The organism is Ectothiorhodospira marina (assembly GCF_900109495.1).
In the GTDB taxonomy this organism is placed as follows: Bacteria; Pseudomonadota; Gammaproteobacteria; order Ectothiorhodospirales; family Ectothiorhodospiraceae; genus Ectothiorhodospira; species Ectothiorhodospira marina.
Genome location: NZ_FOAA01000012.1, coordinates 1 through 115,343, shown reverse-complemented (window position 1 = coordinate 115,343; position 115,343 = coordinate 1). Strand labels below are relative to the sequence as shown.

At 63.5% G+C, this 115,343-nt stretch carries 104 protein-coding genes and 2 tRNA genes (1 of these 106 running past the window's edge); 47 read left to right on the top strand and 59 right to left on the bottom strand.

All coding sequences use genetic code 11. The annotated features are described in order from the left end of the window. Both BMY52_RS11055 and argC read right to left on the bottom strand, forming a co-directional pair. Positions 1–519 carry the 5' portion of a DUF6776 family protein gene (locus BMY52_RS11055; RefSeq protein WP_143050470.1) on the bottom strand. 189 nt of this gene lie to the left of the window's left edge, so the window shows 519 of its 708 coding nt (coding positions 1–519); it begins with the start codon at positions 517–519; its stop codon lies beyond the left edge, outside the window. A 51-nt stretch (positions 520–570) separates the two neighbouring features. After that, positions 571–1,602, bottom strand: a complete 1,032-nt coding sequence (gene argC, locus BMY52_RS11050) for an N-acetyl-gamma-glutamyl-phosphate reductase (protein WP_090254391.1) — start codon at positions 1,600–1,602, stop codon at positions 571–573. A 184-nt stretch (positions 1,603–1,786) separates the two neighbouring features. On the opposite strand from argC, the gene BMY52_RS11045 reads away from it, so the two are divergent. Beyond that, entirely contained in the window at positions 1,787–2,296 is a 510-nt protein-coding gene (locus BMY52_RS11045) for a peroxiredoxin family protein (protein WP_090254358.1), read from the top strand. A 21-nt stretch (positions 2,297–2,317) separates the two neighbouring features. On the opposite strand, the gene ptsP is transcribed toward BMY52_RS11045, so the two are convergent. Together ptsP and BMY52_RS11035 are read right to left on the bottom strand one after the other, a co-directional pair. Beyond that, positions 2,318–4,591, bottom strand: a complete 2,274-nt coding sequence (ptsP, locus tag BMY52_RS11040; RefSeq protein ID WP_090254356.1) for a phosphoenolpyruvate--protein phosphotransferase — start codon at positions 4,589–4,591, stop codon at positions 2,318–2,320. A gap of 42 nt (positions 4,592–4,633) precedes the next feature. Next, positions 4,634–5,158 carry an RNA pyrophosphohydrolase gene (locus BMY52_RS11035; RefSeq protein WP_090254354.1) on the bottom strand — a complete coding sequence of 175 codons (525 nt, stop codon included), beginning with the start codon at positions 5,156–5,158 and terminating at the stop codon, positions 4,634–4,636. Positions 5,159–5,323: 165 nt separating this feature from the next. Here BMY52_RS11035 and BMY52_RS11030 point away from each other — a divergent pair, with 165 nt between their 5' ends. Beyond that, complete coding sequence (locus BMY52_RS11030) at positions 5,324–5,989, top strand: histidinol-phosphatase (protein WP_090254351.1); 666 nt, start codon at positions 5,324–5,326, stop codon at positions 5,987–5,989. Between the two features lie 121 nt (positions 5,990–6,110). Here the strand turns inward: BMY52_RS11030 and rd are convergent, their stop codons facing one another. Beyond that, entirely contained in the window at positions 6,111–6,275 is a 165-nt protein-coding gene (gene rd / locus BMY52_RS11025) for a rubredoxin (protein ID WP_090254348.1), read from the bottom strand. Between the two features lie 89 nt (positions 6,276–6,364). Between rd and thiD the strand changes: the two genes are divergently transcribed. The 4 genes from thiD to BMY52_RS11005 all read left to right on the top strand — a co-directional run bounded on the left by thiD (position 6,365) and on the right by BMY52_RS11005 (position 10,398). Continuing rightward, positions 6,365–7,201 carry a bifunctional hydroxymethylpyrimidine kinase/phosphomethylpyrimidine kinase gene (gene thiD, locus BMY52_RS11020; protein ID WP_090254346.1) on the top strand — a complete coding sequence of 279 codons (837 nt, stop codon included), beginning with the start codon at positions 6,365–6,367 and terminating at the stop codon, positions 7,199–7,201. Continuing rightward, entirely contained in the window at positions 7,191–7,844 is a 654-nt protein-coding gene (thiE, locus tag BMY52_RS11015; protein WP_245740802.1) for a thiamine phosphate synthase, read from the top strand. Before thiD ends, thiE begins: the two co-directional genes overlap by 11 nt. 136 nt (positions 7,845–7,980) lie before the next feature. Beyond that, positions 7,981–9,261, top strand: coding sequence for a glutamate-1-semialdehyde 2,1-aminomutase (gene hemL, locus BMY52_RS11010; RefSeq protein ID WP_090254342.1), 1,281 nt, complete (start codon positions 7,981–7,983; stop codon positions 9,259–9,261). Positions 9,262–9,603: 342 nt separating this feature from the next. Next, on the top strand, positions 9,604–10,398 hold the full coding sequence (locus tag BMY52_RS11005; protein ID WP_090254341.1) for a sulfite exporter TauE/SafE family protein: 795 nt from the start codon (positions 9,604–9,606) through the stop codon (positions 10,396–10,398). Here BMY52_RS11005 and BMY52_RS11000 read toward each other — a convergent pair whose 3' ends face one another. The 5 genes from BMY52_RS11000 to BMY52_RS10980 all read right to left on the bottom strand — a co-directional run bounded on the left by BMY52_RS11000 (position 10,399) and on the right by BMY52_RS10980 (position 16,917). Then, positions 10,399–10,779 (bottom strand): thioredoxin family protein, encoded by a 381-nt coding sequence (locus BMY52_RS11000; RefSeq protein WP_090254339.1) that lies wholly within the window; start codon positions 10,777–10,779, stop codon positions 10,399–10,401. Positions 10,780–10,867: 88 nt separating this feature from the next. Further along, complete coding sequence (locus tag BMY52_RS10995; RefSeq protein WP_255705794.1) at positions 10,868–11,449, bottom strand: LON peptidase substrate-binding domain-containing protein; 582 nt, start codon at positions 11,447–11,449, stop codon at positions 10,868–10,870. Then, the gene (locus BMY52_RS10990; RefSeq protein WP_090254335.1) at positions 11,449–12,102 is read right to left on the bottom strand and encodes a flavin prenyltransferase UbiX; all 654 of its coding nucleotides are present in this window, start codon (positions 12,100–12,102) and stop codon (positions 11,449–11,451) included. Before BMY52_RS10990 ends, BMY52_RS10995 begins: the two co-directional genes overlap by 1 nt. 77 nt (positions 12,103–12,179) lie before the next feature. Next, complete coding sequence (locus BMY52_RS10985) at positions 12,180–14,543, bottom strand: putative bifunctional diguanylate cyclase/phosphodiesterase (protein ID WP_177169934.1); 2,364 nt, start codon at positions 14,541–14,543, stop codon at positions 12,180–12,182. Next, complete coding sequence (locus BMY52_RS10980; protein ID WP_177169933.1) at positions 14,536–16,917, bottom strand: putative bifunctional diguanylate cyclase/phosphodiesterase; 2,382 nt, start codon at positions 16,915–16,917, stop codon at positions 14,536–14,538. The genes BMY52_RS10985 and BMY52_RS10980 overlap by 8 nt, the downstream gene beginning before the upstream one ends. Positions 16,918–17,249: 332 nt before the next feature. On the opposite strand from BMY52_RS10980, the gene pufA reads away from it, so the two are divergent. From pufA to BMY52_RS10960, 4 genes are all read left to right on the top strand, one after another. Continuing rightward, on the top strand, positions 17,250–17,453 hold the full coding sequence (pufA, locus tag BMY52_RS10975) for a light-harvesting antenna LH1, alpha subunit (protein WP_090254328.1): 204 nt from the start codon (positions 17,250–17,252) through the stop codon (positions 17,451–17,453). Between the two features lie 18 nt (positions 17,454–17,471). Next, positions 17,472–17,612, top strand: coding sequence for a light-harvesting antenna LH1, beta subunit (gene pufB / locus BMY52_RS10970; protein WP_063464715.1), 141 nt, complete (start codon positions 17,472–17,474; stop codon positions 17,610–17,612). Between the two features lie 325 nt (positions 17,613–17,937). Further along, entirely contained in the window at positions 17,938–18,795 is an 858-nt protein-coding gene (gene hslO / locus BMY52_RS10965) for an Hsp33 family molecular chaperone HslO (protein ID WP_090254326.1), read from the top strand. Positions 18,796–18,851: 56 nt separating this feature from the next. After that, entirely contained in the window at positions 18,852–19,346 is a 495-nt protein-coding gene (locus BMY52_RS10960) for a DUF192 domain-containing protein (protein WP_090254324.1), read from the top strand. On the opposite strand, the gene BMY52_RS10955 is transcribed toward BMY52_RS10960, so the two are convergent. The 4 genes from BMY52_RS10955 to BMY52_RS10940 form a co-directional block, all read right to left on the bottom strand. Next, on the bottom strand, positions 19,343–27,904 hold the full coding sequence (locus BMY52_RS10955; protein WP_090254322.1) for a GH36-type glycosyl hydrolase domain-containing protein: 8,562 nt from the start codon (positions 27,902–27,904) through the stop codon (positions 19,343–19,345). The genes BMY52_RS10960 and BMY52_RS10955 overlap by 4 nt on opposite strands. A 59-nt stretch (positions 27,905–27,963) precedes the next feature. Next, positions 27,964–28,278, bottom strand: coding sequence for a BON domain-containing protein (locus BMY52_RS10950; protein ID WP_090254320.1), 315 nt, complete (start codon positions 28,276–28,278; stop codon positions 27,964–27,966). 114 nt (positions 28,279–28,392) lie between these two features. Continuing rightward, entirely contained in the window at positions 28,393–28,572 is a 180-nt protein-coding gene (locus tag BMY52_RS10945; RefSeq protein ID WP_090254389.1) for a CsbD family protein, read from the bottom strand. A 61-nt stretch (positions 28,573–28,633) separates the two neighbouring features. Next, a complete protein-coding gene (locus BMY52_RS10940; RefSeq protein ID WP_090254318.1) occupies positions 28,634–28,825 on the bottom strand; it encodes a hypothetical protein in 192 nt (63 codons plus the stop codon). A 143-nt stretch (positions 28,826–28,968) separates the two neighbouring features. On the opposite strand from BMY52_RS10940, the gene BMY52_RS10935 reads away from it, so the two are divergent. After that, the gene (locus tag BMY52_RS10935; protein WP_090254387.1) at positions 28,969–29,130 is read left to right on the top strand and encodes a hypothetical protein; all 162 of its coding nucleotides are present in this window, start codon (positions 28,969–28,971) and stop codon (positions 29,128–29,130) included. A gap of 36 nt (positions 29,131–29,166) precedes the next feature. On the opposite strand, the gene BMY52_RS10930 is transcribed toward BMY52_RS10935, so the two are convergent. The 3 genes from BMY52_RS10930 to BMY52_RS10920 form a co-directional block, all read right to left on the bottom strand. Continuing rightward, entirely contained in the window at positions 29,167–29,457 is a 291-nt protein-coding gene (locus tag BMY52_RS10930) for a DUF2254 family protein (RefSeq protein ID WP_090254316.1), read from the bottom strand. Positions 29,458–29,541: 84 nt separating this feature from the next. After that, a complete protein-coding gene (locus BMY52_RS10925; protein WP_090254314.1) occupies positions 29,542–29,973 on the bottom strand; it encodes a DUF1523 family protein in 432 nt (143 codons plus the stop codon). Between the two features lie 379 nt (positions 29,974–30,352). Beyond that, a complete protein-coding gene (locus BMY52_RS10920; protein WP_090254312.1) occupies positions 30,353–31,390 on the bottom strand; it encodes a fatty acid desaturase in 1,038 nt (345 codons plus the stop codon). A gap of 259 nt (positions 31,391–31,649) precedes the next feature. Here BMY52_RS10920 and BMY52_RS10915 point away from each other — a divergent pair, with 259 nt between their 5' ends. Next, positions 31,650–32,399: a Crp/Fnr family transcriptional regulator gene (locus BMY52_RS10915; protein ID WP_090254310.1), complete on the top strand. Its 750-nt coding sequence runs from the start codon at positions 31,650–31,652 to the stop codon at positions 32,397–32,399. Positions 32,400–32,480: 81 nt separating this feature from the next. Here the strand turns inward: BMY52_RS10915 and BMY52_RS10910 are convergent, their stop codons facing one another. From BMY52_RS10910 to BMY52_RS10855, 12 genes are all read right to left on the bottom strand, one after another. After that, a complete protein-coding gene (locus BMY52_RS10910; protein WP_090254308.1) occupies positions 32,481–34,697 on the bottom strand; it encodes a putative bifunctional diguanylate cyclase/phosphodiesterase in 2,217 nt (738 codons plus the stop codon). Next, positions 34,687–37,335 carry a chemotaxis protein CheB gene (locus tag BMY52_RS10905; protein ID WP_245740799.1) on the bottom strand — a complete coding sequence of 883 codons (2,649 nt, stop codon included), beginning with the start codon at positions 37,333–37,335 and terminating at the stop codon, positions 34,687–34,689. The genes BMY52_RS10910 and BMY52_RS10905 overlap by 11 nt, the downstream gene beginning before the upstream one ends. Before the next feature lie 119 nt (positions 37,336–37,454). Next, a complete protein-coding gene (locus BMY52_RS10900) occupies positions 37,455–38,087 on the bottom strand; it encodes a LysE family translocator (protein ID WP_245740798.1) in 633 nt (210 codons plus the stop codon). Positions 38,088–38,162: 75 nt separating this feature from the next. Beyond that, positions 38,163–38,239: transfer RNA gene (locus BMY52_RS10895), tRNA-Met, on the bottom strand. A 46-nt stretch (positions 38,240–38,285) separates the two neighbouring features. Next, complete coding sequence (gene ychF / locus BMY52_RS10890) at positions 38,286–39,377, bottom strand: redox-regulated ATPase YchF (RefSeq protein WP_090254306.1); 1,092 nt, start codon at positions 39,375–39,377, stop codon at positions 38,286–38,288. 43 nt (positions 39,378–39,420) lie between these two features. Beyond that, positions 39,421–40,005, bottom strand: coding sequence for an aminoacyl-tRNA hydrolase (gene pth / locus BMY52_RS10885; protein WP_090254304.1), 585 nt, complete (start codon positions 40,003–40,005; stop codon positions 39,421–39,423). A 49-nt stretch (positions 40,006–40,054) separates the two neighbouring features. Further along, a complete protein-coding gene (locus BMY52_RS10880) occupies positions 40,055–40,693 on the bottom strand; it encodes a 50S ribosomal protein L25/general stress protein Ctc (protein WP_090254302.1) in 639 nt (212 codons plus the stop codon). A 96-nt stretch (positions 40,694–40,789) separates the two neighbouring features. Further along, a complete protein-coding gene (locus tag BMY52_RS10875) occupies positions 40,790–41,728 on the bottom strand; it encodes a ribose-phosphate diphosphokinase (protein WP_177169932.1) in 939 nt (312 codons plus the stop codon). Between the two features lie 103 nt (positions 41,729–41,831). Next, positions 41,832–41,906, bottom strand: a tRNA-Gln gene (locus BMY52_RS10870). A gap of 26 nt (positions 41,907–41,932) precedes the next feature. Then, positions 41,933–42,787, bottom strand: coding sequence for a 4-(cytidine 5'-diphospho)-2-C-methyl-D-erythritol kinase (gene ispE, locus BMY52_RS10865; protein WP_090254299.1), 855 nt, complete (start codon positions 42,785–42,787; stop codon positions 41,933–41,935). Next, entirely contained in the window at positions 42,784–43,383 is a 600-nt protein-coding gene (lolB, locus tag BMY52_RS10860) for a lipoprotein insertase outer membrane protein LolB (protein ID WP_090254297.1), read from the bottom strand. Before lolB ends, ispE begins: the two co-directional genes overlap by 4 nt. Beyond that, entirely contained in the window at positions 43,380–45,146 is a 1,767-nt protein-coding gene (locus BMY52_RS10855) for a tetratricopeptide repeat protein (RefSeq protein WP_090254296.1), read from the bottom strand. The genes lolB and BMY52_RS10855 overlap by 4 nt, the downstream gene beginning before the upstream one ends. Positions 45,147–45,499: 353 nt before the next feature. Here BMY52_RS10855 and hemA point away from each other — a divergent pair, with 353 nt between their 5' ends. From hemA to BMY52_RS10835, 4 genes are all read left to right on the top strand, one after another. Further along, positions 45,500–46,783 carry a glutamyl-tRNA reductase gene (hemA, locus tag BMY52_RS10850; RefSeq protein WP_090254381.1) on the top strand — a complete coding sequence of 428 codons (1,284 nt, stop codon included), beginning with the start codon at positions 45,500–45,502 and terminating at the stop codon, positions 46,781–46,783. After that, positions 46,780–47,862 (top strand): peptide chain release factor 1, encoded by a 1,083-nt coding sequence (gene prfA, locus BMY52_RS10845; protein ID WP_090254294.1) that lies wholly within the window; start codon positions 46,780–46,782, stop codon positions 47,860–47,862. Before hemA ends, prfA begins: the two co-directional genes overlap by 4 nt. A gap of 72 nt (positions 47,863–47,934) precedes the next feature. Beyond that, positions 47,935–48,771, top strand: a complete 837-nt coding sequence (prmC, locus tag BMY52_RS10840; RefSeq protein ID WP_090254292.1) for a peptide chain release factor N(5)-glutamine methyltransferase — start codon at positions 47,935–47,937, stop codon at positions 48,769–48,771. Between the two features lie 66 nt (positions 48,772–48,837). Then, the gene (locus tag BMY52_RS10835) at positions 48,838–49,257 is read left to right on the top strand and encodes a hypothetical protein (protein WP_090254291.1); all 420 of its coding nucleotides are present in this window, start codon (positions 48,838–48,840) and stop codon (positions 49,255–49,257) included. A 427-nt stretch (positions 49,258–49,684) separates the two neighbouring features. On the opposite strand, the gene lipB is transcribed toward BMY52_RS10835, so the two are convergent. The 9 genes from lipB to ppa all read right to left on the bottom strand — a co-directional run bounded on the left by lipB (position 49,685) and on the right by ppa (position 58,406). Continuing rightward, positions 49,685–50,374, bottom strand: a complete 690-nt coding sequence (gene lipB / locus BMY52_RS10825) for a lipoyl(octanoyl) transferase LipB (RefSeq protein ID WP_090254289.1) — start codon at positions 50,372–50,374, stop codon at positions 49,685–49,687. Next, on the bottom strand, positions 50,371–50,649 hold the full coding sequence (locus BMY52_RS10820; RefSeq protein WP_090254287.1) for a YbeD family protein: 279 nt from the start codon (positions 50,647–50,649) through the stop codon (positions 50,371–50,373). Before BMY52_RS10820 ends, lipB begins: the two co-directional genes overlap by 4 nt. Continuing rightward, positions 50,646–51,515: a D-amino acid aminotransferase gene (locus BMY52_RS10815; RefSeq protein ID WP_090254286.1), complete on the bottom strand. Its 870-nt coding sequence runs from the start codon at positions 51,513–51,515 to the stop codon at positions 50,646–50,648. Before BMY52_RS10815 ends, BMY52_RS10820 begins: the two co-directional genes overlap by 4 nt. A 21-nt stretch (positions 51,516–51,536) precedes the next feature. After that, positions 51,537–52,709 (bottom strand): D-alanyl-D-alanine carboxypeptidase family protein, encoded by a 1,173-nt coding sequence (locus BMY52_RS10810; protein WP_090254283.1) that lies wholly within the window; start codon positions 52,707–52,709, stop codon positions 51,537–51,539. A gap of 124 nt (positions 52,710–52,833) precedes the next feature. Continuing rightward, positions 52,834–53,718, bottom strand: coding sequence for a septal ring lytic transglycosylase RlpA family protein (locus BMY52_RS10805; RefSeq protein ID WP_245740797.1), 885 nt, complete (start codon positions 53,716–53,718; stop codon positions 52,834–52,836). Then, positions 53,715–54,806, bottom strand: coding sequence for a lytic murein transglycosylase B (gene mltB / locus BMY52_RS10800; protein WP_090254281.1), 1,092 nt, complete (start codon positions 54,804–54,806; stop codon positions 53,715–53,717). Before mltB ends, BMY52_RS10805 begins: the two co-directional genes overlap by 4 nt. Beyond that, positions 54,803–55,921 (bottom strand): rod shape-determining protein RodA, encoded by a 1,119-nt coding sequence (gene rodA, locus BMY52_RS10795; RefSeq protein ID WP_090254280.1) that lies wholly within the window; start codon positions 55,919–55,921, stop codon positions 54,803–54,805. The genes mltB and rodA overlap by 4 nt, the downstream gene beginning before the upstream one ends. After that, positions 55,921–57,768: a penicillin-binding protein 2 gene (mrdA, locus tag BMY52_RS10790; RefSeq protein WP_090254278.1), complete on the bottom strand. Its 1,848-nt coding sequence runs from the start codon at positions 57,766–57,768 to the stop codon at positions 55,921–55,923. Before mrdA ends, rodA begins: the two co-directional genes overlap by 1 nt. 104 nt (positions 57,769–57,872) lie before the next feature. Then, positions 57,873–58,406, bottom strand: coding sequence for an inorganic diphosphatase (ppa, locus tag BMY52_RS10785; protein ID WP_090254276.1), 534 nt, complete (start codon positions 58,404–58,406; stop codon positions 57,873–57,875). A gap of 178 nt (positions 58,407–58,584) precedes the next feature. Between ppa and BMY52_RS10780 the strand changes: the two genes are divergently transcribed. The 8 genes from BMY52_RS10780 to glk all read left to right on the top strand — a co-directional run bounded on the left by BMY52_RS10780 (position 58,585) and on the right by glk (position 67,401). Further along, positions 58,585–59,247 (top strand): adenylate kinase, encoded by a 663-nt coding sequence (locus BMY52_RS10780; protein ID WP_090254274.1) that lies wholly within the window; start codon positions 58,585–58,587, stop codon positions 59,245–59,247. A 55-nt stretch (positions 59,248–59,302) separates the two neighbouring features. Continuing rightward, positions 59,303–61,501: an LPS-assembly protein LptD gene (locus BMY52_RS10775; RefSeq protein ID WP_245740796.1), complete on the top strand. Its 2,199-nt coding sequence runs from the start codon at positions 59,303–59,305 to the stop codon at positions 61,499–61,501. Next, a complete protein-coding gene (locus BMY52_RS10770) occupies positions 61,485–62,852 on the top strand; it encodes a peptidylprolyl isomerase (RefSeq protein WP_090254271.1) in 1,368 nt (455 codons plus the stop codon). The genes BMY52_RS10775 and BMY52_RS10770 overlap by 17 nt, the downstream gene beginning before the upstream one ends. Before the next feature lie 2 nt (positions 62,853–62,854). Then, entirely contained in the window at positions 62,855–63,868 is a 1,014-nt protein-coding gene (gene pdxA, locus BMY52_RS10765; RefSeq protein WP_090254377.1) for a 4-hydroxythreonine-4-phosphate dehydrogenase PdxA, read from the top strand. Positions 63,869–63,912: 44 nt separating this feature from the next. Continuing rightward, positions 63,913–64,242: a DUF4156 domain-containing protein gene (locus BMY52_RS10760; RefSeq protein WP_090254269.1), complete on the top strand. Its 330-nt coding sequence runs from the start codon at positions 63,913–63,915 to the stop codon at positions 64,240–64,242. 15 nt (positions 64,243–64,257) lie between these two features. Beyond that, positions 64,258–65,058: a 16S rRNA (adenine(1518)-N(6)/adenine(1519)-N(6))-dimethyltransferase RsmA gene (rsmA, locus tag BMY52_RS10755; protein ID WP_090254267.1), complete on the top strand. Its 801-nt coding sequence runs from the start codon at positions 64,258–64,260 to the stop codon at positions 65,056–65,058. Positions 65,059–65,186: 128 nt separating this feature from the next. After that, positions 65,187–66,311, top strand: coding sequence for a transaldolase (gene tal / locus BMY52_RS10750; protein WP_090254265.1), 1,125 nt, complete (start codon positions 65,187–65,189; stop codon positions 66,309–66,311). 73 nt (positions 66,312–66,384) lie between these two features. Next, positions 66,385–67,401, top strand: coding sequence for a glucokinase (gene glk, locus BMY52_RS10745; protein ID WP_090254263.1), 1,017 nt, complete (start codon positions 66,385–66,387; stop codon positions 67,399–67,401). A 130-nt stretch (positions 67,402–67,531) separates the two neighbouring features. Here glk and BMY52_RS10740 read toward each other — a convergent pair whose 3' ends face one another. The 13 genes from BMY52_RS10740 to BMY52_RS10680 form a co-directional block, all read right to left on the bottom strand. After that, positions 67,532–68,302, bottom strand: a complete 771-nt coding sequence (locus tag BMY52_RS10740) for a TSCPD domain-containing protein (protein ID WP_090254262.1) — start codon at positions 68,300–68,302, stop codon at positions 67,532–67,534. Positions 68,303–68,319: 17 nt separating this feature from the next. Further along, entirely contained in the window at positions 68,320–70,422 is a 2,103-nt protein-coding gene (locus tag BMY52_RS10735; RefSeq protein WP_218140426.1) for an adenosylcobalamin-dependent ribonucleoside-diphosphate reductase, read from the bottom strand. 615 nt (positions 70,423–71,037) lie between these two features. Beyond that, positions 71,038–72,924 carry a molecular chaperone HtpG gene (gene htpG, locus BMY52_RS10730; RefSeq protein ID WP_090254259.1) on the bottom strand — a complete coding sequence of 629 codons (1,887 nt, stop codon included), beginning with the start codon at positions 72,922–72,924 and terminating at the stop codon, positions 71,038–71,040. 231 nt (positions 72,925–73,155) lie between these two features. Next, complete coding sequence (gene soxX, locus BMY52_RS10725) at positions 73,156–73,905, bottom strand: sulfur oxidation c-type cytochrome SoxX (RefSeq protein ID WP_090254257.1); 750 nt, start codon at positions 73,903–73,905, stop codon at positions 73,156–73,158. Between the two features lie 16 nt (positions 73,906–73,921). Then, positions 73,922–74,725 (bottom strand): sulfur oxidation c-type cytochrome SoxA, encoded by an 804-nt coding sequence (gene soxA, locus BMY52_RS10720; RefSeq protein WP_090254256.1) that lies wholly within the window; start codon positions 74,723–74,725, stop codon positions 73,922–73,924. Positions 74,726–74,919: 194 nt separating this feature from the next. After that, a complete protein-coding gene (locus tag BMY52_RS10715; RefSeq protein ID WP_090254254.1) occupies positions 74,920–75,387 on the bottom strand; it encodes a methylated-DNA--[protein]-cysteine S-methyltransferase in 468 nt (155 codons plus the stop codon). A gap of 4 nt (positions 75,388–75,391) precedes the next feature. After that, positions 75,392–77,197 (bottom strand): tetratricopeptide repeat protein, encoded by a 1,806-nt coding sequence (locus BMY52_RS10710; RefSeq protein WP_245740790.1) that lies wholly within the window; start codon positions 77,195–77,197, stop codon positions 75,392–75,394. A 26-nt stretch (positions 77,198–77,223) separates the two neighbouring features. Next, entirely contained in the window at positions 77,224–77,571 is a 348-nt protein-coding gene (gene rplS, locus BMY52_RS10705) for a 50S ribosomal protein L19 (RefSeq protein ID WP_090254252.1), read from the bottom strand. 13 nt (positions 77,572–77,584) lie between these two features. After that, positions 77,585–78,349 carry a tRNA (guanosine(37)-N1)-methyltransferase TrmD gene (trmD, locus tag BMY52_RS10700; RefSeq protein WP_090254250.1) on the bottom strand — a complete coding sequence of 255 codons (765 nt, stop codon included), beginning with the start codon at positions 78,347–78,349 and terminating at the stop codon, positions 77,585–77,587. A gap of 6 nt (positions 78,350–78,355) precedes the next feature. Further along, on the bottom strand, positions 78,356–78,859 hold the full coding sequence (gene rimM / locus BMY52_RS10695; RefSeq protein WP_090254248.1) for a ribosome maturation factor RimM: 504 nt from the start codon (positions 78,857–78,859) through the stop codon (positions 78,356–78,358). 19 nt (positions 78,860–78,878) lie between these two features. Continuing rightward, positions 78,879–79,139 (bottom strand): 30S ribosomal protein S16, encoded by a 261-nt coding sequence (gene rpsP, locus BMY52_RS10690; RefSeq protein ID WP_090254246.1) that lies wholly within the window; start codon positions 79,137–79,139, stop codon positions 78,879–78,881. Between the two features lie 147 nt (positions 79,140–79,286). Further along, the gene (ffh, locus tag BMY52_RS10685) at positions 79,287–80,648 is read right to left on the bottom strand and encodes a signal recognition particle protein (RefSeq protein WP_090254244.1); all 1,362 of its coding nucleotides are present in this window, start codon (positions 80,646–80,648) and stop codon (positions 79,287–79,289) included. A 34-nt stretch (positions 80,649–80,682) separates the two neighbouring features. Next, positions 80,683–81,450, bottom strand: a complete 768-nt coding sequence (locus tag BMY52_RS10680) for an MBL fold metallo-hydrolase (protein WP_090254373.1) — start codon at positions 81,448–81,450, stop codon at positions 80,683–80,685. Positions 81,451–81,617: 167 nt separating this feature from the next. On the opposite strand from BMY52_RS10680, the gene BMY52_RS10675 reads away from it, so the two are divergent. From BMY52_RS10675 to folE2, 8 genes are all read left to right on the top strand, one after another. Then, positions 81,618–82,439, top strand: coding sequence for a cytochrome C assembly family protein (locus BMY52_RS10675; protein ID WP_090254241.1), 822 nt, complete (start codon positions 81,618–81,620; stop codon positions 82,437–82,439). A gap of 117 nt (positions 82,440–82,556) precedes the next feature. Next, entirely contained in the window at positions 82,557–83,849 is a 1,293-nt protein-coding gene (locus tag BMY52_RS10670; protein WP_090254239.1) for an HlyC/CorC family transporter, read from the top strand. A gap of 42 nt (positions 83,850–83,891) precedes the next feature. Then, a complete protein-coding gene (gene radA, locus BMY52_RS10665) occupies positions 83,892–85,253 on the top strand; it encodes a DNA repair protein RadA (protein ID WP_090254236.1) in 1,362 nt (453 codons plus the stop codon). 83 nt (positions 85,254–85,336) lie between these two features. Beyond that, on the top strand, positions 85,337–85,597 hold the full coding sequence (locus BMY52_RS10660) for an exodeoxyribonuclease VII small subunit (RefSeq protein ID WP_090254234.1): 261 nt from the start codon (positions 85,337–85,339) through the stop codon (positions 85,595–85,597). Beyond that, positions 85,598–86,482, top strand: a complete 885-nt coding sequence (gene ispA, locus BMY52_RS10655) for a (2E,6E)-farnesyl diphosphate synthase (protein WP_090254232.1) — start codon at positions 85,598–85,600, stop codon at positions 86,480–86,482. It begins immediately after the preceding gene. Positions 86,483–86,547: 65 nt separating this feature from the next. Further along, positions 86,548–88,464 carry a 1-deoxy-D-xylulose-5-phosphate synthase gene (gene dxs, locus BMY52_RS10650; RefSeq protein ID WP_090254230.1) on the top strand — a complete coding sequence of 639 codons (1,917 nt, stop codon included), beginning with the start codon at positions 86,548–86,550 and terminating at the stop codon, positions 88,462–88,464. A gap of 5 nt (positions 88,465–88,469) precedes the next feature. Continuing rightward, the gene (gene queD / locus BMY52_RS10645) at positions 88,470–88,868 is read left to right on the top strand and encodes a 6-carboxytetrahydropterin synthase QueD (RefSeq protein WP_090254228.1); all 399 of its coding nucleotides are present in this window, start codon (positions 88,470–88,472) and stop codon (positions 88,866–88,868) included. Then, positions 88,865–89,701, top strand: coding sequence for a GTP cyclohydrolase FolE2 (gene folE2 / locus BMY52_RS10640; protein ID WP_090254227.1), 837 nt, complete (start codon positions 88,865–88,867; stop codon positions 89,699–89,701). Before queD ends, folE2 begins: the two co-directional genes overlap by 4 nt. Before the next feature lie 67 nt (positions 89,702–89,768). Here the strand turns inward: folE2 and bamC are convergent, their stop codons facing one another. Both bamC and dapA read right to left on the bottom strand, forming a co-directional pair. Continuing rightward, a complete protein-coding gene (gene bamC / locus BMY52_RS10635; protein ID WP_090254224.1) occupies positions 89,769–90,917 on the bottom strand; it encodes an outer membrane protein assembly factor BamC in 1,149 nt (382 codons plus the stop codon). Further along, the gene (gene dapA / locus BMY52_RS10630) at positions 90,914–91,807 is read right to left on the bottom strand and encodes a 4-hydroxy-tetrahydrodipicolinate synthase (protein ID WP_090254222.1); all 894 of its coding nucleotides are present in this window, start codon (positions 91,805–91,807) and stop codon (positions 90,914–90,916) included. Before dapA ends, bamC begins: the two co-directional genes overlap by 4 nt. 160 nt (positions 91,808–91,967) lie before the next feature. Between dapA and BMY52_RS10625 the strand changes: the two genes are divergently transcribed. The 3 genes from BMY52_RS10625 to BMY52_RS10615 all read left to right on the top strand — a co-directional run bounded on the left by BMY52_RS10625 (position 91,968) and on the right by BMY52_RS10615 (position 94,551). Then, the gene (locus BMY52_RS10625) at positions 91,968–92,522 is read left to right on the top strand and encodes a glycine cleavage system transcriptional repressor (protein WP_090254220.1); all 555 of its coding nucleotides are present in this window, start codon (positions 91,968–91,970) and stop codon (positions 92,520–92,522) included. Positions 92,523–92,565: 43 nt separating this feature from the next. Then, positions 92,566–93,057, top strand: coding sequence for a peroxiredoxin (locus tag BMY52_RS10620; RefSeq protein ID WP_090254218.1), 492 nt, complete (start codon positions 92,566–92,568; stop codon positions 93,055–93,057). A gap of 78 nt (positions 93,058–93,135) precedes the next feature. Next, complete coding sequence (locus BMY52_RS10615) at positions 93,136–94,551, top strand: PhoH family protein (RefSeq protein ID WP_090254216.1); 1,416 nt, start codon at positions 93,136–93,138, stop codon at positions 94,549–94,551. A 53-nt stretch (positions 94,552–94,604) separates the two neighbouring features. On the opposite strand, the gene BMY52_RS10610 is transcribed toward BMY52_RS10615, so the two are convergent. From BMY52_RS10610 to BMY52_RS10595, 4 genes are read right to left on the bottom strand one after another with little or no spacing between them, the layout of a single operon-like run. After that, positions 94,605–95,690: an AI-2E family transporter gene (locus BMY52_RS10610; RefSeq protein WP_090254371.1), complete on the bottom strand. Its 1,086-nt coding sequence runs from the start codon at positions 95,688–95,690 to the stop codon at positions 94,605–94,607. Next, positions 95,690–96,055, bottom strand: coding sequence for a Crp/Fnr family transcriptional regulator (locus BMY52_RS10605; protein WP_090254215.1), 366 nt, complete (start codon positions 96,053–96,055; stop codon positions 95,690–95,692). Before BMY52_RS10605 ends, BMY52_RS10610 begins: the two co-directional genes overlap by 1 nt. Before the next feature lie 19 nt (positions 96,056–96,074). Next, the gene (locus tag BMY52_RS10600; protein WP_090254213.1) at positions 96,075–96,812 is read right to left on the bottom strand and encodes a type 1 glutamine amidotransferase; all 738 of its coding nucleotides are present in this window, start codon (positions 96,810–96,812) and stop codon (positions 96,075–96,077) included. Positions 96,813–96,853: 41 nt separating this feature from the next. Next, the gene (locus tag BMY52_RS10595) at positions 96,854–97,798 is read right to left on the bottom strand and encodes a LysR family transcriptional regulator (RefSeq protein ID WP_090254211.1); all 945 of its coding nucleotides are present in this window, start codon (positions 97,796–97,798) and stop codon (positions 96,854–96,856) included. Positions 97,799–97,889: 91 nt separating this feature from the next. Between BMY52_RS10595 and BMY52_RS10590 the strand changes: the two genes are divergently transcribed. Continuing rightward, positions 97,890–98,522 (top strand): TM2 domain-containing protein, encoded by a 633-nt coding sequence (locus BMY52_RS10590; protein ID WP_090254209.1) that lies wholly within the window; start codon positions 97,890–97,892, stop codon positions 98,520–98,522. A 24-nt stretch (positions 98,523–98,546) separates the two neighbouring features. Here the strand turns inward: BMY52_RS10590 and BMY52_RS10585 are convergent, their stop codons facing one another. Beyond that, positions 98,547–98,852 carry a hypothetical protein gene (locus tag BMY52_RS10585; protein WP_090254207.1) on the bottom strand — a complete coding sequence of 102 codons (306 nt, stop codon included), beginning with the start codon at positions 98,850–98,852 and terminating at the stop codon, positions 98,547–98,549. A 95-nt stretch (positions 98,853–98,947) separates the two neighbouring features. Then, complete coding sequence (gene clpB, locus BMY52_RS10580; RefSeq protein WP_177169936.1) at positions 98,948–101,512, bottom strand: ATP-dependent chaperone ClpB; 2,565 nt, start codon at positions 101,510–101,512, stop codon at positions 98,948–98,950. 319 nt (positions 101,513–101,831) lie between these two features. On the opposite strand from clpB, the gene BMY52_RS10575 reads away from it, so the two are divergent. The 11 genes from BMY52_RS10575 (at position 101,832) to hemG (ending at position 115,103) form a co-directional block, all read left to right on the top strand. After that, positions 101,832–103,319 (top strand): isochorismate synthase, encoded by a 1,488-nt coding sequence (locus tag BMY52_RS10575; protein WP_245740787.1) that lies wholly within the window; start codon positions 101,832–101,834, stop codon positions 103,317–103,319. A gap of 8 nt (positions 103,320–103,327) precedes the next feature. Then, positions 103,328–105,019: a 2-succinyl-5-enolpyruvyl-6-hydroxy-3-cyclohexene-1-carboxylic-acid synthase gene (gene menD, locus BMY52_RS10570; protein WP_090254201.1), complete on the top strand. Its 1,692-nt coding sequence runs from the start codon at positions 103,328–103,330 to the stop codon at positions 105,017–105,019. Positions 105,020–105,287: 268 nt separating this feature from the next. Then, positions 105,288–106,076, top strand: coding sequence for a 2-succinyl-6-hydroxy-2,4-cyclohexadiene-1-carboxylate synthase (gene menH / locus BMY52_RS10565; RefSeq protein WP_090254200.1), 789 nt, complete (start codon positions 105,288–105,290; stop codon positions 106,074–106,076). Next, entirely contained in the window at positions 106,073–106,924 is an 852-nt protein-coding gene (gene menB, locus BMY52_RS10560; RefSeq protein ID WP_090254197.1) for a 1,4-dihydroxy-2-naphthoyl-CoA synthase, read from the top strand. The genes menH and menB overlap by 4 nt, the downstream gene beginning before the upstream one ends. A 659-nt stretch (positions 106,925–107,583) precedes the next feature. Further along, positions 107,584–108,597 carry an o-succinylbenzoate synthase gene (menC, locus tag BMY52_RS10555; protein ID WP_090254196.1) on the top strand — a complete coding sequence of 338 codons (1,014 nt, stop codon included), beginning with the start codon at positions 107,584–107,586 and terminating at the stop codon, positions 108,595–108,597. Continuing rightward, positions 108,594–110,027 carry an o-succinylbenzoate--CoA ligase gene (gene menE, locus BMY52_RS10550; RefSeq protein ID WP_090254194.1) on the top strand — a complete coding sequence of 478 codons (1,434 nt, stop codon included), beginning with the start codon at positions 108,594–108,596 and terminating at the stop codon, positions 110,025–110,027. Before menC ends, menE begins: the two co-directional genes overlap by 4 nt. A gap of 18 nt (positions 110,028–110,045) precedes the next feature. Beyond that, positions 110,046–110,480 carry a hotdog fold thioesterase gene (locus BMY52_RS10545; RefSeq protein ID WP_090254192.1) on the top strand — a complete coding sequence of 145 codons (435 nt, stop codon included), beginning with the start codon at positions 110,046–110,048 and terminating at the stop codon, positions 110,478–110,480. Positions 110,481–110,895: 415 nt separating this feature from the next. After that, entirely contained in the window at positions 110,896–112,386 is a 1,491-nt protein-coding gene (locus tag BMY52_RS10535) for a DUF2867 domain-containing protein (RefSeq protein ID WP_090254188.1), read from the top strand. Between the two features lie 89 nt (positions 112,387–112,475). Next, positions 112,476–112,949: an SRPBCC family protein gene (locus BMY52_RS10530; protein WP_090254186.1), complete on the top strand. Its 474-nt coding sequence runs from the start codon at positions 112,476–112,478 to the stop codon at positions 112,947–112,949. Between the two features lie 37 nt (positions 112,950–112,986). Beyond that, on the top strand, positions 112,987–113,697 hold the full coding sequence (ubiE, locus tag BMY52_RS10525) for a bifunctional demethylmenaquinone methyltransferase/2-methoxy-6-polyprenyl-1,4-benzoquinol methylase UbiE (RefSeq protein WP_090254184.1): 711 nt from the start codon (positions 112,987–112,989) through the stop codon (positions 113,695–113,697). A 65-nt stretch (positions 113,698–113,762) separates the two neighbouring features. Further along, positions 113,763–115,103, top strand: a complete 1,341-nt coding sequence (gene hemG / locus BMY52_RS10520; RefSeq protein ID WP_090254182.1) for a protoporphyrinogen oxidase — start codon at positions 113,763–113,765, stop codon at positions 115,101–115,103. Positions 115,104–115,343: the final 240 nt, after the last annotated feature.

The window sequence follows — 115,343 nt, the reverse complement described above, 5'->3', positions numbered from 1 at the left end:
CAGGTCACCATGTTCCAGTTGCACCGACTCACCGTCTCGACGCCCCTCCAGCCAGAGGGTCACCCGGCCCTCAATGGATTGATTGCCCTGGACCTGCGTCAGGACCAACTGGTAACGGTACACACCCGGCACATCCGCCGGGGTCAACCGCACCTTCTGAATGTGCAGGCCACGATCAAGATTGTCAGGAGAAACGATATTGCGGTAGAAATCCAGCTCTTCCGTCAACTCATGAATGTGCTGCTCCAGCCCCTGGATGTCCAACCGCACACGATTGGCCACCTCCCGCTCTACAGTCAATTCGCGCCGCAGCAGGGTATTGTCCTGGCGCAGTTGGCGATTCTCGCGGTCCAGCGTAGGCACCCGTTCACGCAGATCACGTAGCTCTCTCATGGCGCTGCCGTAATCGTCACCCCCACGGATGTAGCCCAGATGGTACAACTGCCATCCCGCACCCAGCACCAGCAACACCAACAACAATCTGACCACCGCGCGCAGCCAGGGATTGCGATATTCCACGTGATATCCCGTGGAAAGATCCGGCAATCCCCTTCGCCAGCGCGCCATGAATCAGGGCAATACCGCGATGGCCTCGAGCCCGCGGGTCTCGGGGAGGCCAAACATCAGATTCATGTTCTGGATGGCCTGCCCTGAAGCCCCCTTCACGAGATTGTCGATCGCCGAAATGACCACGGCGGTGTCCGCATCGCCGGGTCGGTGCACTGCCAATCGACAAAAATTGGTGCCGCGCACGCTGCGCGTCTCCGGCAAGCCCCCGGCGGGCAGCACGTCCACACAGGGTTCATCCCGGTAACGCTGCTCATAGATCGCTTGCAGGTCCACCTCGGTGTGGGCCAGCGGCGCATAGAGGGTGGCCAGGATGCCGCGGATCATGGGCACCAGATGGGGCACGAAGGTGAGTTGAGGCACGCCGCGCGCGGCCAGGCTCAAGGTTTGCAGGATCTCGGGGAGGTGGCGATGCCCCCCCACCGCGTAGGCCTTGAAGTTCTCCGAGGCCTCGCACAGTAACGAACCCACCTGGGCCTTGCGACCGGCGCCGCTGACACCGGACTTGGCATCGGCCACCAGACGCAGCGGATCCACCAGTTGCTGCTCCAGCAGCGGCAGGAAACCCAGGGTGACGGCCGTGGGATAACAACCCGGCACTGCCACCAGGCGCGCCTCGGGGATATGAGCCCGGTTCAACTCCGGCAGACCGTAAACCGCCTCCCCCAGGAGTTCGGGGGCCCCATGGGGCTGGTTGTACCAATGCGCCCAGACCTCGGCATCCTTCAGGCGAAAGTCAGCGGAAAGATCAATGACCCGCGTACCCCGCTCAAGCAACTCCGCCGCCATGGCGTGTGCCACACCGTGGGGGGTGGCGAAAAACACCGCGTCGCACTCGGCCAGGGCGGAGGGATCAGGCTCCTGGAAGACCAGGTCGCACTGGCCGCGCAGATTGGGGAACAGGGCATCGAGTCGCTCGCCGGCATTGCCCCGGGAGGTCACCACCGCCGGTTCCGCGTCGGGGTGCGCCAGCAGCAAACGCAAAAGCTCCACCCCGGTATAGCCGGTCGCACCGACAATGCCCACCCTGACCACCATTTCGCCTCCACTCACCAACAATTCATCAGACAGCGGATCCTGGCGATCCACTCACGGTCCAACATCATAACAAAACCGGCAAGCCGCACGGGGTGGCGAGCCGAACAACATGGCGAAACGCCGGCCACGCCGCTTATCATGTCGGGCCGTGTCATTCATCTCCCAGAGGAACCGCAACACCGTGAAGAAAAGAGACCTGCTGATCGGCAGCTTCGTCCTGGCCCTGGCCGGGGGACTGGTGGCCCTGTGGCTAGCCCCCGAGGGGGGGCGCGCCGCGCCGCAGGTGGAGATGGAAACCCTGGACGGTTCCACCCTGCACCTGGCGGATCTCACCGGGCAGCCGGTGCTGCTCACCTTCTGGGCCACCACCTGTCCAGCTTGTGTTCAGGAGATTCCGCACCTCAATCAACTCAAGGCAGAGTATGGGGAACGCGGTCTGGAAATCATCGGCGTGGCCATGCACTACGACCCACCGGAACAGGTGGCGGAGATGGTGCGCCGGCGGGACGTGGGCTACACCATCGCCCTGGATCGCGATGCCCAGGTGGCCTCGGCGTTTGGCAATGTGGAACTCACACCCACCACCTTCCTGATCTCTCCCCGGGGCCGAATCACCTATCAGAAAATGGGCGATCTGGACTGGGAACGGGTGGAAGGCCAGCTGGATGCCTGGCTGCCGGCCCAGGGATGACCCGGCGCCCGCAGGCCGTGCTCAGGCCTTGCCAGCCCGCACCAGCCCCCCCAACCCGGCCTGCACCAAAGCATTGTCCAGCAACGCCCGGATGGCCGCCGGCTCCTCCATCTTGATGCACTGCCGCAGCAATTCCCGGGAACGCTCCCGGGAAAAGCTGCGGATCACCCATTTAACCCGCGCCAGGGCCGCCACATTGACGCTCAGGGCGTCGATCTCCATCCCCAGCAACAGGATCACCGAGGCCGGATCCGCCGCCATCTCTCCACAGACACTGATGGTCTTGCCCGCCCGATGCGCGCCCTGAGCCGCCTGATCCAGGGCATGGAGCACCGCCGGGTGCAGGCCGTTGTACAGATCTGCCACGCGGGGGTTATTGCGATCCACTGCCAGCAGATACTGCACCAGATCATTGGTACCCACGGAAAGGAAATCCACCCGCCGCGCCAGGGCCTCGGAGAGGTAGACGGCCGACGGCACCTCCACCATCACTCCCACCTTGGGCACAGGGATCACGTAATGCTCGTCCAGCAATTCGTCCCGGGCGCGTTGCAGCAACTGCATGGCCCCCTTGAGTTCGCCCAGGGAACTGATCATGGGAAACAGGATGTGGAGGTTAGTCAGGCCCTGGCTGGCACGCAACATGGCGCGCAACTGGGTCAGGAAGATTTCCGGATGATCCAGGGTGATGCGGATTCCACGCCAGCCCAGGAAGGGGTTGTCCTCCGTCACTGGAAAGTAGGGCAAGGCCTTGTCGCCGCCCACGTCCAGCGTGCGCAGGGTCACAGGGCGGGGGTTGAATGACTTGAGAATCTCCCGGTAGATCTGGGTCTGCTCGTCCTCACCGGGAAACCGCTCGCGGATCATGAAGGGCACTTCCGTGCGGTACAGACCAATCCCGTCCGCCCCGGACTGAATGGAGGGCGCGATGTCCGCCAACAGACCACTGTTGGCATACACCGGCACCTCCACACCATCCTGGGTGATGGCCGGCTCCTGGGCCAGATCCCGCAGGCCCTCGGCCAGCTCCTTTTCCTCGTCCTGAAGGTGCTTGAATTCCTCCAGCAGCTCGGCCGTGGGTTGAATATAGAGGTTGCCCCGGTAACCATCCACGACGATCTGCCGGCCTTCCAGACGCCCCACGGGCAGGTCCGACACACCCATCACGGCCGGGATGCCCATGGCGCGGGCCAGGATGGCCACGTGGGAGGAACCCGTGCCCCGCGACGACACCACCGCCGCCAGTCGATCCGGGGGGACTTCCGCCAACTGGGTGGCGGTCACGTCCTCGCCGAGCAGGATGGTATGTTCCGGGAACTCTTCGGGCTCACGCACATGGGATTGCAGACGCATGAGGATGCGCCGCCCGATATCACGTACATCCGAGGCTCGCTCGCGCAGGTAGGGGTCGTCCATATCCTCAAAGTTGCGCGTGCTCTCGCGCACCGTATCCCGCAGGGCAGCCGGGGCCCAACTGCCGCCACGGATACGGTCCACCGTGCCATTCACCAGACTGTCGCTACCCAGCATCATCACGTAGGCATCGAACAGCAGGCGCTCCTCCATGGGCAGCACGTCCTCCATGCGGTCCTTGATCTCGATGAGCTCATCCTGAACCTCCTTGACCGCCTGACGGAACGCTGCTTCCTCGTGCTCGATGGAATCCGCATCCCGATCGGGCACGGACTCCAGATCCGCCAGGGCATAGGCCACCACCCCCTGCCCCACCGCCACGCCCGCGGCTCCGGGGATACCGGCGATCTGCAGGTTATCCTGCTGGATTTCCTCGCGGCGCTTGCCCACCTCACCAATCAGTTCCGCATGACTGATGGCGCCGGCCAGTTGAGCGGCCAGGGTGATGAGGAAGGCCACGTGCTCGTCGTCGAATCGACGCCGCTCCCGCTGCTGCGCCACCAGCACTCCCAACAGGCGCCGGTTGTGAATGATGGGCACCCCCAGGAAGGCGTGATAACGCTCCTCGCCGGTTTCGGGAAAGTATTTGAAGCGCGGATGATCCGGGGCATTTTCCAGATTGACCGGTTCGGCCCGTTCGGCCACCAGCCCCACCAGACCCTCGCCGGAGTTCATCACCACCGTACCCACGGAGTCAGGATTCAAGCCCTCCGAGGCCATCAGCAACAGGCGCTGACCATCGGCCTCCGGCGCGCGCAGGTAAACGGAACAGACATCGATGGTCAGTTCCTGCTTGACCCGGCGAACGATGATCTCCAGCGCTTCAGCCAGGTTACTGGCGGCGCCGACCTCCAGGACGATCCGTCTGAGTACATGCAGCATGCGCGGGGCCAGGGGTGATGAGCCGCTCGTGCGGCCTGTGGATCAAAGCCGGCGGGGACGATAATGCCGCTCGGCGGGACAGGAGGGGACATCCTCCTGGAACAGTAATGGCGCCAGCTCCTTGAGCGCCCGACGATAGACATGGCGCTTGAAGAACACCACCTCGCGCATGGGATACCAATAATCCACCCAGCGCCAGGAGTCGAACTCCGGCTGAGGGGCCGCATCCAGGCGCACGCAACTGTCTTCCCCCACCAGCCGGAGCAGGAACCATACCTGCTTCTGGCCAATGCACACCGGGTTGGAACGACGCCGGATCAAGTGCTTGGGCAACCGATAACGCAGCCAGTGACGGGTGCAACCGACAAGCTCCACATGACAGGCTTCCAGCCCTGTCTCCTCGGTCAGCTCACGGTACATGGCCTCGGTGGGCGTCTCATCCCGGCGAATCCCCCCTTGCGGAAACTGCCAGGACTGCTGGCCGATGCGCTTGGCCCAGAACAGGCGCCCATCCCGATTGCACAGGATGATGCCCACGTTCGGCCTATAGCCATCACAATCAATCACTTACGCAGCCACCTGAAAGCCGTTCGTTGCCCTGCATTTTTCCATAAGCGGGACGGATCGGCAAATGACATACCACTCCGGCGGATAAACCGCGGCGCGTGGCCGTCGGGCACCCGGATCAGTTACCATCATGCACCCTATCCCCATCATCTCAAGGAGCCCCCTGTGAGCCTTGCCCTGTTCGACCTGGACAACACCCTGCTGGCAGGAGACAGCGACCACGAATGGGGACAGTTCCTGGTGGATCTGGGCATCGTGGACAGGAGCGAATACGAGGCCCTCAATCATCGGTTCTACGAGCAATACAAGGCCGGCACACTGGATATCCGGGAATTCTGTCGTTTTTCCTTCGCCCCCCTGGCGGCCCACCCACTGGATCAGCTGCACGGGTGGCGTGAGCAATTCATGCGCGAGCGCATCGAGCCCATGATTGCCCCGGGTGCCCGACGTCTGCTGATGCAACACCGGGAGGCCGGCGATGCCCTGGTGATCATCACCGCCACCAACCGGTTTGTCACCGAACCCATCGCCCACCTACTGGGCGTGGAGCACCTGCTGGCGACCGAGCCCCAATTCGAGGCTGGCCGCTACACCGGCGAACTGCAGGGCGTGCCCTGTTTCCAGGGGGGCAAGGTCACCCGACTGGAACACTGGCTGGACACCCAACCCGACCTGGCAATGGATGGCAGCTGGTTCTACAGCGACTCCCACAACGACCTGCCGTTGCTGGAACGAGTGGAATACCCGGTGGCCGTGGACCCCGACGAGACCCTGGCGGAAACCGCCCGGGACCGGGGCTGGAAACAGATCTCACTGCGCGAAACTGCCTGACTCACCTCACACCTGCCCCCCCGGTACCCCGTGGGAACGGCCCTCGGCCGCGAAGGCTTTTTCAAACTGTGGCCACTCAAGCATACGAATCTCGGTGGGGCCCGCTCCCACCCTCACCGCATCAGGCGGCCATCTCCTCGAAGTCGGACTTGGCAGCACCGCATTCCGGGCAAACCCAGTCTTCGGGCAGATCCGCCCAGGCGGTACCGGGCGGGATACCATCATCCGGCAGGCCCTCGGCCTCGTCGTAGATGAACCCACAGATCACGCATTGATATTTTTTCATCGCTGACACTCCTCCGATGACGGCCAACCTGCACTGAGGTGACATGGCCAGATGGTACACTGTGATCAAATCAAGTTGGGGAGCTTAGCATGATCGATCAGCCATCGGTTCCCGTCGTCATGACACTGGCGGGCAACGATCCCACCGGCGGCGCAGGCATCCAGGCGGACATCGAATCCATCATCAGCATGGGCTGTCACCCTGCGCCCGTGATCACTGCCATCACGGTGCAGGACACCACCGACGTGATGGGTTTCGCCCCCCTGGATCCGGAGCTCATCATCCAGCAGGCGCGGGCCGTGCTGGAGGACATGCCGGTGGCCGCCATCAAGGTCGGCCTGCTGGGCTCCATCGAGGCCGTGCAGGCAGTGCATACCCTGCTGGGTGATTATCCAGACCTCCCAGTGGTGCTGGACCCGGTGCTGGCCTCCGGCAGCGGCACCGCGTTGGCCGACGAAGAGATTCTCGACGGCATACTGACCCTGCTGGCCCCGTTCACCACCCTCATGACACCCAACAGCCTCGAGGCCCGCGCACTGACTGTAGGCTCCGACACCCTGGACGCCTGCGCCATGTCGCTGCTGGACCAGGGCACGGAATACGTTCTCATCACTGGCACGCACGAGAAGACCGGCAAGGTGCACAACACCCTGTATGGCAATCACCGCCGCCTGGATACCTTCACCGTGGATCGACTGGAGGGCGATTTCCATGGCTCGGGCTGCACCCTGTCCTCGGCCATTGCCGCCCTACTGGCCCAAGGGACGGTTCCCAGTGCGGCGGTGCATGAGGGCTTGAACTACACCTGGAACACCCTGCGCCACGCCCATCGCCTGGGCATGGGGCAGAAGATCCCCAATCGACTGTTCTGGGCTGGAGAGAGCGTCGAAGGCCACAGTGGCGACGAAACCCACCATGCCGACTGACGCCAACATGCCCCACCCAGGCCTCACGGGCCTGTACGTCATCACTCCCGACAACCTGGGGGCACAACTTGAACCCAAGGTGGATCAGGCGCTGGCCGGTGGCGCCCGTTTGGTCCAATACCGGGACAAGACCACGGATCACCCGCGCCGCCTGGCGGAAGCCCGGGCACTGATGGCACTGTGCCAGAAGCACGGCGCACTGCTCATCATCAACGACGATGTGGAGCTGGCCCGGGCCTGCGGCGCCCATGGCGTTCACGTGGGCATGGAGGACAGTCCCCTGCAACAGGCCCGAGAGCGCCTGGGAGCCCATGCCATCATCGGCGTCTCCTGCTATAACCGGCTGAACCTGGCCCGGGAGGCTCAGGCACAAGGCGCTGACTACGTGGCCTTCGGCTCGGTGTTCCCCTCCTCCACCAAGCCCCGGGCCGTCCACGCGCCGCTGTCGCTGCTCACCCGGGCCCGATCCGAACTGGCTCTCCCTTTAGCGGCCATCGGTGGCATCACCGCCGGGAATGCCGGCCAGGTCTTCCAGGCCGGGGCCCACATGGCGGCGGTGATCCAGGGGGTGTGGGAGGCCCCCGACGTGCGGGCCCGCGCGGCGCAGATCGCCGCCACGGCGGGAACGGCAGGTTGCACCTGATCCGACCATCGAACCCGACGCCGGGGGCAGAAGGCTTGACCCCGGTTTTGCAGGGGCATCCATATCGAGTATCTTGTCCCCCCTCAAGGTTTTGCCCAGTCACTTTCACGAAGCCCAACAAGCGAAAGATCACCCCATGACAAAATCCCACGATCTCTTCCAGGCAGCCCAACAGCACATTCCCGGTGGCGTCAACTCGCCGGTCCGCGCCTTCAAGGGCGTTGGCGGTGACCCCGTCTTCTTCGAGCGTGCCCAGGGCGCGTACATGTATGACGCCGATGGCAATCGCTACATTGACTACGTCGGTTCCTGGGGGCCGATGATCGTCGGCCACGCCCATCCGGAAGTGATCGCCGCCGTACGCGAAGCAGCCCTCAACGGACTGTCCTTCGGTGCCCCCACCGCTATCGAGACGGAAATGGCCGACCGGGTCTGCGAACTGGTGCCCTCCATGGACATGGTGCGCATGACCAGCTCGGGTTCCGAAGCCACCATGAGCGCCATCCGTCTGGCGCGCGGCTTCACGGGGCGCGACAAGATCCTCAAGTTCGAGGGCTGCTATCACGGTCACGGCGACTCACTTCTGGTGAAGGCCGGCTCCGGAGCCCTCACCCTGGGCGTGCCCAACTCCCCCGGCGTGCCCGCCTCCCTGGCGGAACACACCCTCACGGTGAGCTTCAACGACATCGAGCAGGTGCGGGAGATCTTCTCCCAGTACGGCAACGAGATCGCCTGCATCATCGTGGAACCAGTGGCCGGCAACATGAACTGCGTGCCGCCGGCCCCCGGCTTCCTGGAAGGCCTGCGCAGCGTCTGTGACGACCACGGCGCCCTGCTGATCTTCGACGAAGTGATGACCGGCTTCCGTGTGGCCCTGGGCTGCGCCCAGGCCCTTTACAACGTCAAGCCGGACCTGACCACCCTGGGCAAGGTCATCGGTGGCGGCATGCCAGTGGGTGCCATTGGCGGTCGTCGGCAGGTGATGGAGTTCATGTCGCCGCTGGGCCCCGTGTATCAGGCGGGCACGCTCTCCGGCAATCCCATCGCCATGACAGCCGGTCTGAAGACCCTGGAGATCCTCTCCACCCCGGGCTTCCACGACGACCTGAGCGCCAAGACCGAAACCCTGGTCAACGGCATCTTGGGCGAGGCGAAGAAGGCCGGCATCCCCATGACCGCCAACCGTGTGGGCGGCATGTTCGGCCTGTTCTTCACCGATCAGCCCCAGGTGGCCAACTTCGAGCAGGTGGGCCGCTGCGATACCGAACGCTTCGGCAAGTTCTTCCATGCCATGCTGGACAAGGGCGTCTACCTGGCCCCCTCCGCCTTCGAGGCCGGCTTCCTCTCCGCGGCCCACAGTGCCGAAGACCTGGAAGAAACCATCCGCAAAGCCGGCGAGGTCCTGCGGAGCCTCTAAGTCCGGGCTGATCACCGCCCCCAGAGGTGTTACCCATTAGCATCGGGACGCCTCTGGGGGATGCAACCCCTGAGGGAGCAGCAGCCCCCTGTGGGAGCGGCCCTTGGCCGCGAATGGCTGGCTCGGCATCTGCCCCCTTCGTTCAGGTATCGGGGTGGGCCTTGCCGGGATGGCACTGGGGCTTCGGGATGTCATTCGCGGCCAAAGGCCGCTCCCACAGGGTAGCCATGGGGGCGGGGTGTGGAGGTGCCGGTCCGGACAGGGGCATTCGCGGCCAAGGGCCGCTCCCACGGTCGGGCTGCAGTGTGGTCCTGACCTTCATTCGGTCGAGAGTTTCATGATATGTGGGATCTTTTCGCCTACCTGGCGCTGGGCGCCTTCACCGGCGTGGTGGCCGGCCTGCTGGGGGTGGGCGGTGGCCTGATCATCGTGCCCGTGCTGGTATGGCTGTTCACGCGGCAACAGGTGGATCACGGCATCATCACCCACCTGGCCATCGGCACCTCCCTGGCCACCATCATCCCCACCGCCATCGCTTCCACCCTGGCGCATCACCGCCATGGCGCCGTGCAATGGCAGGTGATCCGGCAAATGGCACCCGGCGTGATGCTGGGCGCCCTGGTCGGGGCCACCCTGGCAGAACTCATGAGTGCTGGCTTGCTGCGTCAGGTCTTCGGGGTGTTCGAGATCCTGATGGGACTCTATCTGCTCATGAGCCTGCCACCAAGACCGGGCCGCCAGTTGCCCGGGCCCTCGATCCTCAGCATCGGCGGCGGGATGATCGGTGGCATCTCGGCCCTATTGGGTATTGGCGGCGGCACCCTCATGGTGCCCTTCATGGTGTGGTTCAACATGCACCTGCGGCAGGCCATCGCCACCGCGGCGGCCACCGGTCTGCCCATCGCCCTGGCTGGCACCGCCGGCTTCATGATCCACGGCTGGGATCACGCTGCCCTGCCCGCTCTCAGCAGTGGTTACGTGCACTGGCCGGCCTTTGCCGGCATCGCCGTGGCGGCCTTCTTTACCGCCCGCATCGGCGCCTGGCTCACCCACCACCTACCGGTGAAACTCGTGCGGCGGGTGTTCGCCCTGTTGCTGATAGGGCTCGGCGTGAGGATGATCTGGGCCGGGGGCTGATCAGCCCTGCCCTTCACCCGGCGCCGGTCCGGTCTCCAGCTTGCTGCGCACCTCGTCCATGTCCAGCGCGGCCACCTTCTCCAATACCTCATTGAGCTGACTGGCCGAGAGCATGCCCGGCTGGTTGAAGACGATGATCTGTTCGCGAAATATCATCAGGGTGGGAATGGAACGGATCTGGAACAGGGCTGCCAGCTGCTGCTCCTCTTCGGTGTTCACCTTGCCGAACACCACATCGGGGAACTGCTCGGAGGCCTCCTCGAAGATGGGGGCAAAGGCCCGGCATGGGGCACACCAGGGGGCCCAGAAATCCAGGATCAGCGTGCCGCTGTCACGGATCGCAGCCTCCAGGCGGTCCTGGGTAATATCAATGACGGCCATGTTCAGGCCTCCTGAGTCGGTATCGAGCCGGGCACGATGCAGGCCCTGAGGCCCGTTGTCAACGTAAAGCCCGTACCGGCCCGAAGGCTCAAGGCTGCAGTTGCACCCCCATCATGGCATCACGCAGACGGAACAGGCGGGCCAGGTGATCATCCATCTCCAGCATGGCCTGCTTTTCCTTCAGATCCAGAGGCATCAACTCCGCCAGACGGGCGCCCACCCAGCCGGCTTGATCATAATGGCCATGCAGCAACCCATAAGGCGGCGGCAACTGTTCCACCAGGCGCTGGAGCAGGCTCGACAGGGGCAGGAATTCCTCCGGCAACCCGACTTCGGGTGGCCACTCCACGGCTTCCACCTCCCCCATGAGCAGGCGGTCCTTGCGGGCCCAGGTGGTCTCCACCCGGAAGCGGGTTTCCCCCATGACCGTGATCCCCAGCAAGCCATCGGCGCGACGGTCCCAGTCAACAATACGCCCCCAGGTCCCCATTGCATGTACCTGAGCCGTATCGACCACCTCCGGCCCTTCTCGAATCAGGCAGATACCGAAGGGGCTCTCGGTACGCATGCAGTGGCGCACCATGTCGATGTACCGAGTCTCGAAGATCCGCAGCGGTAACACCCCACCCGGGAAGAGCACCGTATTGAGCGGAAACAACGGTAATTCCATCACGCCATCCCCTCGGCCTCGCGGCCCGTATCATGGTCGGGATCCTGCCCCCAGCGGCGGATCAGCGCATTGGGCACCCCCAGATGGTCCAGCACCCGGGAAACAACGAAATCCACCAGGTCATCCACACTCTGAGGCCGATGGTAAAAGGCAGGATTGGCCGGCAGGATCACAGCCCCCATGCGACTCAGACGCAACATGTGTTCCAGGTGGATCTCGGAGAAAGGGGTCTCACGCACGACCAGCACCAGACGGCGACGCTCCTTCAGGGCCACGTCCGCGGCACGTTCGATCAGGGAGCGACTGGCGCCTCCTGACACCGCCGCCAGGGTGGCGGTGGTGCAGGGGCAGACCACCATGGCATCGGGCGGAGAGGAGCCACTGGCCACCGGCGCGGTCCACTGTTCCCGCTCAAAGACCTGCAACTGCCCCGAAGCGGCCCCGAAACGTTCAGACAGGAAGCGCTCCATGTCCCGGGGCCTGCCGGGCACTGACAGATCCGTTTCCATGCTCAGCACCACCTGAGCAGGCCGGGATACCATCAGGTAGACCCGCACACCTGCCTCCAGCAGACACTGCAACAGACGCAGCCCATATTGAGCACCGGATGCGCCGGTCATGGCCAGGGCCACGGTCCGGGGAGTATCAGCCACAAAGGACTCCTTCACAGACGAGAGAATGTCGGACACCCACGAGGGCGGTGGGCTCTACCGGGCATCATACTCAGTCTTCAGGAACGGGTCACATACTCATGGGCCAGCAGAGACTCACACTGGTCCGCTGGCATGGGGCGGGCGAAGAGATACCCCTGGGCCTGGCCACACCCCCGCGCCCTGAGCCAGTCCGCCTGAGCCTCGGTTTCCACGCCCTCGGCCACACAGTCCAGGGAGAGGCTTTCAGCCAGGGCCAACACTGCGTTGGCGATCATTTCAGCCTCGTCACTGGATTCCAGGTCCTTCACGAACCGGGCATCCAGCTTCAGGGCATGCACGGGGAAACGCCGCAGGTAGGCCAGGGAGGAGTAGCCCGTACCGAAATCGTCCACCGACAGGCGCACGCCCAATGCCCGCAGGTGTTCGAGGATGTCGGCAGCGGCATCCATGTCCTCCATCAGTCCGGTCTCGGTGAGTTCCAGCTCCAGGGCCTCAGCCGGCAACCCGGCCTCGCTCAAGGCCCACTGCACCCGGGCCATCAGGTCGGCCTGATACAACTGCACGGTGGACAGATTCACTGCCACGGTCAGATCCGGCCAGCCGGCATCCCGCCATCGCCGGGCCTGGCGGCAGGCCTCGCGCAGCACCAGGTCGCCGATGGCAATGATGCTGCCACTGGCTTCGGCTCGCGGTATGAACTGCCCGGGTGGCACCCAGCCCCGACTGGGATGCTGCCAGCGCAGCAAGGCCTCGAAACTGACGATACGACCGGACTCCAGCGCCACCTTGGGCTGATAGTGCAGCTCGAACTGCCCCTGTACCAGGGCCTGATCCAGATCCTGATCCAGTTCCACCGCCTCGGTATGACGTGCCAGCAACCCGGGCTCGAACAGGCACATGCGCTGACCCAGGGTGGCCTTGGCATGCGCCACCGCAAACCCTGCATGGGCCAGTAGCTGCGAGGCATGATCCGGATAGGCAGGACAGGAAACAACACCCAGATGGGCAGCCACCTCAATGCGACGCTCACCCACCTGAAAAGGCTCATCCAGGGTGGAGAGCAGGTCACACCCAAACCCCTTGATATCCGACAGACGGGAATCCTTGAATACCACCAGGGCGAACTGGTCACCGTAAACCCGCGCTGTGAGGACCTCCGGCCCGGCCAACTCGGAAAGACGCTGCGCAACCCGTTTGAGCACATGGTCCGCCACCGCATCGCCCCAGATGCGATTCAGTTCGGCAAAGCCAGCCAGGTCCATCAAATAGAGACAAAGTGGCAACTGATGGGCACGGGCCTTTGCCAATCGCGCCTCCAGTTGCTCATGGAAGTGGGCGCGGTTGGGCAGGCCCGTCAAGGGATCATGGCGTGCCATATAGGCAGTTTGCTCCATGGCCTCCTGATGCTGACGATAGCGTTGCACCAGATCCCTGGCCACCAACAGGGACAGACCGATGGTCACCGCCATGAGCAGCAAGGTGAGGAATGTCCACAGGGCGAGCCGCTGGCGGCTCTCTTCCCTGGCCATCCGGGCGGTCTCCATGATCTGCTCCGACAGGCGTAGCTCCATATCCCGAAGGGCATCCACGCGGGCGCTGGTGATGCGGAACCATTCCACGGCATCAAGGTGTTGAGGCCGACTCGCGGCGCCGTGGTTGATGATGGCAGCACGCGCTTCCATCAGGGCCCGGTGATCCGCCCGGGATTCCAGTTCCAGCAGGGTGTTGCCATATTCCACCGGCGCCAGGGTCAGAAAGTGGCTGCGCTGCTGATCCTGAATGGCCAGATTGCTCGAATAGCGGTAGAAGACATTGCGATCATGCCGGGCCGAATCAAGCCAGGCACTGCCCAGGGCCCGCTCCAGGCCGGCGTGCTCCTTGAGCAGAAGCAAGGGGCGATAGGCATGAATCAACCGGGGCATCTCCGCTGGGCTCTGCCGCTGAGGCACGTGGGAGGCGACCAGGATCAGGTGCCGAATCACGTTGCTGTAGGGTGGCAGAACCTGCAGGGGCTCCAGACGATGACCATCCACCCGTCGACGATGGGTCTCCAATGCATCCAGTTCGTGGCCGAGAGTCCGCGCCAGGTCCGCGATGGGGCTCGACCCGGTCGGGTCCACCCGGCTCATCTGTTCGCGAAAGCGCTCCATGGCCTGGTCGGTTTCGCTCCGGGCGGTCTGGAGGAGGGTCAGAAATCTGTCATCAAAACCGCTGAGATAGCCGGCAGAGCTGCCACGCTCTGCCTGCAGGGCATGGATCAGCACCTTCGCTTCCCGCGCCAGCGAGGCTGTGGCCAGGGAGTGCTCCATGTGCCTGGCTTCATCCTGCCGCCCCCCCAGGGCCAACACAGCCATCAAGAGGAATGCAACGACGGGAATCGCAATGGCCAGGCTGATACGTGGCCCCAGCCCCTCCCCATATCCTCCGGCCTGATCAGACACCGCCACCCCCTTGCCCTGCCCGCCGGGACACTCCCTGTTCCAGCCAGAGGACAAACGCATCCGGAGGCATGGCGGGGGCGTACAGGTACCCCTGGCCCAGTTGGCAACCACGCGTCCTCAGCCAGACGGCCTGGGCTTCGGTTTCCACGCCCTCTGCCACGGAGCGCAAGGACAGACTCCTGGCCAGTCTCAGCACCGCCGTGGCAATCATGCGTGCCTCGTCACTGGATTCCAGGTCGCTGACAAAACGCTTGTCCAGCTTCAATCCCTGCAGGGGGAAGCGACGCAGATAGGCCAACGACGAATAGCCGGTACCAAAGTCATCCACGGAGAGGCTGATGCCCAGGCCCCTCAGACGCTGCAACACCTCGGTGGCGGCGTCCATGTCTTCCATCAGGCCCGTCTCGGTCAATTCCAGCTCCAGGGCTTCGGGAGGCAGGCCCGACTCGGCCAGGATCTGGCGTACCCGTTCCACGATATCGGCCTGATAGAGTTGCAAGGTGGCCAGATTGACACCCACGGTCAGGTCCGGGGCAAGGCTCTGACGCCATGTCTGGGCCTGCTGACAGGCCTCCCGCAGGACATAATCACCGATCTCGATGATGGTGCCGTTGGCCTCGGCCCGGGGGATGAACTCATCCGGTGGCACCATGCCACGCTGAGGATGATCCCAGCGCAACAGGGCCTCCAGGCTGACGACGCGACCCGTTTCCAGATCGAGTTTAGGCTGGTAGTGCACCTGAAACTCATGCTGCTCCAGGGCCTTTTCCAGGTCTCGATCCATCTCCACCAGGGCCGCGTGCTGCTCCAGCATCTTCGATTCGAAGCGGCGGTACCGCCGGCGCGGGCTGGACTTGGCATATTCCACCGCAAAGCCGGCATTGGACAACAGTTCCGAGGCATGCCGTGGAAAGGGCGGGCAGGTCACCCATCCGATGTTGCCCCGCAGCTCGATCCGTCGCCTTCCAACCTGAAAGGGTTCATCAAGGCAAGCCAGCAGGCGCGGCAACCATGCCTCCCCGTCCCCATCGAGGGGCACCTTCGTTCCGGACCCCGCGGGACCGATCACCACACTGAATTGGTCGCCGTAGATGCGCGCCAGCAGGGCATCAGGATGCAGTACTTCGCGCATGCGTTCGGTGACCTGCACCAGCACCTGGTCCGCCACGGACTCACCCCAGATGCGGTTGATCTCCGAAAACCCTTCCAGATCCATCAGATAAAGGGCCAAAGAGTGCCCCCCAGGGCGTGCGGTCTCCAGCCACGCCTCCAGCAACTCGTTGAAATAACTTCGGTTGGGCAACCCGGTGAGGGTATCGTGACGCGCCAGATAGGCCATTCGCTCCAGGGCTTGAAGCCGCTCCCGGTGGCGTTTGATCAGGCCCCGGGCTATCGTCACCGAGAGCACCACGGTGAGCAGCAGCAGGACCAGGGCGATCCCCAGCAGGAACATGAACTCCCGATGGACCTCCTGCTCCGCCCGTTCGGCAGCAACGCCAACCTCAGCGGCCAGATCCCGTTCCATCTGCCGCAGTTGGTCGACACGCTCTCGGGTGATCGCATACCAGCGCATCATGTTCAGGTGTTCCGGCGTCCCGGCCGATCCGTGGTTGATGATGGCCGCGCGGGCGGCCAGCAACTCCTGATGGGCCGGCTGTGACTCCAGCGCCAACAGGGCATCCCGATGGTCCGGCGGCGCCAGCGACATGAACTGCTGACGCTGTAGCTCCTGAATGGCCACACTACTCAGGAACCCATGGAACACGCGCCGATCGGGAGGGGATGCCCCCAGCCAGGCATTCCCCAGGGCACGCTCGCGAGCCGCATGCTCCTTGAGCAGCAACAAGGGTCGATAGGCGCTGAACAGTGCCGATAAACGCGCATCGGCAGGCGTCTGAGGGGTGTGCGAGACCATCAGGATGAGCCGTTGAATCAGACGGTCATAGTCCGGCAGCACCTCCAGAGGGTGCAATGCCTGTCGATTGACCAATTCGCGGACATGCATCAAGCCGCGCAAATCCTCGTCCAGCCGATCCAGCAGGGCATGCGGCGGAAGGCCTTCGTCGGCCCCAGCCAGTTCCTGCCATCGTTCCCGGAAGGGCTGGATCAATTCATCGGTGGCATCGCGGGCCTCCTCCAGGATGTACCAGAACTCATTATCCAGGCCACTGAGATAACCCACCGAACCGGCCCGTTCATCCTGCAGGGCATGTACCAGGGCCTTGCCCTCGGTGGCCAGCGCGGCCATCTCTCCGGTCGCAGCCATTTCACGGCCCAGACGCTCGCGTTCCCCCAGGGCGATACCCGCCATGATGAGAAAGGCCACGACCGGAATGGCGATGGCCAAGGTGATGCGAAGCCCCAGCCTGTCCATAAGCCCTCCTCTTTCAAGATCCCGGAGCATGTCACCCCATGTCGGGTTTGGGCGTCAGCCATGGAGCTTACACCAGATAAGCCGCCGAAAACTCCCCCGACATCGGCGCCACGTCTGGCCATGGCAGCCACCCATCCCGGCGCTGGGACATGAGGGGATATCCGGGCCCTGCCCACTGTTCATGACCTGGCTCAACACTTTTGACGGTTCCCACGACTCACCGAGGCAACGGGCGTCCAGCCGCCTTGACATCCCATCGTGTCAACGTAGACTCACACCCGGACTACACGCAGGGTTTTAGCCCTGCCTTCAACCTGAAGAGGATGATATCCATGAGCGAATACAGACCGAGCAAGCCCAGCAACCCCCGCGACGACTGGAAGCTGTGGCTGGTGGTCAACCCCGGCACCTGGCTGATGCCCATCCTGATGGCTGTTCTGGTGGTGGCCCTGGCCGTTCACGCCTTTGTGTATGCCAACGACGACTACAACCCGCTGCGCGGCGAAGTTGTTGAAGCCACCGAAGACAACGCCTGAGCAACGAGGACTTAGACCATGAATGAAAACAGCATCTCCGGCCTGAGCGAAGAGCAAGCCAAGGAATTCCACGAGCAGTTCAAGACCACCTTCACCGTGTTCATGGTGCTGGCTGCTGCTGCCCACTTCCTGGTGTTCCTGTGGAGACCCTTCTACTGAGGTCTTCGCAGCATCGGAAGTCGCGGTGCGGGTAGAGGCCGCGCTGACAAACCCCTCACACGCCGGATAGTGACTTTGCAGAGGCCTATCCGACGCGGTTTGTCAGCCGCCTCTACCGTTCTGGAAATCCTTCCCTCCTGATATTTTTTGATTAACGCACCGACACCCGCTTCATGATGGCGGCCAGGTCGTTATAATCCTGGGCTGACACAGACCAAGCCCACGCCTTCATGTCCTACCTCAATCCCGCCCCCACCAGCCGCCTCCGCGGCATCGGAACACGTGAGATCCTGAAACACCCCCATGGGTATCGGGCGGTATCGGCATGAGCCTGGATCAACTACAGCGCTTCCTGCTGGACGAACTGGACATCCGTGGCGCCGTGGTACACCTGGGTCCGGTGTGGCAACAGGTCATCGCCGGACGGGATTATCCCTTCCCGGCCACCGAACTGCTGGGCGAGATGTGTGCCACCGCTCTGCTGATCTCCGAGTCACTCAAGCAACCCGGACGAATCACCTTCCAGCTCAAGGGCAACGGTCCCATCTCACTGCTGGTGGTCGACTGCGATGAGCGGTTGAATCTGCGGGCCATGGCCCAGACCGCACCCAGCATGGAGCCGGCACCCGCCCCGCAATTGCTGGGTGACGGCCAACTGATTCTCTCCCTGGACATGCCCACCATGCGTCAGCCCTGGCAGAGCGTGGTGCCCCTGCAAGGCGAACGCATCGCCACCATGTTCGAGCACTACCTGGGCCTGTCGGACCAACTCCCCTCCCGGCTCTTCCTGGCCGCCACCCCAACGGGGATCGCCGGCCTGCTGCTGCAAAAACTGCCCGAGGCCGATGCCCGGGACCCGGACGGCTGGAACCGCGTGGAGCAATTGGCCTCCACCATCACCCCGAGGGAATTGATCGAGGTCCCGGCGCAAGCATTGCTCACCCGCCTCTTCCCCGAGGAGACGGTCCGTGTGTTCGAGCCCCGCCGGGTGATCCACGATACGCCGGAAGACTGGACCAAGGTGCGCAATATGCTCCGCTCCCTGGGCCGTGAAGAGGTGGAGTCGGTATTGAGTGAACAGGGCGAAGTGGTCATCCGCGACGACCTGGCCAACCGGGAATATCGCCTGGACGCCGCCGCCGTCGCGGCCCTTTTCGATGAATCGCCGCCGACCCTGCATTAGTTTGCCCCCCGCCCCATCCCGGCCGCCGATGACACCCCGCAAGGGAGTACCGCCGGATGCCAGCAAGGTCTGACAGCCTGTCCAGGCGACTGTTGTTAACGGGCCTCGTTGGCGCCCTGCTGCTGACGGCCTGCCTGCCCCTGTTCCGGAGCGAACACCCTACCGATGGGGCCGCCGCTGTCCTGGTGCCGCTTACCGTGGGCGAACACACCCTCATGGTGGAAAGGGCCATGGACCGGGTCAGCCGCCGCCAGGGCCTGATGTTCCGCGAGCACCTGCCCGACGGCCAGGGGATGCTGTTCGCATGGCCCCACGATGCCCACTACAGCATGTGGATGAAGAACACCTATATCCCTCTGGATGTGGCCTTCATCAGCGCCGACCATCGCATCACCGACATCATGACCATGCAGCCGGAAACCACCCATCCGCATACCGCCTCGAAGCCGGCGCGCTTCGCCCTGGAGGTGAACGCGGGTTGGTTCGAACGTCACGGCATCGAACCGGGGGACAAGGTCGGTGGGGAAGCATTCAGCCCAGCGACACCCTAGCCCAGATCCACCTCGACGTGGTGCGTCCCACCATCGTCCAACAGGGGAATCCGGCCCCAGCCTGCTTCAAACGCAGCGACATCCTCGACCACCCCCCCATCAAGGGTCACTCGAATCACCCGCTGGGACTCCCCGGCCGCATTGCTCACCTTGATATGGTAGAGCGTCTCTCGATACCGGTAGTGAACGGTATAGGCATCCCAGTGACCGGGAATGCAGGGTGCGATACGCAGATGATCCACCCGCAGTTGCAGACCCAGCAGGGTCTCCAGGGTGAGCCGGTACATCCAGCCCGCTGCCCCGGTATACCAGGTCCAGCCGCCGCGCCCCGTGTGGGGCGGCGCACCGTAGACATCCGCACTCATGACATACGGCTCCACCTTGTAGCGCGCCACCGCCTCAGGCGTATCGCCATGGTTGACGGGGTTGAGCAGGGCGTAGCACTCCCAGGCCCGCCGCCTGTCGCCCATCCGGGCGAAGGCCATCGTGGTCCAGATCGCGGCATGGGTATATTGACCGCCATTCTCGCGCACCCCCGGCACATACCCCTTGATGTATCCGGGCTCCAGGGCAGACTGATCAAAGGGCGGGTCGAGCAGACGGATCAGCCCCTCGCCTCGGCTCACCAGATACTGATCCACCGCCTCCATCGCCTGACAGGCGCGCCCGGGATCGCCAGCGCCCGAGAGAATGGCCCAACTCTGGCTGATGGCGTCGATGCGGCACTCATCGTTGACGGCGGACCCCAAGGGGGTGCCGTCGTCGAACCAGGCCCGTCGATACCAGGCGCCATCCCAGGCGCTTGCTTCGATATGGCCACGCAATTGCTCGGCCTGCCCGAGGCAAAACTCGGCAAATTCGCCGTCATCCCGGCTCCGGGCAAGGCAGGCAAACTGCTGCAGGGCATCGAACAGGAACCACGCCAGCCAGACGCTTTCACCCCGGCCTTCGTGGCCCACCCGATTCATGCCATCATTCCAGTCGCCGCCCCCCATCAACGGCAATTGATGAACACCGAAACGCAAACCATGCCTGAGGGCTCGAACGCAGTGCTCATAGAGACCGGCCACTTCCGGGGAACGTTGCGGATGGCTGTAGCTGGCCTCCTCATCGGGATTGAGCTCGCGCCCCTCCAGGAAATGAACCGGCTCTTCCAGCACACCGGTATCGCCGGTGGCCGTCACGTAGTGGCAGGTCACATAGGGCAGCCAGAGGTAGTCATCAGAAAAATGAGTGCGGACACCCTGGCCGCCGGGAGGATGCCACCAGTGCTGCACATCCCCCTTGAGGAACTGGCGTCCGGCGCAGCGAAGCAACTGCGCCCGGGCCAGTTCGGGGGTGGTATGGATCAAGGCCATGACATCCTGCAACTGATCGCGGAAGCCGAAGGCACCACCGGACTGATAATAGCCGCTGCGTGCCCACAGGCGGCTGGACAGGGTCTGATAAACCAGCCAGCCGTTGGTCAGCACGTTCAGTGCCGGGTCGGGCGTCTCCACCTGAACCGCGCCCAGGGTGTGATTCCAGTATTCCCATACGCCTTCCAGGGCCTGATGCGCGCCCGCCTGGCCCCCGAACCGGTGGATGAAATCTCCCACTTCATCCACGCTCGTCGCTGCGCCAAAAAGAAACACGACTTCGGCGGACTGTCCCGCCCCCAGTTCCACCCGACCCTGCACCGCCGCGCAGGGATCCAGCCCCGCTCCGGTTCTGCCTGACAGGCGCTTGCGACGCATGGCCGCTGGCCTGGCCATGGAACCGTTACGACCGATGAACTCCGTACGCCCACCACTGATCGAGCGGTCCCGCTCGCTCACATGGGCAAAGACCAGCCGACGGGACCACTCGCGCCCGTAGGCATTACGCGCCAGCAGCGCCCCCGTATGGGGCTCCATTTCGGTGACGATATGCATCAGATTGGCATGCCGCCATTCGCCGAGCACCAGCTCCCAGTACCCGGTCACAGACAATCGCCGTGTACGCCGGGAATGGTTGTGCAACTTGATCACCACACATTTGACCGGTGCATCCAGGGTGACATAGGTGCGCCATTCCGAGGCGATACCCGACTCCTGATACTCGAACACGCTGTAGCCGAAGCCATGTCGACAGACATAACCGTTGCGCCCTCGGGCCGGCAGCGGCGTCGGCGACCAGAAGGCTCCGGTTTCCTCGTCGCGGATATAGAAGGCCTCGCCGCTGGTGTCGGACAGAGGGTCGTTGTGCCACTGAGTCAACCGGAACTCGTGGGCATTGTCCACCCAGGTATAGGCACTGCCCGCGTCACTCACCACCGTGCCGATGTGCGGACTGGCAATCACGTTCACCCAAGGGGCCGGTGTTTGCTGTCCCGGTGCCAGGGTGATGACATACTCCCTGCCATCGGGCGTAAAACCACCCAGACCATTGTTGAAAATGCGATCCCGTGCCACGGGGAGCGGCGCAACCTCGGTCGCCAGCGGCCGCACCGGCTCCAGCCAATCCGACCGGCGCCCTGCCGAAACCCGACGCTCCACCGGCTCGATCAGGGTATCCGCCGTATCGCTGAAGACGATGCGCGCCACCGTCTGCAACAGCACCCGCTCGTCCTCCGACAACTCTTCGGCACGGCGCGGAAAGACCCCCCCCGGCTTGTCCAGCATCTGCGCTTCGGGGCCTGAATGGATCAGACCCATGATCCGGTCCTGCAGGACTGCCCGGTAGCCTGAAAAGTCCTCATTCAGGATGACCAGATCAGCCATCAGTCCCTTCATCCGCCAGTAGGCGTGGGCCTGCAAGACCTGTTTGACCCGGTCAATGCGATGGATGTCACCAATATGCAACAGGACGATGGGCAGATCCCCGGAGATGGCAAAACGCCACAGGCCCGACTGCCCCAGTTGATTGCGGGCGATGACCCCCGGTGCGGCGCGGCGCAGTGCGCTAGCGAAGACCACCGAGGTGGCCAGGCGCCCATACACCTGGACCTCAGCCTCGGAGGCATTCAGGGCGCGCAACACCTCCTGACTGTGGAACCAGGCCATCTCGAAGGCGCGTTCAACGAAGTGCCGATCGCAATACTTCTCCAGCAAGGCCAGTGCCGCCTCCCGGGTATCGGCAACACCAGAGATGATCTGGACACTCGCCGACTCATCGGGTGTCAGGGTGACGGTGCGACGGATGGCCACGATGGGATCCAGTACCTCCCCCGATGTGTTGGAAAGACGCTCGATCGACGGGGACGCATCCAGCACCAGCGGGTTGACCGGTGTGCGACCCCGCCCCACGAAGCGGACACGATCGGTCTCAAAGGACGGCGCATCCACCACGGCCCCCGGGGCAGCCATGAGATGAAACATCCAGGGCACCTGTTCATCCGGGGTGCGCCGCCGCCGCGTGCACAAGATGGCCTGATGATCGGGCAGAATCTCCGTCTGCACGAACAGATTACTGAACGCACGATGGGCCAGGTCGGCTGCCAACGGTGCCAGGACCACCTCCGCATAGCTGGTCAGCTCGATATGACGCGGCCGGGACGACTGATTGGTCAGGGTGACACGGCGAATCTCCACATCATCCTCGGCAGAGACGCTGATTTCGGTGTGGGTATCGATGGCCTGGTCACTTCGCCGGTATTCGGCACGGGCCTGCACGAAGATGGCCTCATAGTGATCCGCGCGGCGCAGCGTGGGCTGATGGGCACTGGACCAATACTGCCCGCTGTCGCGGTCGCGCAGGTAGATGAAGGTGCCCCAGGCGTCGGTGGTGACATCCTCGCGCCAGCGGGTCACGGCCAGCTCATGCCGGCGGCTGTAGCCACCGCCGGCATGGGTGGCCATGACGTGGTAGCGGCCGTTGGACAGCAAATGCACCTCGGGTATCTGCGTGGTGGTTTGCTTGAACACCCGCATGATACTGCCCAGCTCGGCATCGGGTGGCTGGGCGGAAGCACTCACCTCGGCGGCATGAGGATGCAAGGTGGCCCCCTGCCTGGGAACACGCTCCTGCAACAGCAACTCTGTCGCCCTCACTCGCGGATCGGCCCTGAACCGACGCTGCATGGGCTGCCCCAGCAACACATGGGCAAAGGCCAGCAGGCTCATGCCCTGGTGGTGGGCCATGAAGCTGCGCACAATGAAACAGGGCTTGCCCCGAGGCACCCGGGACGGTGTGTAATCCACCGCCTCGTAAAAGCCATAGGCACCGAGAAAGCCCGTCTCGGCCAGCCGTTCCAGGTTCCGGCAGGCCTGCCCGGGCAGTACCGTCAGTGCCAGTGCCGTGGCATAGGGGGCAATCACCAGATCCTCACCCAATCCTCGCTTGAAACCCAGACCGGGCACGCCAAAGGCCCGGTACTGGTAGACCTGGCTCATATCGGTCACGTTATAGCAGGATTCAGAAATCCCCCAGGGCACCGCCCGCTGCCGGCCATATTCAATCTGACGCAACACGGCTGCCTTGCAGGTTTGCGCCAGCAGGGTGTTGGCAAAGCTGGGCATGATCAGTTGCGGCATCAGGTACTCAAACATCGACCCGCTCCAGGAAATCAGGCTGACATCTCCCCCATGACTGGTCAGCAGGCGCCCCAGGGCAAACCAGTGTTTCTGGGGCAGTTGCCCCTGAGCAATCAGCAAAAAGCTGGCCAGGCGTGCTTCCGAGGCCAACAGGTCATAACAGGCCGGATCACGGCGGCGCTCACTCACGTCGTAGCCAATGGCCAACAATCCGGAGGGGGCATCGTAGAGGAACTCGAAATCCATCCTGGCCAGATGACGGCAACGGCCAATCAGGTCATCGATGAGGTCCAGCTGCGCCCGGGCACCCTCGCCCGTCGTCTCCACTGTGGCCAGCAGGCCCCGTGAGGGCCCCGCTGCCGTCACCGCCCCACCCCCAGGGAACAGCCCCACCCACTCGTCCCTCAGGGCAGTCACCTGCCGATCAAAGGCCTGAACCCAGTAGCTCGATGCCGCTGCCCCGCTCTCTCCCAGGAGGGCAGCCGCACCCCCGCCTTTCTGAATCGCTTCCAGGGCGGCAATGAGGTCGTTGATGGATATGGACACCCCTTTTGCCGAAGCCTCTTTCAACTCGTCCCGCATCCGCTGGACCCGACCTTCAAGCTCCACCAGGGTCGCGGATGATGCAATGCCCTGCTCGCCCAACACCCCCAGGGTATCCAGTAGACCCTGGAATGCCTGGGGTGATGGCACCGGCTGATCCTTCAGTTCGGCCAGCCCGGCTTGCAGCGTGAGCAAGGCTCCAGCGAGATTACCGCTATCCACCGAGGACACATATCTAGGCTGCAGTGGCTCCAGGGTACGAGTGTCATACCAATTGTAGAAATGCCCCCGATAGCGCTCCAGGCGCTCCAACGTGGATAGGGTCTGGTCGATGCGCTCAAGGCATTCGCCCGTGGTTACATAGCCGAAGTCATGGGCAGCCAGATCCGCCAGCAAGGCCATGCCGATATTGGTCGGCGAGGTGCGTGAGGCCACCATCGGCGCCGGGGTTTCCTGAAAATTATCCGGGGGCAGCCAGTGATCCTCCGGCCCCACAAAGTCGGCAAAGTAACGCCAGGTCTTGCGGGCTGACCGGCGCAGAAAGACCTCCTGTACCTCGCTCAGGCGGGGTATGCGATCGCCCGGCGGTCGACTGATCCACCAGCCGATACCTGGCGACACCAGCCACGGCAACAAAAATGGGGCAGCAAACACCCCTTGCGTCATCCAGGCGTTTCCAGCGGACCAGGCCATACCGGCGCCCACACCCAGTGCCAGGGCCGGCGCGATCCACATCTCCCGGCAATAGTCCGTGAGTGTCCGGCGGGCATGACGACGGGAATAGCCGGGCAAGTGCCAAAGCAGGAGACCGCGACGGGTAAACAGCATTCGCCCCCAGGAACAGGCGATGCCCCCCAGGCAGATCCGGACGTCGTAAGGCAGAAACACCAAGGTCAGCAGGGCCTGGGCCAGTGGGCGTACCATGGCCCGTCCGGTCAGACTCAGATGGACTCGACGATCCCGGTCCCGCGGGCGGCGCCACAGTTCGATCAGCGCGGGCAGCAGAGTGGGCACAACCACCAGCATCAGCACCAGCAGGCTCCAGAACCACACCGGCCCGGCACCCGACAGCCACCCCCCCAGTAGCAAGGCCAGCAAGGAGGGCGCCACCAGACTGCGGCGCAGATTGTCGAACAGCTTCCAGCGGGACAGGGCCGACAGGGGGTTGGGCACCCGCGTGGGAGTGTGTCCCTGCGGGGCCGGCACCCACGGCAGCAACCAGCCCACCAATTGCCAGTCGCCCCGTATCCAGCGGTGGCGACGGCTGGCTTCAGCGGGATAAGCGGCCGGGAGTTCTTCAAGCAGATCCACATCGGTCACCAGCGCCGAACGAGCATAGCCTCCCTCCAGCAGATCGTGACTGAGAATGAGATTTTCCGGCAGGCGGCCATCGATGGCCTGACGAAAAGCGTCCACGTCGTAAATGCCCTTGCCGACGAAGGAGCCTTCGCCGAACAGGTCCTGATACACATCGGAGACCTCGCGTGTATAGGGGTCCATGCCCGGCTCACCAGCGAACAGCCTGGAAAAACGCGATTGATGGGCGCTGTTCAAGCTGATGGAGGTGCGGGGCTGCAGAATGCCGTAACCCTCAACGATGCGACCCTTGTCCGGATCATGCACGGGTCGGTTGAGCGGATGCGCCAGGTTCCCCACCAGTTGACGCGCAGCATCCCGTGGCAACTGGGTATCGGTGTCCAGAGTGATGACGAAACGGATGGATGACAGCTGGCGGGTATCCCCAATGATCTCTGAAAAGGCCCCCACCGCCCCGCCTCTGAGAAGGGCATTGAATTGTTCCAGCTTGCCACGCTTGCGCTCGTAGCCCATCCACACCCGTTCGAACGGGTTCCATACCCGAGGCCGATGGAACAGATAAAAAATGCCGGGCCGATCGTCCCGATAACGCTGGTTGAGTCGTTCGACCGCCGCCCGGGCCTGCTCGAGCAGGGCCGCGTCCTCCGGCTGCACCGCTTGGTGGGCATCACAAAAATCCGTGAGCAAGGCAAAGAACAGCTGGGGATCCCGGTTGCCCAGATAACGAATTTCCAGCGCATCCAGCAGACGGTCGATATCCTTGGGTCCGGTCAACAAGGTGGGCACAATCACCATGGTGCGCTGAGCCTTGGGGATCCCGCCGGAAAAATCCATACGCGGCAGAACCCTGGGTGGCAGGCACAGTGTGACCAATAGATTGACCAGCGAGACAACCGGCGCCGACACAGCAATCAGCAAAGGGATCACCAGGCCCCAGGCCCATCCCGTGCCCGGCTCGAATCTCTCCACAAACCACAGCACGCCCGTCACCACCAGCAATGAGAGCAACGCCACCGCTCCCAGATACAGGGGCAAGCGCGCCGGTCGACAACGCCGCGCCAGCCGCACGGTACCGGGCATGTGGCAATTTACCGCCTGCTCCAGTGCTGCTCGCCCCCGATCGATCAGGTAATAGCCCACATGGGCGCTGCGGTCCTGCTCTCCCCGCTGGGTCGCTGCGCTACGGGCAAGATCGACCGCTGCCCGGGCTACATCCTGCTCGGGACAGGCCGCTGCCCGGGCCACGTCCTCCACCACGTGTCGATAACGATCCCGGGTGACAAAATCCTGCTGGGCATGCGTCCCCATGGGGTCATCCCGCAGAATCTGCTCGACCACACTGAGCGACTCAACGTAATCCTTCCAGTCCATGCTGCTGATGAAACGCAGGCTGCCGATGCTGTTGGCCATGGAAATCTGGTTGGCGGCGGCCGTGCGTCCGGCCACTTCCAACAACTGCTCGGCGGTCACCCCCTGCTCCAGCAGCTTGTGCTCCACCCAGGTCTGAATAAAGGCCAGAGCCGGCCCCTGGGCCTGGAGTGCCGCATCAAAGGCCTCCACGAACGGGGCTGTCAGCGGCACATCCGCCCGTGCAAATTCAGCCAGTAATTGGATGAGTTGCCCGGGATCCTGCTCGGCCGTCACCAGCATGCGATCCGCCCAGGCAAGGGCCGCGTCACGCTCCCGACGACGCCGGGCAATACTCAACCCGACCCGGCGCAGATTCTCCAGCAGCGCCAACTGCAACATGATCGGGAAGGCCCATAATTCGCCGACCTTGAGGGGCTCAACGGACTGATAGGCAGCGAGAAACTGGGTGGCGGTGTCGCCATCGACCCGGCCATCCATATGGGAAATCAGCTCCAGTGCCAGATCATAGACACGCGGGAACCCGGCAGATGGACCATCGACCAGTCGAGGTAGCTGCCGGCTGTACCCGCGTGGCAAATGCCGTCGGGCCTGGCTGACCTGCTGTTCGATCAGATAGAAATTATCCAGCAGCCAGGCCTCTGCCGGCATGACCCGTTGACCCGGCGAAGCGGCGGCAGTGACCACATCGTAGGCCGCCAGCAAGACTCGCGCATTGTCCGCCAGTCGGGGCAGCAATCGATCGGGTCCCGGACGGGGCGAGAGACGGTGTCGCCCGGCCAGAGCCACCGCATGGCGCTTGAGTTGTTCGAGGCTGAACAACTCGGCACGCAACAATTCAACATCACCGGCATCACTTGGCGGATGCCGTCGCCCTGCTGACCACAAGCGAAACCTCACTTGACGCGCATGTCGTTCATCACATCCTTCACGCCGCCCACGCCACGGGCCACCTCCACCGCCCGGTTGATCTCAGCCCTGGAACTCACAAAGCCACTGAGCTGAACCACCCCCTCATAGGTCTCGACACTGATCTCGGTCACATGCAGATCGGGGTCATTGAGTATCGCCGTCTTGACCTTGGTCGTGATCACGGCGTCATCCACATATTCTCCGGTCGACTGCTGAGTAGAAGAGCCCGCACAGCTCACCATCGCCAACAGCGCGAAGGCCATGAACAATACCGAGCCATATCTTAGCCATGCATTCATGATGACAACTCCAGAAAAAATCGCGGGGAAAAGAGGGAGGAGCTTTGAACTGTCGGGCCACCGGACACGAAACTTCCGGCCGCCCGACGACAGACATCAGCCGACCACAACGGACTAGTGCGAATCCTTTTTGAGGTCCTCCTTCACATCGCCGTATTCGGCCTGAACGTGGCCGGCACCCTTCTCGATTTTCCCTTTCGCTTCCAGCTTTTCATTGCCGACCGCGCGGCCGGTGACTTCCTTGACCTTGCCCGTGGCCTCCTTGGCCCGGCCCTTCACCTGATCTTTGTTCATGATCTTCACCCGATAACGTAAGACAATGCGGGGGTTACCTTCAGCATGTGCACCCCGTTGGTCAGTCACGGGCATCCTCGCCCGCATCCTGAATGTTGTCACCCGCCCTTTCGAGGGAGTCGCCTGCTTCGTCCATGGCGTCATCGACGTTCTCGCCGGCCTGCTGAGCCGGCCCCTTATCACAACCCGATAAGGCAACGAGCAGCAGTCCCGGGACCAAGGCAGCGCCAGTCCATATTCTGAATGTCTTCATGTGCTTTCTCCTGGTGACGGCTGCTTCCAGGCCTGGAAGCCAACCTGTGACCCTGACGAGGCTACACCCGACCCGTCCGGCAGTCTGTCCGCTACCGAACATAGAACCTTGCGGCGGCTCGCAAGGCCGTGCAGAGCGAGGACATGGACAAGGCCGAGCGCTTGGCCGAACAGTCCCGTGTGAATGCAGAACTCGCATCCGCCAAAGCCGGGCTGATAAAGGCCAAGGCGATCAATGAAGAAATGGAAACCAGCATCGAAGTGCTGAAACAGGAAATGCAACGCGGATCAGGAGAACGTCCATGAAAACGCCCTATTCCCCCCTGTCCCGCGTCGCCTCCATCATGGCAGCCAGCTTGCTCCTGGTGGCATGCGCAGCATCGATGACCGTGCCGCCGGGTGCCGCCTCGGGCCGTCAATACACGTCATCGCAGTAAACGGATCGTTGATGCCAGGCGAGAGTGCGCGCAACGCCACCTCCACCAGGCGCCGGACAAAGTACTCGAGATCTTGTTCCTCAGTGGGCTGACTGCCGATCACGAACGCACGACAGATCGCTTCGGCATCCCCGTCTTCATACTCTTTACTCCTGACAACTACGGTGAGTGGCTCCGAATGATCCAACAGGATCATTCAGTCGCCATAATCCAGAGTAAACAAAGAACCATCCGGGCTCTGTTCGCTGGCGAACAAAGCGAAATCCATTGTGCAACGCGATCAGTCGGTGGTCTCGGGCAGGGGGACGTCGGGGGATGACCCTGGGGAGCGGGTTGATGCCTGGGTACAATGCTTCGGGGCATCAATTGATGTGGCGTTAGGAAACATGTTCAGGAACGAAATGCGCCAGCCATATCCATTGATGGTGACAGGCACCTCCGGGCATTGTTCCTCAATCCGGCTCGCAAGAGCCTGCAGATTGGCTGAGTCAAATTTAAAGTACGGAGGGAAAAAACCGGCATCCTCGTTACGAAAGATCAAGGTTTTGGATGTACCAGGATAGACCGTTTCCAGGCGGTATTGGATTTCCCTTCCATCGCCGGTGGTGCCGGAAATCTGCACCTCCCAGGAATTCGGCCCCCAGCGGAGCCATGTGAAGGACAAGATCGCGATCAAGACAACAACCAGGATGAGGATGAAATTCTTCTTCATGGGGCGCTCGGGCTCATTGAATATGCTGACTGAATGGACAGATTCAAGACCTGGAAGCCAGCCGGTTCATTGCAGGGAAGCTACGATTTGCCCTGCCATCTGTCTGTTTGCTGCCGCACAAAGCCAGGAGTGGCACGAAAACCGCAAGCGTGTTGCGATGCCTGGCCGACGGATGAACTCTCTGTGCGGCGCCGCACCGACGCGACGTCCAGATCTACCTACCATCGTAAGCGAATAACCGGGTTCTTGCACTCCAGCAGGACCCGCGCATCCAGAGGAGAAGCTCATGAATCAGATCATTTATATCGTCGGTGCCATCGTGATCATCCTGTTCATCCTTGGTTTCCTCGGCTTTCGCTGAAGAATTGACTGCCTGCATTTAGGCACTTTGTCGGGGCGCCTTCGTCGCTTGCTCAAAGGGCACGAGGCGCCGCTGCTCCTCGTCCCACAGGGCAAGCCGGGCACATCGCAGGCTCTCCTGCAGGGTGACACGACTGGTCTGTCTGAGCTGCGGATGCGCCTCCATCACTTCGGGTAACCGGTAGAACGGGACGCGGCTGGCCAAGTGGTGGACATGATGTAAACCGATATTGGCGGTCATCCAGCGCAAGGGGGCGGGCAGGTCATAGTATGAACTGCCATACAGGGCTGTTTCGTGGAATGTCCACTCGTTGTCATGGGCCCAGCGGGTATGCTCGAACTGGTGCTGGATATAGAACAACCAGACGCCCATCGTCCCGGCAAGCACCGTGATGGGCAGTTGCACAATAAGGAATTCACCCACCCCCACCAGCGAGATCATCGCGGCGGCAAGAAGCACGATGGCCACATTGGTGCCCATGGTACTCACCCAGGGCATCCATCCCGCACGCATGAAGCCCACGGGCACGCGGTTGTACAGAATGAATAGATACGCAGGGCCCAGGCCGAACAGCACCAGAGGGTGCCGGTACAGGCGATAGCGCAGACGCTGCGCCCGCGGCAGGGCCTGATATTCGTGCACAGTCAGGGTATCGATGCTCCCCACATGTGCGCGTTCCAGATTGCCAGAGTGCTTGTGATGGAGCGCGTGTGTGTGGCGCCAGAAATCATAAGGCGTCAGTGTCAAGACGCCGATGGCCCGTCCCACCCAGTCGTTGACGCGGCGGGAGAGAAAGAACGATCCATGCCCGCAGTCATGCTGGATCATGAACAAGCGGACCAGAAAGCCGGCGGCAGGTACGACCAGTAGCAGGCCGATCCAGTAGCCGGCACTTACGCTGGCCCAGGTGAGAAACCAGAAGAGGCCGAACGGAAGGATGGTGATCGCCAGTTCAAGCAAACTGCGGACCAGGCTGGGATGACGATAGTCGGCCAGCGCGTGCTGTAACGCTCGGGGGTCCGCAATGGCTTCGGAAGGGGTGGCTGTTGGCTTCATGAGGGGACTCCAGAAAAGACTCGGCACTCGGACCGGGGCCTTGAGACCCATTGCCGAGGCGCCTTTTTTGACTCAGGGCTTCCACCGGTATCGTCACGGTGGCCGTCTGGTTCACTATCGATTCTGGAGGCAGTGGATGTCTGTTCGGTACCACACATGGCGGTTGCAAAGCCCACGGATCGGCAAAGAGTTCACATTTTTTTGCTCCGACGTCTGGTTATACTGCCCAGAAAAATGACTGGCGAAAGGGACCTCCCTCATGCATGTCGTACCAAGCCCCAGGGTCAACCAACTCATTGCCCTGCTGCCGAATAAAGATTACAAGCACCTGCTCCCCGGCCTGGAACTCGTTTCACTCCCTCTGGGGCAGATGATCTACGAGCCCGGCGTCCAGATGGAGTATGTCTACTTCCCCATCGACGCCATTGTCTCCCTGCTCTATGTGATGGAGGATGGCTCCTCGGCGGAAATCGCAGTGGTGGGCAGGGACGGTGTGGTCGGGGTCGCACTGTTCATGGGCGGCGAGAGCACCCCGAGTCAGGCGGTGGTACAAAGTGCCGGGCAGGCCTATCGACTGAGCGCCCGGCACCTCAAGGAGGCCTTCCATCGCGTGGGCGGGCGTCGCCAAGGCATATTGCACAATCTGCTGCTGCGCTACGCCCAGGCACTGCTCACCCAGATGGCCCAGACTGCGGTCTGCAACCGCCACCACACCCTGGACCAGCAACTATGCCGGTGGCTGCTTCTGTCCCTTGATCGCTTGCCATCCAATCAGCTTCACATGACCCAGGAGTTGATCGCCAACATGCTTGGCGTCAGGCGCGAAGGCGTGACGGAGGCTGCCGGTAAACTGCAACGGGCGGGCCTCATCACCTATCATCGCGGCCACATCACCGTTCTGGACCGGGAAGGCCTGGAAGCGCGCAGTTGCGAATGCTATGCCGTGGTCAAACGCGAATGTGATCGGCTCATTGTAGAAACCCCGGCGCACCACTCATCCACGAGCTAATCCGTACGCTGGCGCACAGAAAAAGCTGGTGCTGGCGGGACGCCTGTAACATCAAGCTGTCACATCAAAGGGCCGGCGGGCTCAAGGTGAGGCAGAGAGCTCTCTGGCGGGCAGCGGCTTGCCAAAGAGATGGCCCTGGGCGTAGTCACACCCCGCCGCCATCAGCAGTTCGCGTTGCGCGGGGGTCTCCACCCCCTCCGCGATCACCCGCAGGCCCAGGCGATGGGCCATGTTGATCAGGGTGGTCACGATGGTCTGATCGGTGGCGTGATTCGGCATGTTCTGCACGAATTCGTGGTCGATCTTCAGCATGTCGATGGGGTAACGCTGCAGATAGGGGATGCCCGTGCGACTGATGCCAAATTGGCTCAGCGCAATCTTCAGGCCACTACCGTGGACCTGCGCAAACCAGTCATAGACCTGTTCCCCATCTTCCTGCAGCAGGCGTTCGGTAATCTCGATGACCACGGACTCCGGCGCCACACCGGAGGACTCCAGCTGTGCCTTCCAGGCATCCACACCCTGGGCATCCACGAAACGGTGAGCCGACTCATTGATGGCCACTTGCAGAGGCTGCTGCTCACGGCCGCGCTCGGCATTGAGTCGCTTGATGACGGCCAGCGACTCCTGAAACACCCACTGATCGATCTGGCGCACCAGGCTGCATTCCTGTGCCACGCCCAGGAACTGCCCGGCATGGAGCATGCCGCGCTCCGGGTGGTCCCAGCGTAGCAAGGCTTCGATCATGACGGTTCGTTTGGTTTCCAGCTGGATAATGGGCTGGAAATGCAGCAAAAATTGCCCCTGCTCCAAGGCCCCGGGCAGATCGCTCATCAAGGCATTGCGAAGTTCCAGGGCCGCATTGCCCTGGCTCGAGTAATGCCTCAGACGACGCCCCCCAGCCTGTTTGGCAGCGTACATGGCCTGGTCCGCGGCCCTCAGCAAATCCTTGAGTTCAACACCATCGGCGGGACAAAAGGCGACGCCGATACTGGCGGAGAGACTGAGTTCGTGGCCCTCCACCATAAAGGGTTGATCCATGGCGGTGATGATCTTGCCGGCCAGATCATCCACACCCGCTTCGCCCGACAGATCTCCCATGATCACCGTGAATTCATCGCCGCTGAGCCGGGCTATGGTATCGCTCTTGCGCACATGCCGGCTGATGCGTCGGGCCGCCTCCACCAATACGGCATCACCGACATCGTGCCCAAAGCGGTCATTCACCTCCTTGAACTTGTCCAGGTCCAGGAACAGCAGGGCCAGAAATTGTCCATGGCGCCGTACCCGCGTGATGCCCTGGCGCAGGCGATCCTGGAATAGTTGTCGGTTGGGCAGGCCCGTGAGTGAGTCAAAATTGGCCTGGCGCCATATGGCCTCCTCCGCTCGGCGTTGTTCGGTGATATCCCGGAACACGGTGATGCAGCGCATGGGACGGCACTGATCATCCTTCAGCAGATGGATCGCGGCCCAGGCCATATAATCGCCGCCGGACTTGTGACGATGCCAGATCTCGCCCTGCCAATGGCCAGTGGTGTTCAGGCTGCGCTGGAGATGCTCATCGAAGGCCTCGGGCTCCCGGTGAGCTCGGATCAGACCGGTGCTCTGGTCGTGCGTCTCATGGGCGGCATAGCCGGTCAGGCGGGTGAAGGCGGGATTGACCGAGACAATGCGCTGGTGGGCATCGGAGATCATCACCGCCTCATCCAGGGCCTCATAGACAGAGGCCGCCACCCTCAAGGCGCGGCGATCCTCCACCATGGCGGTGATATCCGTGCCCGCCAGCAGGCAGTGGGCGGTTTCCATAGGGTGGATGCCGGCCTCGATCTGGAGAACCCGGTCTCCCCCGCTGGCGGGGTGGATGGTGAGTTCATGGCGTTGGGTATACTTGCCAGCAAAGGCCTGGTTCAGCAGGTCCAGGAAAAGCCCGCGCTGATCCTGGGCCACGAACAGGGCCAGCCGCCGATTGACCAGTGCCTGCCGGGGGATGTCCAGCAACCGGGCTGCCGTCAGGTTGGTGCGCAGGATCACTCCCTCGGGGTCCAGGCTGAAATAAGCCACGGGGGCGTGATCGTAGAGTTGTTCAAAGAGATCCCGGGTGCGTTCCGCTTCATCCCGGGCCTGCTGCAGGGCCTCGTTCTGCATCTCCAGTTCGATCTGGTGCACCTGCAGTTCATGCACCAGGGCCCTGAGATTGTCCTGATCGGGAGCAGAACCCGATGGATGCCGACGTTGCTTGAGTGCCTCTTCCGCCTTGCGACGCAATTCCCCCGCATCCCGCGGAATATCACTCGTCATGTTTGCCCGCCTCGCCGGTGTTATCTGAACCTGGTGTGAGCGCTCGGAGCCGAGACTCCAGCACCTTGGCCTTGGTGATGTCCGAGAAGGTGATCACCACACCGGAAATCACATCATCCAGGGTGCGGTAGGGCATGATCTTCACCTGATACCAGCGACCATCGTGGGTGGAAATCTCTTCCAACGAGAACATCAGTGTGTTCAGGACCTCCCGGGCATTATCCAGCAGATCCGGATAGTCCAGGTCGGTCACAATGTCGCTCAGGGGCCTCCCCACATCCCCGGGGAGCAGCTTGAAGATCTGCCGGGCCGGACTGGTGAAGCGCCGAATGGTCAACTCGCTGCTCAGGAAGACCGTCGCAATATCCGTGCTGTTGAACAGGTTATTCATGTCGCTGTTGGCTTCGGTCAGTTCCTCCAGTTTGGCCTGCAACTCCGCGTTCACGGTTTGCAACTCCTCGTTCAGGGACTGCATCTCTTCCTTGGATGTGGTCAGTTCCTCGTTGGTGGATTGTAGCTCTTCATTGGCCGAGCGCAGTTCCTCCTGAGAGGTCTGCATGAATTCCCGGGTGGCGCGCAGTTCTTCCCGGGTCTGATGAAGGGCCTGCTCCAACTCCCGGACCCGCCGGCTCTCCTCATGGACGGGCCAATGGGCCTGATCCTGGTAAAGCTCCGGCGGCAACGCCAGGAAGGAAATCATGAGCATGCCTGCCAGGTCCTGGGGTGCCTGAATCGGGTGCAGGGTCAAGCGAATGGCTCGCCCCTGGCCTTGATCCGAATCCTGGAAGACGAGACGGGTCACGCAGGTTCCCTGGCTGGAAGCCTCGGGGATAGCTACGTCCAGTTCCTGGGCCAGCGCCCCACGCGCCATGACATGGATGTTCCAGTTGGCCTTACCGGCGGCGGGTTCCAGGAACTCAACAATGCGCCCGAAGATGTAGAGGATGTCGCCATCGGCATTGATCAGCACCGCGGGCGGTGCGAAGACGTCCAGTATCAGACGTTCCGCCTGAGTCTGCAGATTGTTATCCGGCGACGTAGAGATGGGGTACACGGCAGTTTCCTGGGCATCCTCAGGTGGAGAGAGGCCCTTGAAGGGCGTATCGGTGAAGCTCGGACGCCCCTCGCCTCGTCGGAACAGATGCGCCCCCTTGTCCACTGGTAGAAACAGATCACCGAGTCGGCCGGTACCTTCGGCGTTGCCCAGAAACAGGACACCACCGGGCAACAGACTGTAATGAAACAGTCGCAATAATTGATTCTGCAGTTCGATATCCAGATAGATCAGGACATTGCGGCAGGTCAGCAGGTCCAGCTTGGTGAAGGGGGGATCCATGATCACGTTTTGGGTCGCAAACACCACGGCTTCACGAATCGTCCGGTTAACCCGGTAACCACCGGCCTCCTGCTGAAAATACTTGCTCAAAAGCGGCTCGGCGACATCAGCGGCGATATTGGCCGGAAAGATACCCTTGCGGGCCTGGTCGATGGCGTGTTCATTCAGGTCCGACGCAAAGATCTGCAGGGTCACCTCCCCGGCGGGGGAGGTCTTATCCAGCGCCTCGCGAAAGGCGATGGCCAGGGAGTAGGCCTCCTCGCCCGTGGAACAGCCCACCACCCAGGCCCGGAGGGTGCGGCCTTCAGGCGCCCCGCCCTGGATCATGGGAATCAGCACCTGCTGTTCCAGGGCCTCCCAGGAGCCCGGATCCCTGAAAAAGTTGGTGACGCCAATGAGCAACTCCTGGAACAGCAGGTCCAGTTCCTGGGGATTACCCCTCAGGAACTGGATATAACCTGACAGATTCTCCAGTTGGTGCAGCCCCATGCGCCGTTCGATGCGCCGACACAGAGTGTTGGTCTTGTAGTGGGAGAAGTCATGGCCCGTGCGTGCACGCAGCAGAACGATGATCTTCTCCAGCCCGGGCTCCGGCTCCGCATCACGAGGATGCCACAGTGCGGCGTCACCCTGTTGGCGTCGCTGGAGGAAGTCGATGATACGCTCAAACATGGCCGCCACTGGCAGGACCACGTCCACTACGCCCGCGTCAATCACGCTACGGGGCATGCCGGGAAACTGGGCTTCCTCCGGGCTCTGCGCCAGGGTGAGGCCACCGTGGTCGCGGATGGCACGCATGCCCAGGGTGCCGTCGGAGCCGGTGCCGGATAGAATCACACCGATGCTGACATTGTCCTCGTCCGTGGCCAGAGAGCGCAGGAAGAAATCAATGGGCAGTCTCACGCCCCGTTCGGCTGGGGGATCCAACAGCTGCAGTCGACTGTGCAACACCGACAGGTCTTTCCCCGGAGGAATGACATAGACTTCACCTGACCGCACTGGCATGCGATCCTCTGCCTCGCGCACCGTCAATGGCGTGATCTTCTGCAGCAACTCTGGAAGCAGCGTACTGCGGCCAGGGGGCAGATGCTGCACCACCACGAAGGCCAGCGCGCAATCCGCCGGCACGGGCGCGAGAAACTGCTCAATGGCTTCCAAGCCCCCGGCCGAGGCACCCACACCCACGATCACGGGCGCCGACTCGGGGACCGCGGATTCAGCAGGTGGCGAAGAGTCCGGGCGCTCCTTCGATGGAGATTCCCTTGACGTCTTGCCGGGGGGTTGCGTCGAGATGTTTGACACAGAGGCACTCCTTGGACGTGTCAAGCCTAACACAACGCCGATGGGCCGCGTCGACTGCGCCGCTTATCGGATACTGCCCCTTTTGCGTCCGGCTGATTGCCTCCCGAGACGTCCCGACCCTAGCCCAGCAGCGCCCTTAGCCCCTCGTACAGCAGCACCGCCGCCAAACCCCACAGCGCCCACCCCAGAGCGCGCACCATCATGACATAGGCTCGCCCCGTCAGCCAGGATCGCGCGCGCGAGGTCATCAGGGCGACACCTATCTTGGCGCCCACCAGCAACAGGTAAAAGGTTGCGACAAAAGCCGCCGGAGCCCATGGGCTGGACTCGGCGGAGCGGATGACAATGGGGCCGCCAACGCTAAGCCAGAACAGATAAGGATGCGGGCTGAGCATGTTGGCCAACACAGCCTTTTGCAGGGAGCGCTCCCGGGGTATGACGCCCTCGCCTGCAAGGACAGGCTGAAAGCGCACAGACTCCCATCCCAGCCAGGCCACCACGCCGGCCCCGATCACGGACAGCCCTCCCAGCACCAACTCCACATCGGCCAACTGCGCCAGGATGAACAGGGTGAGCAGGATGATGGGCAGGTCCGTCAGCAACGGCGCCAAAGCCACCTTCATGCCAGAGCGCACCCCATGCTGCAGCGTCTCGGAGATCACCAGGGCCAGCAAGGGGCCGGGCGCCACGCCGGCGGACAGGCCGAGCACCACGCCCATGAACAGGATAGGGAGGGATTCGGTCGTCGCCAAAAGAGGCCTCCAGAAACGCAGAAAGCCCGGACAATATCCGGGCTTTCTGGTATTGATGCGTCTTATCGAATCGTATGGTGGCTACGGGTGGATTCGAACCACCGACCCCCGCATTATGAGTGCGATGCTCTAACCAGCTGAGCTACGTAGCCATGAGAAGCGCGGTATTTTCATGGTTTCAGGCAGACTTGTCAAGGCCTATACATTGAAGCGGAAGTGCACCACGTCGCCTTCCTTCATGATGTATTCCTTGCCTTCCAGGCGCCATTTGCCGGCATCCTTGGCGCCCTGCTCCCCCTTGCAGGCCACATAGTCATCGTAGGCGATCACTTCTGCCCGGATGAAGCCCTTCTCGAAGTCCGTGTGAATGGCCCCGGCGGCGCGCGGCGCGGTGGCGCCACGCTTGACCGTCCAGGCACGCACTTCTTTCACGCCTGCGGTAAAGAAGGTCTGCAGCCCCAGGAGATCGTAGGCGCCACGGATCACCCGATCCAGACCCGGCTCTTCCAGACCCATCTCGGCGAGGAACTCCACCTTCTCGTCGTCTTCCAGCTGGGCGATCTCTGCCTCAATGGCAGCACATACCGGGATCACCTGAGCCTGTTCAGCTTGAGCCAGTTCGCGCACCCGCTCCAGCAGCGGGTTGTCGGTGAAACCATCATCGTTGACATTGGCGATGAACATGGCCGGCTTGGCGGTGATCAGTTGCAATTCCTTGAGCAGCGGACGCTCCTCGTCGCTGAGTTCCACGGTGCGTGCGGGGCGACCCTCCGCCAGAACGGCCTGAACCTTTTCAGCTACGACCTTGCGGGCAATGGCCTCCTTGTTGCCGGACTTGGCATTACGCACCAGCCGCGTCAGGGCCTTTTCCACCGTATCCAGGTCCGCCAGGGCGAGCTCGGTATGGATCACCTCGATGTCGGAGACCGGGTCCACCCGGCCGGCCACGTGTACCACATCATCATTCTCGAAACAGCGCACCACATGGGTAATGGCATCGGTCTCGCGGATATGGGCCAGAAACTGATTGCCCAGGCCCTCCCCCTTGGACGCACCGGCCACCAGGCCGGCGATGTCCACGAACTCCACGGTGGTCGGCAGCACACGCTCGGGCTTGACGATACCCGCCAGCACCTCAAGACGCGGATCGGGCACCGGCACGACGCCCACGTTGGGGTCAATGGTACAGAAGGGATAGTTCTCGGCCTGGATGCCGGCCTTGGTGAGGGCGTTGAACAGGGTGGACTTGCCCACGTTGGGCAGGCCGACAATACCGCATTTGAGGCTCATGAGGGGTCCGGACTCCGGTCTTGAATTCTTGTCTGGAAGGGGGCTAAGGGCTGGTGTGGAGCTGGTTCATGGCCTTCTGAGCCTCCCCGGCGAACAGCAGCGGAGCGATATCCAGAGCACGCTCGATGCTGTCCTGGATGGCCACATCCTCATCGGGGGCTGGCCGACTGAGGACGAAAGGCACCACGTCATCCCGATGCCCGGGGTGACCCACGCCCAACCTGAGGCGCAAAAAGTCCTTGCCCAGATGGCTCATGATATGACGCAGCCCGTTGTGGCCACCATGCCCCCCGCCGCGCTTGATCCGAGCAGCCCCTGGAGGCAGGTCGATCTCGTCGTGGACCACCAGGATGGCGGCCACGGGAATTCGGTAGAAGTCCGACAACAGGCGAATGGGTTGCCCGCTGTGGTTCATGTAGGCCATGGGCTTGAGCAGCCACACATCCTGACCGCCGATCGTCACCCGGGCCACATCGCCGGCAAAGCGACTCTCGGAGCGGAACTGCCCGCCATGACGCTGGGCCAGGGCGTCCACAAACCAGAACCCGGCATTGTGCCGGGTCCGGTCATACTTGGGGCCGGGATTGCCCAGCCCCGCGATCAGGCGGATCGTGTCCTGTTCACTCATGGCACGCATCCATTCCAGACCTCACCCGACGCCAACCAGCAGCCCATCATCAGGCCTCGGGCGATTCCTCGCCGCCCTCAGCGCCCTCGTCCTCAGCAGCGCTGCCGCCGCGGGTCTTGAGCACGCTCACCACTGGCAGGTCATGATCGGGGCCCTGCGCCAGGGCCGTCAGTGCCACGCCCTGGGGCAGAACCAGCTCCGACAGATGCACGGAATCGCCCACGTTCATCTCGCCCACGTCCACCTCGATGTACTCGGGCAGATCACGGGGCAGGCATTCCACTTCCACTTCCACGGACTGGTGGCTGAGCATGCCGCCGCCCTTCTTCACGCCCACGCAGGTCTCTTCATTGAGGAAGTGCAGGGGCACGTGCACACGCACAGCCTCGTTTTCACTCACACGCTGCAGGTCCATGTGCACCAGGAAGGGCTTGTAGGGGTGACGCTGCAGATCACGCACGATGGCCTTCTCCAGGCGACCATCGATCGTCACATTGAGGATATGGGAATAAAAGGCTTCATGCTCCTGACACAGCCAGACTGCGCTGTGGTCCAGCGTGATGCTCATGGGTTCCTTGCCCGCACCATAGATAATGGCGGGCAGTCGGCCGGCCCGGCGCAGGCGGCGGCTCGCACCCTTGCCCCGCTCCGTACGCGACTCTGCTTGCAGTTCAAAATCCACACTCATGTCTGACTCTCCGACTTACAAAAGAAACCCCTCCCGCGACCAGGAGGGGCGATGGGGCCGGGAGGGGGCCTCCCGGCCAAAATGGGTTCCGTACCGTCAGTCGACGAACAGCGAGCTGACCGACTCCTCGCGATTGATGCGGCGGATGGTCTCGGCCAGCATGCCGGCCACGCTGAGTTGCTTGATGCGATCACAGGCCTGGGCCTCGGGACGCAACGGCAGGGTGTCGGTGACCACCAGCTCATCCAGCTCCGAGTTGCTGATGTTCTCGATGGCGGGCCCCGAAAGGACCGGGTGCGTGGCATAGGCCATGACCTTGGCGGCACCGTGCTCCTTCAAGGCCTTGGCGGCCTGACACAGGGTGCCAGCGGTATCCACCAGGTCGTCGATGATGATGCAGGTCTTGTCCTGCACATCGCCGATGATGTGCATCACCTGGGATTCATTGGCCTTGGGCCGGCGCTTGTCGATGATGGCCAGCTCGGCGTCGTCCAGGCGCTTGGCCAGGGCCCGGGCACGCACCACACCGCCCACGTCCGGCGAGACCACCAGCAGGTTCGGGATCTTCTGACGCCAGATATGCCCCAGCAGGATGGGCGAAGCGTAGACGTTGTCCACCGGTACGTTGAAGAAACCCTGCACCTGATCGGCGTGTACATCCACGGTCAGCACCCGGTCGGCACCCACCGCCTCGAGCATGTTGGCCACCACCTTGGCGGAGATGGGCACACGGGCAGAGCGCACGCGGCGATCCTGGCGGGAGTAGCCAAAATAGGGAATCACCGTGGTGATGCGGCCAGCCGAAGCCCGGCGCAAGGCATCCACCATGATGAGCAGTTCCATGAGATTGTCATTGGTGGGGGCGCCAGTGGACTGGATGATGAAGACATCCCGCCCACGGACATTCTCCAACAGTTCCACCTGCACCTCGCCATCGCTGAAGCGACCGACGACCGCCTTGCCCAGAGGCAGATTGAGGTGATTGACAACACTCTGCGCCAGGTTGGGAGTGGCATTCCCGGCGAAGATCATCATTTTGGTTTTTTCGACCACTGTGGATCTAGGGAGCATAATTTTAGGGAACCCTAAAAACACCAAATCCCCTGCACCGAATGGGCGCAGGGGACTCGACGATGGTTGGCTGGGCCGGCAGGATTCGAACCTGCGAATGCCGGGATCAAAACCCGGTGCCTTACCACTTGGCGACGGCCCAAGAAAACTTTCAGCGAGAGTCGGAACTCATGCGCGATCCATGCGGTCCTGCAGTGCGGAGCGATTCTGGCCCTGGGCTACAAATCCCTGCCAAGCCGCTGGCAATCGAACCAGGGCATCCCGGGCGGCATCTTCCCCCGCAAAGGCGGCAAAGACACAACTACCGGTTCCGGTCATGCGCGGCTGAACCCCTTGCCGCTCAAGCCAGACAAGCGCCTCGGCCACTGCCGGATAGTGCTTGCACACAATGGGCTCACACACGTTTCCAGCCCGCCCCGCAGTAAAGTCGGCTATTGTGATGGGTTCGCAGTTTCGTGTCAATCCGGGGTCGCCGAACACAGCCCCGGTGGATACATGCACACCCGGATGGATCACCAGATACCAGGACTCAGGGAGATCAATGGGCTCGAAACACTCCCCCACCCCTTCGGCCCAGGCCGCCCGCCCATGCACAAAGATGGGCACATCAGCCCCCAGGGTCAGCCCCAGTTCGGCCAGATCTTCAAGGCTCAACCCGGTACCCCACAGGTGATTGAGGGCCACCAGCGTGGTCGCGGCATCCGAACTGCCGCCACCCAGCCCCCCGCCCATGGGCAGGACCTTGCGCACACGGATCAGGGCGCCGTCGCCATACCCCGTGGCCTGCTTGAGGCGGCGCGCCGCCCGGACCGTCAGGTCATCCTCGGGCGCCACATCCTCCAGCGCGTGGGCGGGGCGCACCTCATTGCCAGGAAGTGGCTCAAAGTCCAGCACATCACCATGGGAGAGAAACTGAAACACCGTTTGCAGTGCGTGATAACCATCCGGGCGGCGGCCGGTGATGTGCAGGAACAGATTGAGCTTAGCTGGCGCGGGCCAGCCCTTCCAGGCATCCAGATTCATGGGTTCATCTGCCAGTCGTCCATCAGTACGCGGACGCGTATGTCGTCGAATTCCAGGGTCATGCGATCGGGGAGCGGCGGACGGTGCTCATCGCTGTAGCGTTGATAGCGCACGGTCCATCCCGACTGCACCAGTTGCTCGGGCCGACCGGCCGGATCCAGTGCATAGGCCTCAAGCTCCGCCCTGGGCGCCGGGATCCCCAGCACCCAGTAGCGCAGACCCTTCACCGGTAACCGCCAGCCCAGGGTATCGTACACCAGTTGATCGGCATCCCGGGCATGGTGCTCCCGCCCCTCGCCGTCGGTGAGGATCACACCGGAGGCATCCCCACGCAGGCGGGCGGCATGGCGACCAAAGGGTCCGTAGATCTGGATATCGTAGGCCTCGCCTGTCTGCCGCCAGCGCAGATTGGCATTCCAGCGCTCCTCGTCCACGGCCACGGCTACGCGCCCGCCAAGCACCCAGTCGTCCCGCACGGACAAGACTTCCATCCGCTGCTGCCAGGTGCGCTCCGCATCCTCCACCGGGGCGGGCGGACGCACGGCGCAGGCAGCGAGCAGAGCCGCCGCCAGGCACACGATCATGAGTCGCATCATGGGTTCAGTTTTTCCTTGAGCCGGAGCAGACGCTCATGATCGGGATCCCGCTCCAGAGCGGTCTCGAGAATGTCCAGAGCCTCCTCGCGCGCACCTCGATCCCAGAGCACCTGGGCCAGGTTGCTGGCGATCTCGCCATCCTGCGTCTTTTCATAGGCGCGCCGGAGGTGGCTCTCCGCCTCGCCCAGGCGGCCCAGGCGGTACAGCACCCAGCCCATGCTATCGATCACGGCAGCATCCTCGGGGCGCTGTTCCAAGGCCCGACGGATGTAATCAAAGGCCTCGTCAAGGCGATCGGTGCGATCAGCCAGGGTGTACCCCAGGGCATTCAGGGCAGCAAAGTTTTCCGGATCCCGCGCAAGGATGCGACCCAGATCATCCTCCAGTTGAGCGATCCTGCCCAGGCGTTCGGCCATCAGGGCCCGCGCATAGAGCAGCTCCGGGTGGCCAGGATGCGCGGTCAAGGCCTCATCCAGCAGTATCATGCCCGCCCGGTAGTCCCGGGCATCACGCAGCAGCTGGGCCTCTGCAAGATAGGTTTCCACCTGCACATGCGGTTCGTCACTGGCCTCGCGCAGCCGGGCCAGGCCCTCCCGGGCCTGGTTGATCTGGCCCAGCTCCCCTTGCAGGCGGGCAGCCCGGAGCACGGACTCCTGACGATAATCCCCCCGGTCCACCTCCTCATAGAAGTCCACGGCACGCTGCGTGTCACCGGTGAGTTCGGCGATGCGCGCCAAGTAGTAGCGCGCGTCACCCGACCGCTGACCGGTCCTGAGCACCTGCTCCAGATAACCCTCGGCGTCATCGTACCGCTCCATCTCGATATTGATCAGCCCCAGGGTATAGAGCATGTCGGCATCGTCTCCGCGCTCGGACACCACCGCCTCGAACTGGGCCCTGGCATCGGCAAAACGCGCTTCCTGCAACAACAGCCGACCGTAATTGACGCGCAGATCCAGATCATCGGGATAGCGCCGCACCAACTCATCCATGGCCCGCAGGGAGGCGGCCCGGTCGCCGGTGTGCTGAATGGCGCGCGCCCTGAGCACATTGGCCTCACGCAGATCAGGGGCAAGGCGCAGGGCTCGCTCCGTGGCGGTGACCGCCACATGGGGTTGATCCTGCTGGAGCGCCAGCCTGCCCAGCGCCAGGTGCGCCTCGGGATCCTCGGCGCGCCCAGCGACCACCTGCTCCATGGCGTTGACCGCCGCCGCCCCATTCTGGGCGCGGGAAAGGACGTTCACCAGCAACCCCAGGCCATCCCCCTCCACGGCGTCCATACGCTTGAGCACCCATTCCAGGTGGGGTACGGCCGCATCCGGCTGATCGTCATTCACCAGCATGGCGGCGAGTACCTGGCGGGCCTCCAGGTTGTTGTCATCCAACGCCACCCAGCGCTGAGCCGCCGGCAGGACTTTATCCGGGTCACCGGAGAACAGGGCTATCCGGGTGGCCCGCTCGGCCACATCCGGATCATCACTTCGCCCGGCCGCGCGCAAGTAATGATCAAGGGAGACTTGCAGTTCGCCCATATGACCGGCAATCTCCCCCACCAGCAGTTCGTAGATGAGATCCGCCTGACCATTGTCTTCCGGCGCCCCCATCCGCAGATCAGGATCGGGATGGGCATCCGGTTCGTGTCCGCCGCCCTCCTGGGCCAGGCCGGCACAGGCGGTAAGCAGACTGGCCGCGAGAACAGCGCCGGCCAGAACGACGGCGGCGCGAGCGGGGAACGATGCAAAAGACGTGGCGGAAGGCTTCATCAGGGGACGGGAACCCAACTTGTCGAAATGAGCAGGACACCAGACCGGATCGCTTCTTGCAACCCGTCGGCACGAATACCCACAAGGGGGGCGCGCCAAAGGTCCCGGACAGTGTAAACTCAACTGGACAGCGCCCGGGCGCCCACTGTGTCAGATTGAGGAAACAGACTCACGGAATCCGTCGGCTCGTATCCCTTTGGCACCATAATATGCCCGATAAGTTCCCGGGCTCTTGGCCGTCACCCGTAGGATCAAGAGTTTTCCGTGCGGACTCAAAGGGTTAAAACCGGGGTAAACTTGTCATGACTTCAATGCTGGCGCAAAATACGCTATTCACCAGGTCCTCACGTGCGATGCTTTTTACTCTCGGAGTCAATCACAAATCCGCCCCCGTCGGGATTCGCGAACGGGTCGTCTTCTCGCCAGAGCGTATGGAGGAAGCCCTTAACGGGCTGACCCAATCCACGCCGGTGGAAGAGGCGGCCATCCTGTCCACCTGCAATCGCACGGAAATCTATTTCCGCTCCGAGGCCCACCAGCCCGCCGACCGGGTCCTGCACTGGCTGGGAGAATTTCACCGCCTCAAGCCCAGCGAGATCCAGCCCTATATCTACCGCCATCACGATGATGATGCCGTGCGTCACCTGCTGCGCGTGGCCTGCGGCCTGGACTCCCTGGTACTGGGCGAACCCCAGATCCTGGGCCAGCTCAAGGGCGCCTACCAGAACGCCAACACTTCCGGCACCCTGGGTCGCCAGTTGGGCCGGCTGTTCCAGCATGCCTTCTCCGTGGCGAAGAATGTGCGCACCTCCACCGCCATTGGCTCCAGCCCCGTCTCGGTGGCCTTTGCCGCGGTCTCCCTGGCCAAACAGATCTGGGGCGACATGAAGCCCCTCACCGCGCTGATGATCGGTGCTGGCGAAACCGTTGAATTGGCCGCCCGTCACCTGAGCACCAACGAGATCGGGCGCATTATCGTCGCCAACCGTACGGTGGAACGCGCCAAGCCCCTGGCGGATCAGTTCAACGCCGAGGTGATCACCCTGCAGGAGATTCCCAATCGCCTGGCCGAGGCCGACATCCTGATCTCCTCCACCGCCAGCCCGCTGCCCATCCTGGGCAAGGGCGCTGTGGAACGGGCCCTGAAGGTACGCAAGCATCGGCCCATGTTCATGGTGGACATCGCCGTACCCCGGGACATCGAACCGGAAGTGGGCAAACTGGACGATGTGTACCTGTACACGGTGGATGACCTGGAGGAGGTGATCCAGGAGAACCTGCAGTCCCGCCGCGAAGCGGCTCGCCAGGCCGAGGAGATCATCGAATCCCAGGTGGATTCGTTCATGGGCTGGTTGCGGGCCCAGGACGCGGTGAGCACCATCTGCGCCTTCCGCGACAAGGCCCACAGCATGCAGGTGGAGGTGCTGGACAAGTCCCTGCAGATGGTCGCCGCGGGCAAATCCCCGGAGGAGGCCCTGGGCTTTCTCGCCCACACCCTCACCAACAAGTTCCTGCACGAACCCTGCGACAGCATGAACCAGGCGGCCAGGGACGGGAAGCTGGAACTCATCGACGCGGCGCATGCCCTGTTCAAGCTGCCTGAAACCGACACCAGTGGTCACAAGATCAATTCGTGAAAGACTCCATTCGCCGCAAGCTGGAAGACATTGCCGAGCGATTTGAGGAACTGGGCGGCCTGCTCTCCGACCCGGATGTCATCGGCGACCAGGACCGCTTTCGCCAGTACTCAGTCGAATACAGCCAGTTGGAACCGGTGGTGGCGGCCTGGAACGAATACGCTCAGGCAGGCAACGACCTGGAAGCCGCCCGCGAAATGGCCCGTGACCCGGACCCGGAGCTGCGTGCCATGGCCGAGGATGAGGTGGATGCCACCCAGATTCGCCTGGCGGATCTGGAACAGAACCTTCAGCGTCACCTGATCCCCCGCGACCCCCACGACGACAGCAATACCTTCCTGGAGATCCGGGCCGGCACCGGCGGCGACGAGGCCGCCATCTTTGCCGGCGACCTGTTCCGCATGTATTCCCGCTACGCCGAGACCCGCGGCTGGCAGATTGAAATCCTCTCGGAAAATGAGGGCGAGCATGGGGGCTTTCGAGAACTCATTGCCCGGGTGACAGGACGCGGTGTATACGCCCGGCTCAAGTTCGAATCCGGGGCCCATCGGGTGCAGCGGGTGCCCGACACCGAATCCCAGGGCCGCATCCACACCTCGGCGGCCACCGTGGTGATCATGCCCGAACCCGACGAGATGGAGATCCCCGAAATCAATCCCGCCGACCTGCGGGTGGATACCTATCGGGCCAGTGGTGCCGGCGGGCAGCATGTGAACCGGACCGACTCCGCCGTGCGCCTCACCCACCTCCCCACGGGCCTGGTGGTGGAATGTCAGGAAGAGCGCTCACAGCACAAGAACCGGGCCAAGGCCATGAGTTATCTGGCTGCCCGACTTCTGGAAATGGAGGAGACCCGACGCCACTCGGAGCAGTCCGCCACCCGCAAGTCTCTGGTAGGTAGTGGCGACCGCTCCGAGCGCATCCGCACCTATAACTTCCCCCAGGGTCGAGTGACTGATCACCGCATCAACCTCACCCTGTATAAGCTGGAAAATATCATGGCGGGTGATCTGGACCCGGTGATTGACCCCCTGGTCAATGAACATCAGGCCGAACAACTCGCCGCCCTGGCCGACTGAGACAGGCCTCGCTCCTCCCGCGCGAAGCGGCCCGCCCATGCTGTGGACACGCCCCCAGCCACACGACCTCACATGACCTTGACCGTTTCCGATCTCATTGCCGAGGCCTGTCAGGGCCTGCAAGGCCTGGACGCTCCTCGGCTGGAGGCCCAGTTGCTGGTGGCCCAGGCACTGGGTCGGGACCGGGCCTGGCTGTTCGCCCATGGCACGGACACCGTGGGGGACGACCCGGCGCGGCAAGTGCGCCAATGGGTGGCCCGGCGATCGACTGGGGAACCCATGGCCTATTTACTGGGCCGCCGCGAGTTCTGGTCGCTGGACTTGCAGGTGAGCCCCCAGGTACTGATCCCACGCCCGGACACGGAGATCCTGGTAGAGGCGGTCCTCAACCATCTGGCCAGGGACAGCGACGCTGCCATCGTGGACCTGGGTACCGGCTCCGGCGCCATCGCCCTGGCCCTGGCCACCGAGCGCCCGCAGGCACGCATTGCTGCCACTGACCGCTCCACCGTGGCCCTGGCGATAGCCCGCGACAATGCCCGCCACCTGGGCCTGCAGTCGCGGATCCGGTGGCTTGAGGGAAGCTGGTATACCCCACTGGGAGATGCATGCTTTGACATGATCGTCAGCAACCCCCCCTATGTGGCCGAAGCTGACCCGCATCTGGCCCGACTGGATCACGAGCCCCGGGAGGCCCTGGTGTCAGGCGCCGATGGCCTGGATGATCTGCGCCAGATCGTGGCCGATGCGCCGGGGCATCTATTACCTGGTGGCTGGCTGCTGGTCGAGCACGGTTGGGATCAGGGGGGGGCGGTTCAGGCACTGTTCCAGGCAGCGGGCTTTTCCCGGATCGAGACGCTCAAGGATCTGGCCGGGTGTGATCGGGTGACCCAAGGCTGCCTGAACTGACTCCCCTGCAGGAGATCCTGCACTTTTTGTCTTGCATATTCCGGGCAGGCCGCTAGCATTGGCCCCATGGAATCCGCAGACGACACATACATCCGCCACCGGGAACTGGTGTTCCGGGGCCCGCAGAAAGAACAGGACCAACTGGAGGCCGCCTGGCTGATGTTGCGGGACGAGGTCCCCGCCATCCGTGAGGTGCACCGCGATGGCGACAAGAAACTCCAGGTCACCTACGACATCCGCGAGCTCACCTACGCAGAACTGGAGCAGGCCCTGACCGAGGTCGGCTTCCATATGGACAACAGTCTGCTATCGAAGCTGCGTCGAGCCCTGTACAACTATGGTGAGGATACCATCCGCGACAACCTGGGCCTGGTGAAGGACGAGAGCATCAGTGGTGTGGCACAGCGAGTGTTCGCGAATCAGTACCGCCAGCAGTCCCACGGCTGCCGGGATCATCGGCCCCGGCATTGGCGGGAGTATCTGTAGCAGGACGGCTTCGTTACCCCCTCACCCCACCCCCTCTCCCCAAGGGGAGAGGGGCTCTGAAATCGGATTACCCCAAGGGCAGCCGCGAGGAGAGAGGGGCTCTGAAATCGGATTACCCCAAGGGCAGCCGCGAGGAGAGAAGGGCTCTGAAATCGGATTACCCCAAGGGCAGCCGCGAGGAGAGAAGGGCTCTGAAATCGGATTACCCCAAGGGCAGCCGCGAGGAGAGAAGGGCTCTGAAATCGGATTACCCCAAGGGCAGCCGCGAGGAGAGAAGGGCTCTGAAATCGGATTACCCCAAGGGCAGCCGCGAGGAGAGAAGGGCTCTGAAATCGGATTACCCCAAGGGCAGCCGCGAGGAGAGAAGGGCTCTGAAATCGGATTACCCCAAGGGCAGCCGCGAGGGGAGAAGGGCTCTGGAACGGGATTACCCAGATGCTCTCCCTTCTCCCCTCCGGGGAGAAGGGTCGGGGATGAGGGGCGCGGCGGGCACCCACTCAATGCTGCGCCCCAAGGCATCCGCCAGACAGCGCGTCAACCCCTCCGCTGCCTGCCCCCAACTCACATCCACCCCCAACTGCTCCAGCGACGTGGTCGCCAGCCCCTGATAGCCACAGGGGTTGATGCGCGCAAAGGCGCCCAGGTCCGGATTCACATTGAGGGCCAGCCCATGATAGCTGCCGCCACGACGCACCCGCAGCCCCAGGGCGGCGATCTTGGCACCCCCCACATACACCCCAGGGGCGTCCGCACGGGCCTGGGCCGGAATACCCAATCCCGCCAGATAATCGATGACGGTCCGCTCCAGGGCCGTGACCAGGGCACGCACCCCCATACCCTGGCGACGCACATCCAGCAGCAGATAGATCACCACCTGACCCGGACCGTGATAGGTCACCTGCCCACCCCGGTCCACCGGGATCACGGGAATAGGACCAGCATCCAGCACATGCTCGCGCTTGCCGTTCATGCCCAGGGTAAACACCGGCGGATGCTCCACCTGCCAGATCTCGTCCGCCGTGTCGTCGCCACGACCGGCGGTGAAATCCTGCATGGCCCGCCACACCGGCTCGTAGTCGCGCCGGCCCAGCGAATACACGCGAATGGGGGGGGTCACAGGGCCATGGTCACCAGTTCGCAGGCGGACAGTTCCTGGTAGAGCCCATCCATATGTTCACGGCTCCGGGCTTGAACCACCACGGTAATGGCCACATACCGCCCATTGCGTGAAGGCCGGGACGAGAAGGCCTGACTGGAGACCTCGGGTACGTGACGGCGCACGATGGCCTCCACCCGCTCATGGAATTCTGGCACGGAAGCGCCCATCACCTTCACGGGGAATTCACACGGAAAGGCCTTATCCAGCAGCGGGGTCTCGAGGGAATCGCTCATGGGGCCTCCTGACGCAGATGGGCCTTGTAGTCCTGATACAGCGCGTGAACACGCTGCCACACGGGGCCCGGTTGACCGTGCCCCACCCTCCGACCGTCGAGACGGGTGACCGGCAGGATTTCGCGGGTGGAGCTGGTCAGCCAGATCTCCTCGGCTCCCTGGAGGCTGTCCTCGGGGATACGCGTCTCCATGACCGGCAGGCCGTTGGCCTCGGCCAGTTCCACCACCAGATCCCGGGTGATCCCCCCCAGCAGGGAGTGATCCTTGGGCGGCGTGACGATCACCCCATCGGCCACCAGAAACAGGTTGCTGGCGGCACCTTCGGTCGCCAGGCCATTGCGCACCAGGATGGCCTCCGTGGCGCCGCTGTCCACGGCCTCCTGTCGGGCCAACACATTGGCCAGCAGCGTAATGGCCTTGATGTCGCAGCGGGCCCAGCGGTGATCGGGGATGACCACGGCAGCCACGCCCTGGGCCAGCACCTGATCACCGAGCGGTCGAATGGGGTTCACCATGGCCATGACCGTGGGGGTGATGGCTTCCGGAAAGGCATGTTCCCGGGGGGCCACGCCCCGGGTGACCTGCACATAGATGCTGCGATCGCCGCCAGGATTATGGCTCAGCAACTCATCGAAGAGGGCCGTCCAACCCTGCCGGGACAAAGGGTCAGGAATGCGGGTCTCTGCCAGGCTGTGAGCCAGTCGGTCCAGATGTTCTGCCAGACGCAGGGGGCGACCGCCAAACACCGGAATGACCTCGTACACGCCGTCGCCGAACAGAAAGCCCCGGTCCAGCACCGAGACCCGCGCCCCCTCTTCCGGCAAGAACTCGCCATTGAGATAGATGATCTTACTCTCGGACATCATGGCTCCCGTTCACTCGCCCGTTCAATAACGCACCCACAGCCAGGCGCCATCCACCAGCCGGCGGACCAGCCCCCCCTCTTCCACGCCCTCCAGGGCCACCAGCGGACGGTTCGCGACAACCTCGCCCTCCAGCATCAGACTCAACTCACCATGGCTGGCGCCTTGCTGAATGGGGGCTTGCAGCAATGGATCCAATTCCGTCTGGGCCTCCATCTGCTCATAACTGCCCCGGGGGATGCTCACATAGAACGGTTCGGTCAGCCCCAGCGGCACGGACTTGCTCTCCCCCTTCCACACCCGGGCCTCAGTGAGGGGCTCTCCCGCCTCATAGACCCGGTGCGTTTCAAACTGTCGGAAGGCCCAGTTGTAGAGGGCCTGGGACTCATTGGCCCGCATACGCCCTCCCTGTTCGTGGCTGGAGGCCTCAATGCCCATCACCGCCACCACCAGGCGCATCCCATCACGCTTGGCGGAAGACACCAGGTTGTAGCCGGCCGAACGGGTCCAGCCGGTCTTGCCGCCATCCACCGAGTCATCCCGCCACAGAAGCAGGTTGCGGTTGGACTGACTGATGCCGTTATAGGTGAAACTGCGCTCGGCGTAGTAGTCGTAGTACTCGGGGAAATCATTCACCAGGGCCTGCATCAGCCGCGAGATGTCTCTTGCCGAGGTGTACTGATCCGCCTCGGTGGGCAGACCGTGACTGTTCTGAAAGTGGGTATCATGCATGCCCAGCGCCCGTGCCTGGGCGTTCATCAGATCCACAAAGGCCCCCTCGGTACCTGCCACCCGCTCGGCCAGCGCCACACAGGCATCATTGCCCGACTGGATGATCATGCCGCGCAGCAACTCTTCCACCGTGACCCGTGTGCCCACCTCGATGAACATCCGCGAGGCGCCGCTCATCCCCGTGCGCCAGGCCCGTTCACTGACCTCCACCTCCTCGTTCAGGCTGAGCTTGCCCTCCTGCAGTTCGCGAAAGATCGTGTAGGCCGTCATGAGCTTGGTCAGGCTGGCGGGCTCCACACGCTGTTCGCCCTCCCGCTCGGCGAGGATCGCGCCACTTTGGGCATCCATCACCACGTAGTTGCGCGCATTGAGATCCGAGGGGGGCGACACCCTGAGGGTACTCCCCAGAGCCACCCCGGGCAGCAGGGCAAACAACAGCAAAAAGAGGCTTAATCTCTGGATCATGGTTCTTCAAATACCTGAAAGGTTTGATTCGGAACTGGACGGAATGAGGCTATCATACATGTCGACGGTGGCGTTCGGACACACGCCAAGGCCCACCGCGACACTCCACTCCTCGCGGGTTACCTTAATCGGAAACGATGCGAAAATCCGTGATGCCCATCCCCTCCAGGATGCGCCCGACTTCGGCCGCCCGAGCCTCGTCGACTTTGGGCCCGAGGCGCACCCGGTACAAGCGACGATCCTCGACACGACTTTCCGTGACGGCCACAGGCCCCAGGCCTCGGGCCCGCAGACGATCCTGCAGCCGTTCCGCGTTGATGCGACTGGCAAAAGCGCCCACCTGCACAAAGACCTGGCCAACGGATGCCTGAGACGGCAACGATTGCAGCAGGGGGACAGGGGTCGGCCCCCCCTCACCGGTATCGTTGGTTGCCGCGGGGGGGCGTGCCGCCTGCTGCTGCCCACCCGAGACCGGATAGGGCTCCAGGGCCTCCACCTCCACGCGCGCGGTGCCCTGGTTGATCATGTCGATACGATGCGCCGCCGCGTAGGACAGGTCGATGATGCGATCATTCGCAAAGGGTCCGCGGTCATTCACCCGCACCACCACGCTGCGCCCGTTCTCCAGATTGGTGACCCGGGCATAGGTGGGCAACGGCAAGGTCGTGTGGGCCGCGGTCATGGCGTACATGTCGTAGGGCTCACCACTGGAGGTGCGCCGACCGTGAAACTTGGTGCCATACCAGGAAGCGATACCCCGCTCCCGGTAGCCCTCGGCAGAGGCCAGCGTGACATAACGCCGCCCGAACACCTCGTAAGACTCCGGATTACCATAACGGCTGGGGGGCTCAGGCTGTGGCGTGGGCTCCTGAACAGCGGCCAGATCGGGCACCTGACTGGGATGGGGTGCCCGGTCACCGGACACCGGCCCCCGTGGACCGCCACAGGCAGTCAGCACGCCCACCACCAGGACCAGCAGCAGCGCGCGCACCGGCCCGCGAGGGTTCACGTGTCATCCCCTCCGCGCAATTCGGCTTCCCGCGCCTCACGGATCTCACGGGACAACTCGTACACGGCCATGGCGTACAAGGGGCTGCGGTTGTAGCGGGTGATCACATAGAAATTCTCGTACCCCAGCCACACCTGAATGCCATCCTCTGCCTCCAGCTCGATGACCGAGAAACGGGCATCCGGATCCACCGACGAAACCGGACGGACGCCTTTTTCGGCCAGCTCATCAAGCGTGTACCGGGCCCGGTAGGGACGGCTCACCAGTGCCTTGTAGTCATCACTTTCCACCTGAGCACGCACCACCACGGGCGCCCCCATGGACCAACCATGACGCTGGAAGTAGTTGGCCACGCTGCCGATGGCATCGGGCCAGGAATCCAGCAGATCCCGGCGCCCGTCGCCGTCGAAGTCCACGGCGTATTCGCGGTAACTTGAGGAAATGAACTGCCCCCGGCCCATGGCCCCGGCATAGGAGCCGCGGGTCGCACGCAGATCCAGGCCTTCCTCTCTCACAAGACGCAGATAATGAGCCAGTTCGGAGCGGAAGAAATCGGCCCGGGGCGGGTAATCAAACCCCAGGGTCACCAGGGCATCAAAGACCGGGAATCCACCGGCATGGCGGCCGTAGAAGGTCTCCACACCGATGATGGCGACGATGATGTCCGGGTTGACCCGAAAACGCTCCTGGGCCCTTAGCAGGGTGGATTCATGCGCCTCCCAGAAACGCACCCCCGCCTGGATACGCTCGCGGGTGAGAAAAATGGGTCGATAATCCTTCCAGGGCCGGGCCTCCGCCGGGGTGGAGATCAGGTCCAGCACCCGCTGCAGCCCGTCGGCACCCGCGAACAGTGCGCGCAGTTCATCCTCATCAAACCCCTCTTCCACCCGCGCCTCGATGAAGCGCTGTACCTCGTCTCGTTCCAGATAGGCGGGATCACCCGCCTTGAAGCGCGGTGAGGCCTCGCTCACGCCGGAAATGAAGGCGAACAGGAAACACAACCCCATGATCAGGGTCATCACCCGCAGGGCCGGGCTTGAGAGGGAACCGCGCATCAGGGTCACCAAGGGGGGTAGGGGGAAACTCATCGGGCCAGCAGTCTGCGATGGGAATGGATGGACATGAGAATACCGAATGCCGCCATCAGGGTCACGAGGGATGTCCCGCCATAACTGAACAGGGGCAACGGCACCCCCACCACCGGCAGCAGCCCGATCACCATGCCGGTGTTCACGAACACATAAATGAAGAAGGTCACGCTCAAACTGCCAGCCAGCAGACGCGCATAGGTATCCTGGGCCCGCACGGCGATGATCAACCCGCGGAAGATCACGAAAAGATACAGGGCCAGGAGCACCAGCACCCCCAGCAGACCGAATTCCTCAGCATAAACAGCAAAGATGAAATCAGTGGAACGCTCAGGCAGAAACTCCAACTGGGACTGGGTACCATTCAGCCAGCCCTTGCCGTAGACCCCGCCTGAGCCGATGGCAATCTTGGACTGGATGATGTGATAGCCCGCCCCCAGCGGATCACTCTCCGGATTGAGCAGAGTGAGTACCCGTCGACGCTGGTAGTCCTGCATGAAGTGCCACAGCAGGGGCGCCGCTGCCACGGCCAGCGCCCCCAACCCCAGGAGCACCCGCCAGCGGATGCCCGCCAGGAAGATCACCAGCAGGCCCGCCCCGCTCACCAGCAGGGCCGTGCCCAGATCCGGCTGCTGGGCAATCAACCCCGCCGGGACGGCCACCACCACCCCCGCCACGACCAGCTCCCGCAGGCGCGGCGGCAGGGGGCGATCGGCGAAATACCAGGCCACCATCATGGGAACGGCCAGCTTCATGAATTCCGAGGGCTGAAACCGGATCAGGCCCAGATCCAGCCAGCGTTGGGCCCCCTTGCCCATTTCCCCGAAAAACATCACCAGGACCAGCAGCAACACGCCCATCAGATACACCCAGGGCGACCACTGACGCAGGTGATGATGGGGGATCTGCGCCAGTAGCATGAGCACACCAAAGGCCAGGGCCACCCGGACACCCTGGCGTTGCAACATATCCAGGTTCTCGCCGCTGGCGCTGTAGAGCACCACGAAACCCAGGGCCAGCAAGAGGGAGATCCCCCCCAACAACGGCAGGTCCAGGTGCAGGGCGCGCAGGATCTGACGCCCGGGACTGACCTCGGCGGCAGCGGTGTGAAACATCAGGATTCCATCTCCAGAAGGTAGTAGTCCATGACCTTGCGGGCCATGGGGGCCGCCACCCGGCCACCACTGCCACCGTGCTCAACGATCACCGCCACAGCAATCCGGGGGTCGTCGGCAGGGGCATAACCGATGAACAACGCATGGTCATGGAGATGCATCGCCAACTCATCCTCATCATATTCCTCTTCCTCCCCCAGACCGAAGACCTGTGAGGTGCCGGTCTTGCCGGCAATACGATAGGCCGCATCCTGGCCGGCCGAGGAATGAGCCGTGCCCCGGGCCCGGTGCAGCACATGCTCCATGGGCTCGCGTACCTGATCCCAGTATTCCGGGCGACTGACCTGCACCGGGGCCAGCGGCTCGGACTCGTCCAGCGCCAGTTCTCCCCCGTCGCCCTGGATGTGCCCCCGCAGCAGGTGCGGGCGCACCCGTTCCCCGCGCATCGCCAGCGTGCTGGTCAAAGAGGTCAGTTGCAGGGGTGTGGTGAGCATATACCCCTGGCCAATGGCGGTGATGAGTGTCTCGCCGGGATACCAGGGCTGGTTGTACGTGGCCCGTTTCCATTCGCGGCTGGGCAGCAGGCCCTGGCGCTCGCCCGTGCTGTCGATGCCAGTACGCTCACCGAGACCAAAGCGCCCCAGAAACGACGACATGCGATCAATCCCCAGTTTGTGGCCCAGATCATAGAAATACACATCGGACGATTGGGCAATGGCCCGATCCAGATTCACCGTCCCGTGATAGCGCCAGTCACGGTAACGCCGGGTATCATTGGGCAGGGTGTAATAGCCCGGGGAGTACATGGTGCGCTCGGCCGTGGTCACCCCATGCTCCAGACCCGCCAGTCCCACCACGGGTTTGAGGGTGGACCCGGGGGGATACTGTCCGGACAACGCCCGGTTGAACAGGGGTTGACGCCGATGGGTACGCAGTTCCTGAAACACGGACCGCGAGATGCCATGGACAAAGAGATTGGGATCGAAGCTCGGCATACTGACCATGGCCAGCACCTCGCCATTGCGCGGATCCATGGCCACGATAGCGCCGGCGTACCCGTCCAGGATCTCTTCCGCCGCCCGCTGCAGGCGCACATCCAGGCTCAGCACCAGATCCCGTCCCGGCGTGGCCGGCTCCCGCTCCAATACCCGCAGCGTGCGCCCCTGGGCATTCACCTCCACCTTCTGGAAGCCCACGTGTCCGTGGAGCTGGCTCTCGTAAAAGCGTTCAATCCCCAGCTTGCCGATATGCGTGGTGCCGGCATAACGTTGGGTATCGATGCGGGCCAGCTCCCGCTCGTCGATGCGCCCCACATACCCCAGTACATGGGCCAGCGAAGCGCCTTGAGGATAATGCCGGGCCACCCGCGCCTCCACATCCACCCCAGGGAAGCGGTGCCGGTTGACCGCAAAGTTGGCCAACTCTTCGTCCGTGAGATTGAGCTTCAGTGGAACAGCCTGGAAGGGACGCTTGCCCTTCAGCATACGGCGAAATCGCTCGATGCGCGCCTCTTCCAGATGCACGATCCGGGCGAGTTGCTCCAGGGTGGCATCCATGTCCGTCACCTGCTCCGGAGTGACCTCCAGCTGATAGGCCGGACGGTTCTCCGCCAGCACCACCCCATTGCGATCGAAGATCAGCCCTCGGGGCGGCGGCAGCGCCTCCAGGCGCACGCGATTGTTCTGGGACAGCGTGGAAAAATGAGAATAACTGGCCACCTGCAAGTGACCCAGACGCGCACTGACAATCCCGAACAGCAAGGTGACCATCACCATCAGGATCACCACTCGGGCAAGGAACAGCCTCTTTTCCTGGTAGTGATTCTTGAGGGGTTGGCGCACCGGCATGGGCTTGCGGATTCCGGGGATACGTGCGGGATTACACAATACTCACGACCCACGCGGGGCGCGCAATCCCTCGCGGGATGCTGCACCCCACGGAACCGTTCAGGTCAGCCCTTCTGCTGGAAGCGCTTGACGGAGGACTCGATCTCCGCACGGGCGGCGTCCACGCCTTCCCAGCCTTCCACCTTGACCCATTTATTGGGCTCCAGTTCCTTGTAATGCTCGAAGAAATGCTTGATCTGGTCCAGCAGCAACGGCGAAACATCATCAGGCCCCTGGATACGATCGTACTCGGGATAGAGCTTGGACACGGGCACGGCCAGCAGCTTGGCGTCTTCACCCGCCTCATCGGTCATCCTGAGCATGCCCACGGGGCGAGAACGGATCACACTGCCGCTGAGCAGCGGATGCGGGGTCATGACCAGCACATCCACCGGATCCCCGTCATCGGAGAGGGTGTGGGGGATAAAGCCGTAGTTGCAAGGGTAGAACATGGGCGTGGCCATGAAGCGGTCCACCAGCAGCGCGCCGCTGTCCTTGTCCACTTCATATTTCACCGGCGAGGCCTGGGCCGGGATCTCGATGATCACGTTCACATCATTGGGCAGGTCCTTGCCGGCAGGAATATTGTCTATATTCATGTTGCTTTACTCCAGATGGGTTGAAAACGGACGCGGCATTATAACGGTATGACGCGCTGCGAAAAGCATGAATCCAGTGGGGGGTGGTTGCACCCCAATGGCTGGAGCAGGTATAAGTCTCGGCCTATTGTCTTGAATAAATCGCTTAAAACAAGCTCTAAGCTAAAGGGGAAATACCATGCGTATCGTCCTGTTGGGCGCTCCCGGTTCCGGCAAGGGAACCCAGTCCAAACTGATCATGGAGCGTTACAAGGTTCCGCAGATCTCCACCGGTGACCTGTTGCGCGCCGCGGTGTCCGCGGGCACCCCCCTGGGTCAGAAGGCCAAGGCCGCCATGGACGCCGGCGAACTGGTCACCGACGACGTGGTGCTGGGCATGATCCGCGAGCGTCTGGCCATGCCGGACACCCAGCGTGGCTACATCCTGGACGGCTTCCCCCGCAACCTCAACCAGGCCGGCAGCCTGGATGAAATGCTCACCGATCTGGGTCAGCCCCTGGATGCTGCCGTGCTCATTCATGTGGACTTCGAGAGCCTGATGCAGCGGCTTACCGGTCGTCTCACCTGCGCTTCCTGTGGCGCGGTGTTCAACAGCTACACGCATCCGCCCCGCCAGGAGGGCGTCTGTGATCTGTGCGGTGGTGAACTCAAGCACCGCTCCGATGACAACGAAGAGACCATCGGCAGCCGCCTGAAAGTCTACCAGGCTCAGACCGAGCCCCTGGTGGAATACTACCGGGACAAGGACCTGCTGCACACCGTCAAGGGGGAAGGTGAAATCGAGGACATCTTCAAGGAGGTTTCCAAGGTGCTTGAGTCTGTGGGCGGCCCGAAGGCCTGAAGGCCCTGACATGCCCCCCGCCGGTGCTGAGGGAACAGCACCGGAACCACCCCCGTTGATCGGACTCGCCACCGTGTACCGACACGCGCCCTCGCTGATATTGTGCATTCATGTTGCCATCACGCCAGCCCTGGCGGATGAATGGGCCCTGTGCGATTACCACCCGCCCGCCCCGGACACCACCTACCCCGATGATGGACAACTGCGTTTCCGGGCAGACAAGGCCGTTCTGGACCGTGAGGGGGTCTCGCGCCTGGAAGGAAATGTCGAGGTATTCCAGAGTACGCGCACCCTTACCGCCAACCGCTTCGAGTACGAGAAGGCCCGGGATTATCTGGAGGCCACAGGCAACGTCACTTTCGAGGACAGGGCGGGGCTCAGCTTCGACAGCAGCGCCGGCCATCTGTACCTGGATTCCGAAAAGGGCCGATTCGAAGAGGTGGAATACTTCTTTCAGCCCCGGCACGCCCGGGGGAAGGCACGCACCATCGAACCCCGCGGTGCCGAGCGCTTTCGCCTCAACCATGCCAGCTACACCACCTGCGATCCGGGTCGCCAGGACTGGCAACTCACCGCCAGCCGGGTGGACCTGAACCAGGACACCGGCCGAGGCACCGCCCGCAACGTGCTCTTGCGCTTTCACCGGGTTCCCTTGCTATACACCCCCTGGATCAACTTCCCCATCGACGACCGGCGCCAGTCAGGGCTGCTGCTGCCCAGCATCGGCAATGCCGACTCCACCGGACTGGATGTGGAGATTCCCTATTACTTCAACCTGGCCCCCCACCGGGACGCCATCCTGGCCCCTCGTTACCTGGGTCGTCGGGGCACCATGCTGGGCGCCCAGTACCGGCATCTTTCCCAGAGTTCCGCAGGGGAATTTGATCTGGAATACCTCCCGGACGACAGTGTGTACGGGAACGACCGCAGTCTGTTCATATGGGATCAGCAATGGCGTCCCACCTCGCGGCTGCGCCTGCATACCGAAGGCTCGGACGTGTCCGATGCCGACTACCTGTCAGACTTCGGAAACTCCCTCAGCGACACCAGCACCACCCACCTGGAGCGACGCGCCGACCTGAGCTACCACGCCAGTCACTGGAATTTACTGGCCCGCCTGGAGGACTACCAGACCGTGGACGACAGCATCGTCGACCCGAACCAGCCGTACAAGCGCCTGCCGCAGTTCCTTTACCACGGCAGCTGGCCACAATCCGCCTACGGCATCGACCTGGGCATGCGTGCCGAATGGGTCAGCTTTGACCGCCGCGACAGCATTACCGGGCAACGCACTGATATCATGCCCGAGGCCAGCCTGCCCCTGCGGGGCGCAGCCTGGTTCCTGACTCCCCGGGTACGGTATCGTTTCACGCACTATGATCTGGAAGGACAACCGGCAGGGACCGACCCTTCGCTGCAGAGAAACCTGCCGGTCACCAGTGTGGACGCGGGACTGTTCTTCGATCGTCCACTGGGCGAAGACCGCTTCCAGACGCTGGAGCCACGACTGTTCTACCGCTACACCCCCTACCGGGATCAGGACGACCTCCCCCGGTTCGACACCTCGGAATACGGTTTCAACTTCGACCAGCTATTCCGGGACCAGAGCTTCAGCGGCCCGGACCGGGTCGCTGATGCGAACCAGCTGACCACGGCCTTGACCAGCCGGGTGGTGGACGCGGGCACGGGGATCGAACGCTTCCGGGTGAGCCTTGGACAGGTTCATTATTTCGAGGACCGCCGCGTGCGGTCAGAACCCGGGGACCCGCCCCTCACCGACAACAGTTCCTCCATCGTGGCAGAGGCCGCCTGGCGACCTGACGCCAACTGGAGCGTACGGGGCACGACTCAATGGGATCCACACCGGGAACAGACCGAGCGCCGCACCGCGCATCTGCAATACCGGGAGGATGGCAACCGCGTGGTCAATCTGGGCTACCGGTTTCAGGAAGACCGCCTGGACCAGACCGACCTCTCCTTTGCCTGGCCCCTGTCCAGGCGGTGGGACGCCGTGGGACGATGGGCTTACAGTCTGGAGGATGAGCGGGACCTGGAGATCCTGGCAGGCCTGGAGTACAACACCTGCTGCTGGGGTGCCCGAGTGGTGTTTCGCCGCTATCTCACCGACGGCCTCCAGGACGAATATAATGAAGGCATTCACTTTCAACTGATCCTCAAGGGTCTGGGCAGTCTGGGCACCGGACTGGGAGACCTCCTGAGTGAAGGCATACTGGGTTATGAAGACGATTATTAGCATCCTGCTCGCATGGCTCGTCGCCTCCGGGAGCGTGGCCCTGGCCCAGGAAGGCAACAACCACCCGGGGGTGGTGCCGCTGGATGAGGGCGGCCGCCTCCTGGATCGTATCGTTGCCGTGGCAGAGGAAGATGTGATCATGCAAAGCGAACTGCGTGAGCGCATCCAGACCATCCAGCGCCAGTTGGCCGCCCGGGATGGTCAAACACCGCCGGTGGACGCCCTGGTGCGCCCGGTACTGGATCGCCTGGTGCTGGAGCGCCTGCAACTACAGGAGGCCCGCCGCATCGGCATCCGCATCGACGACATCAGCCTGAATAACGCCATCGAGAATATTGCCCGGGAAAACGGCATGAGCCTGGCCCAGTTCCGCGACCGCCTGGTGGCCGATGGGATCGATTTTCGCGCCTTCCGGGAACAGATCCGGGACGAGATGGCCATTGCCCAGTTACATCGCCGCCAGGTGGACAGCCGTATTCAGGTGAGTGAGCAGGAGATCGATGACCTGATCGCCAGCGAGAGCGGGGCCATCGACCGGGACGTGGAATACCGCCTGCTGCATCTGCTGGTTTCCCTTCCCGAGGGGGCCACCCCCGAACAGATCAGCGAAACCCGGGAACGGGCCGAGCGCATTCGCGAGGAGGCTGCCGAAGGGGCCGACTTCACTGAACTGGCCCTGCGCGAATCAGAGGGACAACAGGCCCTGGAAGGCGGCGACCTGGGGTGGCGCAATGCCAGCCAGGTGCCTACCCTGTTTTCCCGGCACGTGGTGCTCATGCGGGAGGGGGATGTGAGCGAAGTGATCCGATCCCCGTCGGGCTTCCATATTGTCAAGCTTGCGGATCGACGTGCCGGCAGCCGCAGCCAGGTCCAGCAAACCCGGGTGCGCCATATCCTGATCAGCCCCAGCGAGGTGGTCAGTGACCGGGAAGCCCGTGACCGTATTCGCTCCCTGCGCAACCGCATTCGGGATGGAGCCGATTTTGCGGAACTGGCTCAGGCCCACTCGGACGATCGCGGCAGCGCCCTGCGTGGCGGTGATCTGGGCTGGACTGACCCCGGCGACATGGTGCCCCAGTTCGAGCAGGTGATGAACCGTACCGAACCGGGCACACTGAGCGAGCCCTTCCGCACCCAGTTCGGCTGGCATATCCTCAAGGTGGAGGACCGCCGCAGCCACGACAGCTCCAGGGAACTCATGCGTTCCCAGGCCCGGGAGATCATCCGCAACCGCAAGCGAGATGATGAGCTGGAAATCTGGCTACGTCGTCTGCGGGACGAGTCCTACGTGGAGTTGCGCCTGGAGGATGTGGCAACGCGGGATGCCGGCGCGAACCAGCGGAGCCGCTGATGATGTCGCCCCGGCCCATTCCCCGTATCGCCATCACACCCGGCGAACCTGCCGGTATCGGTCCCGACCTTGTGGCCATGCTCAGCCGGGAACCCTGTGCTGCCCAGCGGGTAGTGGTGGGCGACCCTCAGGTACTGCTGGAGCGGGCCGAGCAACTGGGCATCCATCTCACGCTCATCCCTCTGGATCCGGACCAGCCCCCTCAGGCCGATGCGGCGGGCCAGCTACACCTGTGGACAGGCTGCACCGTGGCGGAACCGGTCATCCCCGGTCAACTCAACCCGGCCAATGCCCGGTACGTGCTGGACACCCTCACCCAGGCCGCGGATGGCTGCCTCCGGGGGGTGTTTGCAGGGCTGGTCACCGGCCCGGTTCACAAGGGGGTCATCAATGAGGCAGGCATTCCCTTTACCGGACACACCGAGTTCCTGGCCGAACACTGCCAGGCGCCCATGCCGGTGATGATGCTCACCGCCGGGACACTGCGAGTGGCCCTGGTGACCACCCACCTGCCCCTGCGCCAGGTCGCCCAGGCCATCACCACCGAACGCCTGGAAACCGTGCTGCGCGTGCTGCACGCGGATCTCGAGAGCCAGTTCGGGATCGGGAGCCCTCGCATCCTGGTCTGCGGCCTCAACCCCCATGCTGGCGAGGGCGGTCACCTGGGCGACGAGGAGATCCACGTGATCACGCCGGTACTGGAGCGCCTGCGTGGCGAAGGCATGGACCTGACCGGGCCCTTGCCAGCCGACACCCTGTTCACTGAACGACACCTGCGTCATGCCGACGCGGTGCTGGCCATGTATCATGACCAGGGCCTGCCGGTCCTCAAGCATGCCGGTTTCGGCAGTGCCGTGAACGTCACCCTGGGCCTGCCCATCATCCGCACCTCCGTGGATCATGGCACGGCCCTGGATCTGGCCGGCACCTGCCGGGCCGAAGCAGGCAGCCTGCAGGCAGCCCTGGCCACCGCCATCCACATGGCCCAGGCCCGTAACGGCATCGCACCGGCATGATGGATCAATCGTCTTCCTCCATGGCACATGCACAGGAGCCTGTCATGAACCGCGCCCCGCATCTTATTGTCCTTACCCTGACCGTTGCCGCCCTGCTGTCCGCCGGCTGCACCTTCGTCAAGCTCTCCCCCGAGGCCGAAGCCACACGCGTTGTTCCCACCGACCGCGTAGCCGACTGCGAACGCCTGGGCAGTACCACCGCATCCATGGCCGAGCGCATCGGTTTCATCAAGCGCCCGCCCGAGCGCATCGAGCAGGAGCTGGAACACGCCGCCCGCAATGCCGCTGCCGACATGGGGGGTGATACGGTTGTGCCACGCGGTGAAATCACCGACGGCAAACGCACCTATGACGTCTACCGCTGCCTGCGCTGATCGGATACCCCCCCCTTGAACCATGCTCCCCGCAAGCGCTTTGGTCAGCATTTCCTGCATGACCCAGGCATCATCCGGCGCATTGTTGGCGCCATCGCGCCGCACCCTGACGACACCCTGGTGGAGATCGGCCCCGGCCTGGGCGCCATCACCGGCCCTCTGCTGGAGCGCCTCCACCACCTGCATGTGGTGGAGCTGGACCGGGATCTGATCCCGCACCTGCATGGCCTGGGCCCACCCGGCACCATCACCGTGCATGCGGCGGATGCCCTGCGCTTTGACCTGGCCAGCATCCCCGGACCACGCCCCCTGCGGGTGGTGGGCAACCTGCCCTACAACATCTCCACACCACTGATCTTTCATCTACTGGCCCAGGCTGCGCAGATTCGCGATATGCATTTCCTGCTGCAAAAGGAAGTGGTGGACCGTCTGACCGCCGGCCCCGGCACTGCCGCTTATGGGCGCCTGGGCATCATGGTGCAGTACCGCTGCCGTGCCGAGCCCCTGTTCCCCGTGGGCCCGGGCGCCTTTCGGCCGCCGCCCCGGGTGGACTCCGCCGTGGTGCGCCTGACCCCCTACGAGACCCTGCCGTATCCAGCTCGGGACGAGCCCCTGCTGGCGCGCCTGGTGCAACAGGCCTTCACCCGGCGCCGCAAGACCCTGCGCAATGCCCTGCAGGGCCTGGCACTGCCGGAGCAGATCGAGGCAGCCGGCATTGACCCGACACACAGGCCCGAGACCTTGTCGGTGGAGGCCTTCGTGCGCATTGCGGATATCGTCTCCGATACCGCCCCGGCCAGCCCTCCCGGCCATTGACGCCCGCGCCGGTTATCGCGTTCCATCCTTCCCGCACGGGCGCTTGGGATAACGGCGCTGCTAGCGCCCTCCCCTGCGTACACGTTAAACTGGGCGCTTTTCTCCGCCGTGGGCGAGGATAGAATCACATGGCCGAACATAATCCGCTGCTGCGTCTGCGCGACCTGGGCCAGAGCGTCTGGTACGACTACATCCGCAAGGATCTAATGGAATCCGGCGAGCTGGCCCGACTCATCCGTGAGGATGGCCTCGGCGGGCTGACCTCCAACCCCGCCATCTTCGACAAGGCCATCACCGGTAGCGATCTCTACGATGAGGGCATCCGCCAGGCCCTGGCCGTGGACCCGGACATCAGCACTGCGGCCCTCTTCTATCAACTGGCCATTGGGGACCTCCAGGCCGCCGCCGACGCCTTCCGCGGCACCTACGATCAAACCGAAGGGCAGGATGGCTTTGTCAGTCTCGAAGTCTCTCCGGAGCTGGCCTTCGACGCCGATGGCACGGTGCGCGAGGCCCTGGATCTGGCCGCCCGCGTGGATCGCCCCAACCTCATGATCAAGGTACCCGGCACCCTGCCGGGGCTGACGGCCATCGAGCAGCTCACCGCCCAGGGTGTGAATGTGAATGTGACGCTGCTGTTCTCGGTGTCCCGTTATGAGGCCGTGCTGGAGGCCTATCTCAAGGGGCTGGAGGCCCGCATGGCACAGGGCTTGTCCGTGGATCGCATGGCCTCAGTGGCCAGCTTCTTTGTCAGTCGGGTGGATACCGCCCTGGACGACATCCTGGAAGAACGCATCCGCGAAGGCCGGCCCGTGGAGCACATGCAGGGCCGCCTGGCCATTGCCAATGCCAAACTGGCCTATGCCCACCTCCTGCAGGTCACGCAGAGCGAGCGTTGGCAGCGCCTCAAGGCCGTGGGCGCCCGCCCCCAGCGCCTGCTGTGGGCCAGCACAGGTACCAAGAACCCCGCTTACAGCGACGTGCTCTACGTGGAATCCCTGATCGGCGCGGATACGGTCAACACCCTGCCCCCGGCCACCTACAATGCCTTCCGCGACCACGGTCGGGCCGAGCCGACCCTGGCGCAGGATCTGGAACAATCCCGCGCCCTGATCCAGGGTCTGCCGGACCTGGGCATTGACCTGGAGAGTGTGACCAACCGCCTGGAAAGCGAGGGCATCGAATCCTTCGCCAAGGCCTTCGACCACCTCATGCAGGGCCTGGAAGACAAACGCACCCGCCTGGGGGGATGAACAGCAAAATTTTGCAAAGCTGGGAGAATAGCTCATCATGGGGCCTTGGTCCCTTTCCCTAACGGGTGGTTTGATGAAGATTCTGGCAGGCGATATTGGCGGTACCAAAACCCTGCTGATGCTGGCGGATGTTTCCCATGGTCGCCTGTCAACCCTGGCACGGGAACGCTACACCAGCGCCGACTTTCCGGATCTGGCCCCCATGGTGCGGGCCTTCCTGAGTGACGCAGGTCTTGCCAGCGACGGCATTGATGCCGCCTGTTTCGCCCTGGCCGGCCCTGTCGCCCGTCAGCAGGGCGTGGACCGGGCCCGGCTCACCAACCTCCCCTGGGAACTGAATTCCACCCATCTGGCGGACAATCTCGGCATCCCCCAAGTGGCCCTGCTCAACGATTTCGAGGGCATCGGCCACAGCCTGGACGATCTCCCCACCGAAGCACTTCACTCCCTGCAAACCGGCCAGGCCGACCCGGAGGGTGTGCGTCTGGTCGTGGGCGCCGGGACCGGCCTGGGTGTGTGCATCGTGCCGCCAGGGCATCCCCTGTGTGTTTTACCCACGGAGAGCGGGCACGCGACCTTCGCCCCGGCGGATACCCGCCAAGCGCGATTATGGCAATACGTGGCCGATCAGGAAGGGCGCTGTACCCGTGAACATCTGCTCAGCGGCCGGGGCCTTGGACGCATCGCCCGGTTCCTGGTGGCCCAGGGTCAATCGCCGGGCCAGAGCCTCGGTCTGGCCCTGGAAGGAGATGACCCTGCCCCCATCATCTCGCAACTGGCCCTGGAGGGCAGTGACCCCGTGGCAGTGGAAGCAGTGGCGCTGTTTCTGGCCGTCTACGGGGGGCAGGCCGGGGACCTGGCCCTGGGTTGCCTGCCCTTTGGCGGTGTTTTCATCGCTGGTGGCATCGCCCCACGGCTGCTGCCCCGAATGCAGGAAGGCGGCTTCATCCAGGCCTTTCGCCACAAACCGCCCATGAGCCACCTGCTGGAACGCATGCCGATCCAGGTCATCGGTGATACCGACGCCGGCCTGCTGGGCGCCGCCCGCCACGCCGCCAGCCTGTGCCAACAGCCGGATCAGGCCCGCTGAGCCCATGGATATCCGCGGCCTTGCGGCCTCTCCCGTCTAGTCCGCATGGAGACCCTGTCAATCCTGTTCGGCATGGTGATCCTCGCCGCCCTGGTCGGGGGATGACTGGGCTGGCTGCACCGGCAATGGCTCAACCGCACTTGCTATCCCCGCAGTTGAGGCAGGTGAGGCAATTGTCCATGACCACCACGGCCTGGGTGTGGCACTTGCCGCATAGCTGGGCACCGGGGGGGAAGCTTTCCCGGGCCTTGGGGTCGTCGCTGGCCTGGTGCACGCTCTCTTCGTACTGGGCGCGCTTTTCCTCCACCAGGCGGCGCTGGTGTTCGTCCAGGCCGTCGTCCTTGATCAGGCCAATCATGCGCATGTGGCTCTCGATGGCGTCGCCGATCTCGGCCACCAGGGAAGGCATGTACTTGCCCCCCTTCTTGAAATAGCCCCCGCGCGGGTCGAACACCGAGCGCAACTCCTCCACCAGGAAGGTGACATCCCCGCCCTTGCGGAACACCGCCGAGATGATCCGGGTGAGCGCCACGATCCACTGGAAGTGGTCCATGTTCTTGGAGTTGATGAAGATCTCGAAGGGCCGACGCAGTTCGTGCTCGGTGCCCGGATTCAGGATCACATCGTTGATGGTCACATACAGGGCGTGCTCCGACAACGGCGTCTTCAGCTTGTAAGTGGACCCCAGCAGCATCTCGGGTCGTTCCAGCTTCTCGTGCATGTGCACCACCTTCGCGGAGCCCTGAGTGGGCTCCGTGGGGGCCGGGGCAGGCGCGCTGGCGGCAGCGGCCGGCGGGGCCGACGATTCCGCGGGGGCGCCGGCCTGAGCGGCGCTCTCCTCAGCGGATTCCTCCCGCCAGATTCCGAAATCCACAATTGGTTTGTCAATCTTGATGGTCATGTGCGTGTGCCCCTGATTCAGAATTTACCGTAGTACCCTTCTTTCAGGGCCTCGTAGAGATTGGCGGCATTGTGGGTCTCGCCGTCGTATTCCACTTCCTCATTCCCCTTGGCCAGCACGATGCTGCCGTCATCCAGGACAAACCGGTAGGTGGTGTTTTCCAGATCCTTTTCCTTGACCAGCACGCCCTGGAAGGCCTCGGGATTGAAACGGAAGGTGGTACAGCCCTTCAGCCCCTGCTCGTAGGCATAGCGGTAGATGTCCTTGAAGTCCTCGAAGCGATAGTCCGTGGGCACGTTGGCGGTCTTGGAGATGGACGAATCGATCCATTTCTGGGCCGCCGCCTGCACGTCCACGTGGGACTTGGGCGTGATGTCATCCGCCGTGATGAAATATTCCGGCAACTGTGCCCCGGGCTCCTCGGAGTACGGCATGGCCTTGGCGTTCACGAGTTCCCGGTAGGCCAGCAGTTCATAGGAGAAGACATCCACCTTCTCCTTGGTCTTGCGGCCCGAACGGATGATGTTGCGGGCATAGTGGTGGGCGAACGAGGGCTCGATGCCGTTACTGGCGTTATTGGCCAGTGACAGGGAGATGGTCCCGGTGGGGGCAATGGAGCTGTGGTGGGTGAAGCGGCAACCTTCCTCGGCCAGGGCCTCCACCAACTCGGGGTCCACCTGGGCCACCCGCTGCATGTAGCGACTGTAACGGGCATGCAGTACCCGGCCCTTGAGGATATCCCCCACCTGGATACCATCCCTTTCCAGTTCCGGACGCAGGCGCAGCATGGCCGGGGTCACCTGGAACTCCTCGTCCATGATGGGGGCCGACCCCTTTTCCCGGGCCAGTTCCAGCCCGGCGCGCCAGCCGGCCAGGGCCATCTCGCGGGTCACCTCTTCGGTGAAGGCCAGAGAGCCCTCGTCGCCGTATTTCATGCCCATCATGGTGATGGTGGAGCCCAGCCCCAGGTAACCCATGCCGTGGCGGCGCTTGCGAATGATCTCCTCGCGCTGCTCGGGCAGTGGCAGGCCGTTGATCTCCACCACGTTGTCCAGCATGCGGGTGAACACGGACACCACCTCGCGGAAGGTCTCCATGTCGAACCGGGCCTGGTCGGTGAAGGGGTCCTGCACGAAGCGGGTCAGGTTGATGGAGCCCAGCAGACAGGCCCCATAGGGCGGCAGGGGCTGCTCGCCACAGGGGTTGGTGGCGCGGATGTGCTCGCACCACCAATTGTTGTTCATCTCGTTGACCTTGTCGATGAGCACGAAGCCCGGCTCGGCATAGTCGTAGGTGGAGGTCATCACCATGTTCCACAGGTTGCGGGCCGGCAGAGTCTTGTAGATCCGGCAGGCCACCAGGCCTTCCTCGTTGGTGATGTAATCATTGTCCACGGGCCAGTCGCGCCACAGGACCTGCTCGGGATCGCTCAGATCGATGCCATCCTGCTCCGCTTCCTGAGGACCCAGGGGGAACGCCAGCGGCCATTGTTCATCGTTCTTCACCGCCTCCATGAAACCTGAAGTGATCAGCAGCGACAGGTTGAACTGGCGCAGGCAGCCATCGGCGCGCTTGGCGCGGATGAAGTCCAGCACGTCCGGATGACCGATATCAAAGGTACCCATCTGTGCGCCGCGCCGCCCTCCGGCGGAGGAGACGGTGAAGCACATCTTGTCGTAGATCTCCATGAACGACAGGGGCCCGGAGGTATAGGCGCCGGCCCCGGAGACATAGGCACCCCGGGGACGCAGGGTGGAGAAGTCATAGCCGATGCCACTACCGGCCTTGAGGGTGAGGCCCGCCTCGTGGAGCTTTTCCAGGATGTCGTCCATGGAATCCTGAATGGAGCCCGACACCGTGCAGTTGATGGTGGACGTGGCGGGCTTGTGCTCCCAGGCACCGGCGTTGGCAATGATGCGTCCGGCGGGGATGGCCCCCAGACGCAGGGCCCAGAGAAAACGTTCGTACCAGGTCTCGCGCAGGGCCGGCTCGGCCTCCACGTCGGCCAGGGCCCGGGCAACACGCTTCCAGGTGTCATCGATGGTGGGGTCCAGATCTTCACCGGTACGGGTCTTGAGGCGGTATTTCTTGTCCCAGATATCCATGGAGGCGGGCTGCATGGGAACCTCCCTTGAGACAACGGATGCAAGGGCTTGGCTGGACTGGGATTTCATGGTGGCGGGATCCTTTTTGCTACTAGCTGTTGTGGTTGGATACTGATCAACACACAACATAGTGGATGTGAGGCCGTCGAAGCTTAGGCACTTGCCGGGGGGATTTCAAGCGCTCACAGGGGGCTCAGGGGGAGGTGCGGGAGAGGGGAAGCACGCCGAAACGGGCCTGGGACGCGGGCTTCCAGGGGGGCGATCGGAATGAATAATTTTTTCGGCCAGCCGACGAACGGTCGGCAACTGCGGGAGAGATGTTAGGGACAGGATGGCCCCGACGATCGGGGCCATCTCATACAGGTCAACGTGAAAGAATCAAGGTTCAGCTACAAATACCCCCTTCTCCCCCGAGGGGGAGAAGGGCTGGGGATGAGGGGGGAGACAGGCACTGTGCCAGCCCTCGCCCCTCACCCCAACCCCTCTCCCCGCAGGGGAGAGGGGCTCGGCAGTGACGACCGCGTCCATGAGATAAAGAGAAACCTTTCCCAGCAGGGGAGAGGGGCTCGGAACGTCTCTTTCATCATCGGGGTGCCTCACCCGGCCGTGATGCCTGAGAGTTAACGTGGATCAGCCCTGGGTGATCAGGGTGTTCAGACGCTTGACGAAGCCCGCCGGATCCTCCAACTGTCCGCCCTCGGCCAGCACGGCCTGATCCAGAAGCAGGCTGGACCAGTCCTTGAAACGGGCCTCGTCCGTCTCCTCGCCCATGCGCTGGAGGAGACGATGGTTCGGGTTCACCTCCAGCACCGGCTTGGTATCCGGCAGATTCTGACCCGCCTGCTTGAGCAGCTGCTGCATGTACAGGGCCATCTCATCCTCTGACAAGACGATACAGGCCGGCGAATCGGTCAGGCGATGGGAGAAGCGCACCTCCTGTACCCGCTCGCCCAGGGCCTCCTGGATGCGCGGCAGCAGATCCTTGACCTGCTCCTCGGCCTCCTGCTGGGCCTTTTTCTCTTCTTCCGTCTCGGTATCGCCCAGGTCCAGGTCGCCCTTGGCCACGGACTTGAGAGACTTGCCCTCGAATTCGTGCAGGTGCGAGACCAGCCATTCGTCCACACGATCAGACAGCAGCAACACCTCAATGCCCCGTTTCCGGAAGACCTCCAGGTGCGGGCTGTGCAGGGCCGCCGTGTGGCTGTCGGCGGTGATGTAGTAGATGGTGTCCTGTCCCTCCTTCATGCGACCGATGTAGTCGGCCAGGGCGACATTCTGAGCGGCCTCGCCGGTGTGGGTGCTGGCAAAGCGCAACAGGCGACCGATCTGCTCCCGGTTGGCATGGTCCTCGGCGGGCCCTTCCTTGAGTACACGACCGAAGGCGTCCCAGAAGGTCTGGTACTGTTCGGGCTCCTTCTTCGCCAGATCTTCCAGCAACCCCAGGACCTTTTTCACCGAGCCGGAACGTATACCGTCGATCAGGCGGTTATTCTGCAGGATTTCCCGGGAAATGTTCAGCGGCAGGTCGTTGGAATCCACCACCCCACGCACGAAGCGCAAGTAGGTGGGCATGAGCTGCTCGGCGTCGTCCATGATGAACACCCGCTGCACGTAGAGCTTGATGCCATGGCGACGGTCCCGGTCCCACAGGTCGAAGGGGGCGCGTTTGGGGATATACAACAGCGACGTATACTCCTGACGCCCTTCCACCCGGTTGTGGGTCCAGGTAAGCGGCTCCTCGAAGTCGTGGGCCACGTGCTTGTAGAACTCCTTGTACTCCTCGTCGGAGATCTCCGATTTGGAGCGGGTCCACAGGGCCGAGGCCCGGTTCACGGTCTCCCATTCCTCCAGGGCCTTGCCGTCGTCATCCCGCTTGCGCATGGTGATGGGCAGGGGGATGTGATCGGAGTAGCGGGTCACAATGTGGCGCAGGCGGAATTCATCCAGGAATTCATCTTCGTCCTGTTTCAGGTGCAACACCACCTCGGTGCCACGCTCGGGCCTTTCCACCGTCTCCACGGTGAACTCGCCGCTGCCGTCGGACTCCCAGCGCACACCGTGCTCGGCGCCCATGCCGGCACGACGGGTGGTGAGCGTCACCCGATCGGCCACAATAAAGGAAGAATAGAAACCCACACCGAACTGACCGATGAGGTGGGCATCCTTTTTCTGGTCACCGGTGAGGCGGCTGAGAAACTCCCGGGTACCGGAATGGGCGATGGTGCCGATGTTGTTGATGACATCATCCCGACTCATGCCGATGCCGTTGTCGCGCACGGTGACGGTGCGGGCATCCTTGTCGTACTCCACCTGGATGCCCAGGTCGCCCTCGCCTTCCATCAGGGCATCATCGGCCAGGGCCTCAAAGCGCAACTTGTCGCAGGCATCAGCCGCGTTGGAGACAAGTTCGCGCAGGAAGATCTCCTTGTTGGAGTACAGCGCATTGATCATCAGGTGCAGCAACTGGCTGACCTCGGTCTGGAACTGTCGGGTTTCCTTGTGCGTATCGACGCTCATGGGGGCTCCGCGGTTGAATGGGTGAATTGACTCGCGGAGTGGTATGGGGGTGGATGGGGAGGATTTCAAGGGGGTGGGTGGGTTGTGGGGTTTTTTGTGGGAGCTGGCCTGCCTGCGAATCGCTGCGACAGCAGCGCCCTGGCTGGGCCTTGTGCCCGCCGCCTTCGCGGGCAAGGCCCGCTCCCACAAAAAAACAGCTCCAGAACCGGCTCCTACAGGGGGTGCCGGGGCTTAGAAGCCTGTGTCTCCCGCTGGCGCGCTGGCCGGATCCATCTCCACATCCGGGTCCACCTTGCGGGCATTCACCGGAGACTCCGGGTCCAGCAGGTAGGCCATGATGTGCGAGATGCTTTCCTGCTCCAGGAACCCGTTGTGTCCCATGCGCGGCATGGCGGTGCAAGGGAAGTAGGCATGGGGGTTATAGATCATCTCGTACACGAAGCGCCGTACCGCCTCGGTATTGCCACGCAATTCCCCATAATTGCTGAGGCTGGGGCCGATATTGCCATAGGCCAGTTCTTCCGGGTCCATCTGATGGCAGGCATAGCAATTGCCCCCCACCGTGCGTTCCGGATTGTCGTAATTGTGGCCAATCCGGTAACCATAGCCGCTGCGGGCCAGTTCGGCCCCCTTCTCCCAGTCACCCAGCTGGATGCCGCCTTCCGGGTACTCAAAGCTCTCCCGGGCCATGGCAACGATGCGATTGGCGACCTCTCCGTGGGGGCGGTTGCGGGTATCGCTGCACAGGCGTTGCAACTCGTCCTGCTGCATGCGTTCCCGCGCAGTCCCTCCCTCCTGCACCTCTTGATCCAGTTTGAAGCTGTTTGATTCGAAGATCAGATACTCCGCATACTCCTCGGCGGACATCTCCGTCAGATCGGGCTCATCATCGCTCTGTTCGCCCACCTGCACACACCCGGCGAGCAAACCCGCAGACAGGGCCAGCCCCATGTAGGTCACATGTCTTGTCTTGTTGGTCATATCGACTCCCCCCTGATCAGCGCTTCAGATCCGGCAATGTAGCCTCACCACCCCGGGCCTGATCGGTCCAGTAGGAGAGGATGGCGATGGATGCATCGGACCCGAATTTCACGCCGGCCTGGCGCATCTGGTAGTAGCAGCCACGCACGCGGTGCTGCGAGCTTCGCACCACACCATGGCCAATACGATAGGCTGGCCAGGAGACCGCCTTGGACCATTCCTCCTGATGGGAGACCACAGGCAGGAAGGAGAGACGGATGCGTTTGCGGGGTTCGCTATGGCAGGAGACGCAACCAAAATCCATGTTGCCGGCGCGACGATAGAACAGCACCTCGCCGGCATCCCGGGTGAGGCGTTCCATGGGGTGATCCATGGGCGGATCCCAGGCCATGCCGTTGGACTGGGCTGCAATGTAGGTGTAGAGGGCGGTCAGATCCGCCTCGCGGGTGTCCGAGGAGTGCTTGCGGGCGATCGGATCATCTTCCTCCGTGAATCCCTGCAAGGTCTTCATGCAGTGGATGAGACGGCTTTCCAGATCCATCACCCGGCCGGTGTCCTCAAAATACCGGGGCATCTGCACATAGGCACCCTCGAGCACACCGGGACCAAGACCGAAATCACACTGCTCAAGAGAGACATTCTTGGGGCCTCGAGGCTCATGAAACAAATCCTCGCCCCGCCACTCGGTCAACTCGGCGGGGTTGTTATCGGCCAGCATCATGAGCTGTTCGCGCCCTGTGAGATAAGGCGAGTCCGATGCGGTCGCCCCCCCGACCACGCTTGCGGCCAAGGCCGTGGCGACCAACCATTGCTTGATCATTTCCGTCTCCTCCACGAATTATTGTCTTGAAGGCCTCCTCCCGCCCCCCTGATGCCCGGGAGGTGATGGCGGACCTTGGGGATAGACTGCGTTCAGAACCGGGAAATGTCAATCGTTTTGGAATAACGAAATAACTATTAGTGATTTCTTATGAAGAGCCGCTCCCACAAGGCGGCAAGAGCAATTTCAGGGGGTCAGCGGTTTTTTTCGTGGGTGAGGAGCCATTGCTTGATGCGGGGGCCGGCGCCCTGGGTTGCGCCGCCATAGCCGCCCACGCCGCCGTGGGCGGGGATGATGCGATGACAGGGGATGATGATGGGCAGAGGATTACCGCGGCAGGCGCCGCCGACGGCCCGGGCGCCGGAGTTCAATTGCCGGGCCAACTGGCCATAGGTGATTGGGGCACCCGAGGGAATACGGCACAAGGCCGCCCACACACGCAGCTGAAAGGACGTGCCCCCTGGGGCCAGGGGTAGATCGAAGCGGAAGGCGGGATCCTGGAAATACGCTGCCAGCTGGAAGGCGGCCTCGGCGCCAAGGCCCGGGGGCGGCGGGCACGGGGCTTCACCGCCAGCGACATAATCCAGGGCTGTCAGGCCGGCGGCATCCCAGGTCAGCGCGATACGCCCCAGGGGGCTTTCGATCACCGCCCGGGATGGCATCCGGCTAATCCACCAGCATCAGTTGCTGGAGGCGCTGGCGGAGCATGATCCGTCGGCCCGGCTCGGTGGCCCGCTCCAGCAGGTCTTCATACAGGGCTCGCGCATCGTCCACCAGGCCCGCATCGGCCAGGGCCTGGGCGGCCTGGAAGCGGGCACTCAGGCCCCAAAGGTCAGTGCTGTTACCCGCCATGGCCGAGCGCAGGTAGTAACGCGCCGCCTGCGCATGCTCGTCCAGGGCGCGATAGGAGTCCGCCGTCCAGAACCACAACTCCCGCCGCTGGCGCGCCTCCACAAGCCGGGGGGCCAGCGCCTGGAAAAGGTTCAGGGCCTCGTCATGGCGGCCCACCGTCTGCAGATCGAACATCACCTGCATGAAGCGATCTCCCGGGTCAGCCTCCAGGCGGCGCACATCAGAGAGAACATCATACAGGCCATCAATCCCTGCCTCCTCCTGTCCACCCAGGATCAGGGCCCGAGCCCGGCGAAGCCCCCAGTCGAAGGGATCGACCCCCTCCGGGGGACGGTGCAGGCCCGCCATGAGCGCCGAGGCGGTGGCAAGATCCCCCGCCTCCAGCGCCTGCTCCACCAACAAATGGCGCACCGGATCCGGCACCTGCTCGGGGCTGCCGAAGGGCCCCTCCCCCAGATACAGGGCATGGAGCAGAGCCTGACCATGGCCCTCCACCCGCGCCAACTGCTCGCCCAACTGACGATGGGCCTGTTCACGACCGGAAGGAGAGGGGGATCTCAAGGCCACCAAGGCCAGTATCCCGCGGGAGAGATGAGGTTCGCGGCTGTGCAGTTGCGCGGCCCGTTCAAGCCAGTCCGCATCGTCGCCGAGCAGCCACTGTCGGCGGTTGGCCTCACGTTCACCCAGGCGGGCATAGTGTTCCCAGAGCAGATCGGCAGAGAGGTGAAAGACCTCATCCCCCTCCCCCAGGATTCGCTGGGATGCCAGGGCGCGCTCCATGATGGCCAGGCCATCGGTGGTGTCACCGCCCCTCTGGACAGCATGCGCGGCTATTGCCTGATAGCGGGCACCGTCCCGGGTGTCTCGCCCCACAGCCTGGGCACGGGCGAGGGCCTGCTCCAGGGTGTCCGTCGCGGAGAGGTCTTCCGCACAGAGGCGCGCCAGCAGACGCAACGCGTCCGCCTCAGATTCCTCCACGCTTTCCAGCGCATCGACCGCTTCCCGGGGGCGTTCCAACTGCAGCAGCAGGTGAGCCTCCATCAGGGCCACCCGGGCCACATCATCGGGATAATCAAAACGGTAGCGCCGCAGCGCCGTGAGGGCGTCCTCGGGACGGTCGTCCAGATCATAGGATTCAGCCACCAGGCGACGCCAGGAGCGAAACCAGCTTTCGCTGGCGTTATGGCGACCAAACCAGATCAGAGGGCGCAGGACATCGCGGGCCTCGTGACCCCGGCCCAGGGCAATGAGGGCATGGGCCTGACGGGTTCGCGTCCAGATGACGAACTCCACCGGCATCTCCACCGGGATTCGGGCGGTGCGCTCCACCACCTGCTCCCAGCGACTGTTCATGCCCAGGATTTCGATGCGGGCCTGCTCCCGCTCCATCCAGCGCACGGGTTCGGCGCGCGGGTCGGGCATGTCCTCCGCCAGCAGGTTCAGAGCCAGTTCCGCAGCCCCGACACGGGCCATGGCCATGGCCTCGTCCACCACACGGTCGGCCTGCGCCGATGTCATGCAGAGCAGCAGAAGACACAGCAGGACCAGACGATGCGGAACCTGGGTCACCGCACGCACGACAAAGCGCCCCGGCACGCCGGGACGCTTTGCAGAATCCATACGGATGGAACCCAGGAGGGCCGTACTTATTTGACGTCTTCCTTGATGCGAGCAGCCTTGCCGGTGCGCCCACGCAGGTAGTACAGCTTGGCGCGACGGACCTTACCGCGGCGCTTGACCTGGATCTCGGCCACAGACGGGCTGTAGGTCTGGAAGACTCGCTCCACCCCTTCGCCGTGGGATACCTTGCGCACGGTGAAGGCGGAGTTGATGCCGCGGTTACGCTTGGCGATGCACACGCCTTCAAAGGCCTGCAGGCGCTCGCGGTTACCTTCCTTCACCTTCACCTGGACGACCACGGTGTCGCCAGGGGTAAAGTTGGGCACCTCGCGGTTCATCTGCTCGGCGTCCAGTTGCTGGATGATGTTACTCATGGTTCGACCCCTGTCAGTCACTGCTCGGCGCGGCCTGCCCCTCGGCATGCTCGCGTTGATATTCTTCCAGCAGGCGGCGATCCGCCTGACTCAATTCCTGTTGCGCCAGTATGTCCGGGCGGCGCATCCAGGTACGCCCCAGGGCCTGCTTGCGACGCCAGCGCTCGATCCGTCCGTGATCGCCGCTGCGCAGCACCGGGGGCACTTCCAGCCCATCGATCATCTCCGGGCGAGTGTAGTGCGGACAATCCAGCAGGCCCGTTGAAAAGGAATCCTGGGCGGCGGAGTCCTCGTCGCCGAGGGCCCCGGGCAGCAGCCGGGCGCAGGCATCCATCAGCACCATGGCCGCCAGCTCGCCGCCGGATAGCACATAATCCCCGATGGACCATTCCTCGTCCACTTCCAACTGAATGAGGCGCTCATCAATACCTTCATAGCGCCCCGCCAGCAGAATCAGCCTGGACTGACCGGCCATGTCATGGACAGCGGCCTGGTCCAGGCGGCGCCCCTGCGGGCTCATGTACAGCACCTTGGCCGGCCGGGGGTCGGCCCCGCGGGCCGCACCAATCGCCCGACGCAAGGGTTCCACCTTCATCACCATGCCCGGCCCTCCCCCATAGGGGCGGTCGTCCACGGTGCGATGCCGATCCTCCGTGAAACACCGGGGATCCCAGCACTGCAGGGACATCAATCCCCGCTCCCGAGCCCGTCCAGTGACACCGCAGCGGGTCACTGAGGCGACCCACTCGGGAAACACGCTGATCACATCGAAGCGCATGGGATCCTAGAAATCCGGATCCCAGTCCACTCGCATCCTTCCGGCCTCCAGGTCGATCTCGTGGATCACCCGTTCCCGTAGATAGGGGATCAGGCGCTCCCGGTCGCCACGGACCACCAGCACATCGTTGGCACCGGTCTGAATCAGGTTATCCACCTGCCCCAGCAAGATGCCATCCAGTGTTTCCACTGTCAGACCGATCAGGTCGGCCCAGTAATATTCACCTTCGGGCAGAGGTTCGAGCTGTTCTGGCCGGATCGCCAGCTGACAACCCACATAGGTGGCTGCCACATCCCGATCATCCATACCCGCAAACTTGGCTACCACCCCCTTACCCTGGGGGCGGCCGTCCTCCAGAGGGACAGCCTGCCATTGCCCATTCCGCTCCATGAGCAGGGGCTCGTACTGCAGAATGCGGTCACGCGGGTCGGTCTCGGAGAAGAGCTTGACCCAGCCGCGAACACCGTGAACGCCGGATATCCGGCCAACAACAATCGGGTCCGAGCCCACGTGCCTGCCTCGTGGCGCCTTAGGCGGCAGCCTGATTCTGCTTCTGGAATTCCTTGAGCAGCTTGGCCACGCGCTCGGAGGTCTGAGCGCCCTTGGACAGCCAGTGCTCCATGCGATCGGAGTCCATGTGCAGGCGCACCTCCTGACCGCGCGCCACCGGGTTGAAGTAACCCAGGCGCTCAATGTAGCCGCTGTCACGGCGACTGCGGGAGTCGGTGACCACAATTTTGTAGAAGGGCGCCTTCTTGGCGCCGCCGCGAGCGAGTCGAATCGTTACCATCTGCGCTTAGCCCTGCTTGTCAGGTATTCCGAGCGGGGGGTTTCCCCGGAGAAACGCGGCATTATACACACGCCGCCCCCGGGCACAAGTAGGGACCGGGGGCCAACACCCCCCTGGCTCCCGGAAGACCCCCTTGCCACCCCGGGGTTAAAAGGGCATCCGGCCGCCCGGCATGCGACCCTTCAGGGACTTCATCATCTTGTTCATGCCGCCCTTGGAGAACTGTTTCACCATCTTGCTCATCTGCATGTGCTGCTTGAGCAAACGATTCACATCCTGCACCTGCGTGCCGGAGCCGGCGGCAATGCGGCGCTTGCGCCGACCCTTGATGATTTCAGGATGACGCCGCTCCTTGGGCGTCATGGAATTGATGATGGCCACCATGCGGCCCATGTCCTTGTCGTGAGCCTTGTTCTTGATGGCATCGGGCAGGTCGCTGGTGCCCGGCAGCTTTTCCAGGAGGGAGTTGACGCCTCCCATTTTCGACATCTGCCCCAACTGGTCCCGCAAGTCCTCCAGATCAAAGCTCTTGCCCTTCTTGATCTTGCGGGCCAGCTTTTCCGCCTTGCCCTGATCCACCTCGCGGGTGGCCTCCTCCACCAGGCTGACCACATCACCCATCCCGAGGATGCGCGAGGCCACCCGGTCCGGATGAAAGGGCTCCAGGGCAGTGGTCTTCTCACCCATTCCCAGAAACTTGATGGGCTTGCCGGTGATGTGGCGCACCGACAGGGCCGCCCCGCCGCGGGCGTCTCCATCGGCCTTGGTGAGCACCACGCCCGTCAGCGCCAGGGCATCATTGAAGGCCTTGGCGGTGTTGGCGGCGTCCTGACCGGTCATGCTGTCCACCACGAACAGGGTCTCGGCGGGGTTGAGGGCCTCGTGCAGACGACGGATCTCGTCCATCATCTCGGCATCCACATGGAGACGACCGGCCGTGTCGATGATGAGCACATCCCGGTGTTGCTTGCGGGCCTGCTCCAGTGCCGCCCTGGCAATATCCACCGGATCCTGTCCGGCGTCACTGGGGAAAAACTCGGCCCCCACTTCGCCAGCCACGGTCTCCAACTGACGAATGGCCGCTGGCCGGTAAACGTCACAACTGGCCACCATCACTTTTTTGTCACGGCGTTCGGTCAGCCAGCGTGAGAGCTTGCCCACGGTGGTGGTCTTACCCGCCCCCTGCAGGCCGGCCATGAGGATGACCGCCGGGGGCTGAACATTCAGGTTCAGGTCGTCGTTGCCCTCGCCCATGACGGCGATCAACTCATCGTTGACCACCTTCACCAGGGCCTGCCCCGGGGTCAGACTGGACAGCACCTCCTGCCCCACCGCTCGCTCCTTGACCCGGGCAATGAATTCCCGAACCACCGGCAGCGCCACATCCGCCTCCAGGAGGGCCTTGCGCACCTCCCGGATGGTCTCCTGGACGTTTTCCTCGGTCAGTCGCGACTGCCCGCGCAGGCGCTTGATGGTGCCCTGAAGGCGATCTGAAAGGCTGTCAAACATGGGAACCTGCCTGGAACGTCGGTAAAAGCGCGGATTATATCTTGAATACATCCCCGCTGCCGAGGCGCACCAGATCTCGCTCGGGCAGCCGCCGCCGCAAGTCCGCGAATATCTCGGACTCCGCGCCGGGCTTGAGATGGGTGATCCCCACCCTGGGCTGGTGCCGCAGCTTGACCAGATCCTGGGCCAGCAGACTGGGGCAATAGTGGCCGGCTCGACGCCCCAGGTCGCGCTCCGCCTCGGGAAAGGCACATTCCACCATCAGCCAGTCCAGGCCCGCATGGTCATTCAGCGCGGCCCACAGATCGTCATTACTGGTGGTATCGCCGGTAAAGGCAAAGGCGCCACGGCCATCCTCCACCCGGTAGCCCACCGCCGGCACCGTATGATTGGCTGGCAGCATATGCACGCGCCGGCCATCGATATCCAGGGGGCGCGTGGCATCCATCTCCTCGAAACAGACCACGGGCCGCTCACGCTCCGGTAACTCGAAAAAGTCGGGCCAGATCTGCCAGTTGAAGATGTGGTGGTGAATGATACGCATGCAGTCGGAGCGGGTGTGAATCACCAGCGGCCGGGACTGCAACCGACTGAACAGGGTATCCACCAGCAAGGGCAGGCAGGCAATGTGATCCAGATGCGTATGGGTAATGAAGACGTGCCGCAGCCGCGCCATGGCCTCCAGGGACAGATCGGCCACGCCCGTGCCACAGTCGATGAGGATGTCATCATCCACGAGCAGTGCCGAGGTACGCCGCCCCGCACCGATACCGCCACTGCAACCCAGCACCTTGATCTCCATGGTCTGCACATCCCCCGTCCGCGGCACTGAACACCCTGGGGCTCGATCGTAGCATGGCCGCGAAGGCGGTGACCAAGTCAACGGAGGCCCATGCGCGCATGCACCTTCACCGGGCCTCGATTTTATGCAATGATTCTCGGTCGAAATTTAAGGTTTGGAATCCCTGCATGCTCGTAGCCGCCTTCGGATTACTCGCCACCGTGTTCTACTTCATGGGTGGAGCCCTGTTGATGCAGCGGCTACGCCGTGCCGCCGGCGGGGAGCCCCCCACCGAAAAGGGCAGACCCCTGCTGTTTGCCACGTGGGGCGCCGCCATCGTCCTGCACGCCGTGGTGCTCTACCACTTCATGTTCGGGGCCAACGGGTTTGGCATCGGCGTCTTCAGCGTTGTCTCGATGACAGCCTGGATCATCGCCGTGTTCCTGTTCGTCTGGTCGCTACGCCACCCCATCCATGTGCTGGGCATCATCCTGCTGCCGTTTGCCGGCGTCACCGTGGCGCTGGAGATGGCGCTGGCCGGCGGCACGCCCACGGCCGCGGTCAGCGATCCGGGGCTGCGTGCCCACATGCTGCTGGCCATGATCGCCTTCAGCCTGCTCACCATCGCCGCCATTCAGGCCGGGCTGCTGGCCCTGCAGAACTACAGCCTGCATAACCATCGCCCGGGCGGGTTGATCCGGGCACTACCGCCACTGTCCATGATGGACTCCATGCTGTTCCACATCATCGGCTGGGGCTTCATCTTCCTTACCGCGGCGCTGGCCACTGGCCTGTTCGTGCTGGATGACATTCTTGCGCAGCAGCTGGTCCATAAAGTGGTGTTCGCCATCATTGCCTGGGTGGTGTTCGCCATCCTGCTCTTCGGACGCTTCCGTTTCGGCTGGCGTGGTCGCAAGGCCGTGCGCTGGACGCTCATGGGCTTTGCCTGGCTGGTGGTGGCCTACGTGGGCACCAAAGTGGTCATCGACATGATGCTGGGCGTCGGCTGACGCCCCCGCGCGCGTCGGCCCGTCACGCGGGGGGCACTGGCAACTCTTGACAGGGTGGCCGGCCTCTCCGTGTAATGCGGAGGATGTACAACTTCCCCACGGGATGTTAAAGCGACCTTGGAACAAATTCCTCTAGGCGCACTGGCGGCGGTGCTGGTGACGCTGTTTTTCTGTTCGGCCTTTTTCTCCGGGTCGGAAACCGCCCTGATGTCACTGAACCGCTATCGCATGCGCCACATGGCGCAGGCGGGACATGGCGGTGCGCGGCGCGCCCAGAAGCTGCTGGACAAGCCCGATCGGCTGATTGGCCTGATCCTGCTGGGCAACAACTTCGTCAACATCCTGATCACCCAGCTGGCCACCTATATCGGCTTCAGGATCCATGGCGACGTGGGCGTGGCCGTGGCCACCGGCCTGCTCACCCTCACCCTGCTGGTCTTTGCCGAGGTGGCCCCAAAAACCCTCGCCGCCCTGCACTCGGATCGTATCGCCTACCCGGCCGCCTACGTCTTCACGCCGCTGCTGGTGGTTGCCTACCCCCTGGTATGGACGGTGAACCTGGTGGCCAATGCCGTGCTGCGCGCCGTGGGCATCCGCTCTCATGATCGAGCCCACCACGCCCTGTCCAGCGAGGAATTGCGTGTGGCGGTGAACGAGGCGGGCAGTCTGATCCCCGCCCGCCACCAGCGCATGCTGGTGGCCTTGCTGGATCTGGAAAAGGCCACTGTCGAAGACATCATGGTGCCCCGCAACGAGATCGTGGGTATCGACCTGGAGGATGACTGGGAAGAGATCGAAGACCAGATCATCCACAGTCAGTACACCCGCCTGCCGGTCTTCAAGGGCAACGTGGACAACATGCTGGGTTTCATTCACCTGCGACGGGTATTGCCCATGGTCCACCGGGATGAATTCACCCCCGACCAGCTGCGCGACAACCTGCGCGAGCCCTACTTCATCCCCCAAGGCACCAACCTCAACCGCCAGTTGCTCAATTTCCAGCGCGAGCAGCGGCGCATCGGCATGGTGGTGGATGAATACGGCGACATCGAAGGCCTGGTCACCCTGGAAGACCTGCTGGAGGAGGTGGTGGGCGAATTCACGACCGACCCATCCGCCGTCTCGCCCGAGGTGCTGCCCCAGGAGGATGGCAGTTATCTGGTGGACGCCACGATCCACCTGCGGGAACTCAACCGCATCGTGGGTACGCGGTTCGCGGTGGACGGTCCGCGCACCCTCAATGGCATGCTGCTGGAGTACCTGGAAACGATCCCGGATGCGAATACCAGCGTCCTCATTGACCGCTACCCCATCGAGATCGTGCATGTGAAGAGCAATGCCATCAAAACCGTGCGCATCGGCCCGCGCCTGCCCGCCAAGGCCGGGGGCCAGGACAGCAGCACTCACTGAGCCTGTTCAGGCCCCGCCCCGGCAACTCACGGAACCACGATCATGGCCAAGCCCCGCGTCCAGCATGAATGCACCGCCTGCGGGGCCCTGTCTCCCAAATGGGCCGGCCAGTGCCCGGACTGCGGCGCCTGGAACACCCTGACGGAAGTGATGACCCAGCCGACGGCCCATGCTGCCACCGGCAGCCGCTTCGCTGGCTACGCAGGCGGTCCCGCCCAGGTAAAGCGCCTGGGCGAGGTCACCACCGAAGGCGATGCCCGCAACACCACGGGCATCTCGGAGCTGGACCGCGCCCTGGGTGGCGGACTGGTGCAGGGCTCGGTGGTGCTCATCGGCGGCGACCCGGGCATCGGCAAGTCCACCCTCCTGCTACAGGCCCTCGCCACCCTGCCTGACCTGGCCAGCCTCTACGTCACTGGCGAGGAATCCCCCGAACAGGTTTCCCTGCGCGGCCGCCGCCTGGGCCTGCCCTGTGAAGACCTGCGTCTGCTCACCGAGACCTGCGTGGAACGCATCATCGAGCATGCCCAGCGGGAAAAACCCCAGGTCATGGTGGTGGACTCCATCCAGACGATCCATTCCGAACAACTGCAATCGGCCCCCGGTTCGGTGGCCCAGGTCCGGGAAAGTGCGGCAATCTTGGTACGCTATGCCAAGCAGACCGGTACTGCCGTGTTCATCGTGGGCCACGTCACCAAGGAAGGCCAGATTGCCGGCCCACGTGTGCTGGAACATATGGTGGACACGGTGCTCTATTTCGAGGGAGATCCCGGTGGCCGCTACCGTGTGCTCAGGGCGGTAAAGAACCGCTTCGGCGCCGTGAATGAACTCGGGGTCTTCGCCATGCTGGAGACGGGCCTCAAACCGGTGAGCAACCCCTCGGCCATCTTCCTGTCGCGCCACGAGGAACCGGTGCCCGGCAGCGTCATCATGGTCACCCGGGAGGGCACGCGTCCCCTCATGGTGGAGGTACAGGCCCTGGTGGCCGAGAGCCACGCCCCTCAGCCCCGGCGCGTGACCGTGGGACTGGAACAGAACCGCCTCGCCATGCTCCTGGCGGTACTGCATCGTCACGGCGGTCTCGCCCTCTATGACCAGGACGTCTTCGTCAATGTGGTGGGCGGCGTGCGCGTCACGGAAACCGCGGCCGACCTGCCCATGCTGCTCTCCGCCTTGTCCAGCTTCCGCGACCGCCCCCTGCCCCATGAACTGGTGAGCTTTGGCGAGGTGGGCCTGGCCGGCGAGATCCGTCCGGTCCCCAATGGCGAGGAGCGCCTGCGGGAGGCCGCCAAACACGGCTTTACCCGCGCCGTGGTACCCGCCGGCAACGCACCCCGCAAACCCATCCAGGGCATGGAGATCACCGCTGCCAGCCGCCTGGCTCAGGTCCTGGACGTCATCTGAGACCAGTCACCCAGGCAACCACAACGGCGCTTCGTGCTACCCTCTGTTTCGCGTATCATTCCACTCTCGGCCCGAGGCCCAGAATGACCACAGGCGACACCCCCGACAACCCTGCCGAATTCGAAAAGGACCTGGAAGCCCTGGAGGCCCTGGTGGCGCGCATGGAACAGGGGGAATTGTCGCTGGAAACCTCGCTGGAAGAATTCGAGCGCGGTATCGCGCTCACCCGCCGCTGCCAGAAGGCCCTGACAGCGGCGGAACAGAAGGTGCGTCGACTCACCGAGGATGGCACCGAGATCGATCTCGACACGCCCGAACCAGCGGGCCCGGACGGAGAAGACTGAGTGGAATCACGTATTTCCGATCTGCAACAACGGGTTGAAGCCGCCCTGGCCGGCTGGCTGCCCGAATCCAACATCCTGCCAGGCCGTCTCCACGAGGGCATGCGCTACTCTGCCCTGGATGGCGGCAAGCGCATCCGCCCGGTGCTGGCCTATGCCACGGGCAGTGCCCTGGGTGTGCCCCTGGATCAGTTGGACGGTCCTGCCTGCGCCGTGGAACTGATCCATGTGTATTCCCTGGTGCATGACGACCTCCCCGCCATGGATGACGACGACCTGCGCCGTGGCAAACCCACCTGTCACAAGGCCTACGACGATGCGACCGCCATCCTGGTGGGAGACGCCCTGCAGGCCCTGGCCTTCCAGATCCTGGCCACCGACCCCAAAATGGTGGACGACCCGGGTGCCCGGCTGCGCATGGTGGATCAACTGGCCCGCGCCTCGGGCTCCCGGGGCATGGTCGGCGGCCAGGCCATCGACCTGGGCTCCGCCGGCAAGCAACTGGATATTGCCGAACTGGAGGGCATGCACGTGCACAAGACCGGCGCCCTGATCCGGGCCGCCGTGCTCATGGGCGCCACCAGTCGTCCTGACGTGGACCCGCAGACCCTCGAGGGCCTGGACCGCTTTGCCAAATGCATCGGCCTGGCCTTCCAGATCCGCGACGACATCCTGGACGTGGAAGGCGACACCCAGACCCTGGGCAAGACCCAGGGGGCAGACCAGGCCCTGGGCAAGGCCACCTACCCGGCCATCATCGGTCTTGACGCCTCCAAGCAGCAGGCCCGGGAGCTGGTGGACCGGGCCCTGGACGGCATTGCCGGGCTGGATGAACGGGCCGACCTGCTGCGCTGGATCGCCCGCTTCATCGTCGAGCGTATCAACTGAAGGGTTCGGCTTGCACACCCGGCCACCCCCCGTGATAATGAAAGTTTTCCTCGAATGGCAGTGAGATGACACAGACTGATTCGTATCCCCTGCTCTCGCGCATCCACGGTCCGGAGGACATCCGCGGCTGGTCCATGGATGAACTCTCCTCCCTGGCGGAAGAGATGCGGGCCTTTCTGCTGGAATCCGTCTCCCGAACCGGCGGCCACCTGGCGGCCAACCTGGGTACGGTGGAACTGACCATTGCCCTGCACCATGTCTTCAACACGCCCGAGGATCGTCTGGTGTGGGACGTGGGCCACCAGAGCTATCCCCACAAGATCCTTACCGGCCGGCGCGAGGCCATGCAGTCCCTGCGCCAGAAGGACGGCCTGGCCGGCTTTCCCAAGCGCGACGAAAGCTGTTACGACTGCTTTGGCGTGGGCCATTCCAGCACCTCCATCAGTGCCGCCCTGGGCATGGCCCTGGGGGCCCGCCAGCAGGGCGAACGGCGAAAATCCGTGGCCATCATCGGCGATGGCGCCATGACTGCAGGCATGGCCTTTGAGGCCCTCAATCATGCGGGCGACGAAAAGGCTGACCTGCTGGTGGTGCTCAACGACAACAACATGTCCATCTCAGCCAATGTGGGTGCCCTCAACCGACACCTGGCCAGCCTGCTGTCCGGCCCCATGTATTCCAGCATGCGCGAGGGCAGCAAGCGCGTCCTGGACCACGTGCCCCCCATGCGCGAATTCATGCGCCGTGCCGAGGAACACGTGAAGGGCATGATTGTTCCCAGCACCCTCTTCGAGGAACTGGGCCTGAACTATTTCGGACCGGTGGACGGTCACGACGTGAACGGCATGGTGAAGATGCTGCGCAACCTCTACACCATGGAGGGCCCGATCCTGCTGCATGTGGTCACCCACAAGGGGCGTGGCTACGGACCGGCCGAGGAGGATCCCTGCACCTATCATGGCGTCGGGAGCTTTGACCCTGACCAGGGCATTCAGAGCGGCAAGAGCAGCGGTTCGCCCACCTACACCCAGGTGTTTGGTCAGTGGCTGTGCGACCAGGCCGAAGCGGATGAGCGCATGGTCGCCATCACCCCCGCCATGAGCGAGGGCTCGGGCATGACGGCTTACGTGGAGCGCTTCCCCGAACGCTACCATGACGTGGGCATTGCCGAACAACATGCCATCACCCTGGCTGCGGGCCTGGCCTGCGAGGGCGTGAAGCCCGTGGTGGCCATCTATTCCTCATTCCTGCAACGCGGCTACGACCAACTGATACACGATGTGGCCCTGCAGAACCTGCCCGTACTGTTTGCCGTCGACCGCGCCGGCGTGGTGGGCCCTGACGGCCCCACCCACGCGGGAAGCTTCGATCTCTCATTCCTGCGCTGCATCCCCAACATGGTCATCATGGCCCCGGCGGACGAGAACGAATGCCGGCGCATGCTCTCCACCGGTTTCCTTCTGGATCAACCCGCCGCCGTGCGCTATCCCCGTGGCAAGGGCCCGGGCGCCCTGCCCGAACCGGGCCTGGTCCCCCTGCCCGTGGGTGAGGCGGAAGTCCGCCGCCGCGGCAAGGGCGTGGCCATTCTGGCTTTCGGCACCCCCCTCGCTCAGGCCCTCGAGGTGGGTGAGCGACTGGACGCCACGGTGATCAACATGCGTTTTGTCAAACCCCTGGACGAGCAGCGGGTGCTGGAAGCCGCCCGGGCGCACGACCTGCTGGTCACCGTGGAAGACAACGTGGTGGCCGGCGGCGCCGGCGGTGCTGTGGCCGAGTGCCTGGCCCACCATGACATGGCCATCCGGCTGCTGCAGCTGGGCTTGCCGGATCGTTTCCAGAGCCACGGCAGCCGCGAGGAACTGCTGGTCGATGCAGGCCTCGACGCCGACAGCATGGAGGCCGCCATTCGCAAGCGCCTGGGCCCGCAGGCTTGTGCCAGTGCGGCGGGTGGCGTAATATCCGACCAAATTGGTAAAGTTTAATCGCGGTGCCCAAATATACTCTCAAGGTGCTGACCGACTTCGCGTCAGCGCACACCCTGCGGGACTATCCCGGAGATTGCGCCCGGCTGCACGGCCACAACTGGAAAGTCGAGGCCGAAGTGGAGGCCTCGCAGCTCGATGCGCTGGGTATGGCGGTGGACTTCAAGACCATCAAGGGGTTGGCGCGGGAGATTGCCGGCCAGCTGGATCACCAATACCTGAATGATCTGGAACCCTTCCGGGACCTGAACCCGACCGCCGAAAACATTGCCGCGTGGTTCTTCCACGAAATGACGGCACGACTCGACGCCCCCCATGTGCGGGTCAGCGCCATCACCCTGTGGGAGACCGAGAGGGCTTGTGTGCGGTACTCGGAAGACCAGTCAAAGGACTCAGCCTTATGAGCACAATCGTTCCGAAGTTGATCACGCCGGCCATCCCCGACGTGCAGGCCAGCGCGGATACCCGCGAGATCCCCATCAACAAGGTGGGCATCAAGGACATCCGCCACCCGGTGCGGGTGACCGATCGCACCGGCAACGACCAGCATACCGTGGCCCGATTCTCCATGTATGTGAACCTGCCCCATAACTTCAAGGGCACACACATGTCACGTTTCGTGGACATCCTCAATGCCCACGAGCGTGAAATCACGGTGGAAACGTTCAAGCTCATGCTGCATGAGATGGCCGAACGCCTGGAGGCGGCCGCCGGTCATCTGGAGATGAACTTCCCTTATTTCGTGAACAAGCCGGCCCCGGTCACCGGGGTGTGCAGTCTCATGGACTACGATGTGAGCTTTATCGGCGTGATCCAGGACGGCAAACCGCAAATGAACATTCAGGTTCTGGTCCCCGTGACCAGCCTGTGCCCCTGTTCCAAGGGCATCTCCGAGTATGGCGCTCACAACCAGCGTTCACACGTCACCGTGAACGTGCGCATCAAGGACTTCATGTGGGTGGAAGAACTCATCGACCTGGTGGAGAAAGAGGCCTCTTGCGAGCTTTATGGACTGCTCAAGCGCCCGGACGAAAAATACGTCACCGAGCGGGCCTATGATAATCCCAAGTTCGTGGAAGACCTGGTGCGGGACATTGCCGTGCGCCTGAATCAGGACGAGCGCATCTCCGCCTACTCCGTGTCATCGGAGAATTTCGAATCCATTCACAATCACTCCGCCTACGCCCTGATCGAACGGGACAAGGAACTGGAAGCACTGGCACTGGCCGGGGCCTGAGCCCCCAGCATGTGCTCATGGCCGGGCCCAGGCCCGGCCATCCCGTGGCACTCAGCCCAGCGGGCGTCTATTCAACACCCTCGAACTGGTTACGAATGCGTTCCAGCACGGCCTCGGCCTGCTGGGCATCCAGAATCTCCCCCTCCTGATCCCTCGCCACGATTCGCACGCGCCCCTCGGCTTCACCGAGCAAGATGCGGTACTGGGTATCCCGGCGCAGGGCTGGCGCCTCTTCACTACCGAACAGGCGACTGAGGAACCCTCCCTCCTCGGCATCCTGCTCCGGGCGGTAGGTGACAAAATATGTCCCGGCGCTGCGGTCCTGATCATCCACCAGCAGGGAGGCACGATCCAGCATCACACCCAGACGACGCCACACACTCAGAAAACGATCCTGAATCTCCAGTACCGGTTCCCCCTCCATCTGAGTGATGCGCAGTGACGGCGTCACATCCCGGGCCTCCTCGGCCACGGCCTGTGCCGCCTGTTCTTCCGCCGGCCCCAGGTGGCTCATGATCTGCACCAGCATACGGGCCTCGGCCTCGGGATCGGCCGGTGCCATCCGCCAACGCACCTCATCCTGGCCCACTGCCACCTCACGGGTACTGCGATGACTGACAAACACCACGGCGGCAGAATCCCCGTCCGGCTCCACCCTCACCCGGAACTGATCCCGCGTACTGGCGTCGTAGGAATCCCCGAACACACGTCCGATCAACTGGCGGATGCCCCCTTCGATGGGCACACCGGCCTCCATCCGCATCCACTCCGTCTCGATCAGGCCCTGGCGCGGCTCATCCCGAGCCAGCGGCACGTCCTGCTCGTCGAAAAATGCACGCAGCCGCGGCCAGAGTTCATCCGGTGGCATGTCCACTTCCAGCCAGCGCACGGGACCGTCCCTGACCACCCGAACGCCCTCGGGATAACTCAGTACCCGCTCAGGGCGCATCGCCGTACCCTGCGAGCGCTCCTGGGCCTGAGTCTGCACGTTGCTTGCCGCCCCGCCTGCACTGGCACGCCCCGCCGGGGCATCGGGAATCCGGAACGAACCATCCACTTCAGGAGCCACCAGATCAGGCGGCACCTCCAACGGAGGTGTCTCGGCACGGTCGGCGCTATCACGTTCACCGAGCAGGCCGCAGCCACCAATCAACAGGGTGCCCGCCAGGACCGGCAGCAGGTGCCGGGGCTTTGGAAAAACCGATGATGCTTTCATGAATACGAGGGACTCAGGGGAATGTCGGCGGCCTTGAGGGCGTCACGCAAGGGCTCACGCAGGTGCTCGGACAGTGGCGTCAGGGGCAGGCGGATCCCGGGAGGGATCAGCCCCATTTCGTGGAGCGCCCACTTCACCGGGATGGGATTCGACTCCACAAACAGTGCACGATGCAGCCCCCGGACAGGGGCCTCGGCGGCCTCCGCGGCGGCCCGGTCACCCGCCAGGGCCGCCTTGCACATCTCGTGCATTGCCCGAGGCGCCACATTGGCGGTCACAGAGATCATGCCTCGCCCACCGGCCAGCATGAAGTCAAGGGACGTGGGGTCATCGCCGCTGTAAAGATCCAGCCGATCGCTACAGCGGGCCAGCACATCCCGTGCCCGTTGAACATCGCCTGTGGCCTCCTTGAGACCAATGATATTGGAAATGCTGGACAGACGTTCCGCCGTCTCGGGCAACAGATCCACCGCCGTGCGGCCCGGCACGTTGTAGAGGATCTGAGGGATGGGCACCGCATCCGCCACGGCCTTGAAGTGGCGATAGAGGCCTTCCTGGGTGGGCTTGTTGTAGTACGGCGTCACGAGCAGACAGGCATCGGCCCCGGACTGCATGGCCAGGCGGGTCAGCTCAATGGCCTCTGCCGTGGAGTTGGCCCCGGTTCCGGCAATCACCGGTACCCGTCCCTTGGCGAACGCCACCACCTGCCGCACCACCTGGCAATGTTCACGCACATCCAGGGTGGCGGACTCACCTGTGGTGCCCACGGCGACAATGGCGTCCGTGCCGTGGTCCACGTGAAACTCCACCAGCGCCTCCAGCGCCGCCTCGGCGAGGGAACCATCCTCGTTCATGGGCGTGGCCAGGGCCACCATGCTGCCGTGAAACATCGAAACCTCCGCACTGGATACAGGCCCACATAGTAATGTCCACCCCCTCCCCCATCAAGCGTGATGGCATGCCAACGACCACCACACCCCACCATCACGGTGGCTTTACCCTCGGGCTCCTTGATAATCTCTGGGATCAGCCGCACCGGATTCCCCCAGGATGCCCCAATCCCCGCGTCACTCCCGTAGTACCCATCTGCTCATCTCAGCCATGGGTGAACAACAACCCGGACTGCTGGACCACCTGACCCGGGCAATACTCGACAGTGGCTGCAGTATTCAGGACAGTCACATGGCCGTGCTGGGCAATGCCTTCACCGCCACCCTGCTGGTCTCAGGCAATTGGAACACCCTGAGCAAACTCGACGGCGCCCTGGTCAGCCTGGCCCGCCAGCAGGGCCTGGACGTACACACCCGGCGTACTGGCCCCGGACAGCGGGAAGGTCATAGCCTGCCTTACTCGGTGGACGTGATCGCCCTGGACCAACCGGGAATCGTTCACCAACTGGTCGGCTTCTTCTCCTCCCGAGGCGTGACGATTCGCGAGATGAACAGCCAGGCCTACACCGCCGCCCATTCCTCCACCCCCATGTTCACGGCCCACCTGTCGGTGGAAATCCCCGCCACCGAGCACATCACCTCACTGCGGGAGGATTTTCTGGACCTATGCGATGAACTGAACCTGGATGGCGTGATCGAACCGATCAAGGGTTGAGTCCACCTCACCCCGACCACCCCACTGCCAGAAGGAATGTCTCATGTCCCAACCCGCCCCCCAGGTTGCCCTCGACCAGCCAGTGCCGGACTTCGAATTGCCTGCCACCGGCCATGACGCACCGCTGCGCCTGTCGGACCTGCTGGGAGACCGGCATCTGGTGCTGTATTTCTACCCCCGGGACGACACTCCGGGCTGCACCACCGAGGGCAAGGACTTCACTGAACACTACGCGCGTCTGGAACAGGCCGGCGCCCGCGTGCTGGGTGTCTCCCGGGACACGCTCAAGTCCCATGACAAGTTCAAATGCAAGTACGGATTCCCCTTCGAGTTGCTCTCGGACGAGGAGGAACGGGTCTGCGAGTTGTTCGGGGTCATGAAACTGAAAAACATGTACGGTAAACAGGTGCGCGGCATTGAGCGTTCCACCTTTCTCATCGATCGCCAGGGTGTCCTGCGCAAAGAATGGCGCAAGGTCAAGGTGCCCGGGCATGTGGACGCAGTCATCGAAGCCCTGGAGTCACTGGACCGGTAGCCCACTCGCCGGCCCAGGATCCACCGGGGCCCTTCCTGCCATCAGCAACTTCCAGGGTGCTTCCATGGTAAAGACGGCATGGTAAAAAAAGAGATCCACGGCAAGCGGCTGCTCGTCCTGGACACCAATGTGCTCATGCACGACCCCACCGCCCTGTTCCGCTTCCAGGAACACGACATCTACCTGCCCATGGTGGTGCTGGAAGAACTGGATCGCAGCAAGAAAGGCGTCTCGGAAGTGGCCCGCAATGTGCGGCAGGTCAGCCGCTTCATCGATGAACTCATGGGAGAGGCCCGTCAGGAAGATATTGCCCGCGGCGTGCCCCTGACGGGCGTGGGCTTTGCCGATCCGGCCAGACTCAATGGCCACGGCCGTTTGCTGTTCCAGACCCACGCCATGGCCAGCCGACTGCCGGACACCCTGCCCGGAAACACGCCGGATCACACCATTCTGAGCACCGCCCTCACCCTGCAGCAGGAACGCCCGGATCAGTGCGTCACGCTGGTATCAAAGGACATCAACCTGCGGATCAAGGCCACCGTCCTGGGCATCCACGCAGAGGATTATTACAACGACCAGGTGCTGGACGACGTCAACCTGCTCTACGCCGGCACCCACGAACTGCCGACCGACTTCTGGGACAGTCACGTCAAGGCCATGGACTCCTGGCAGGACAGCGGCCGCACCTTCTATCGCATTACCGGCCCCATCACCGGACAATGGCACCCCAACCAATTCCTGTATCGCACGGACGACCCCGCCTTCGTGGCCATGGTCCGGCAGGCGGAAACCAACACCGCCGTGGTGGAGATGGTCCGTGACTACACCGGGCCGCGTCACACCGTATGGGGCATCAACGCCCGCAACCGGGAGCAGAACTTCGCCCTCAACCTGCTCATGGACCCGGAAGTGGACTTTGTCAGCCTGGTGGGCGCGGCCGGCACGGGCAAGACCCTGCTCACTCTGGCCGCCGGCCTGGCACAAACGCTGGAGGAGAACCTCTACAAGGAAATCATCATGACCCGGGTCACGGTACCCGTGGGCGAGGACATCGGCTTCCTGCCGGGCACCGAGGAGGAAAAGATGGCCCCCTGGATGGGCGCACTCATGGACAACCTGGAGGTACTCACACAAGCCGACACCGGCGGCGACTGGGGCCGTGCCGCCACCCAGGAATTGCTCAAGAGCCGGGTGAAGATCCGCTCACTGAATTTCATGCGCGGCCGCACCTTCCTCAACCGCTACGTGATCCTGGATGAAGCCCAGAACCTTACCTCCAAACAGATGAAGACCCTGATCACCCGTGCCGGCCCCGGCACCAAGGTGGTCTGCCTGGGCAACGTGGGCCAGATCGACACCCCCTACCTCACCGAGACCAACTCCGGGCTCACCTACGTGGTGGACCGCTTCAAACACTGGGAACACAGCGGCCACGTCACCCTGCAACGCGGTGAACGCTCCCGCCTGGCGGATTTTGCCTCCACGAACTTGTAAGCCAGGCCTTCGCGGGCGAGGCCCGCTCCCACGGCTCCCCACAGCTGCCCCGATCAAGCGGCTTCATCCTGGGCTTCTTCTTCCGGGACATTCTCGTAGCGGGGCCAGGAACGGATCACGGCCTGAATCAGGGTGGCCAGCGGAATGGCAAAGAATGCCCCCCACAACCCCCAGATGCCCCCAAAGATCATCACCGCCGCGATGATCGCCACCGGATGCAGGTTCACCACCTCGGAGAACAACAGCGGCACCAGCACATTGCCATCCAGGAACTGGATCACACCATAAGCGATCAGCACATAGGTGAACTCACTGGTCAGCCCCCACTGGAAATAGGCCACCAGTGCCACCGGGATGGTCACCACCGCAGCCCCCACATAGGGAATGATCACCGACACCCCTACGGTGAAGGACAACAGCAGGGCATAGTTCAGATCAAAGAAGATGAAAGTGAGATAACTGGCCGCCCAGACAATGAGGATCTCGATGAACTTGCCACGTACATAGCTGGCAATCTTCAGGTTCACCTCCTGCCACACCTCGGCGGCCAGGGCGCGATCCCGGGGCAGGAAGCCGGTAATCCATCTCAGGATCGCGTCCCTGTCCTTGAGCAAAAAGAAGACCATCAGGGGCACGATCACCAGGTAGACCATGATCGTGGCCATATGCACCGCCGAGGCCAGTGTCAGATTGACCATACGCTGCCCCAATGCGACCGACTCGGCGCGGATGGAGCCCATGATCTCGCGCACCTGCTCCTCAGAGATGAACTGCGGATAACGCTCCGGTAATTGCAACAGGATGTTCTGCCCCTGAGCCACCATGTTGGGCAATTCACGCACCAGCTGAGTGATCTGCTGCGTGAGCACCGGCACCACCACGAGCAGTGTGGCCACCAGCATGGTCAGGAACAACAGGAACACGATGGCCACCGCCGGCATGCGAGGAATGCGCCAGTCCTGCAGTTGACGCACGGCCCCCTCCAGCAGATAGGCAAAGATCACACTGGCCAACAGGGGTGCCAGCAGCTTGCCGGCGAAGATGACGATGGCAAATCCCAGGGTGAGCAGGAACGCCAGGATCACCACTTGGGGATCGGAGAAATGCCGGTCGTACCAGCGCTTGAGGACCGGGATCATCATCTCTCGCCCTCGCCTTCGCACAACTCACGGTAATGGCGCGCGAAGACCGCTTCCAGGTCATCAATGACCTCCCGGGCCTCACGCCCCTGGAGCATGTGCTGACTCATGAGCATCGAGGTCTCATTGAGCAACCGTGCCTTGTCCAGCATGGGGTAGGTACTCGACAGACGCTTCATGGCCTTGATCACCGTCTCCTCTTCCGGCCGCGGTATGGCCTGGGGCTCGGGCACCGGTACATCCTTCCGGCCACCACGGGTGGCCAGAAACTCGGCAAAGGCCAGCAGCATCTCCCGTTCCACCTCCGGCAAATCCCGATACAGCCCCACCAGGCGTTGCTGGGAATCCTTTTGGAGAGGGTTCATTCCAGACACGTTCAAACAGTTACTCCATCTTCAGGCTGAATACAGGCATCTTGCGACGCTCCTGCATCAGTTGCAGTTCGGTGACCAGCGCCATCACCACCTGGTCAGTGATCTTTTGCATGCCACCCCACTCCCGCCGGGCCTCCACCAGCAGTTCCGTGATCACTGGAGGTGGATTATGTCCCTGCTCCATGATGATGTCTTCCAGCATGCCGGGTTTCACTTCCGGACGGAACAGCAGGCCATAGGTGAGCGGATCCGGCCTGACGGCCAACCATCGGCCCGCGTCATCCACAAGGAGGGGTTCCAGCCCATCGGGCAAGGTGACCGAGCCATGATACAGGGTCAGTACCCGCTGCCCGTCCAGTGCCTCGGCCAGCGCATCACCCGCCCCGGCCGCGGTCTTGCGGGCGGTGACAAAACCACTGGTATAGGCCGGCTCCATGGAGGCGGCCCCCCCGGCCGCCTGAGCCACCAGCAGGCCGCCCATCCCCAGGCCGACCACCGGTCGCCGAGCCTTCTGAAAGATACGGATCAATTGCAGTTCATCGGCAACCTGTGGGTTGTTCTCCTCATCCGCCGTGGGCCAGGCCCCGCCCAACAGCCACAGGCCGTCGAACTGGCCGGCAGATCCGGGCAGCCCCTGCCCCACAAAGGGCCGATAATAACTGAACCCGATGTCCCGTTTTTCCAGCTGGGTCTCGATCAGGCCGAGAAATTCCGAATAGGTGTGCTGAACAACCGCATAATTCTTCATCATCGGCTCCTGGCGCGGATCGCGGGCCGAGGCCCACCGGATCAGACGCTGACGCTGGATGGATGGCCTGTGGAGGCGCCGTCGCCGGACGGCTGCCTGTCACAGTAGTCGCGGGCAAAGCTGAGAAGTTCCTCCACGGCCCGCAAACGAAACTTCTGGCGCTGATGCACGAAAGCAAACTGCCGGGTCAGGCCGGGTTCCAGAGGGATGCCCTCCAGACGATTGAGGGCCAGTTCCTTGTCCAGGGTGGCGCGAGAGAGGATGGAGACCCCCATGCCCGCCTCCACGGCTCCCTTGATGGCCTCGGGACTGCCCAACTCCAGACTCACGGTCAGGGCATTGCGCCCCATCCCCAGCTCGATCAGATAATCGGCGATCACCTCCCGGGTGCCGGACCCCTCCTCCCGGCAGATGAAGGGATAAGGCAATACCTCTTCCATGGTTACCGATGCCTTTCCCGCCAGGGGATGCCCGGGGGGCACGATCACTACCAGTTGATCCATCTGACAGACTTCCACCTGCAGATTGCGGTTCGAGACCGGTCCTTCCACCACCCCCAGATCGATGATGTTGTTCTCCACCATGGAGACGATGCCCTCGGAGTTGGCCACCTTAAGGCGGATGTTCACCTCGGGATGCTTGCGCTTGAAATTACCCAGCAGGGCCGGAAGCATGTATTCGGCAATGGTGGTGCTGGCCCCCAGGGTGAGAGCACCGGAGACATCCCCGGTGATCTCGCGGATGGCATTCTCCATCTCCCCATAGGCCTCGAAGATGCGCTCGGCATAGCGAAAGGCTGCCCGCCCCGCCTCGGTGAGGCTCACCCGATTATGGGTGCGATCAAACAGCCGGGTGTTGAAATGTTCCTCCAACTGGCGCACCTGGAACGTCACCGCGGGCTGCGTCATGTGCAAGGCCTCGGCCGCCTTGGTGAACGAGAGCAGTCGGGCCACGGTGTAAAATACTTGAAGTCGTCGGTCAGCCATTTTGCAAATTCCCTGTCGAAGCCTTACCTTGCCATGGTACTAAGTAATCCACCTCGGGGCACTTCATGACCATCACGGGGGAGCCTCCCGCATGAGCAAGGCCTGGAAACAACTGGATCTGGAAGGCGCAGGGCTGCAGACGATGAACGCCCGGCTCACCCGGGATATGCGTCGCCGCCCCCTGGCCTACGGGCTGGCGTTGGCCTTCCCCTTGGGACTGCATCGATTTTACCTGCGCGAGCCCCGGGGGGGGGCCGCCTATCTGGCGCTCACCCTGCTCAGCTTCGGCCTGTGGATGGTGGGGGGGAGTCTCTGGGCCCTGGTACCACTGGGCGTGATGCTGGTCGGGGTGGTCTTCGACCTGTTCTGGATGGATGGTTACATCACCCGCTATAACAAGGCCCTGCGCATGCGCCATTTTCTCAGGCCCGGCCACGAGCCGCCCAGGGATTACCGGGGTCGCGTGCACAAGACGGGGATGCTGGAAGCCTATCAACAGCAGAAGGAACAGGAGCGGGCCGGCCATCAGCCGATGTCCACGGAAGACCCGCGGACCGAGGCCTCCCCGGGGCATGGGGATTTACACGGTATTCCCTCCTTCAATGAGCAGGAGGCCATGCTGCGGGAACTTGCCAGGAGCCGTCGCGGACGTCGAGGCTCATCCCAGGATCGGGACAATGCAACCGACGGCGACGAAGGAGCCAGAAAACCGGACCGGACATAAACCGTCATCCGGCCCCCTGCTGGCTTACGGGTCGCCGGGACGCCAGACGCCGAAGGCCTCCTGGGGCGGCTCCTGCTGAACCGGAGCAGCCTGTTGCTCCCGTTGCTGGCGCTCCACATCGTCATGCACATGACGCATGAACGCCGCCAGCTGCTCGAGAAACTCCTCTCGCTTGGCCGCGGGGATGGGCTGGCAACCCAGCAGGTAGCCACTGATGGCCGACATGTACTGCACGGTCACCAGGGGATCATGACAACGCTCATCGTGCTCCACCAGGATATCCTGGAGTTTCTGCACGAGTTCACCGGAAAGCTGCAGGGATTCAGACATGGTGCCAAGGATACTCGGTGTGAATTGTGCCGGGCAAGACGCAGCATTGATCGCCCGGGCCGCGGGCCGTTCGGAAACGGCCCGCAACGACGGTCTCAGGCAAACGTCAACTGCCCATCGGTGACAGCCACCCGGATCACATCCCCGGGGCCATAATCCCCCTTGAGGATGCGCTGCGCCAGGGCATTCTCCAGTTGCTGCTGGATGGCCCGCTTCAGCGGACGGGCCCCATATACCGGATCAAAGCCCGCCTCGCCCAGGCGATCCAGGGCGGCATCGCTCACTTCGAGGGAAAGATCCCGCTCCGTGAGCCGCTGGCGCAGATAGTCCAGCTGAATCAGTGTGATGGCGCGAATCTGCTCGCGCCCCAGGGGATGGAAGACCACCACTTCGTCCACCCGGTTGATGAACTCGGGACGGAAGTGGTTACCCAACTCATCCATCACCGCCGACTTCATCTGGTCATAGTGCTCCTCTCCAGCCATTTCCTGGATGAGTTGAGAGCCCAGGTTGGAGGTCATCACGATCACCGTGTTGCGAAAGTCCACGGTGCGCCCGTGGCCATCGGTCAGCCGCCCATCGTCCAGCACCTGCAACAGCACGTTGAAGACATCCGGGTGGGCCTTTTCCACCTCGTCCAGCAGGATGACGGAGAAGGGCTTGCGGCGCACCGCCTCGGTGAGATAGCCGCCTTCCTCATAGCCCACGTACCCGGGAGGAGCACCAATCAGACGGGCCACCGAGTGTTTCTCCATGAACTCCGACATATCGATACGGATCATGGCATCCTCGGTATCGAACAGGAAATTGGCCAGCGCCTTGGTCAGCTCCGTCTTGCCCACCCCGGTGGGGCCCAGGAACAGGAACGAACCATTGGGGCGGTTGGGGTCCGAAAGCCCCGCCCGGGCCCGACGAATGGCGTTGGATACCGCCTTGACCGCCTCATCCTGCCCCACCACCCGGTGGGTGATGTTTTCCTCCATGCGCAATAGCTTGGCCCGCTCGCTCTCCAGCATCTTGGACACGGGGATACCCGTCCAGCGCGACACCACCTCGGCAATCTCCTCGTCCGAGACCTTGTTGCGCAGCAGCCGCATCTCCGACATCTCCGCCTGGGCGGCCATGTCCAGGCTGCGCTCCAGGTCGGGGATCCGGCCGTACTGCAACTCCGACATGCGCCCCAGGTCTCCGGCACGACGGGCTGTTTCCAGCTCCACCCGGGCACGCTCCAGTTCCTCCTTGATGGCAGCGGTACCGGACAGGGCAGCCTTCTCGGACTTCCATACCTCTTCCTGATCGGAATACTCCCGCTCCAGCTTATCGATTTCCTCCTGCAGGGCGTCCAGGCGCTTGCGGGAAGCCTCGTCGGACTCCTTCTTGAGGGCCTCACGCTCGATCTTGAGCTGGATCAGACGCCGTTCCAGGCGATCCAGACTCTCGGGCTTGGAGTCGATTTCCATGCGGATACGGCTGGCCGCCTCGTCCACCAGATCGATGGCCTTGTCCGGCAACTGCCGGTCGGTGATATAGCGATGGGACAGGGTGGCGGCAGCGACAATGGCCGGGTCGGTGATCTCCACCCCGTGATGCACCTCATAACGCTCCTTGAGACCACGCAGAATGGCGATGGTGTCCTCCACGTTGGGCTCTTCCACCAGCACCTTCTGGAAGCGCCGCTCCAGGGCGGCATCCTTCTCCACATACTTGCGGTATTCATCCAGGGTGGTGGCGCCGATGCAGTGCAGTTCGCCCCGGGCCAGGGCCGGTTTGAGCATGTTGCCGGCGTCCATGGAGCCCTCGGCCTTGCCGGCGCCCACCATGGTGTGGAGTTCATCAATGAACAGGATCACCCGGCCCTCCTGCTTGGACAGGTCGCTGAGCACCGCCTTGAGGCGCTCCTCAAAATCCCCGCGGAACTTGGCACCGGCGATCAGGGAGCCCATATCCAGAGACAGGACGCGACGGTCCTTGAGCCCCTCGGGCACCTCGCCGTTGACAATGCGCTGGGCCAGGCCCTCGACGATGGCGGTCTTGCCCACCCCGGGCTCACCGATCAGCACCGGGTTGTTCTTGGTGCGCCGCTGCAGCACCTGAATGGTACGGCGGATTTCCTCATCGCGACCGATCACCGGATCCAGCTTGCCCTGCTCAGCCCGCTCGGTGAGATCAATGGTGTACTTCTCCAGGGCCTTGCGCTGATCCTCTGCATTGGCGTCCTCCACCCGCTGGCCGCCCCGCAACTGGTCCACCGCCTTGTTCACCGCATCCTGGCTGGCACCCGCCTTGTGCAACAGATCCTTGAGGGCCCCCTTGGCCTCCAGGGCGGCGAGCACGAACAACTCCGATGAGATGAACTGATCCTTGCGGGACTGCGCCAGTTTGTCGCACAGATTGAGTAGACGCCCCAGCTCGTTGGAGAGATGCACATCCCCCCCGGTCCCTTCCACCCGAGGCAGGCGCTCCAGGGCCTCGCCCAATTGTGACCTGAGCAGATTGACGTTCACGCCGGCCTGGGAGAGCAGTGGGCGCACGGAGCCGCCCTCCTGATCCAGCAGTGCGATCATCATGTGCACCGGTTCGATCATCTGGTGATCACGCCCCACCGCCAGGGACTGGGCATCGGCCAAAGCCGATTGAAACTTGCTGGTGAATTTATCCATGCGCATAGTGGCGAAACCCCTTCGAGATATGTCAGATTAAGAGTGTAGATGGGGCCTGTTGCCGGGTCTTTCAAGCGCAGCCGTGACCCAGCGTCCAGCCGCGGGTCTCATAACCGATCGCCACTTTTCGGGGCCAAAAAAGCGGCGATGGAACATATCGAACTGATTTGCGTCATAACCCTGGAGGCCGGTGTTTTCTACACTGGGTCCACCCCTCAAGCCATCCCGGATGGGCCGAGATCATGCTCGCGCGGCCGGCCACGGTAAGTGGAACCCAGGTCATGACCACTGCAGGCGCCACGTTTTCAGAGGATTATCCGTGTCATCAGCCAGCCAGCATACGGCATCGCCCGAGCAGTCCATGGGCCCGGACCGCCCGGGGCTGAGCCGGAGTGCCCCCCCTGACTGGGCGCGCGAGGCCTGGACACCCGAACTGCGGCCCGGGCTGCCCCTTCACGGCCCCTCCCCGCACGAACCCGCCGTGGACCGCTTGCTGGACGAGATCAAGAACTGGCGTTTCCGCGAGGGGGAACTGCTGCATGCCGCAGCCACCGTGCCCACCATCGACCCCTTTCACTGGCTGGAGAACAATCCTGGCGAATCCCGGTGCCTGTGGCAAAACAGGGAACGGACCCTCACCCTGGCCGGCATCGGCGCCGCGGCGGAACTGAGCGCCGACACCGCCGAGGACTACGACCGCCTGCTGGAACGCATCAACCACATCATCGGCGATCGAGACACCGCCTTCGTCGGAGGTTTTGCCTTCGACGGTCGCTCCGGCGAGGGGGAATGGCATGATTTCCCCGCTGCCCGCTTCGTGCTGCCGGCCATCGAACTGCGCCAGCGAGATGGCCATTTTCGGCTGGCGGTCAACCTGCGTGCCAGTACCCGGCGCGAATTCGTGCGCCGGAAGACCCGGTTGATCACCAGCCTGTGCCGCCTGCGTTTCACGCCACCGGCGTCGGCCGACGCGCCCTGGCCCATCCGCGTGACCCGGCGGATGGATGACATGAGCTTCGACGAATGCCAGGGGCATATCCACCATATCCTGGAACACATTCAGCAGGGGGGTATCCACAAGGCCGTGCTGGCCCGCCGGGTGAAACTGCAGCTCAACGACGCGCTCCCCGGGTTCGCGGCCTTGAAGCGCTGGCATCATACCAACAGCGGCAGTTTCTGCTTTGCCCTGGAACATGGTCACAAGCTCTTCATGGGGTGCTCGCCAGAGCGCCTGTTCAGTCGGGAGGATCGTCGTGTGTGCACCGAATCCCTGGCGGGTACCGTGCGCCGTGGTCGCAGCCGCCAGGAAGACGCGCAACTGGAGCACACCCTGCTGCAGGATCCCAAACTGATCCATGAGCATGAACTGGTCACCCGCTATGTACGCGAGCGCATTGCCCCCTGGGTGACCCACACCGATTGCCCCACCGAGGCCGGCGTGGTGAAACTGGATCGCATCCAGCACCGCTATCTGCCCATCCGCGCCACCCTGCGACCCGGCGTGATGGATGATCAACTGCTCAAGGCCCTGCACCCCACGCCCGCTGTCTGCGGATTCCCGCGCCAGGAGGCTCAGGAGCTGATTGCCCGTCGGGAAAGCATCCATCGGGGCTGGTACAGCGGCGTGGTGGGCATGATCTCGCCACGGCGGTCGGAGTTTGCCGTGGCCATCCGCTCGGCCCTGGTGGAACGCAACCGGGTGCTGTGCTATTCCGGCGTGGGCATTGTCGAAGGCTCCACTCCAGAGGCGGAGTGGAACGAACTGGAAGCCAAGATCGAGTCCTTCCTGGCCGTGCTGGGGTCCTGACAGCGGGGATGCGGGCGCCCTTCAGTCACATCAACCAGGCCTGGTCCACTCTGATCCTGGAGCGTCTGCATGATCAGGGTGTGCGGGATGTCTGCATTGCTCCAGGCAGCCGCAGCGCGCCACTGGCCCTGGCGGCAGCGCATCTGGCCGAGCGGCGCGACGACCTGGTGCTACACACCCATTTCGACGAGCGCGGCCTGGGCTTTCTCGCCCTGGGGCTGACCCGGGCCAGTGGTCGACCCACCGCCCTGATCACCACCTCGGGCACAGCGGTGCCCAACCTGCATCCCGCCCTGGTGGAGGCCTTCCAGACCCACCAGCCCCTGATTGCCCTCACCGCCGACCGGCCTCCGGAACTGATCCATTGTGGTGCAAATCAGGCCATCGAGCAGCCCGGCCTGTTTGCCCTGCATGTGCGTGCACAACTCAACCTGCCGCCGCCGGACACAGCCATCAGCGCTGGAGCCCTGGGCGCGGACATGGACCAATGCCTGCAGGCCCTGCACGGCGCCGATCGGGGACCAGTGCATATCAACGCCCCCTTTCGAGAACCCCTCTACGGCACGTCGCAGCTGGCGGACTTTGGCCCCTGGCTCTCGGATCTGCGCGCGCCCACGCGCATGCCCCCCATCCACGAGGCCGTGGCCCTGCCCCGCCTGCATGGCCCGGTGGCCCTGGTGGCGGGACAGCTGGACCCCGATGAGGCCGAGGCGGTGCTGGCACTGGCTCAGCGAGCCCATCTGCCCATTCTGGCTGACATCGGCAGCCAACTCAGGCTGATCGACCATCCCTGCGTCGTGCCCTACCCGGACCTGCTGTGCGCCAGCCCCAGCGGCCAGCACGCACTGGCCGGCCTCGGCCAGGTGATTCAGTTTGGTGGGCGCATCACCAGCAAACGGCTCAATCAGTGGCTGGCCGGGTTTGCGGGTGAGTACTGGCTGGTCAGCGCCCATTCGGGCTGCCTGGACCCGGAACGCCGCGCCATCCCCATTCAGGCGAACATCCCGGCCTTTTGCACACAACTGGACCCTCCCCCTCAATCGGACACGGGCCTGGTGGCCGCGGCCCGGGCGCTCGCACCGCATCTGGAGGCGGCCACCGAGGAGCCATTCTCGGAGCTGTCGGTGGCCCGCCGGCTCAGCCAGGAGATCCCCCAGGAGATGGCCCTGTTCCCGGGCAACAGCCTGAGCATCCGGCTGCTGGACGCAGTGGCCGAGCCAGGCCTTGGCCAACGCTGCGTGACCAGCCGGGGTGCCAGCGGCATCGACGGTCTGGTGGCCACGGCGGCGGGGTTTGCCCGGCGCCACCCCGGTGGCCTCACCCTGCTGCTGGGGGATCTGTCCCTGCTGCATGATCTCAACAGTCTGGCCTTGACCCAGGGCAGTTCATCCCCCCTGGTGATCGTCGTGCTCAACAACGATGGTGGAGCCATCTTCAATCTGCTGCCGGCCCAGAGCCAGGGCGAACATTTCCAGCCCCTGTTCCAGTTGCCCCATGGCCTGGGTTTTGAGCATGCCGCAACCCAGTTTCGCCTGCGCTATGCAGCCCCGAAGGATATCGAGGCCTTCGCCGAGGCCTACCAGGCGGCCTGCCAGCGCCCCGGGACCACGCTCATCGAACTCACCTTCCCCCCGGATCGGGGCAGCCAGGCCCTGACCGGACTGATCCAGTCCATCCGTGATGATGCAGCCCGGCGTTGACTCTGATGCATCACGGTGTTGAGCCACCCCCGATGATGAAAGATGCGCTTCAAGCCCCTCTCCCCTGCGGGGAGAGGGGGTGGGCGCGGGAGGGGCCGGCCCAACACCGGCAACGCCCCTCTCCCCTGCGGGGAGAGGGGTTGGGGTGAGGGGCGAGAGCCGGCACAGTGCCTGCCTCACCCCCTCATCCCCGGCCCTTCTCCCCCGGGGGGGGGAGAAGGGAGTGTTTGTGGCTGAACCTGGGTTCTTTCGCGGTTAGAGTGATCGAATGAGTGCATTCACCCTGGTGCTACTGCATGGCTTCATGGGCCGCGGAGATGACTGGAAGGCACTGATCAATCATCTGCCTGCCGGGGTTCACTGCATCACCCCCGACCTGCCCGGGCACGGCGAGGCCCCCCTGGCCCCGATGGAGGAGGCACCCCCGCCATTCCAGGCCTACTGTGAACAGGTCTGGACCGGGCTGGAGGCACACCTGCCAGATCGCTTTGCCCTGGCCGGGTACTCCATGGGGGGACGCATTGCTGCCTGGCTGGCGGCGCAACACCCAAGGCAGATCACGGCCCTGGTCCTGGAAGGGGCCCACCCGGGGCTCGACAATGCTGCTGAGCGCCTGGCACGCCTGGATCACGACGAGCGCTGGGCGCGACGTCTTGAACAGGGCCCCTGGCCCGATGTCCTGGATGCGTGGTACCGCCAGCCGGTCTTCGCCTCCCTGGATGACGCCCAGCGCCGGGCCTTCATCGCCGCCCGAGCCTCGCAGGATCCAGGGCAACTGGCCCGGGCATTGCGTGCCGCCAGCCTGGGTCATCAGCCCTCGCTGATCCCGGGCGTGGCGGGGTTGGACATCCCGCGCACCTTCATCGCCGGGCGCCAGGATGAGAAATTCTCCGCCCTGGGCGAACACTGGTCCCAAGGCTGCCCCGGCCTTGAACTTGTCAAACTGGATGGTCTGGGGCATAACTGCCACGCTGAGGCCCCGGAAACCGTGGCCCGCATCATTCATCGCACCTGCTGCGGCCAGCAGACCGTTACCAAGAGCATTGACAGCCCATGAGTACAGCAAGCCCCTCCAGCATCATCCCCGCCGCCGACTGGCAGGATCACAGCGGCGCCTTCCAGGATGTCCTCTATCACAAGGCGGAGGGGATCGCGAAGATCACGATCAACCGCCCTCAGGTGCGCAATGCCTTTCGTCCGCTCACCGTCAAGGAGATGCAGCAGGCCCTGGCCGATGCCCGCTTCGACGAGAACGTGGGCGTGATCATCCTCACCGGTCAGGGGGATCTGGCGTTCTGTTCCGGTGGCGACCAGCGGGTGCGTGGCGACTCCGGCTACAAGGACGATCAGGGCGTGCATCACCTGAACGTGCTGGACCTGCAAAAGGACATCCGCTCCTGCCCCAAGCCGGTGATCGCCATGGTGGCCGGCTACGCCATTGGCGGCGGGCATGTACTGCATCTGATCTGTGACCTGAGCATTGCCGCCGAGAATGCCCGCTTCGGCCAGACCGGCCCCAAGGTGGGCTCCTTCGATGGCGGTTTTGGTGCCAGCTACATGGCCAGCGTGGTGGGCCAGAAGAAGGCCCGGGAGATCTGGTTCCTGTGCCGCCAGTACAACGCCCAGGAGGCCCTGGACATGGGCCTGGTGAACACCGTGGTGCCCCTGGAGCAACTGGAGCAGGAGACCGTGGCCTGGTGCCGCCAGATCCTGGAACACTCCCCCATCGCCCTGCGCATGCTCAAGTCCGCCTTCAATGCCGGCACCGACGGCCAGGCAGGCATCCAGGAACTGGCCGGCAACTCCACCATGCTCTTTTACATGACCGAAGAGGGGCAGGAAGGTCGCAACGCCTACCTGGAAAAGCGCAAGCCGGATTTTGGCAAGTTCAAACGCCAACCCTGAGCCTCATGGGAACTCCCCACTGCGGTCACTCCCTTCCGTAGATGCTGGCAGGCACAAGCCCTGAGCCAGCCCTTGTGGGAGCGGGCCTCGCCCGCGAATGGCGGTGGATACGGGCCCCAGGGCGCTGCTTCGCAGCGCATCGCTGGCAGGCCAGCTCCCACAGGGGGATAACTACCACAAGGGCATCACTTCGATGGGGCGCAAGTCGGCACAAGGGGCCAGATGAGTTCCAAGTCCGGTCAAAAATCATGGGCCAGCCCTTGTGGGAGCGGGCCTCGCCCGCGAATGGCGGTGGGTACAGGCCCCAGGGCGCTGCTTCGCAGCGCATCGCTGGCAGGCCAGCTCCCACAGGGGGATAACTACCACAAGGGCATCACTTCGATGGGGCGCAAGTCGGCACAAGGGGCCAGATGAGTTCCAAGTCCGGTCAAAAATCATGGGCTAACCCTTGTGGGAGCGGGCCTCGCTCGCGAATGGCGGTGGATACAGGCCCCAGGGCGCTGCTTCGCAGCGCATCGCTGGCAGGCCAGCTCCCACAGGGGTTCGGTAACGCCCACCGTTGGGGGCAACTCTTCACAAGGGGACGACTTCCAACTGGGGCATGACTCCTATAGGGGGCCGCTACCCCACCAGTGCTCACAGAGGGACAAAACCTACAAATGAACTCCAGTTCCGATCAGGCCCTGACCAGGCTCACCCTCTGGCGCTACCGCGTCCCCCTGCGAGAACCCCTGGCCCTGGGCCCGTGCACCCTGTCCCACAGGGAAGGGCTTCTCCTGGAGTGGCAGGGCGTGGATCAACCGGTCATCTGGTCCGAGATCAGTCCGCTGCCAGGCTTCAGCGATCATGACCTCACCACCTGCACTGAACACTTGAGGCAACTGCTGCAGGCCCCGGGGGCACTCAAGGATCGACTGGACCCGGGACAACCCGGGCTCCCCGCCGAGGTGCGCTTCGGGCTGGAAAGTGGCCATCTGCAATGGTCCACCCCCTTGCCCCCGGCCCGTCCCCTGCCCCGTTGCCAATTGCTGCGCCACGACGCTGAGCTGAACACGGCCCCCCAGGCACCCTGCATCAAACTCAAGGTGGGGCGATCCTCCCCAGCGGCAGATGCGCAGCGCATTCAAGGGTTGATCCGTCAGTTACGGGACGACCAGCCTCTGCGCCTGGATGCCAACCGTAGCTGGACCCTGGAAACCGCCCGGGATCTGAGCAAGCGGATCGATCACCGCCATGTAGCCTTCATCGAGGAGCCCCTGCTGCCCGGCAGCGACTACGCAGAATGGTTTGCCGCCACCGGCCTGCCCTTTGCCTGGGATGAGACCCTGCGGGAACTCCCCCCGCAGGCCATTGAGGCCCGGCTGGACACCCCCGGACTGGCAGCCCTGGTGATCAAACCCATGCTCACCGGCCTGACCCGCAGCCAGGCCTGGGTGGCCGCGGCCCGGAGCCGGGGGCTGGGCGTGGTACTCAGCGCCGCCTACGAGAGCAATCTCACCCTGGACCTGTACACCCGCCTGGCCCAGCACTGGGATCTGACCGGCCCCCAGGGCCTGGATACCTTTGCCCCCTTCACCCATGCCCTCATCGAACCCATCCGCAGTCAGCCCGAACATGCCCAGAGGCCGGTGCTGAGGCGTGAGGACCTGCACTGCCTGGGGCATTGGACATGAAACCTTCCGCCGATGACACCCTGCCCTGCCTGCTGGATGCGGCGGCCCGCCACTGGCCTGAGCACACCGCCCTGATCCTTCCCGGGCAGGCAGATCTGAATTTCGCCCAATGGTCCGAGCGGGTGACCGAGCGGGCGCTGTCACTGAAGGCCCAGGGTGTGGCATCCCAACAATGGGTCGTCATCAGGGCAGATCGCAGCGCGGACACCCTGGTGGATATCTTCGCCGTGCTGCGCGCGGGGGCGCGCCTGTTGCCGGTGAACCCTGCCCTGCCATCGGCGCTGGTGGATGCCCTGATGGCGGCGCATGCCCTGGACTGGCGGATGCCCGAACCCGGGGGGAGGGTCACCGCCGGCCCGGGCGGAGATACCGGCACCCGGCCCCGCCCTCACGCCCCGGCCGCCGCGCCCACCGCACTGCAATGGCGCTTCCCCGCCGATGACATCCGCACCGGCGTGCTCACCTCCGGATCCACCGGCCAGCCCAAGGTGGCCACGCACAGCTACAGCAATCACCTACTGAGCGCCGAAGGGGCCAATCGCGCCATCCCGTTGCGGCCGGGGGACCGCTACCTGCTCTCCCTGCCGCTTTTCCATGTGGGCGGGTTGGCCATCCTGTTCCGCTGTCTGCTGGGGGGCGCATCCCTGGTGCTGGGCGGACGGGCCGAGGATGCGGATCACCTGGCGGCCACCGGTGTGACCCACCTCTCCATGGTGGAAACCCAACTGCAGCGCCTGCTGGCGCGGGGCCGGCCACCGCCCGGGCTCAAGGCGATTCTGCTGGGCGGGGGCCCCGTACGGCCCTCACTGCTCAAGGAAGCCCGGTCACAGGGACTGCCGTGCTGGATGAGCTACGGACTCACCGAAATGACCTCCCAGGTGCTCAGCCAGGCGCCCGATGGCCGGGTTCGGGTGCTGGATCATCGGCAGTGTCGGGTGGACGACAACGGCGAGATCCTGGTGCGGGGAGGCACCCTGTTCAAGGGCTATCTGCGTGACGGGACAATGGACCCGGCCACCGATGACGACGGGTGGTTCCACACCCGTGACCTGGGCGCCTGGGATGAGCATAGCCTCAGGATCACCGGACGCCTGGACAACCAGTTCATCAGCGGGGGCGAGAACATCCAGCCGGAGACGGTGGAGCAGGCCCTGCATCAGCACACAGATGTGGTTCGGGCCGTGGTGGTGCCCTGCGCCGATCACGAGTTCGGGCAACGCCCCGTGGCCTTCGTGGCAGTCCGCGCCCCCCTGGAAACCGAAGTCCTGCGCGCCTGGTTGCGTGAGCGCTTACCGCCGTTCATGGTGCCCGTCGCCTTTCAGGCGCTGCCCGCCCAGGCCGACCTGAAGGTGAAACGGCAGGAACTGGCCCAAAGGGCGGAGGCCAGGGAGCCCGAGGTGCTGTATCCTGAGGATCAAATCCCTGTTTAACCCCTGAGAGAGCAGTCCATGTGGAAGCGCCCCATCGACATTGATGCCCTCAACGACATCACCCGCGACACCCTGATGCAGTCCCTGGGCATTCGCATCACCCGGATCACCGAGGATGCCGTCTACGGCACCCTGCCCGTGGACGAACGCACACGCCAACCCTTTGGCCTGCTGCATGGGGGCGCCTCCGTGGCCTTGGCGGAAACCCTGGGGAGCGCCGGGGCACACCTGGCCTCGGAGCCGGGCTACATGGCCGTGGGCCTGGAGATCAATGCCAATCACCTGCGACCGGCCCGCGAGGGGGAGGTGACAGGGTGTGCCCGTCCGGTGCATGTGGGCAGTCGCACCCAGGTATGGGAGATCCGCATCCAGGATGAACAGGGCCGGGAGATCTGCATCGCAAGGCTCACCACCCTGTTAACGGAGGCGCCAGCCGGTCACAGGAGTGCATGACCAGGGCGCCGGACCTCCCGATCGGGATCGGGCTGCCGGCGAAAGGGGTCAGGATCATCTCGGGAGTCTTTCCTGGCATGGGCGTCGCGGGCGGGGCCCGCTCCCACGGGGGCAGCGCTGCCCCACGGGTGACACCCGATCACCCCGCCTCCTTGTGGGAGCGGCCCTTGGCCGCGAAGGAGGCGGGCAGGTGGCTTTAAAGGGCAGGAGTGGCATGGGCCTCGCGGGCGGGGCCCGCTCCCACGGGGGCAGCGCTGCCTCACGGGTGACACCCTATCACCCCGCCTCCTTGTGGGAGCGGCCCTTGGCCGCGAAGGGGGTGGGCAGGTGGCTTCAAAGGGCAGGAGTGGCATGGGCTGTTCGCAGCCGAGAGCCGCTCCCACGGGGATCAAGTGATCAGAGAGGGGAGATTTTCATGGCCATAGACACCCAACATACACCTGCCGGGGACACCGGGGACGAACGCCCCATCACGCTGGTCTTTGGTGCCAGCGGCTATATCGGCTCCAACCTGGTCCCTCGACTCCTGAGCTCGGGCAAGGCGCGGATTCGTGCCTGCTCCCGGCGCCTGAGCGTGCTCCAGGCGCGGGGCTGGGATGGCGCCGAACTGGTCGCCGCCGATGCCCTCAAACCCGAGACCCTCGGCCCGGCACTGGAGGGTGTGACCACGGCCTATTATCTGGTGCACTCCATGGGGGCCGGCAAGTCCTTTGGCCAACTGGACATTCAGGCGGCCCGGCACTTCGCCAAGGCGGCCGCCGAGGCGGGTGTGCAGCGCATCGTCTATCTGGGTGGACTCGCCCCGGCCTCCGCCCGCAGCGAACATATCGTCTCCCGACGTCAAACCGGAGACGAACTGCGGCACGGCCCGGTCCCCGTCACCGAACTGCGAGCCGGCATCATCGTCGGCCCCGGATCCGCCGCCTTCGAGGTGATGCGTGATCTGGTGCTGCACCTGCCGGTCATGGTCACGCCCAAATGGGTCTCACGCACCTCGCCGCCCATCGCCCTGGACAACCTGCTGGAGTATCTGCAGCGGGCTCCTGATGTGCCCGAAACCGCCGGCCGTATCCTCGACACCGGAGGGCCGGAGTACCTCACCTACGGTCGCATGATGCAGATCCTGGCCGAGGAGGCGGGGCACAAACCGCCGATGATCATCCCCGTACCCTTCTTGTCGCCCAAGCTCTCCTCCTACTGGCTCCGCCTGGTCACCTCGGTGCCCACCTCCATCGCACGGGCCCTGGTAGAGGGACTCAAGGAAAACTATGTGGCCGAGGACGATGAAACCCGACGCCTCATGCCCCAGGACCTGCTGGATTTTCGCAGTGCGGTGCGCACGGCCTTCGAGGCGGAGGCCGAAAACGCCCTGGCCGCCCGCTGGACCGAGGGCGCCTTCATGTTCCGGGACTATCGGGTGGACTACAGCTATTACGCCAAGACGGCCGGCGGCTCCGCCGTGGCCGCTGCCCCCGTGGACACGGTCTGGTCGGTGGTCACGGCCATTGGCGGCGAACACCGGTATTTTGCCTACAACCCGCTGTGGAAAATCCGCGAAGTGGCCGACTGGATGCTGGGGGGGCCCGGTCGTAATTATGGCCGCCGCCACCCCACGGAACTGCGCGTGGGCGACATGGTGGACTCCTGGCGCGTGGTGGGACTGGAACCGGGTCGGCGCCTTACCCTGGGATTCGGCATGCGTGTGCCAGGGGCCGGCGTGCTGGAAATCGACCTTGCGCCCGAGGGGAATGGCACCCGCATCAACGTGACCAACTACTGGCATCCCGCCGGCGTCTGGGGACTGCTCTACTGGTATGCCATGGCCCCGGCCCATCTTTTCGTCTTTACCGGCATGGCACAGGGCATTGCCCGGCAGGCAGAAACCGCCGTCCTTGCAAGTACTTGACCCATGGGGCCGTCTTTGACATAACCCTTGCGTCATCATGCATACTCGGGCGGTCATTTCACCATCAGCAGCCCACGGGAGGGACAGCCATGCCGGTCATCGATCACGACATGATCTTCCCGGCGGAACCAGATGAAGTCTTTGCCCTGATCCGCCGGGTGGATGAGTTTCCGCGTTATGCCGATGCGGTCGAATCGGTCACGCCGCTCAATGACACCACCTATCGCTGGAAGGTCCGGGCCAACGGCATGGTATTCAGTTGGGACGTGGCCATCATCGAAGAAGAGCCCCCCCATCGATTGACCTGGAAATCGCTCAGCGGCATCCGTAACACCGGTCGCTACCGCCTCAGCTCCGTCCCTGGCGGCACTCGAGTGAAACTCTCGATCGAGTATCATCTGCACAATCGCCTGCTGGACAAGACCGTGGGACGGGCCGCCCGCCCCCTGGTACATCACATCAGCGGTCAGGCCTTCGAGCGCGTGCGCCGGGCGCTGATCGAGGATCAAGCCCAAAACACATCGGCCCAGACAGGGAACACCGAGACGCCCCGCCAACACTGAGGCCTCTCTGGGCCAAGACCCCATGGGAACCCCCTGAATGGAAAAGCAGCAACGCATCATCCAGATGTTCAACGACATCTCGCCCACCTATGACCGACTCAACCGCATCCTGAGTTTCGGGGTGGACCGGCGCTGGCGCCGCAACGGCTGCCTGGCGGCCCTCAAGGCCCATGGCCGGTCCGTGAAGCATCTGGTGGATGTGGCCACGGGCACGGGGGATCTGATCCTGTTCTGGCGTGAAGCCGGCAAGGCCAGCGGCATCACCATCGAGCGCGCCACTGGCGTGGATCCGGCCATCGGCATGCTCACCCTGGCCCGACGCAAGGTGAAGAACGCCGAGTTTCAGGAGGCAGAGGCCGCCGCCCTGCCCATGGAAGACAGCAGCGCCGACATGGTGAGCATCAGCTATGGCATCCGCAACGTGGTCGACGTGGACGGGGCCCTGCGAGAGTTCCACCGGGTGCTGGAGCCAGGTGGCCACGTACTCATCCTGGAATTCATGAGCCACCCGGAAGCCACCGTCATGGACCGGATGAGCCGCTTCTACATGAACAACGTGCTGCCCAGAGTGGGCGCCATGATCTCCAAGGATAACCAGGCATACACCTACCTGCCGGAATCCATCCAGGCCTTTTTCAGCACCGAACAATTGGTGAACAAACTCACCGCTGCAGGCTTTGAGATGGTGCAGGTCAAGGACGACACCTTCGGCATCTCAACGCGCTTCATTGCCCGCAAACCGGGTTGATCAGCGTCGCCCTGTCTTTCTGAATCATCTCATCATCGATCCAATCATCCACGGGGAGTTCACTCATGCGAGTGGCAATCATCGGGGCCGGTATCAGCGGCCTGAGCACGGCCTTTTACTTCAACCGCTCCAGAAGCGATGCGGAACTGCACATCTTCGAGGCCAACGACCACCTGGGCGGCACGATGCACACGGTGAACAAGGATGGCTTTCTGTTCGAGGAAGGCGGTAATGGCTTCCTCAGCAACAAGCCAGACATGCTCAAGCTGGTGGAAGACTGTGAGGGCTCACATCTGCTCATGCGCAGCGAAGACGCCGCGCGCAAGCGCTTCATCTACACCGATGCCATGCACCCATTCCCCGACAGCCCCGGCAAGTTCTTCAAGTCCGGCCTGCTCACCTTCCCGCAGAAACTGCGCGTGGCCGGTGAAGTCTTCACACCCGCCAAACGGGATGACAGCGACGAAACCCTGCAATCCTTCGGCTACCGCCGTCTGGGCAAGGCCTTCACCGACGTTTTCCTGGATGCCATGACCGCCGGTATTTACGGCACCACGGCCGACCGTGTCTCCGTACGGGCAGCCTTCCCTCTGGTGGCCGCGCTGGAAAAGGAGCACGGGGGCCTGTTCAAGGGCATGATCAAGCGGCGCAAGCAAAGCGCTGGCCCGGGCGGCGTACTGATGAGCTTCAAGGGCGGCATGAACACCATCGTCGACCATCTCAAGGCCAAGATCAAAGCCCAGTGGCATACAGGACACCCCGTGGACAGGGTCACCGCCACGGAGAACGGCTATCAGCTCGCGGTGGGTGGCCAAACGCACGATTTCGACCAGATCATCATGGCGGTCCCCGCCTATGCGGCAGCCCCGATGCTTTCCGACCTGGATCCTGAATTGTCCCGTCAGTTGGACGCTCTGGATTACTCTCCCATCGCCGTCGTCGGCTTCGGCTGGAAGGAACTGGATCACCCGTTGGATGGCTTCGGATTGCTCACCACTGCCAAGGCGCCGCTGCCTTTCCTGGGCGTGCTGTGGGATAGCAGCATCTTCCCCGATCGGGCACCCGACGGCATGAAGAGCCTCCGGATCATGCTCGGTGGTCAGCGCGCCCCCCATAAGGTGGACCAGGACCCCGAAACCCTGATCCAGGAATCCCGGGAGGGGCTGGTCAAGGCCCTGGGCATCGACAAGGCCCCGGACGCCACCATCGTCAAGCGTTGGCCCAAGGGGCTGCCCGGCTACCCGGTGGGTCATATCGAGGCCGTGGATCGCATCATGGCGCAGGCCAGCCAGCATCGCGGCCTGCACCTCACAGGCAACGCCTTCCGAGGCATCGCCATGAACGACTGCGTACGTAACGGCCGCCTCACCGCAGAACAGGCGGCCCTGGTAGGTCGGGCGACCTGAGTCGAGCTTTGGGGCTCCGGCGGGGGTCGTTCGCGAACGACCCCTACGGTATCTCGTGGATGCGGTGGGGGTGGGATTGGCAGGGGCGCTTCTCGAAGCGCCCGTACGGGGGGTCGAGGCGGGCTTGAGCCCCCGTGGGGCCGTTCGCGGGTGTTCCTGATGGAGGGGGAGTGAGATTCATGCCCCGTCCCTGTACGGGTCGTTCGCGAACGACCCGGCGGTGTTCGGGGTAAGGCCCGA

What these genes read in the sequence shown, in the direction of transcription:
- rplS (WP_090254252.1), bottom strand. Translation starts at nt 77,571, where the DNA reads ATGAGTAACATCATCCAGCAACTGGACGCCGAGCAGATGAACCGCGAG.
- BMY52_RS10810 (WP_090254283.1), bottom strand. Translation starts at nt 52,709, where the DNA reads ATGATCCAGAGATTAAGCCTCTTTTTGCTGTTGTTTGCCCTGCTGCCC.
- prmC (WP_090254292.1), top strand. Translation starts at nt 47,935, where the DNA reads ATGACCTTGACCGTTTCCGATCTCATTGCCGAGGCCTGTCAGGGCCTG.
- hemA (WP_090254381.1), top strand. Translation starts at nt 45,500, where the DNA reads ATGCTTTTTACTCTCGGAGTCAATCACAAATCCGCCCCCGTCGGGATT.
- BMY52_RS10660 (WP_090254234.1), top strand. Translation starts at nt 85,337, where the DNA reads ATGACCACAGGCGACACCCCCGACAACCCTGCCGAATTCGAAAAGGAC.
- BMY52_RS10920 (WP_090254312.1), bottom strand. Translation starts at nt 31,390, where the DNA reads ATGAAGCCAACAGCCACCCCTTCCGAAGCCATTGCGGACCCCCGAGCG.
- ppa (WP_090254276.1), bottom strand. Translation starts at nt 58,406, where the DNA reads ATGAATATAGACAATATTCCTGCCGGCAAGGACCTGCCCAATGATGTG.
- rodA (WP_090254280.1), bottom strand. Translation starts at nt 55,921, where the DNA reads ATGTTTCACACCGCTGCCGCCGAGGTCAGTCCCGGGCGTCAGATCCTG.
- BMY52_RS10585 (WP_090254207.1), bottom strand. Translation starts at nt 98,852, where the DNA reads ATGTCTGAATCCCTGCAGCTTTCCGGTGAACTCGTGCAGAAACTCCAG.
- BMY52_RS10610 (WP_090254371.1), bottom strand. Translation starts at nt 95,690, where the DNA reads ATGATCCCGGTCCTCAAGCGCTGGTACGACCGGCATTTCTCCGATCCC.
- BMY52_RS10590 (WP_090254209.1), top strand. Translation starts at nt 97,890, where the DNA reads ATGAGCAAGGCCTGGAAACAACTGGATCTGGAAGGCGCAGGGCTGCAG.
- thiE (WP_245740802.1), top strand. Translation starts at nt 7,191, where the DNA reads ATGCCGACTGACGCCAACATGCCCCACCCAGGCCTCACGGGCCTGTAC.
- BMY52_RS10950 (WP_090254320.1), bottom strand. Translation starts at nt 28,278, where the DNA reads ATGAATGCATGGCTAAGATATGGCTCGGTATTGTTCATGGCCTTCGCG.
- BMY52_RS10715 (WP_090254254.1), bottom strand. Translation starts at nt 75,387, where the DNA reads ATGCCATCCCGGGCGGTGATCGAAAGCCCCCTGGGGCGTATCGCGCTG.
- mltB (WP_090254281.1), bottom strand. Translation starts at nt 54,806, where the DNA reads ATGAGTTTCCCCCTACCCCCCTTGGTGACCCTGATGCGCGGTTCCCTC.
- BMY52_RS10735 (WP_218140426.1), bottom strand. Translation starts at nt 70,422, where the DNA reads ATGCAGCCCGCCTCCATGGATATCTGGGACAAGAAATACCGCCTCAAG.
- BMY52_RS11005 (WP_090254341.1), top strand. Translation starts at nt 9,604, where the DNA reads ATGTGGGATCTTTTCGCCTACCTGGCGCTGGGCGCCTTCACCGGCGTG.
- menB (WP_090254197.1), top strand. Translation starts at nt 106,073, where the DNA reads ATGAGTACAGCAAGCCCCTCCAGCATCATCCCCGCCGCCGACTGGCAG.
- BMY52_RS10615 (WP_090254216.1), top strand. Translation starts at nt 93,136, where the DNA reads ATGGTAAAAAAAGAGATCCACGGCAAGCGGCTGCTCGTCCTGGACACC.
- ffh (WP_090254244.1), bottom strand. Translation starts at nt 80,648, where the DNA reads ATGTTTGACAGCCTTTCAGATCGCCTTCAGGGCACCATCAAGCGCCTG.
- BMY52_RS10680 (WP_090254373.1), bottom strand. Translation starts at nt 81,450, where the DNA reads ATGGAGATCAAGGTGCTGGGTTGCAGTGGCGGTATCGGTGCGGGGCGG.
- menC (WP_090254196.1), top strand. Translation starts at nt 107,584, where the DNA reads ATGAACTCCAGTTCCGATCAGGCCCTGACCAGGCTCACCCTCTGGCGC.
- BMY52_RS10820 (WP_090254287.1), bottom strand. Translation starts at nt 50,649, where the DNA reads ATGAGCGATTCCCTCGAGACCCCGCTGCTGGATAAGGCCTTTCCGTGT.
- BMY52_RS11000 (WP_090254339.1), bottom strand. Translation starts at nt 10,779, where the DNA reads ATGGCCGTCATTGATATTACCCAGGACCGCCTGGAGGCTGCGATCCGT.
- lolB (WP_090254297.1), bottom strand. Translation starts at nt 43,383, where the DNA reads ATGATGCGACTCATGATCGTGTGCCTGGCGGCGGCTCTGCTCGCTGCC.
- BMY52_RS10875 (WP_177169932.1), bottom strand. Translation starts at nt 41,728, where the DNA reads ATGATGATCTTCGCCGGGAATGCCACTCCCAACCTGGCGCAGAGTGTT.
- thiD (WP_090254346.1), top strand. Translation starts at nt 6,365, where the DNA reads ATGATCGATCAGCCATCGGTTCCCGTCGTCATGACACTGGCGGGCAAC.
- BMY52_RS10960 (WP_090254324.1), top strand. Translation starts at nt 18,852, where the DNA reads ATGCCAGCAAGGTCTGACAGCCTGTCCAGGCGACTGTTGTTAACGGGC.
- htpG (WP_090254259.1), bottom strand. Translation starts at nt 72,924, where the DNA reads ATGAGCGTCGATACGCACAAGGAAACCCGACAGTTCCAGACCGAGGTC.
- BMY52_RS10935 (WP_090254387.1), top strand. Translation starts at nt 28,969, where the DNA reads ATGGACAAGGCCGAGCGCTTGGCCGAACAGTCCCGTGTGAATGCAGAA.
- BMY52_RS10815 (WP_090254286.1), bottom strand. Translation starts at nt 51,515, where the DNA reads ATGATGTCCGAGAGTAAGATCATCTATCTCAATGGCGAGTTCTTGCCG.
- BMY52_RS10605 (WP_090254215.1), bottom strand. Translation starts at nt 96,055, where the DNA reads ATGAACCCTCTCCAAAAGGATTCCCAGCAACGCCTGGTGGGGCTGTAT.
- folE2 (WP_090254227.1), top strand. Translation starts at nt 88,865, where the DNA reads ATGAGCACAATCGTTCCGAAGTTGATCACGCCGGCCATCCCCGACGTG.
- mrdA (WP_090254278.1), bottom strand. Translation starts at nt 57,768, where the DNA reads ATGCCGGTGCGCCAACCCCTCAAGAATCACTACCAGGAAAAGAGGCTG.
- menH (WP_090254200.1), top strand. Translation starts at nt 105,288, where the DNA reads ATGAGTGCATTCACCCTGGTGCTACTGCATGGCTTCATGGGCCGCGGA.
- ychF (WP_090254306.1), bottom strand. Translation starts at nt 39,377, where the DNA reads ATGAGCCTCAAATGCGGTATTGTCGGCCTGCCCAACGTGGGCAAGTCC.
- BMY52_RS10620 (WP_090254218.1), top strand. Translation starts at nt 92,566, where the DNA reads ATGTCCCAACCCGCCCCCCAGGTTGCCCTCGACCAGCCAGTGCCGGAC.
- menD (WP_090254201.1), top strand. Translation starts at nt 103,328, where the DNA reads ATGCGGGCGCCCTTCAGTCACATCAACCAGGCCTGGTCCACTCTGATC.
- rpsP (WP_090254246.1), bottom strand. Translation starts at nt 79,139, where the DNA reads ATGGTAACGATTCGACTCGCTCGCGGCGGCGCCAAGAAGGCGCCCTTC.
- BMY52_RS10595 (WP_090254211.1), bottom strand. Translation starts at nt 97,798, where the DNA reads ATGGCTGACCGACGACTTCAAGTATTTTACACCGTGGCCCGACTGCTC.
- soxA (WP_090254256.1), bottom strand. Translation starts at nt 74,725, where the DNA reads ATGATCAAGCAATGGTTGGTCGCCACGGCCTTGGCCGCAAGCGTGGTC.
- BMY52_RS10855 (WP_090254296.1), bottom strand. Translation starts at nt 45,146, where the DNA reads ATGAAGCCTTCCGCCACGTCTTTTGCATCGTTCCCCGCTCGCGCCGCC.
- BMY52_RS10880 (WP_090254302.1), bottom strand. Translation starts at nt 40,693, where the DNA reads ATGAGTGTGGATTTTGAACTGCAAGCAGAGTCGCGTACGGAGCGGGGC.
- tal (WP_090254265.1), top strand. Translation starts at nt 65,187, where the DNA reads ATGGCCGAACATAATCCGCTGCTGCGTCTGCGCGACCTGGGCCAGAGC.
- hemL (WP_090254342.1), top strand. Translation starts at nt 7,981, where the DNA reads ATGACAAAATCCCACGATCTCTTCCAGGCAGCCCAACAGCACATTCCC.
- bamC (WP_090254224.1), bottom strand. Translation starts at nt 90,917, where the DNA reads ATGAAAGCATCATCGGTTTTTCCAAAGCCCCGGCACCTGCTGCCGGTC.
- BMY52_RS10910 (WP_090254308.1), bottom strand. Translation starts at nt 34,697, where the DNA reads ATGACGAGTGATATTCCGCGGGATGCGGGGGAATTGCGTCGCAAGGCG.
- pufA (WP_090254328.1), top strand. Translation starts at nt 17,250, where the DNA reads ATGAGCGAATACAGACCGAGCAAGCCCAGCAACCCCCGCGACGACTGG.
- BMY52_RS10930 (WP_090254316.1), bottom strand. Translation starts at nt 29,457, where the DNA reads ATGATCCTGTTGGATCATTCGGAGCCACTCACCGTAGTTGTCAGGAGT.
- rd (WP_090254348.1), bottom strand. Translation starts at nt 6,275, where the DNA reads ATGAAAAAATATCAATGCGTGATCTGTGGGTTCATCTACGACGAGGCC.
- BMY52_RS10780 (WP_090254274.1), top strand. Translation starts at nt 58,585, where the DNA reads ATGCGTATCGTCCTGTTGGGCGCTCCCGGTTCCGGCAAGGGAACCCAG.
- ubiE (WP_090254184.1), top strand. Translation starts at nt 112,987, where the DNA reads ATGGAAAAGCAGCAACGCATCATCCAGATGTTCAACGACATCTCGCCC.
- menE (WP_090254194.1), top strand. Translation starts at nt 108,594, where the DNA reads ATGAAACCTTCCGCCGATGACACCCTGCCCTGCCTGCTGGATGCGGCG.
- BMY52_RS10835 (WP_090254291.1), top strand. Translation starts at nt 48,838, where the DNA reads ATGGAATCCGCAGACGACACATACATCCGCCACCGGGAACTGGTGTTC.
- ptsP (WP_090254356.1), bottom strand. Translation starts at nt 4,591, where the DNA reads ATGCTGCATGTACTCAGACGGATCGTCCTGGAGGTCGGCGCCGCCAGT.
- trmD (WP_090254250.1), bottom strand. Translation starts at nt 78,349, where the DNA reads ATGCGCTTCGATGTGATCAGCGTGTTTCCCGAGTGGGTCGCCTCAGTG.
- dxs (WP_090254230.1), top strand. Translation starts at nt 86,548, where the DNA reads ATGACACAGACTGATTCGTATCCCCTGCTCTCGCGCATCCACGGTCCG.
- BMY52_RS10995 (WP_255705794.1), bottom strand. Translation starts at nt 11,449, where the DNA reads ATGGAATTACCGTTGTTTCCGCTCAATACGGTGCTCTTCCCGGGTGGG.
- BMY52_RS10760 (WP_090254269.1), top strand. Translation starts at nt 63,913, where the DNA reads ATGAACCGCGCCCCGCATCTTATTGTCCTTACCCTGACCGTTGCCGCC.
- BMY52_RS10770 (WP_090254271.1), top strand. Translation starts at nt 61,485, where the DNA reads ATGAAGACGATTATTAGCATCCTGCTCGCATGGCTCGTCGCCTCCGGG.
- BMY52_RS10915 (WP_090254310.1), top strand. Translation starts at nt 31,650, where the DNA reads ATGCATGTCGTACCAAGCCCCAGGGTCAACCAACTCATTGCCCTGCTG.
- BMY52_RS10925 (WP_090254314.1), bottom strand. Translation starts at nt 29,973, where the DNA reads ATGAAGAAGAATTTCATCCTCATCCTGGTTGTTGTCTTGATCGCGATC.
- BMY52_RS10980 (WP_177169933.1), bottom strand. Translation starts at nt 16,917, where the DNA reads ATGGACAGGCTGGGGCTTCGCATCACCTTGGCCATCGCCATTCCGGTC.
- BMY52_RS10545 (WP_090254192.1), top strand. Translation starts at nt 110,046, where the DNA reads ATGTGGAAGCGCCCCATCGACATTGATGCCCTCAACGACATCACCCGC.
- soxX (WP_090254257.1), bottom strand. Translation starts at nt 73,905, where the DNA reads ATGACCAACAAGACAAGACATGTGACCTACATGGGGCTGGCCCTGTCT.
- pth (WP_090254304.1), bottom strand. Translation starts at nt 40,005, where the DNA reads ATGAGTGAACAGGACACGATCCGCCTGATCGCGGGGCTGGGCAATCCC.
- dapA (WP_090254222.1), bottom strand. Translation starts at nt 91,807, where the DNA reads ATGTTTCACGGCAGCATGGTGGCCCTGGCCACGCCCATGAACGAGGAT.
- hslO (WP_090254326.1), top strand. Translation starts at nt 17,938, where the DNA reads ATGAGCCTGGATCAACTACAGCGCTTCCTGCTGGACGAACTGGACATC.
- glk (WP_090254263.1), top strand. Translation starts at nt 66,385, where the DNA reads ATGAAGATTCTGGCAGGCGATATTGGCGGTACCAAAACCCTGCTGATG.
- BMY52_RS10940 (WP_090254318.1), bottom strand. Translation starts at nt 28,825, where the DNA reads ATGAAGACATTCAGAATATGGACTGGCGCTGCCTTGGTCCCGGGACTG.
- hemG (WP_090254182.1), top strand. Translation starts at nt 113,763, where the DNA reads ATGCGAGTGGCAATCATCGGGGCCGGTATCAGCGGCCTGAGCACGGCC.
- clpB (WP_177169936.1), bottom strand. Translation starts at nt 101,512, where the DNA reads ATGGATAAATTCACCAGCAAGTTTCAATCGGCTTTGGCCGATGCCCAG.
- BMY52_RS10675 (WP_090254241.1), top strand. Translation starts at nt 81,618, where the DNA reads ATGCTCGTAGCCGCCTTCGGATTACTCGCCACCGTGTTCTACTTCATG.
- BMY52_RS10625 (WP_090254220.1), top strand. Translation starts at nt 91,968, where the DNA reads ATGCCCCAATCCCCGCGTCACTCCCGTAGTACCCATCTGCTCATCTCA.
- BMY52_RS10535 (WP_090254188.1), top strand. Translation starts at nt 110,896, where the DNA reads ATGGCCATAGACACCCAACATACACCTGCCGGGGACACCGGGGACGAA.
- BMY52_RS10530 (WP_090254186.1), top strand. Translation starts at nt 112,476, where the DNA reads ATGCCGGTCATCGATCACGACATGATCTTCCCGGCGGAACCAGATGAA.
- ispE (WP_090254299.1), bottom strand. Translation starts at nt 42,787, where the DNA reads ATGAATCTGGATGCCTGGAAGGGCTGGCCCGCGCCAGCTAAGCTCAAT.
- BMY52_RS10600 (WP_090254213.1), bottom strand. Translation starts at nt 96,812, where the DNA reads ATGAAGAATTATGCGGTTGTTCAGCACACCTATTCGGAATTTCTCGGC.
- radA (WP_090254236.1), top strand. Translation starts at nt 83,892, where the DNA reads ATGGCCAAGCCCCGCGTCCAGCATGAATGCACCGCCTGCGGGGCCCTG.
- pufB (WP_063464715.1), top strand. Translation starts at nt 17,472, where the DNA reads ATGAATGAAAACAGCATCTCCGGCCTGAGCGAAGAGCAAGCCAAGGAA.
- BMY52_RS10710 (WP_245740790.1), bottom strand. Translation starts at nt 77,197, where the DNA reads ATGGATTCTGCAAAGCGTCCCGGCGTGCCGGGGCGCTTTGTCGTGCGT.
- pdxA (WP_090254377.1), top strand. Translation starts at nt 62,855, where the DNA reads ATGTCGCCCCGGCCCATTCCCCGTATCGCCATCACACCCGGCGAACCT.
- BMY52_RS10945 (WP_090254389.1), bottom strand. Translation starts at nt 28,572, where the DNA reads ATGAACAAAGATCAGGTGAAGGGCCGGGCCAAGGAGGCCACGGGCAAG.
- BMY52_RS10740 (WP_090254262.1), bottom strand. Translation starts at nt 68,302, where the DNA reads ATGACCATCAAGATTGACAAACCAATTGTGGATTTCGGAATCTGGCGG.